Raw genomic sequence first — 115,343 nt, 5'->3', positions numbered from 1 at the left:
GTCAGCCCTTGAAAATTGCTGCCGTAGCCTATGCTAGTAGGGACGGCAATCACTGGCACGCTAACTAGTCCGCCTAGCACGGACACCAGTGCGCCTTCCATGCCTGCAATCACAATAACCACCGAAGCCTGTTGAATCTCATCTAGGTGAGCGAACAAACGATGAATGCCAGAAACGCCTACATCATAGATACGTTTTATTTGATTCCCGAAAGTTTCTGCAGTGATTGCTGCTTCTTCAGCAACGGACATGTCTGACGTTCCAGCAGTAACTATCGCAATATAGTTTTTTGTTGTAGTCTCCATTTGGTTGATAACGAAACAACGTGCAAGTTCATAGTAGGTTCCATGAGGAAAGTTCGACTCTAAAGGTTGGGCTTTTTGTTGTGAAACGCGAGTAACTAGGATTGTATTGTTTTCTTTTCTTAAGCTATTGATAATTTTGATGAGTTGCTCAATTGTTTTTCCTTCCCCATAAACGACTTCTGGATACCCAGTTCTTTCTTTACGCTGCGTATCAATTTTTGCAAAGTCTAATTCGCAAAAGCCATTTAATTTGTTTGTTGCTTCTTCTAAAGATAATTTTCCCTCTTTAAAAGCTCCTAAAATTTCTTTCGGTTGCATAATACAACGCTCCTTATTCCTGATTTCTCAAGGATCATTATTCTACAATGACAGACAAGCCATCTCGAATCACAGTCACTTTTGCATTTAGACCTTCTCTTTCAAATGCTCGCTCTAATGCTTCATCAAACGTTTTTGCTATTTCCATATGCATCGAAGTGATAAGCTCAGGATCAACAAGATCTGAAACAAAAATTATATGATGATGAACTAAAATTCGCGCTAAAATTTGCGAAGTCCATTGATCTGGCACGGTTTCTAATCGTGGTGTATGGATGGCTGCTTCTAAAAATTCGTTTGGATTTTTAACATTGGCAATATTTTCATAAAAACCTTCACCACCGTGACCATCACGACACCCAGCGACCATAATAATGACACCGCCGTCTTTATTGGTTGCTTCTGCAGCGGTCATCCCTTTAACTGCTTGATAAATGTTTTGATCAAGTGGAAATCCGCCGTTCGTTGAAACCGCAATGTCGCAAGGTATTTTTTTGACACGGGCAATTTCTTTTACAAAGTTACAACCAACTTTATGCGCTTCAACCATATCGCCTGCAAAGGAACCAATAATTTTTTTGTCACCATCTAAAACGACATTAACAATAAAAGCTAGATTCGCTTTAGCGGCAGCGTAGACCATGTCATTATGAATCGGATTATCCGTTAGATTTCCTGTCCGTGAGTTGGAGGAATCAATAAATTCTCCAGAATGGTTAGCCATGATGGTTTTATAAGAAGCAATTCCAGGTAAAACAGATTTACGTCCACCAGAAAATCCTGCAAAAAAGTGTGATTCAATAAATCCTTCGGCCAGAAGTAAATCTGCTTCTGCTGCAATGCGATTAATGATACAATCGCCCCCTGAAGGTAGTTGACCGATTTTGACCATTGAGGAATCATCAGTAGAGATATGCATAACGATTTCTTCATTCTCTACGATCTCTTTACCATATTTACTAATCAGTTCTTCTCGTGTAGAGGGGCGATGAAAACCTGTAGCAACTAAAATCCGGATTCTAGCTGTTTTGTTCACTGAACGAATTCTACGCAAAATAATTGGGGTGATAATATGTGAAGGAACGGGACGTGTGTGATCGGAACTAATAAGGACAATGTCTTTTTTACCCTTAGCTAATTCTTCTAATGGAAGGCTTCCAATAGGATTGTCCAGCGATTTTTCGACTGTTTCTTTCTCGGTATATGGATTTGAAAAATGTTCAGCTTTTGATTCGAGAAGCCCAATAAAATTTTTATCGGGAATTCTTGCAGTAATCATTTTCTTGTCATAAGGTAGGTTAATTTCTACCATAGCAATCATCTCCTAAGTAATATTTTACGAGACTAAGTATAATGAAATTTAGAAATCACACAGTCTTTATTGTGGGTAACATTTGCTAACAAAAGGTTGGTGAGAGTGTTTATAATAGTTAACGAATCAAACAGAAACTTAGTCAAAGGAGTGACAATTATGGAGTCAGATTATCTTACAGCTTTCTTAGATAGAAAGAAGACGCCGATTATCAAAAAAAAACGCCATACTTATCTCGCTTATCATGGATTGGAGGAAGCGTACACCTATGTATTAAAGAAAGGGGTCGTTAAAACGAGTATTATTTTAAAGGATGGACGAGAATTTAATCTGTCATATATTGTGTCTCCTGACATTATTTCATTGTTACGTGATGAAGTATCAAATTATACATCTGCTCCTTTTAATATCCGCATTGAGTCGGAAGAGGCTAGCTTTTATCGGATACCAAGGACTGTATTTTGGGAATATGTTAGAGAAGATGCTGTTCTTCAAGATTATGTACGGGATTACTACCGAGCAAAATTATCGGAGAGTATTAGTTCCTTACAGAATATGACAATGAATGGTAAGAAAGGGGCTGTTTGTACTTTTATTTATCAATTAATTGATTTGTTTGGTGTACAGACAGAGGAAGGAATATTAATTGATTTTCAAGTAACTAATGAGGATATTGCGGGGTTTTGCGGGATTTCAACGAGAAATAGCGTAAACCGAATTATTCATGATTTAAAAGAGGAAAAAGTCATCGATATCAAAAAACAAAAAATTGTGATTTACGATCAAAGTTATTTAGCTGATTATATTGATCGATAAGATAGGAGTCTGACGAACATGCATATTCCAGAAAATTATTTAAGCCCACAAACTTGCGCAGTGATGGGCGCGATTATGGTACCTATCTGGTACCGCGCTGTAAAAAAAGTTGACGTTCAAATTAAATTAAAAAAAGATACAGGGACCATGTTAGGGATTTCCTCCTCCTTGTCATTTTTAATAATGATGTTTAATTTGCCAGTACCTGGTGGAACAACTGCGCACGCTGTTGGGGCTGTTCTCATCGCATTATTGATGGGACCTTGGGCCGCGACGCTGTCTGTTTCGGTGGCTTTACTATTACAGGCTTGTTTATTTGGTGATGGTGGTATATTGGCTTTTGGTGCAAACGCCTTTTCTATGGCGTTTGTGATGCCATTCGTGGGATATGGAGTTTATAAGCTAGTTACGCGTGTAAAAAAATTTGAAACAATGGGTCTTTTCTTAGCTGGGTATCTTGGTGTAAATGTTGCGGCACTTTCTACTTCTGTATTATTAGGTATCCAACCCTTACTATTCCATGAAGCGAATGGTACCCCACTTTATAACCCATATGGTCTTTCTATAACTATACCAGCAATGATGAGTGTCCATCTGTTAGTAATAGGAATTGTTGAAGGTCTCTTCACCGTGTGTGTCTATAATTTTGTAAAAAGTGTGTCAAAAGATGCAATTTTTATCGAAGAAAAGAAGAAAAGGACTCCGTTGTTGCGATTAAAGAGACTGTTATTGGTCATGGTAATTTTATGTCCATTAGGTTTGATTGATCATGCCACCGCTTGGGGTGAATGGGATTTATCTGAATTAGTCAAGAATTTAAAACAGAATCATTTGCCTGCGGTACAACCAAAAGGTATGGTGAATGGTTTTTCATTTCATGCACTTTTCAGTGATTACTTTATTCCAGGACTGCCATTAGCACTTGGGTATATTTTAAGTGGCGTAACAGCCATAATCGTTTTTTTACTCATTTTTCGTTTATTTAATGGAAGAAGGCAAAGTTGATGCCTGAATGGATGAAAGAATCTTCCACGTCCTTTGAACCTAATAAAAAAGAAACCTTTATGCTTAAAAATCGAAAAGGAATCCTTTTTTTATTAAATAAATTTCAGGTGAGTGGGAAACGCAATAAGACTATTCTCAGTGATATACACCCAGCAATTCAACTGATCAGTACTTTTTTACTAATTGTTTTAATCAGCACAGCACAAAAAGTTCTTGTTTTGTGGCTCTTAGGCATCTACCTAGGCATGTTACTTTTAGTTGAAAAACCAACTATTCTACGAAACATTGTCAAAAAAGCTAGTATCCTCATTTTGATGCCGCTGATTATCTATTTACCGATCTTTTTTTTAGGTCAATTTAGTTTATTATTTATTGTTCATTTGTTTTTTTTAGCCATAGCGATTAGTCAATATATGGAAACAACCAACATGAATCAATTTATAGCAGCATTAAAAATCTTTCATTTTCCGAATATAATACTTTTACAATTAGATATTACGATTAAATATATCTTTTTCTTTGGAAATCTCTTAATCCAACTGCTTGCCGCTGTAGAAGCTAGAGCAGTTGGTGGGAATATCCAGTTGAGTACGGGTAGTAATTTAATCAGTCTAATTTCTTTAAAATCTTTCACGTATGGGAAAAAGTTGGATATGGTGATGGAAGCAAGAGGATATACTGGTCAATATTATCGAGTAAAGCAACCATTAAAAACGAAAGATTTTTTGGTTAGTATTGCCTATCTTTTATTTTTCGGGGGGTTGCTTTATTTAGGGAGGAACTAATATGTATCAAGTAAATCATTTGGTTTATCGCTATCAAACGAAGCCTGTTTTTTCGCCTTGTAATTTGGAAATAGCCAGAGGAGAATATCTGGTTTTGATGGGAGATAACGGCAGTGGAAAATCCACTTTTTTAAATTTGCTCGCAGGTTTTTTAAAACCTTCCGAGGGAACGATTTATTTTATGGAACAATCATTAACGGCCTGGGAAAAAGACCCTATTCATAAAAAGAAGTATTATGCTCATTTGGGTATATTATTTCAAGAGACGGACACACAATTATTTAATGCGACAGTTTATGACGAATTGGCATTTGGTCCTAGACAGCTCCAACTATCCGAGCATGAAACAGCAAAAAGAATTAATGATTGTTTGAATTTATTAAAAATTACCCATTTAAGCAATCAAGTGCCTTATCAATTATCGGGAGGAGAAAAGAAAAAAGTGGCTTTTGCTAGTCTGTTAGTAATGAATCCAGACGTGTATTTATTAGATGAGCCGTTTGCTGGGTTGACAAAAGAATCGGAAAAATTATTTAAAAAAATAATAAAAAATCTGCATCAACTTGGTAAAACAATTATCCTTTCCACCCATGACTATTTGAGTATTTGCGAGGAAGCTGATTCCATTTTATTGTTTGATTCGGCTGTGACAAGGTACTCAAAGGAAGAGATAGAAGCCAATGCTAACTTGTTACAACATTTAAAACGGTATTAAGTGTACAAATATTGACAATAATTGATACTATGAATCGTGATTTTTTCTAATGTGGAGATGTCTATAATTAATTATGTAAAAGAAAATCAATAGGAGATGGTTTAAATGTCTGTCATGAAAACGAAAGAACAAAATTTAGTTCGCGAATTACAAAAAATGAATAAGTTGGCTGTTGCATATTCAGGTAGAATTGATAGCTCTTACTTGCTAAAAAAAGCTTTGGACACTTTAGGTGCTGAAAATGTACTTGCGGTTGTTGTAAATTCAGAATTATTTTCTGATGATGAGTTTGATAAAGCAGTCGATTTAGCTAATGGGTTGGGAGCAAATGTGTTAGGCCTTGAAATGAGCGAATTAGCAGATGATAGAATTGTTGCAAATAACCCTAATAGCTGGTTCTACAGTAAAAAATTATTATATAAAACTATTCGTTCGGCTATTCAGAAAGAGGGATTTGATATTTTAGCCGATGGGATGATTATGGATGATAATACTGACTTTCGTCCTGGATTAAGGGCAAGAGATCAAGAAGGGGTCATCAGTCCGCTACAACAAGCTAAATTATATAAAATTGAAATACGTCAACTTGCTAAAGACGCAGGTATTTCCAATTGGAGTAAAGTTGCCTCATGTAGCATTGCTTCAAGAATTCCTTATGGCATTAAGTTAACACGCTCAGCTATTGATCAAGTATTTGCTAGTGAAAAATATTTACGGGAAATAGGTTTTCCAATTGTCCGTGTCAGAGCACATCATGATTTAGCACGGATTGAAATTCCAGAAGACAAACTTTCTCTGTTATTAGAAAACAGAGAAAAAATTGCAGATTATCTTAAAAAACAAGGATTTAATTATGTAACTTTTGACTTAGAAGGATTTAAATCTGGCCGAATGAATGATATCCTCACTGAAACTGAAAAAAAAGTTTTTTGTGAATGTTAGACAGATAAGTTTATAAAATTGAGTCGGTGTAACGGAGTCAGGACAGGGGTATTCCGTTACAAAAACCAAGTTTTCTGCTCGATTAGGTCGGTTGTTTTCATTGATTACTCTGCCAGTAGATTATCAACTTTTAAGCCTAGGAAAAATTCCCTTTGGATTTTTCCTAGGCTTTTTGTCTATTTAATCATTTGATATTTGCTAAAAAGAAATTAGCTGTAGAATTTTTTAAGATTACCAGTGATTGTTCAATTTGAGGAAAATAAATGGATTGTTTGGACTGGTTGATTAGTCGATTATTTTGGGGATTCGTGAGTGAACGTATTTGCTGTGAATAGTTAAGTAACTCAGTGTTTAGTGTGTCCGGCTTAACTGGTGCTAATTTTTTTAAGTAGTGTTGTGTTTTCATAAGTTCTAAAAGAAGCTCTTCCATAGCAGTTTGCATTTCCAACAGTTGATCATTTAGTTGTTTTTGTTGCATTAAGCTTTCAGCAGAGGCATCGTTACTATAAATAGGAGATTCAAGAACAATTTCTTGAATAGAATAGTTTACTCTACGTTGTACCCGATAAGCTAGTACCCAAGCATCACTAGGCAACGTGGTCTCTTCATTGATTAACGCTAGCAAAATAGAGCTGATCGTTTTTGACCAACTATTGATATTTTTACGTAATACTTGACTATGCCATGTTGGGAAAATAAAAAACATAACAAAAGCAATAAGCGCACCAATAATTACATCAAAAACTCTTGTATAGCCTGCAGAACTACCACCTAATGTGAAAGTTAACCAAGTGGTCACACTTAGCATTAGAAATGCTTGACTTAATTTACGTACGGTTTCATACAATATAACTAGCAAACAAGACAATAACATTGGCCATAAAGGATTTAGGTTTGTTAAGTTAGCAATTAATTGAGACAAAAAGATGCCTAAACAACCACCTAAAATAGAACCAATAGTTCTTGAAGTGATTTTGCCGAGTGTACCATGATACCCTGGCATAACCATCAAACAACCAGAAATAACTACCCAGAATTCGTGATTAGCTAAAGGCAAAGGGTACATGTAATTAAGAATAAGCGAACAAAAATGACAAACTAAACCTGTTAAAGCTAAACGAATTGCGAATCTAGCAGAGCTGCCTTTGTAAGAATGAAGGATCTCTTTGGCTTCTGCAAGTCCTTCTTTTGTGGGTAAGAAAGATTTAAATGAGATTTTTTTAAAGGATTGTTCGTTTTGTATCAGAAGGATTGCTGATTTTATTTCGGTGTTTGCTGAAGCAAATTCTTGAAGAGGCAGGGTTAATTGTTCTCCTTTTAAAAAGAGTAGAATTGCTTTTAAAGCAGGAAGATTTTCAGCTGCATTGGTTGAATCTAACGAGCCTGCAATTGCATCTGCTTGTGAAACCAAGGGATAAATCCATGGTGTTTTTTGATGATTGACCCATGGCATCGTTTCAACAGATTCGCGTACTTTTATTCTGAAATGGACATAGCGTGCGGGTTTTCCTTGTGCTAATAAATATAATTGTTCATATAAATCGGCTACTAATTTTCGTGCTTCATTATTTTGCGGCTTAGAATAAAGACAATAGATTAAACAAAGGATGGACATACCTAAAATTATTGCACCCAGACCTTCAAAAGATTGACCAATAGACAAATTGCCTTTTAATTGCGCACCAGCTAGTAAAGAAATGGTCCCAAAGAGACATCGAATATACAGACCAATACTAAAGTTTCTCACAATCCCTGAAAAATACAAACCAAGGACGAATAATAAAATAATGAATATACTTGACGACTGTAAAAGTATCCCCAGACTGGCACCAATAAAAATCATTAAAATACCATTTATGGCACTTCTTTGTGGAGAGCCATGTCGTGGTAAGACACAAATTACAGTGCCCAAAAAGCTACCAACATTTACTAAAACAAAAGCGAAAGGAAAGACTATTGTTAGAACAGCACCAACAGCATTTGCAATAATGATACTAAGAACAAGGGCAAACCAGTTCTGTCTTGTATCAAAAGTTAGTATAGGGCGACTATACGCCCAAGACGATTCTAAGAAGACCTCAAAAAATTTTTTGATAGATAATTTCACAAAACATTCCTTCTTTAAAAATTTATTAAAAGCTAAAAAATTATTCCTCTGCTAGTATACACCTCTAAATTTTTTTTTCAAATTTGCTCTTTTTAAGAAAACTCACAATTATAGGCCAACATTAAGTTTAGCCATATATTTTTGTTGAATAAATTCTGTAAGCTCATGCCAACTTTCTTCATTTTCAATGGAATCTAAGTAGAAAATATCTTGATTAGAAGTAGCTTTTTCGAAGGAATCTGTGATGATGATATCCGCATTTGTGAAGTCTTCGGTAATAGAGATTGCGTTTGTATTATATAAGGAGGATAACCGTGTTTTAATAAAATAATTTGCATAAAAATCTTTGATAATTTGTAAATAGATTCTCACTTGTACTTTTTTTTCGGACACAGACAATGTGTAAAGCAGTTGACTGAGTAACTCTAAATGCGTTTCTTGGTGAACTAATTTTGCCACCGTACCTTTTATTCGATTAAAGTATGCCACATCTGACGGAGTACAAATTTCTGGCTGCGGTAAATAAAGTGTTAAAAAAGTATAATAATTGCCCTCCGTTAAAAAGTACCAAGCATTAAAAATAGAAAGATAGTAAACATATTGATAATCATGCTGATTTGTCAGTAAGTAGGCTACTTGCTTAAATAATTTTTTTGATAAGACACAATAAGGATGGTTAGATTCTATAAATAATTTTTCTATTTGTTTCGTTTGCTTTTCCGAAAAGATATAAGGGATAAAAATGCGAGATAAAAAATTAAAGTATAAAATTTCAGTTTTTCTTGTTTCGCATTGAATGTCAGCGAAGGAGTGTTCAAGAAAAAATAAAGTCACATGACTGTATTGATTGATCAGAATAAAAAAAGAATGCAGGTTTTTAGAGTGCGGCATCTTTAAGAAGTTTTGTGCACTTGTTCTAGTTTTAAATATCGCATATAAAATATAAAACGCTCTTTTCTTCATTCGGACATTTTTATAGGATCGTTCAAGAAGTTCATCAGGTAGACTTTTTTTTATTTCTTCAAGACTTATTTTAGAAAAAGGCCAAGCCAATTCTTGAAAGGAATCTTGTAGGAAAATGAAAGAAAACACTCGAATCGATAATTCATTGCCAGTTAATTGATAAATACCCTTAATACTAACGATTACTATATCAAAAATTTTAAAAAAGTTATTCAGTTGTTTCGTGATTTTTACCAGATAATGTTCAGAAATATATAAAACTTTAATTAATTCGTTTTTATCAATGGAAGAATGTGTGACTAATTGTACGCAATAATTAAATTGTACATTGTTTTTTAAAAGATTGAGTTTTAACGTGTAGGCGTATTCGACCGCGCTTTTTCGGTACGCTGGATTTACACAAACAATGCCATTATTGTTAGAGACAATAAAATGTTGGATTTGATAAGTATCCTCGAATTCTTGATTTATTTTTATCAGATTTTCCTTGACCGTTCTTTTTGAAATTTTTAAATTGGAAGAAATTTCATTTAACGACGTATGAGCTCGCTTGACTATATAAAATAAAATTTCTAGCTCATTCGTTAGGTAGGATGGAAACATGTTATGGACCTCCAAAAGTAAAATTTAGGTTCATTGTAGTCTACTTTCTTTAAATTTTTGTATTGATATGTTAACACAAGCGCAATAAGAAGCGGCCATCACAATTAATGTACAGCCTTATACATTAATTGTGTGTAGCAAAGCAATTTTAATGTTGATAAGCTAGCAGTAGTTAGAATAATTATTATTTAGTTTCTAATTCCAAAAAAGGTCAAGGTGAGTAAGCAATGAAAAAAATCAACGAACAATTAAAAATTAAAATGCCAACCTACAAAAGAAAAAAAAGCATTGCTTATTTCTTTTACTCTTGTCTACTATTGGTATCGATTTCTTGTTTTTTGAGCTTGCACTTTCAAGAATGCGAGGCAGCTTCGCTCTATCAAGCGGGAGGGATAGCCATTGATTTGAGAACTGATTTACCTTATGGAATGGAGATAAGCCATGACGGGGGTGGTGGTCCTGATGGATCATTTGGAGGAAAATTACACGTAAAATTATACGGAACAGTGGACACTTCTCATACACAAAAAATTACTGCTCTTGCTTTCGATACCGATGGGATGCAATATGGTCTGATGTTTCATTTGCCAGAAAATATAAGTGCAGATAATTTTAAAGCGGCTTATGACAAGGCTTATACGGATAATCCAGAAAATTTTTATTCAATTAGTGGACAAAAAAATACACGAATATCAATCATCAACACAAAAGGAATGCGGACGTTTAACGGTTTTTCAGAAGATGGTTCACCAGGGTGGGGTGATCCTGAACAAGACTATAGTGAGATTGATACTGAGCATCAGGTGATGTTTTGTGAACGTGGAGATTCTATTGATTTGTCTCTTGGGAAAATTTATGACATTTGGAGTAATGAACCTGATAAAACTAAAATAACATTTGAGCTTCATTTTGATTTAGATGTAGCAACTTTGATGAAAGATGGCGATTCGAAGGATTATTCCCTCAATAAAAGTTTAACGAAACATCGCTTACCTGTATCAAATGTTTTGTCGGATGGTAATGAGAGTGATCAATTTTCGTTATCGGCAGATTTTTTTGGCCGGACGTATGAATTGGGTAGATTTTCAGATACAACGAATACAGTTAATCATAATATGGTAACGGCTAGTGCAGACATGTGGTTACGTGCGACAAGTTTAGCGGCAGCAGCAAATCATGATCCAAATAATTTGAATCATCAAATTATCACTGGAATCACCGGAAAAGTGGCTACTTGGTCTTCTTATATCTCGCCATGGGACAGCGGCGATAAAGACAACCCATTATCCAATTACAATACCCAAGATGCCTCTAAATATCCTGAAATACCTGAAAGCAAAACGATGTTACCAGGGGATTTTTTATCACCAAAGTTTACGATGAACCAAAGACAAGACAATCCGCTTAATTGGACAGATGGGTATGTTGCTCAACGGTTTGCGCGCGTAGTTAATTTTCATACTCACACAGTTGATCCTAAGGCCAATGTGAATGTCACTTCACAACAACAAAACGGGTTAACAACTTATTTGTTTAGTGGCAAAGATGGTTGTGGGCTGCCGTTAGTCAACCCGCCAGGAACGGATTCTTCAGAGCCCACAGATAAAACATATATGCGCGTCACAACAGATCCATACCAAGTGCCAAGTTTAGAAAAGGCAGCTTTTGTTAAAGGTCAAACAACATTTCACCCGCAACAAAAGATACCAGTAGAACTAACCGTTAAGGCTCCGACAACTAGAAAAGTTCAGATTGAAGAAAAAATTTCAGGTGCTGCTCAAACTGATTTTCATAAAATTGGGGAGCAGGATTTAAAAAATTTACCAGTCACAGATGATTGCGTTAGTTTTAACTGTTTAGCAGATGCTTTACCAACTTCAGGAGATTACACATTAACATTTAGAATTCTTGATGTTGATGATACATCTAAAAGCTACTCAAACGAGAAAAGTTTAGCTGTACACATTGATCAAGCGCAAATTAAAGTTAAATCTCAAGATACGGTTTATCAATATACTCAATGGCAACCAGAAAGTGAAGTGACTAGCCTACAAACACCAGACGGTAAAAAAGGTGATTTTCGAGACGTAAGTGTCACCATATATAAAATGGACGGAGAGCAAAAGGTTCCAGTAGATACGGTGGATACAAAAGTGGTTGGTAAATATGAAATTGATTATAAATACCTAGGATTAGAGGCGCAGACTACGCTAGAAGTCATTCCCTCTTCAGCTCATATTGGTGCACATAACGGCAGCTTTTCTGTGGGAACGCCCTTCGATCCAAAGCGTCTTTTTGATAGTGCAACAGATAATGATGGGCAGTCTATTCCTTATAACAAGATAACGATTCGCTATACGCCTGATCAGGTAAACGATGAAGTAGCGGGCGTCTATAGAATTACTTATGATATCTCTAAAATAGTAGGTTTTAGTAAAAGTATTACCGTTGATTGGACCTACTATTACTCTAATCGTCTAGACTTTTATCACTTATCTGAACAACTAATGCCTTTTGAGAACGTAAAATTTAATGGCCAAGATCAAACACAGACATTAAAAAGTTGTGAGATGAACATTGAAGATACGGGGGATCCTAATCGGACAACTGGCTGGCAGCTTGAAGTAGCCTATAATTTAAATGATCAGAAAACACAAGCGTGGAAAGACGCAGGGCTTGATCTCACGCTAAATCCAAAGTCAGTCGATTATGTAACAACTGAGCAAAATATCATGGTTAACGATGAGCAACAATTAGTAGCTGGCGTAAGTAACCAATCTATCAAAAATAAAAAAGTTTTGACGAAATTACAATTATTGCCCACATTAACTATTTCAAAAGTCACACCTGCTGATAAATATGAAGCTCAGTTAATTTGGAACTTAGAAGCAACACCGTAAGGGAAGAGGGAATAGCTGTGAAATGGTTTATCTATGATTTATTGTTTGTTGCCTTTATTCTCGGTTTGCCAATTCAAGCACAAGCTGAAGACAAGACAACTGACGCACAAGCTGGCACAAAAGTCATGGTAATAGTGAAAGAGAGTGAGGATATTGTTCCGCATCCCAATGAGCTTATACCGCAGACTAACGATATGCCAACTTCACGAGGACAACCTAATTTTTTACCAAAAACAAACGAGATTACGTCTCAAGAGACGCTTTTAGGAATCGTGGTACTCGGAAGTACATTAATCGTTGGACTTTATAAAGAAAAGAGGAAAAATAATGAATAAAAAAATAATTGGTTTAACTGTCACTTTAGGAACGGGGATCTTTTTAATTGGACAACAAACTGTGAATGCGGCTGATAATACCAATACCACAGCGAATGTGTCGGTTTTGGGTGGCGGATTAACCATTACACCATTAGCACAAATTAACTTTGGGACGGTGACAAAAGACGGCCAAGATCATACGCAACCAGATCAAAGCAAGTCGCAACTTATCATTAATGATAATCGTGGGACAACGAATACAGGTTGGTATCTGACAGCGAATTTAGAAGATAAAGGAAAAGGTGTCACTGGATTAGACGGAATGACACTTCATTTAGACACTAAAAAACCTGACGGATCTTCTGAAAAAGGTACCTTTACGGGCGTTGATTTAACCACAGATGCTTCAACCATTATTTCGCTAGATAAAAGTGATATCCGTTTATCAGACACTGTCACGACAGCCGATTTAAATGCAACGTTAAATATACCTAAAAGTATTGCTGCAAATACCTATTCTGGGACCATCGTCTGGAATGCCATCGATGGAGCACCCGCCTAAGAATTTAACATAAAACGATGTAAGAAAACGAGGCAGATAAATTGAAAAGAATTTTAAAGATACTTTTTATATTGACTATTCTCTGTTTAGGTGGAGCGATGCGTGCCTGGGCAGAGCCGTCTAATACCAATAGTTCAGCAACAATTGACAATGCGAATGCGTATACAGTCACACCCGTTTTCGGAGCAACTCAAAATAACAAAACCAGTAATTTTTTTGATATGACATTAACTCCGAAACAAAAAGATACATTCAAATTAACGATAACCAATACTACGCCGAACCCTCAAAAATTTAAAGTTCAGGTAAATACAGCAACAACAAATAGTAATGGGATAGTTGACTATACAAAAAGTAGCTTTGAAAAAGATCCATCGATGAGTTTGGTACTTAGTGATTTGATTAGTCCCAATAGGAAGGACATTAGTGTTCCTGGTAAACAATCACAAACGATTGATTTTCAAATAACGATGCCAGAAAAGTTATTCTCAGGAATTTTATTAGGTGGAGTGACGATTCGACCTGTAGAGATAGCTGGGGACCAAAGCAAGGGTGGAATTCAAAATGTTTATATGCATACGATTGCTATTCGGGTGAATGAAACAGCAGAGACCATACCTGCAAAATTGGAAAGTGGTTCTGTTAAAATTGGGCAAATTAACCGCCACAATACTGTTTCGATGGAAATTAAAAATCCACAGCGGAAGTTATTGTCAAAAGTCGAAGGAGATTTTTTTGTTAAAGAAAAAGGAACAAACAAAACGATCATTCACGAAAAGAAAAATAATCTGAGTTTTGCACCAAACACAAGGTTTGACCTGCCTATTTTACTGAAAGATTCGTTTAAACCTGGAGACTATACCTATACCATTAAGTTGAAAAATCATGAGGGGAACTGGACGTTCTCAAAAGATTTCACGATAAACAAGAAGCAAGCTGATCAGTATAATAAGCGTTCTGTTGATCATAAAGCCAAAAACCTTTACTGGCTTAAGTACCTCATGGCCTTTTTAATTCTAGTTATTTTAGGTACCGTCTGCTATATCTTGGGAAAAAAGAAGGGAAAAATGAGGTTGTAAAACCTGCCTTTAAAATAGTTGACAATTATGCAGAAAAAATCATGCTAGTATGAATTATCTATGATATAAGGGAAGAAGGGCTGTCTAGCAAGGATAAACTGTCAAATTAGCGTTAATTTACGCAAGTCATTGGTGTTCCTTATTTTGGAAAGTAGTATTATACTATTATTGTTCAATGATTCACAATGGAAACAAGGAGGAAAGAACCATGTATAAAGCAATTGTCGCAGCAAAAGGAAAAACAACAAAAATTGTTGAAAAAGAATCGCGTCCATTGAAAGATAATGAAGCGCGGTTGAAAATGGAAGTCTGTGGTGTCTGTCATACGGATTTACACGTTAAGAATGCAGATTTTGACGATGTTAGCGGTTGTACCTTAGGACATGAAGGAATTGGGATTGTGACGGAGGTTGGAAAAGACGTTACTAGTTTAAAAATTGGTGATCGTGCATCTGTTGCATGGTTTTATGAAGGCTGCGGGCATTGCGAATATTTTACTTCTGGTCGAGAAACGCTTTGTCGTTCAGTAAAAAATGCTGGATATACAGTTGATGGTGCCATGGCCGAAGAATGCATCGTCACAGACGGTTATGCAGTGAAAGTGCCAGAAAATTTAGCATCAGAGCCAGCTTCCTCTATTACTTGTGCAGGGGTAACAACTTACAAAGCGATAAAAGAATCTGGGATTCGTCCAGGTCAATGGCTAATGATTTCAGGATTAGGTGGGCTAGGTAATCTAGCTTTACAATATGCCAAGCATGTCTTTAATGCCAAAGTAGTAGCTGTTGATGTGAATGATGATCAGTTAGCTTTTGCGAAAGAAATGGGTGCTGATCTTTTAATTAATCCAGTTAAAGATCCTGATTTTGCTGCACAACTTCAAAAAGAAATTGGTGGTGTCCATGCAGCAGTAGTCACTGCGGTAGCTAAATCAGCATTTAATGGCGCAGTCGATGCAGTCCGTGCGGGAGGAACGGTTGTCGCCGTTGGATTGCCTGTTGAGACGATGGATTTATCTATTCCACGTCTTGTTCTTGATGGCATTCACGTAGTCGGATCGTTAGTTGGAACCCGTCAAGATTTAAGCGAAGCTTTCCAATTCGGTGCAGAAGGAAAAGTTGTTCCTGTTTGTCAAACACGCCAACCAGAAGAAATTAATGCTATTTTTGAAGAAATGGAACAAGGAAAAATTCGCGGGCGAATGGTCATTGATTTTCGCAGTTAATTTAGTTTTTTAGTGATTCATTGATTTAATCTGAAAACCATGAAAGGATGGATGGAATGTTTGCGAATCTTACTCTCCGTGAGAGACGACTGCTTAAGCAAGCACAAGTGGGAGCCACAATTAGCTTTATTCTTTTGTTTGTACCAATTCTGACAATCAGTCTTTTGCATACCAGTGATTTATTAGCAAAATGGCTAGGTATAGTTGGGGTAATTATGGTTTTACCATTGTTGTATTTTGCGTGGCAGATTTTAAAGATAGCCTATAAAGATCAAAAAGATAATCCAACGCCTCCTTTATGGGTTCCGAAAGTTTATGGAATTGGGCTTTCGATCACTCCCTATCACCGGTTTGGAAAGTTAATTTTTATATTGCTAGCGGTATTGATAGTTGGCATCACCATTAGTTTGCTTTTCACACCAGCAAGTCAAATCAATCACTAAAAAACGAGTAATCAACACCCTCTTGCTGAGCAGGAGGGTGTTTAATATTTTTAAATAGACTAAATTTGAGCAACAGGTATTAGATTTTTGAAAAAAGTCTTTCTTTTTCTGATGTGGATATTTTCGCAATAAAATCATCATTATAAGTGAATTAACAGGTTTATCAAGGGTTAATACTTGTTAATGGTGGTTGCTATAATTAACCGTTGACAAACACAAAAAAACCATCATACGATAATTATGTTATTAAAAAAGTGAAAAATTGGTAGTCAATAAATGAAAACGCATTCATCAGGAAATTGTGATTCTGTACTAAAATTTTTATATAAGATGAAAATGGATTGTTTTCATTTAATATTTTATTGAAAGGATGTGTTTAGGAAGGGTTTACTGAAACTGACTTGCTAACAGTCTCAGTAAACTAAGAAAATCGTTATGACTTTTCATCTGGATAAAACTTTGTTGGGTTTTTGATTTTGTGAGTAATTGTGTCGGAACTATTCTATGGGGAGCAATTTTAAGGAGGAAAAAATGAACAAAGAGTATCAGGGTAAAAAAATTTACGGTAAAAAGCACTGGTTGACATTTTTATTAGTGAGTTCGTCTGTATTGGCGTTCCATTCGCTTGTTACGATGGATTCTCAAGTGGTTGATGCGCAAGAGCAAACAGCAAAAGAAGACGTAGCTGATTCAGCAACATCAGTCGGAGCAATTGTGTCGATTGAAAAAGCGGAGAAAAACTTTGTCATTACGTATGCTTCTGGAAAAAAAGCACAAATTAGTATTTTAAACGACCATCTTTTTCGCTATCATCTAGATCCAACTGGTAAATTTGAAGAATATCCAACGCCAAATGATCCAAAGCATGTTGCGAAAATTACGGCTAAAACAATGGCCGACTATGGTACACAAGCCTTTGAGCAAACGAACGTCACAGATTCAGGAAACCAATTTATTCTAGAAAATAATGGTTTAAAAATTATGTTCGAAAAAGAAAGCGCTTTAATGAAAGTTCTAGACAAGAAAAAGGATCAAGTCATTTTAGAAGAAACCGCTCCGCTATCCTTTAAAAATGATAAAGCTACACAAACGTTAAAACAAAGTAGTCAAGAAAATTATTTTGGCGGAGGAACTCAAAATGGTCGATTTACGCACAAAGGAACAGCTATCCAGATTGTCAATACGAACAATTGGGTAGATGGCGGAGTAGCATCGCCTAACCCATTTTATTGGTCAACTGCAGGGTATGGCGTTGTTCGAAATACATGGAAACCTGGCAACTATGATTTTGGAAGTCATGATCCACAAACAACCACAACAACGCACGAAGGAACAGATTTTGATGCCTTTTATTTCTTTAATGATTCCTCAGCAGGTATTTTAAAAGATTACTATGAATTAACCGGGAAACCAGCTTTGATGCCAGAATACGGGTTCTATGAAGCGCATTTAAACGCGTATAATCGGGACTATTGGGTGAAAGTAGCAGAAGGAACCGCGGGAGCAGTTAAGTTTGAAGATGGTAATTTTTACAAAGAATACCAACCAGGCGATCTAGGAAACTTAAATGGCACGCTAGAATCTTTAAATGGAGAAAAAGAGAATTATCAATTTTCTGCACGCGCAGTTATTGATCGATATAAGAAAAACGATATGCCGTTAGGGTGGTTCTTGCCAAATGACGGCTACGGTGCTGGCTATGGCCAAACAGATTCATTGGACGGCGATGTACAAAACTTAAAAGAATTTACAGAGTATGCTCAAGCCAATGGTGTTGAAGTGGGGCTGTGGACCCAATCTAATCTCCATCCAGCGGATCCTAAAAATCCTAAAAAAGGAGAACGGGATATTGCGAAAGAAGTTAGTGTCGCTGGTGTTAAAGCCCTCAAAACTGACGTGGCGTGGGTCGGGTATGGGTATTCCTTTGGCTTAAATGGTGTAGAAGATGCTGCAAATGTTTTTGTAAAAGAAACAGACGGCGCAGTTCGTCCGATGATTGTCTCATTAGATGGTTGGGCCGGAACCCAACGGCACGCTGGTATTTGGACAGGCGATCAAACGGGTGGTCAATGGGAATATATTCGCTTCCATATCCCAACATATATCGGGACTTCGTTGTCTGGCCAACCAAATGTTGGTTCAGATATGGATGGAATTTTTGGTGGAAAAAATAAAGAGGTCAACATACGTGATTTCCAATGGAAAACTTTTACACCAGTGCAGCTAAATATGGACGGCTGGGGCTCCAATCCGAAAACGCCATTTGCTTTTGATCAAGAAGCCACAGATTTGAACCGAGCGTATCTAAAATTAAAATCAATGATGATGCCTTATAACTACAGTATTGCCAAGGAATCAGTTGATGGACTACCAATGGTACGGGCCATGGCTTTAGAATTTCCTAATGAAGGAACAGCATATACAAAAGATTCTCAATACCAATATATGTGGGGACCCAATTTACTCGTTGCCCCAATTTATAATGGCAATCAAGATGAGGCAGGAAATTCAATCCGTGATGGAATCTATTTACCAGATGAAAAACAAGTCTGGGTTGACTTATTTACAGGCGAAAAATATCAAGGTGGCCGTGTCTTAAATGGAGTAAAAACACCGCTCTGGAAGGTGCCCGTTTTCGTCAAAGATGGCAGTATTATCCCAATGACGAATCCAAACAACAATCCAAAGGAAATCCAACGGGATCAACGATCTTTCTTGATTTATCCAAATGGCGCCACTTCTTTTAATATGTATGAAGATGACGGAATTTCAACTAGTTATGAAGCTGGGCAATCAGCTACGACTAAAATAAATAGTCAAGGCCCTAAATCAAACGAAAAAGGGGATCTGACCGTTACTATCGAACCGACAAAAGGAAGTTACAAAGGCTTTGTTGATGAACGAAGCACCACGCTTGATTTGCTAGCTTCAGAAGCACCCGAAAGCGTAACAGCAATGGTGGGGGGAACAGAAGTAACCTTGAAACAAGCAGCTAATAAAGAAGAATTTTTAGCTGGCACAAATCTATATTATTTTGATAAAGAATTCCAAGTGAATCAGTATCTTTCTGAAGCTTCAGGAGAAAAACTGAACCAATCAGCGTTATCAGTAAAACTAGCGAAACAATCTGTGACCGCCAAAGATGTTCAAATAACTGTCAAAGGTTTCATTAATAAAGGAACGGTTGACGGAGGAAATACAACGGTCGATGACCAGTTAACTATTCCGGCAAATGTCGCAATCAATGAAGAAAAAACAACGCCATCTTCTTTGACTCTTCAATGGGATCAAGTAACTGAGGCAACAAGTTATGAAGTAGAGCGTGACGGGACTGTTTTCGGAAATATTCAAACGAATACAGCAACATTTGATGGATTTTCCTTCCTAAGCGAACATACTTTTCGAGTTCGAGCTGTTGGAAAAAATGGGGTTTCTGAATGGAGTGAACCAATTAAAGGGAAAACACAAGATGATCCCTATAAAGAAACAATTAATCAAGTCAAAGCAACAAGTAATTTACCAGAACAACCAGGCGCAGAATTGAAGAAATTAACAGATAAAGATTTAAGTACAGGCTGGCATACGAACTGGTCAACCGGCATCGCTAATCCAAGTGATGGGAATTTCTTGACTTTAAAATTTGATCTTGGTGCGGAGTATCAAATGGATAAAATTGAATACTTGCCAAGAGACAATGCCGGCAACGGAAATATTTTGCAGCTCCAGTATCGGACGTCGAAAGATGGAGCTAATTGGACAGAGTTTTCAGAACCTATTAACTGGAAGCAAGATGCTTTGACAAAAACCATTGAAACGAAGGACCAAGCGTATCGATTTGTTGAAATGAAGGTATTAAAATCGGTGGGTAATTTTGGCTCTGGTCGTGAGATGCTCTTTTACAAACAACCAGGAACAGAAGGAATCTTACATGGAGACATTACTAACGATGGAACGATTGATGAAAATGATGCAATGAGTTATCGAAACTATACAGGCTTAGAATCTGTGGACAGTGACTTTAATGGCTATGTTGAAAAAGGCGATTTAAATAAAAATGGGGTAATTGATGCTTATGATATCAGTTATGTTTTACGACAATTAGATGGTGGGATTGAAATACCTGATGTCGAAGAAATTGCGGGCGGTTTATCCCTTGCTGTGGTTAATGAAAATGGCAAGGATACCTATCTTCCTGGCGATACATTAACCTTTACACTTAAAGGTCAAGACTTAAAAAACATTAATGCGTTAAGCACAAAAATGTCCTTTGATTCTAGCAAATTTGAACTTGTCGGTCAGCCTGCAACCACGAATAATACAAAACAAATGGAAAATTATTCTAAATATCGGAAACATTCAAATGATGTGGAGAATCTATATTTAGTTCTTAGTAATCAAGGAAATAAACAATTGTTAAATGGTTCAATGGACTTAGTTACCTTTAAAGTTAAAGTAAAAGAAACAACTCGCGTAAAACGTGCGACAACTGTTGAGCAGCCATTACAATTTGATATGAGTCAAGGCTTATTAGTAGGCCAAGGATTCCAACAAGCCACACTTTCAGATTTTTCTGTAACAGTGAATCCCACAGAGCTAGTAGATAAAGAGTTATTACAAGCGCTAATTACGCTAAATCAAGCACGTGTCGAAAAAGAATATACGCCTGAAACTTGGGCAATTTTTAAACCAGTCTTAGATGAGGCAGTAGTTGTTCTAGCCAATGAACAAGCCACACAGACAGACGTTTCTGCTGCTGTGGAAAATCTAGAAAAGGCTGTAGAACAGTTGGAAAAAATGCCTGATGTAGCGAATAAAGCTGATTTAGAAAAAGCAATTCAAGAGGGGCTGGCGAAAAAACCAAGTGATGGGCAAGAATTCACCGAAGAAACTAAAAAAGTTCTCGAAGAGTCATTAGCAGCAGCTCAAAAAGTATTTGCTCAAGAAAAAGTTACCCAAGAAGAAATAGACCAAGCGACTAAAACATTGCGTGAAGCAATTGCACAATTAAAAGAACAACCCGTCGCCGTTGATAAGGAAACCTTAAAAGAGAAAATCGCTCAAGCCCGAGGAAGAAAGCCGGAAGAAGGATACCAATTTACAAAAGAAACAGAAAAACAATTGCAAGAAGCAATTCAAGCGGCTGAAGCAATCGTAGCAAAAGAAACGGCGACAAAAGAAGAAGTCTCTGAGGCTCTAAACGCATTGGAAACTGCAATGGCTCAATTAAAAGAAGTACCACTTGTAAATAAAGACCAATTACAAGAAGTAGTCAAACGAGCGCAGCAAGTCACTCCAAGTGAAGGGCACCAATTTACTGCCTCCTCGTTACAAGATTTACAAAAAGCGCTTTTAGCAGCTAAAAACACATTGGAAAACCCAGCAGCTAATCAAAAAATGATTGATGAAGCGGTTGCTGAATTAACTAGCGCCATCGAAGGGTTACAAGAAGAAGCGTTAGTTACAGATAAAAAAGCCTTAGAGGCAATGATAGCCAAAGCAAAAGCAATCAAACCATCTGCTGGAAAAGAATTTACCAGCGAGTCTAAAGCGCGTTTAACTGAAGCAATTGACCAAGCGGAAGGGATTTTAGCTGATAAAAATGCTCGGCAAGACCAAATTGATATTGCTGAAAAAAATGTAAAAACTGCTTTGGATAGTTTAGAGGAACAAGTCCTTCAAACGGATAAAACAAAGTTGAAAGAACTGCTTCAAAAAGCAGAAACCTTAAAATCTAAAGCAGGAAAACAATTTACAAAAGCATCGCAAGAAGCTTTAGCTGAAGCAATTAAACAAGCAAAAGCACTTGTTGAGGACCCAAATGCGACGCAAGAATCTGTGGACAAATGTTTAAGTATTTTAGCACAAGCCATTGAAGCAATGGCAGAAGAGCCAATCAGTAGCAACTCTACAGGCAACAATAGAAATCATGGCACGGTTAGCGGGACTGGTAGCGTAACCACTCCAGGAAAGGGCACAGCAGCAGGTGGAACGACAACAAAAACCACCACTTCTGGTACTTTGCCAAAAGCAAATGAAGTTGTTTCGCCAATCTGGTCAATCAGTGGTTTTCTATTGATAGTAAGTATTGGTTTAGGAAAATTATTCTTCAAAAATAAAAAAGACCAAAATTAGCGTATTATTAACTTACAAGGCGCATTTGTACAAAAACAGTGTGCAAATGCGCAAGTAAGTAATAGGAGAGGATTTTTACGAATGAAAAGAAAGAAAATCAAGAATCAACTACTTGTTTTAACAAGTATTCTCGTTCTTCTGAGTTTGGAAGTCGCTCCAGTTGTTACGTTGGCTGCAGAATTACCAAGTAGCTCGCTACAAACAGCTCTGTCCTCAGCAACGACAATTACTTCGGAAGAAAAAGTAACTGAAACAACCGAAACAACCGAAACAACTGTTGCTACATCGACAACGTCCACTAGTAGTTCGTCATCTGAATCAAGTAGTTCTACCGATACGACTACCGAATCAACGAGTCATTCAACGACAGAAACGACAACCACAAATACTAGTTCTGAAACAAAAAAAGAACCTACAGAGCCGACGGTATCATCAGAAATCACTCAGCCTGTTGAACAATCACAACCACCACAAGTTCCTGTGACCAAGCAAGAACCTGAAGAACCTATTCAAGTTCCTGAAGCCACCAATAACGTTGTTGAAGAAAATCAGGCTGTATCGTTAAATCCGTCCCTCAAAGTAGATGAAATAGCTTCTTCAAATTTAAGAGGCTACGAACTTCCACTGTTGTCGTCTTTTGGCGAAAAGAAACGGGCAGTCGTGGTCGCTGAAGCATTAAGACACGTTGGGAAAACAAAAAAAGAATTTAATTTGACGGAGCAAGCATTGACCAGTAGTTTCCTTGCCCAAAAAATTTACCAACAATTATTTAAAATAGACATTGGCAGTACGCCGCAAGAACAAATGACATTTGGTAAAGTTCGTTCTATAGAGGAGGCAGAACCTGGTGATCTGATTTTTTGGCAAACAGCTGAAGGAAAAACGCTTCAAAATGGTGTTTATCTTGGCCAAGGAAAATATTTAATTGCCGCAGCGGAATCGGATTCTAAAGAGAAACCAGAAGTAATCGCTCAGTTAGAGAATATCTATACTGCCAAACAACAACCAGACTCAAAAGAGGAAAAACGCTTGGTAGTGACTAATCCTTTTAAGGAGTTCACATTAACGGAGTATGGCAAAGAAGTTTTAGCAACATATGGTGCGTCATTTGAAATGCAGAAGTCAGAACAAACCACAGCGTTTATTAAAAAAATTGGTGAGACAGCCAGAGAACTTGGCGAAAAATACGATGTTTTTGCATCAGTGATGATAGCTCAGGCTATTTTAGAAAGTGGCTCTGGCGAAAGTCAACTAGCCAAAGAACCTTATTATAATCTCTTTGGCGTGAAAGGTTCGTTCCAAGGAAATAGTGTCAGCTTTTCAACAAAAGAGGCTGATCAGAGGGGCCAACTTTATACAATTTCCGCTGGGTTTCGCGATTACGGTGGCTATAATGACTCACTGCAAGATTATGTTCAATTACTCCGACAAGGGATTGACGGAAATCAAGATTTTTATAAACCAGCGTGGCGTTCGGAAGCCAAAAACTACCTTCAAGCAACGCGCTTTTTAACAGGTAAATATGCAACAGACAAGCAATACGATAATAAATTAAATTCGTTAATTGCGGTTTATAACTTAACGCAATTTGATTTACCAAAAACAGTGGACGGTTTGATTATCCAATCTAAAAATGAGCTGTCGGAAGCGGAACAGCAACAAATGCATTTTCCAGTCTATGATGGGATCAATTATAATCGAAGTGGTAGCTATCCCGTGGGCCAGTGTACGTGGTATGTCTATAATCGTTTCAAACAGTTGGGCACTTCTGTGGATGAATTTATGGGAAATGGCAGTGACTGGGGAAGAAAAGGACGTGCATTAGGCTATCAAGTTAGTTCATTGCCTAAAGCTGGTCGTGCGATTAGTTTCCAACCAGGAGTTGCTGGCGCAGATAATCAATATGGACATGTTGCTTTTGTTGAAGCGGTCACTTCTGATGGAATCATTATTTCTGAAAGCAATGTCATCAATGATCAAACGATTTCGTATCGTGTCTTACCTAATGTAATTGCTTATAGTAGTGGCGTGATCTACATTGGCGCTTAATCGACTCATTCAACAGGAAGAACTGTGGATGTTTAAGTAAAAAGTTAGCACAATGATCCATGTGTGAACTAACAAATTAAAATAACCAGAATCGACCAATGAATTGATTTTGTCATGTATAAAATGACAAGAACAGTTTGGCGGTTGATTCTTTGTTTTTCATCAACGAAGAGACAATCGTCCTCATGATTCGTTAGCAAAAGATGAATAGTCCAAAGTACTCTTTCTTGATACTTTGTTATTTTATGTTTTTGTTTGCAGGAAACTACTGAAATCGCTATACTAAATTTATGTGAATATACTAACAGACAATCAATTTTTTATCTCTTTTATTGGTGTATAAATTGATTGAACATTATAATCATTTGTCTTTTGTTGTGTAATTTTATATCTTCTTGAGAAAGGGATGAGTGAACAAATGGCTATTTATATATTAGAAGACCAAATTATTCAAGCAAAAGCGTTAGAAGCATTGTTAACAAATATCCTACATTCAAGAAATATTTATAATGAAACAATCCATTTATTTTCACGTTCAGATGAATTATTACAAGTGGCATACCAGGACGCCCAACTAAATATCTTTTTCCTAGATATTCAAATGAACAATCATATCCAGGCAGGATTTGAGGTTGCTAAAGAAATCAGAAAAACAGACAGTGAAAGTCTGATTGTATTTATTTCTACTCACACAGAATTAGTTTTAACTTCCTACAAATATATGGTTTCAGCTCTTCAATTTATTCAAAAGAACGTGGATTTTCTAGATTTCCAAAAAGAGGTCGAAACATGTGTCGATGCATATATTCAACAAAAAGAAAATATAAAGACAAAAAGTGAATATATTATCATTAACTTAAAAGCGTCCTCTATAAAAATGGATATTAATGATATTTATTTCTTTCAAACGGAATACGATCATCGTGTATCAATGGTTGGTAAAAATTTTAAAAGAGAATTTTATGGAACGTTATCAAAAATTGAACAACTGCATCCAGATTTGATTAGAGTCCATCAATCAATCATCATCAATAAAAAATATGCGTCAAAATTAAATTATAAAACGCATCTTTTAACTATGAGAGACGGAACGGAAGTACCAGTCTCAAGAAGATATTATACTCAGGTCAAGGCACTATTTCTTACTTAGGGAGGGATAATGACTAATTAAGGAATTATCTATCTATTAGTCGCTATATTCGTTATAATTTAGTGCAATACTTGAAGAGGAGGGCGATATGCTAATCGATTGGATTCTAAAAAATATTATGGATATGGATCAGGAAGATCAATCAGGAAAAACACAATGGACAAAGTATTATCTAACCGTTTATTTTTCTGGCTTATTTAATTTTCTGATGATTCTGATTTTATCAGTTTTATTTGGGACGTTAAGCGAAACCTTTATTGTATACGTCGTACTGATTTTTTTACGGCCTGTCGCAGGTGGCTGGCATGCAAAAACTAAATGGCTCTGTCGTCTAGAAAGCATTGTTATCTATGTCGCCATACCATTTGTATTGAAAAATTCTTCTGTGAGCTTACCGTTTATTTATAAAATTCTATTGATGTGCCTCTTAGTCGTATTATTTTATTGGTATGCGCCACAAGGAACAGCGATTGAACCTGTTCAGCCATCTGATTTAAACGTGCTCAAAAAGCAAAGCCTTATAAGGGTGTGTTTACTTATTTTATGTAGTCTGTTTGTCAAAGAAAAGATTGCTTCAGTAATACTCTACGGTCTCGTCATCCAAGGTCTGATGATACTCCCTGTAACAAAAAATTTAATTGAAGGAAGTGTTTTTATGAAATTTGGTAAAAAAATAATTAAAAATGTTATTGAAAAAAGAGTTGCAAAAGTCAGTGATGGTGTGGGAACTAAGCCTAGATTAAATCAAAATTCGCCCAATATATTTGGACAATGGATGGGACAAACTGAAAAACCTAAAAAGAATATTGAAAAATGATTTTGTCGTTATTAGCTACTAACGTTTTGCTTGTATCTAGCTTTATCGTTTTTGTCTTTTTACGAGTAACATTGATCAAGATTGAATGTAAAATACCGTTACTTTCATTGCTTATTGTCATTAATCTTTGTTCGTTTGCGGCATTAATGTTGGGCTACTCTTGGTTGATTTATGCGCTGACAGTCGTTGTTTTTACAGGATTTTTACTCATTCACAAAAAGAGGTTCTCAATTTTTAAAGCGATATTTTTATCCGTTTTTACATTGCTTATGGTTTCGTTTATCAATTACACGGAGCAAACGATTTTAAGTGTTTTTTTTCAACAGATTTATCAAAATAAATTATTATGGATTGCCTCAAATGTTCTTCTGTTGCTTATAAATATCTGGATTGCTTTAAAAATTCCCAATAGTGTTTTTTTAAGATTAAATCGTGTGTTAGAAAATAGCCGAATTTTTTTTGGTTGTTTACTTTTATTGTTGATTCTGTTGTTACTTTTTGTGTTTTTGATTTCGCCAGAGATTTCACCTGACTTTATGCGAGGATTTGTCACGGTAAATAGTTCTAAATTGGAGTTATTAATAAGTGTAGGTTTATTTTTAATTCTGATTGGCTTAGTCATTGAAGCTTATTTGGAAGAACAACGTATCAACACTCAATTATTGAATAATTTAACGATTTATACTGAAAAAATAGAATCCATTAACGAAGAGCTAGCGATGTTTCGTCATGATTATAAAAATTTATTGTATAGTTTACAAATTGCTATTTCATACGAAGATATTCTGGAAATCAAAAGAATTTATGAAGAAACGATTGCACCAACCAAAAAAATTATTGATAATGAAGAATTTGAACTTATGAAGTTAAATCGTCTGAAAAATATGGAACTTAAGGCACTCATAAGTATGAAAATTAATACCGCAAAGCAAGCAAAACTAAAAGTGATTGTTGATGTGCCAGAAGTATTTATTCTTGATACATCAATCGACTTAGTGGTTGTGATTCGTTTGTTGGCTATTCTATTAGATAACGCGATTGAAAACAGTGCAAAATCAGAATTGAAAATGTTCGCTATCTCAATTTTCAATAAAAATGAAACACAAGAGTTTGTGATAACGAATAGTGTCCAAGCCGAATTTGATTTTAGGGTTATGAAGAAAACCAAATTTAGTTCTAAAAGTAACCCTGAAGAGCACGGTTGGGGATTGTTATACGTAAAAGAAATTGTTGATTTTTCAGATCAATTTGATTTGCAAACGTCCTTCAATGAAGGATCGGTTACTCAACATTTAATTATTGAAAAAAATCATAACAGTAAAAAAGTTGTTAACGAATGAATTTGTTAACAACTTTTTTGCTATGGTATTAAGTTATGAGGGGCAATACAGGGAAAAATGTCGGCTGATTAAGGAATTTAGATAGTGCCGGTTAGGTAGTTGTCTATAATGAAAATAGCAACAAATATTTACGCAGGGAAAGGAGCGGTCGTTTAACGGGAAAGATTAGGGAGGATAAAGCAATACTTTTGTTGGGAAAAGAAATAAAAGGAAACTGGGGAAGGAGTTAATCGTTTGATGAAGGGAAATAAAATTTTATACATTTTAGGTACAGGCATCTTTGTTGGAAGTTCATGTCTATTTTCTTCACTTTTTGTAGCAGCAGAAGAACAAGTTTATTCAGAAAGTGAAGTTTCAACAGTTTTATCGAAGTTGGAAAAGGAGGCAATTTCTGAGGCAGCTGCTGAACAATATACGGTTGTAGATCGAAAAGAAGATGCGTGGGGGATGAAGCATCTTAAGTTAGAAAAGCAAACGGAAGGCGTTACTGTTGATTCAGATAATGTGATTATTCATTTAGATAAAAACGGTGCAGTAACAAGTGTTACAGGAAATCCAGTTGATCAAGTAGTGAAAATTCAATCGGTTGATGCAATCGGTGAAGAAGGAGTTAAAAAAATTATTGCTTCTGATAATCCGGAAAATAAAGATCTTGTCTTTTTAGCTATTGACAAACGTGTAAATAATGAAGGGCAATTATTTTATAAAGTCAGAGTAACTTCTTCACCAACTGGTGACCCCGTATCATTGGTTTATAAAGTAAATGCTACAGATGGAACAATTATGGAAAAACAAGATTTAACGGAACATGTCGGTAGTGAAGTAACGTTAAAAAACTCTTTTCAAGTAACGTTTAATGTACCAGTTGAAAAAAGCAATACGGGAATTGCTTTACACGGAACGGATAACACAGGGGTTTACCATGCAGTAGTTGATGGTAAAAATAATTATTCTATTATTCAAGCACCATCACTAGCGACATTAAATCAGAATGCTGTTGACGCCTATACGCATGGAAAATTTGTGAAAACATATTATGAAGATCATTTCCAACGACACAGTATTGATGATCGAGGGATGCCCATCTTGTCAGTTGTTGATGAACAACATCCAGATGCTTATGACAATGCTTTTTGGGATGGAAAAGCAATGCGTTATGGTGAAACAAGTACACCAACAGGAAAAACGTATGCTTCCTCTTTAGATGTAGTTGGTCATGAAATGACACATGGTGTGACGGAACATACTGCCGGTTTAGAATATTTAGGACAATCAGGTGCGTTGAATGAATCTTATTCTGATTTGATGGGTTATATTATTTCGGGTGCATCTAATCCAGAAATTGGTGCGGATACTCAGAGTGTTGACCGAAAAACAGGTATTCGAAATTTACAAACGCCAAGTAAACACGGACAACCAGAAACCATGGCTCAATACGACGATCGAGCACGGTATAAAGGAACGCCTTATTATGATCAAGGCGGTGTTCATTATAATAGTGGAATTACTAATCGGATTGGTTACACCATTATCCAGAATTTAGGCATTGAAAAAGCACAGACTATTTTCTACAGCTCATTAGTAAATTACTTAACACCTAAAGCACAATTCAGTGATGCTCGTGATGCGATGCTTGCTGCTGCAAAAGTTCAATATGGCGATGAAGCAGCTTCAGTGGTGTCAGCAGCCTTTAACTCTGCTGGAATCGGAGCTAAAGAGGATATTCAAGTAAACCAACCAAGTGAATCTGTTCTGGTCAATGAATGAAAAAAATTCCCCAATTAAATAAAAATGGAAAAGGAGTGGCATAATCTTATGAAAAAGTTCTCCATACGAAAAATTAGTGCTGGTTTTTTGTTTCTGATTTTAGTAAGTTTGATAGCTGGTTTTAGCCTCTCTGCAAATGCAGAAGAGTATATCGTTCCTGCCGAAAGTCATTCACGACAAAAAAGATCGTTACTGGACCCTGAAGACAGAAGACAAGAAGTGGCAGATACAACCGAAGCGCCTTTTGCGTCAATCGGAAGAATCATTTCCCCTGCCAGTAAACCAGGCTATATTTCTTTAGGAACAGGCTTTGTTGTTGGAACTAATACAATTGTCACCAATAATCATGTGGCTGAAAGTTTTAAGAATGCCAAAGTATTAAATCCGAATGCCAAAGATGATGCTTGGTTTTATCCAGGTCGAGATGGCAGTGCGACACCATTTGGCAAATTCAAAGTGATTGATGTAGCTTTTTCCCCGAATGCGGATATTGCGGTCGTGACTGTCGGCAAACAAAACGATCGTCCAGATGGCCCAGAGTTGGGAGAAATTTTAACGCCATTTGTTTTGAAAAAGTTTGAATCTTCAGATACCCATGTCACAATATCAGGCTATCCAGGTGAGAAAAACCACACGCAATGGTCTCATGAAAATGATTTGTTTACATCTAACTTTACAGACTTAGAAAATCCATTACTATTTTATGATATCGATACAACAGGTGGTCAATCTGGTTCACCAATCTATAATGCTCAGTTTGAAGTAGTTGGTGTTCATTCCAATGGTGGCATTAAGCAAACAGGAAATCATGGTCAAAGACTAAATGAAGTGAATTATAACTTTATTGTCAATCGAGTGAATGAAGAAGAAAATAAACGTTTATCCGCTGTGCCAGCAGCGTAAAGAACCATAAAAATACTCGGAATTTCCAGAATCACGGGAAATCTCGAGTATTTTTGTTTTTTAAGATAGTGTAAGTTACGATAAAAGTACCTTGTAATTATCGGTTAAAAGCATATAATAGTGCTGAAAAGAAGGCAAATAATCCGATTAAGTTAGTATTTCTAAACCATCATAACTCGTAATGATTTCATGCTTTTGAGATAAAGCCGCCATCTCCGCATAAGACAAGCCGCCATTGTGAGAAAAATGGTTGGCAACGTAAATCGTTTTATCTGTGACGAGTTTTCTTTCTTTTAATTCTGCAATTAATTTTAAATTTTCTTCCCAATTCATATGACTATTGCCAGTTTCGTTTGTTTGACTAGTACAATCTAAAGAAACAATACTAAGAAGTAAGTGGCTCTTTTCAAGATATTCAAACATTTCTGACGTAAAGTAACCTGTATCATGGGTGGATAAAAAAGCATCTTTACCATCGTCTATAACGAAAATAAAACAATCTTCACTGAAATTTCCATGTTGTGCAGGAAGGGGATAAATCGTATAGTTCGCAATAGTAAAACACTTGTAGGGCTGAATAACCTGATAATGTAATCGGGTATTGTCTTGACGACCTTCTAAATCAAAGGCGCGCTGATAAAACGTCTTAACTGCTTCATTTCCGTAAACAGTTAAACGATTGGGAACATCTAATGCATAACCAGACATTCGATAAGCCAAATCCTCGCCGTAAAAATGATCGGAATGCCAATGAGAGATTAGTAAAGAGTTAAAGTCTGCAAAACACAAGTCATACTGCAACAAGTGTAAATAAGAATCCCCTGGAAAATCAATCAGCAGGACATCATCAATAATTAATTGCGTTTGTGTACGAATTTCTCGTCCTTTTTTCTCTCGAGCATACTTACATAATTTACAATTACAAAAAATTCCTGGAATCCGTTCTGCTGCACCCGTACCTAAATAGTTGATTTTCATTGGGAGTACCTAACCTTTCTTTGACATTCTTCATACTTAGTAGATAACGCTGAACCTTAAAGTAAATGGGCATGGAAACTGAAACATTTGTTGTGTCCATCTTACCTTTTTTAGAAAAGAATTGAAATGGAATTTCTTAAGTAAATTTGCGTAAAATAGAAAAAGCTAGACGCCTTTTTTGATAAGCTGAATTTGTTGCGAATGTTCATGCTATTTCCGAGAAAAAGTTTTACCAAAGGCACTTTCATATCCATCTGCTATTAGTTATAGAAAAATAACAAGATGGACATAGCTTATTAGAGCAAAAATAACTACGCTATTGATAAAGAGTGAGGCGTGTTTTGAACAGGTTACGTGGGCAAATGAATTTGAATAAAAGGGATGACAAAAGATGACTATTGAAAAATTAGAATATTTTTATACCATTGCAAAATATAATAGTATTTCCAAAGCAGCCTCTGAACTCCATGTTAGTAAATCAACCTTAAGTGCGTCATTAAAAGATTTGGAAAGTGAATTGGGCCATTTACTTTTTGACCGTAACGGGAATTCTTTGACGTTAAATTCCTATGGTGATAAAATCGTCCAATCTGTATATATCATTTTAAACGAGGCCAAGAAAATGAAACTTAATTTGCATGAAATGATTGAGAATCCAGTGATGCGTTTAGGTTTTGGAAATACGTCCTTGATGTATAAAGTGACAGAGAATGAGGATCAACTGAATCGTTTTTGGGAATGTTACCATGGTTCATCGTTTGAGTTATTGAATAAATTGGAGAATCATGAGTTGGATTTTGTGATTACTTCTGCAGATGTGAATAGTCCAGTTTTAAAGAAAGAACAATTAATTGAACTAGAAATGTATCTTTGTGTTTCAAGAGAAATTAAACAAGAAATTGAGGAAGAAGGCTTCACCTGTTTGACCAACTATCCATTTCTATTTTTGCCGCATCACTTAGATCATTTAGAAGCTACCAAGAGTGTGCTAGAAATGTTGCAATTAACAAGTCCGCTTGTTTGTTGCTACGATACGTTGATGCTTACTCGTCTCATTGAAAAAAGTAAAGGAGTTTATGCGGTGATCTCTCTTCGGAAAGAACAACTGCAGGAAATTGATTCTAAACTCTTCTTTTTACCGATTGAACGAAAACAAAAATTTTATTTATACCGAAATGTTTCCAGTTCGGTTTTTGTCCAACCTGGTCAAATCAAGGCAACTTTACAAAAGTTGCTAGAGACTTAGCCATTAAAATTACTTTGGAATAGTTACCAAAAATAGCTTTATTCGCTTAGATTTACTTCTGCTGCGGATAAGGCTATTTTTGTTGTTCATTGTTTAAAAGAGATGCTCAATTATGGGGCTGTTCGATATTTCTGAACAGAATGTTCAATTATTTAATAACTTAAGAATCGATAAATCGTATCTATTACGGTTCAATTTAAAAGGGTTCTGGTGTATAGTTTGGCTATCTAAAGATTTACTTTTTTAAGTATAAAATAACTAAATGGCAAGGAATATAAAGAACTGTTGATACGTGAGTACTTGCGATAACCGTGTCGTTAGAAGTTTAAGTGTCATTGTTGCTTTTCCTGTTTTATGTAGTTGCTAGAAAGGACTGTTTTTATGATCGATAGAAAAAAAGTTATTTTGTATACTTGTTGCATGAGTTTGTTTGTAGTGACCATGGATGTTACGGTTGTCAATGTGGCGTTACCATCCATTCAAAGTGATTTTCACACGAATCTGTCTACATTACAGTGGGTAACAGATGGCTACACTTTAATGGTAGCATCCTTATTATTGTTATCTGGGTCTACAGCAGATCGAATTGGCCGTAAACGAGTCCTTCAATTGGGCTTAGCCTGTTTTGGTTTAGCGTCTTTCCTATGTGGGATTTCGCAAACCCCAGGGCAATTGATCGCGTTTCGCATGTTGCAAGGGATTGGTGGTTCTATGTTAAATCCGGTAGCAATGTCTATTATTACACAGGTATTTACCGAAAAGTTAGAACGAGCGAAAGCAATTGGCTTGTGGGGCTCTGTTACAGGGATTTCCTTAGGCATGGGCCCAATTATTGGCGGACTGATTGTTTCTTATTTTAGCTGGCGGTATGTCTTTTTTGTCAATGTACCGATCATTGCAGCGGCAATCATCCTTACACAAAAGTTTGTACCTGAGTCAAAAGTAGAGAAGACGGCGAAAAATGATTTTGTTGGTCAAGCATTGATGATTCTTTTTCTATTTAGTTCTATCTATTCCATTATCGGACTACCTAGAAAAGGGCTTTTCGCGCCAGATATTTTAAGTACTGGGATAATCGGCTGCTTAGCCATTGTTATTTTCTTTATTTATGAATATAACATTGACAATCCGTTAATCAATCCGCGCTTCTTTTTATCTATTCCCTTTACATCGGCTTCTTTTTTAGCTATTTTTGGCTTTATCATATATAACGGTTATTTATTTTTAAACACGCTATATTTGCAAGAGATGAGAGGCTTCAGCCCGTTGGAAGCTGGCTTATCAACCATTCCTTTGGCTTTTGTTAGTTTTCTTGTTGCCCCGAGAGCCGGCGAAATGGTAGGGAGAATAGGGACGAAACGTCCTATTATGCTTTGTGGTATTTCAATGTTGGCTGTTAGCTTTTTACAATTATTTGTAACTAAAACAACGCCTATGATTATTTTATTTGTTATTTATATCTTTTTAGGCATTGGGTTTGGGATGTTAAATTCGCCGATTACCATTACAGCGATTGAAGGAATGCCACTTTCTCAGTCAGGAACGGCAGCAGCGATTGCGGTGACATGTAAGCAAATTGGTAATTCTTTAGGGGTGGCGCTACCAAGTCTTTTAATTACAAAGCCTATTACTAGTTCGCTTACTCGAACACCTTTTACAAACGTATGGCTTTTATTTGGATGTTGCGCCATTGCGATTATCTTTTTAAGTTATTTATCCAATTCTCCGCTAGCGAAAAAGTCATTGCGCAGAGTTAGGTTTTATTTTTAATAAATCAAGATTTTTTTGAAGGGAAAGGAAGACAAAGTTAGATGAAAAAAATAAATAACCGATTAGGACTCTTTTTATTTTTTGTTTTACTCTTTTGGGCAAAAACGATTCTGGCGTATTACCTAGATTTCTCATTGGGCGTTAAGGGCAGTCTCCAACGAGAAATTTTGTGGTTCAATCCAGTTGCTACTACGCTGTTATTATTTGGTTTTAGTTTGTATTTTAAAAAACATAAAACATTTATGCTTAGCTTAACTCTTTTAAATGTTTTAAATACATTAATTTTATATTTGAATATTATTTTTTATCGTGAATTCACTGACTTTATTACCATCCAATCTGTTTTTGGCTTTTCAAAAGTTTCAGAAGGGATTTCTGGTGATTTACTTGCTTTAATGAGAGTCCACGATGTCTTTTATTGGCTAGATACTTTAGTGCTGCTCGTTTTGGTATTTTACTCTTTTAAACAGCGACGGAATCATCAAGTCTTTGTGACCAAACCTATCAACAGAAGATTGGCGATCTCAATTAGTTGTTTAAGTGTCTTGCTCTTTTCGGTTAACTTATTTTTAAGCGAAACCGATCGTCCTCAATTGCTTCAAAGAATTTTTGACCGTAATTATATTGTAAAATATCTTGGCTTGGATGCATTCACAGCCATCGATGGTGTCAAAACAGCCATGTCAAATGAGGTAAGAGCAGAAGCTAGTTCAAACGAATTACCTGAAATCATGAAATTTACCAAGCAAAACAATTTACCGCTTAATCCACAGTATGCCGGAATTGCCAAAGGGAAAAATGTATTTGTGATTCATTTAGAAAGTTTTCAACAATTTTTGATTAATATGAAAGTCCAAGGCCAAGAGGTTACACCGTTTTTAAACCAGCTCTATCAAAACAAAGCGACAATCAGTTTTGATAATTTCTTTCATGAAGTAGGGCAAGGAAAAACGAGTGATGCGGAGAACATGTTAGAAACAGGAACATTCGGGCTCCCGCAAGGCTCTCTTTTTACACAATTAGGATCAGACAATACTTTCGAAGCGGCTCCCGCTGTTTTAGGACAAAAAGGCTATACAACCGCTGTTTTCCATGGAAATGTGGGGAGTTTTTGGAATCGGGACCATGTGTATAAAAACTTAGGATATCAATACTTTTTTGATCGGTCATATTTTTCAAAAGATGACAAAATGCTAGGTTACGGTATTTTAGATAAACAATTGTTGCGTGAATCAGCTAGTGAGCTTGAACATTTACAGCAGCCATTCTATGCGAAGTTTTTAACTGTGACCAATCATACCCCTTATTATACGGATGACCAAAACTTCCCGTTTCCTAAATTGAACACAGGCAATTCGATTGTGGATGATTATGTTCGAACAGCGCACTATTTGGATCAATCGCTAGAACAATTTTTCCATTACTTGCAAACAACAAGTTTATACAATCATTCTATTTTTGTTATTTATGGTGATCACTTCGGTATTTCAGATGCGAACAACAAGGACTTATGTAAAGCTTTCAACCGCGATCCAAAAACGTGGACAAACTATGATAATGCGCAATTGCAAAGAGTACCTTTGATGTTTTACATGCCAGGCTATACGCAAGGGAAAATCATGCACGAATATGGTGGGGAAATTGACGTTTTACCGACACTGTACCATCTTTTAGGTGTCGATGATAAAAATTATATCCATTTTGGCACGGACCTTTTATCTCCTCAATATAAACAAGTGGTTCCTTTTAGAAATGGCGATTTTGTAACGCCTCAATTTTCTTATCTAGGTGGGGAAATCTACAATAATCAAGGGAAAAAATTAGACCAAGTTCCAGCAGATTTAAAAGCAGAAGTCACGAAAGATAACGATTGGGTGAAAAAATCGTTAAGTTTATCTGATAAATTAAATCAGGAAAACCTTTTACGTTTTTATAAACCACAAGGATTCCAAGAAGTGCAACCAAAGGACTACAACTATGATGTGGCTTTTGAAAAAAACAAAGTCTTAGAAGTAGAAAAACAAAAAAATGCACAGTCAACTAGCTTGTTTAGTCAAAATGGCAATCAAACGACAGTCCAAAATTATCCGACTACGCCATAGATCATTTAAGAAGGATAACTTTTGTAAGGGAAAAAGGATATTGTATGTAGTGAAGGACAAAAATCATTTTAGATTTTTGTCCTTTATTTTTTTCTAAGAAAGAGAAAAAATATTAAATTGTATGATATTTTGACACAACTTTATAAGAAAGCGATTTCAAAATCAGGAAATGTTGTTTTGATTTAAGTATACTATGGATGTTCTGAATTGTAATAATTCTAAATTGATCAAAACTTCAGTTTGGGGGTGCTATTCGATTAATGGTAAGGGGGACAACAAATGAAAAAATTTAGTAGACAATTGCTTATAATGCTAATGATGATTGGATGTATTCAAATATCTACTAGTTTTGGACAGGATGCTTTTGCAATTAGCGAAAAAAGTAACGTTGGCATTACCTTTAAAAGCAATATGCCACAACAAAAAACGAATAATTCAGATGTACAAACACAAAACAGCAAAAAGTATCACGAAATGAAATCCCAGAAATTATTTCCAATGACTAATGAACTAAAAAATCATTTTTTTATGCTTAGTGGTTGGTTACTTATTGGCGGATTACTATTATGGATATTTTTCAAAAGAAGAAAGAAGGAAACAGAACAATGAAAAAGATGATTTTAATTACGGCATTATTTAGTTGTGCAACATTAGGTAGTACAGTCGTTCATGCTGAAGATAAAGATGCTACAAGTACAGCAAAAATCGGCATCTCACAAGCAGATCCAGATAATCCTGTTGGACCAATTGATCCTATTGATCCAGATGATAATCCTAATTCCAATGATCCAACAGGAAACACTGGGGTCTTGCGTATCGATTACATTTCTAATATTGATTTTGGTACGCAAACAATTTCTGGTTCTACAGAAACGTATGCCGCACAAAAACCTTCTTTACGTACAGAAGCTCAAGTATCCGATTTACGGGGAACTGGTGCAGGTTGGAATTTACAAGTCAATTATGATAGCGAAAGTGCTGGATTCAAAACACAAAGTGGGCAAGAATTGAAGGGGGCACAATTAACTTTACCTAACGGCACGCCTAAAACGGTGAATGATAATCAATCTGCAACGCCATCTACAGCAGTTGTAACAGTTAACACAGAAGCCCAAAATATCATGACCTCAGCAGTGAATACAGGGTTAGGAACATGGGCAGATCAAATGACTACAACAGATGTTTCTTTGAAAGTTCCTTCTGGAAATTTGGCTGGGGATTACACAGCGACTCTTGAATGGACGTTAACGGATGCACCCGCTTAAAAAAAGTTACAAACACATAAAGGAGAATGAATATGAAAAAAAGTATCTTATATTCTTTAGCAGCGACAACATTATTGTCTGCAACACTTTTGACTGGAATTTTAGCAAATGCAGCCGAGTCAGGTGATGCAACAACGACTACAGCAAAAGTTACTTTTACTGGAGGAAACGATGATCCAGTTAATCCGGTTGATCCAGACGATCCAGATAATCCTGTCAATCCGGTTGACCCAGATGATCCAGATAATCATGGAACAGATGATAATGGTCCTTTATCTATTGATTATGTCTCTAATATTAGTTTTGGGACCCAAGAAATCTCTAGTGATAGTCAAGTATATAGCGCTTTAAATGCTGAACCACATGTCCAAATTACTGATAAACGTGGTGTTGAAGGAGGGTGGACTTTAACCGCAAGTGCTTCTAAATTTAAAGCAGAGGATCAATCTGAATTAAAAGGGGCCGTCTTATCGTTTGAAAATGGAGTTGCTCGAAAAAAATCAGATAATACCAGTGCACAACCTACTGTAAACGAAGATGTAACTTTCAATAATACTGAAGCACAAAATGTCATGTCAGCAGCTAGTCTGGCAGGAGAAGGAACCTGGCTAGATGTGTTTCCTGGTGAAGAAGGACATAATACAGATGTTCAACTAGCCGTTCCCTCAGGAAGTGCTCAGGCAAAAGAATATACAGCGACGATTACTTGGACTTTAACTGCTGGTCCAATTGATGCGCATGAATAAGAGCAGACCTCGTTTCTCCCTCATTAAAAGTTGTTTGTTTATCGGAATAAGTTTTATTATTTTAGGAATGAACAATGTAAAAGTGTATGCTGATTCTTCAGAATCAGCATACAGTGTTAGCGCAAATCTTCCATCTTTTCAAAATAATAAAAAGCTTTCTTATTTTGACTTATTATTAAAACCGAGTCAAAAAGAACAAGTTTCTATTCATGTAAAGAATAATAGTCAAGAGAAGGCGACTTACCTTGTCGATGTTAATAATGCTGTAACGAATAGTAATGGTGTCATTGATTATGGACAAAAAAACGTAAAAAAAGATGTATCAGCTGATTATGTGTTAAATCAATTGGTTTCACCAGAGACACAAGAGGTGACATTACAACCTGGAGAAGCAAAAGATATTCCCTTTCAAATAAAGATGCCAAAACAAGCTTTTACAGGGATAATTCTTGGTGGCATTCATATCACTAAAAAAGATACGCTAAGTAAAAAGGTTAGTGGGACAGCAATAAGAAATAAATATGCCTATGTAATCGGAATGAAATTAGAAACGAATACAAATAAAGTGACGCCAGATTTAAAATTACTAGCTGCGCGGCCCGGTTTAGAAAATTCGTATACGACTATTTTTGCAAATGTCCAAAATCCAACACCAACAATTATCAGTAAAGTAAGTTTTGACGCAACAATTACAAAAAAAGGTTCTAAAAAGGTTCTTTATAAATCGAAAAAAGAAAATATGTCCATTGCGCCTAATACAAATTTTAACTTTCCAATTGGCTTAAATAAAGAAAAGATTACACCAGGTAACTATACCGTCACAATTGATGCTAAAGAAGGGACTACCCATAAAACTTGGCATTTGACGACTGATTTCGAAATACAAGCTAAAAAAGCAGAAAAAATAAATAAAAAAGCTGTTCTAGAAAACAAAGGAGTTCCGTATTTACCGATCATTATCGTGGTAGGTTTATTATTAATAGGGATTATTCTAGTTTTAAGTTATAAATTACTTAAACAAAAGAAGTAGGTGAGCATATCCAATGAACATAATTAATAAAAAATTCTTTGCCACCAATTGTTTAGTTCTAATGTGTGCCATTTTTATTTCTCTGATTTTTTTTTCAGGGAATGTTTTAGCCGCAGACTACCCAGATAATCAAGAAGCAACCATTTTGGGTGGTCATGTGAAAGCTACAATTGCTTATGAAAAAGACCATTCACCTTACTATACCGCTGTTGGGGACACGGTCACAGTCAATACAACTTTGGAAAAACTAGATGATGGTGTCTTACCTGAATCTTTTAATCAATCTTCCATGTTAGTTCTTTTTCCAGATGAAACACAAGGTTTGAAATTAGAAGGAGAACCAACGTTTATTTATAAAAGCGGAAGTTTATCTGATACTGGCTCATTCGTTAATACTTCTAAAGAACTTCATCGAGATATATTTTGGGCCTTTAATGCAGAAGCACAAGTGATGTATCATGATACTGTTTCCTATGATGGTCGGATGACAGAACTTCAAGTAACGAATCAATATGATGATGGTCCTTATGATGACACTTATCGAATTTCCAATTTGTTAATAAACAAAGGAGATAAAATTATTCTTTCGTATAAAGCCAAGGTTACAGAGGAAGCGTTAAAAAATAAAGAGTTTTCTCTTCATTCAGGTATTTATGACAGCTCTAAAGGTGATTTTGATTGGGAGGATTTTTTAACTACGAAAATGCCAGCTATTCAAAGTATCAATGTATCTTTTGATGATGGAAGTAAAAATAAAGTAGTCGACATCACTGATGCAAATTCCTACCATATAACTTTAACCGGTACATGGACTGGAAATATAGCGGATCTAAAACCCACGTTAACTGTTAATGGTCAAGCTGTTGCGATACCAACTGGGAGTTTTCAAAAAGAGGGAACATTTTCAATACCCGTTGATTTAACTAATATAGGAATGATTGGCCAAAATAAAACACAGATTGAAATAAAAGATAGTATGGGGCAAACCGCATCCGATAACGGGATACTAACGTTGGTACAAAAAAATACACCTCCTCAACTTCAGTTGGTGGACGCATTATCAAATAAAACTATTCCAATAACGCCGAATCTTTCATCCTTTAAAGTGGAAGGACAATGGAAAGACGCTGAGAGTCAAACGGGGACTCTTTATTACAAATTAAATGGGGTAGAACATCTACTAGAAAATTCTGTAGCGAATGCAAATAAAGGGACTTGGAATGTTTTTTCACAAGAAATATCATTAGCCGATTTAAAACTTGGAGCGAATGCTGTTGAAATTTATGTGGTAGATACAGAAGGACTCAAGTCAAATGTTGCAACTTTTACCTTACAATTAATGGAAGGCACTGTACATTTTAAATCTGTTGATTCAGTCCTATCTTTTCATGATGCTGTTATTAATGGACAAACAGTTCACTCTCTTCCTCAAAAACCAGTCGATATAAAAATTGAAGATACCACGCGTTCACCAGGAAACTGGCAATTAGTAGTCAGCCAAATAAGCACATTTAAAAATGCGCAAAGAGAACTTCCAGCTGTTCTCAGTTATCAAAATAATAGAGATAATTTAGTCATTACGAATAATCAACAAGTTACCTTACCTGTTGTCAAAGAAACTGACACGGAATATGGTCTGATACAAGATGGAAATCATCAATTTGATTTAGCGATTTCATCGAATGCATATATTGGCGATTATCAATCTGAGTTAGAATGGACAATTATTGAAGCGCCCTAGTTAAAAAGAAAGGAAAACATAGATTCTTTGTTTTTCTTTCTTTTTTGGTATGATAATATAGGTTAGCAAGTCAGGAGTGGAAGTAAAATAATGGAATTAATTGTATTTGTGGGTATGGTGTATGTAAATATTTTAATAGGCATCAATCTATTATTTCAGGAGCGAAGTACGTACTTTTTTACTATCTTTTATTTATTATTGGCGGTTTGTAATTTACTTATGATAAAATATACATTCTTTTTTTTATTTCTGCTCTATTTTTCTCAATGTTACTATATCTATATTAAAGTAGAGAACATTTATCTTTCTATCTTACTAAATAATTTTTTAATGAGTTGTGGGGGATTAATTATCTTCTTGTGTATTGATCTTCCACGATATCTAGGATTCAATCATTTATATATTACTGTTTTTCTAGAAATCGCTATGACAGTATTTTTATGTCTGTACTTGAAGCATCTTGATAAAAAATATCATATTTTTGACTATTTTACAGATTATACGAAAAAAATGAAAAGCATTACCTTATTGTCTACTTTAATGATGGCAGGACTTTATTTTCTACATGCACAAGTGAACCTATATTCACTAGATTACGTGTTAACTTCAATTATTATGTTAGGATTCAACCTTTTTAGTAGTGTAGCTTTTATAGTGTTCATTATTAACAGAAAACGTAAGGAATTTGTTACTTCTTACTTAAAAGATTTAAAAGAAACACAAGAATATTACAATAAATTAGATGAATTTCGTCATGATTATTTAAATTTTATTGCAGCCTTAGAATATGGAATTAGTCATCAGAAACCAGAAGAGGCGCGAGAACTGGTAACTCATTTTAAAGAGTATTCTTTAGAGAGGATAGAAGATGCTAGACATAATCCAATGAAAAAGATTACAGACCCAGTGATTAAAGGTTTACTTTATGATTTTATCGATAAAGCAGAAAAGAATAATAGATCATACTCTATTCAAGTTTTAAATGTGATTTCAACGGTTGCTGTGGACTATATCGACTTGATCCGTCTACTTTCTATTGCTTTAAATAATGCCATTGAGCATTATTCGGCAACAGATAATGCTCAACCGATTGTTATCTGTTTAAACGAGAAAGATCAGGCTTTTCATTTTTTAGTTAGAAATCCTGCGATAATTGACCATGGTGGCAATTTAACGGTACTTTTAAAACGTGGTCATTCCGAGAAAAAAGCAGGAGGACTAGGGCTTTATAATTTTTCAAGAATTGTTAACCTGTATAACAATATTAATTATGATTTGCGCTATGATAAACAAGAGAAACTGTTTGAATTATCTTTAACTATTTCTTTTAAGTAAACAAAAAGCAGGCATATTTTGCCTGCTTTTTGTTTATCCTAGAGCATCAATGTACGTAAGTAATTTCTTTATGCTGGTAGCACTCAATGCCAAACACTCTTCGTTTTTAAAAATAACTTCCAATGTATTTTTATTTATTTCTTTAATATTATACGGATTAATGGAAAAGCTTTTTAAATCGTTAAAGTAATGATAAGGAGCAAGTAATTGTTTTAAATTTTTCATTTTATCTTGAATGATAAAATTTTCTGTTGTACCGAAAAATTCTATAGACGAACGAAATCCTTTAATAGTGGAGAGGTAATTAATTTCATCTGGATGAATCAGATAGACTTTTGAAGAACCTTTAAGTTCAATAAGAGCAGTTGTGTTATTAACTTTTTTTAATCTAGATACCAAGATATTTTCCAAAGCTAAAAATACGTTGCTCATTTCATTTTTAGAGAGATATAAATCAGGTCGAATATGTTGATTGATAATTTCTAAACCTTTAGTTGTATCATTTGATAAAAAGATGATGTAGCAATCAGGATTAATTAGTCGAATCTTTTTTGCAAAATCAATACCAGAATGAAGGGATTGCAAATCAATATCAATTAAGAAGATATCGGAGACTGAAAAATCAAAAGTATCTAGTTTTTTATAAATACTTTCTAATTTATTATTGGGAAATATCTCTACAGGAACAGAACGTAAACTTTCATAGTTGTGGCGTTCTTTTTTAAATCGCTCTTGATGAAAAGGATTGTCTTCAATGTAATAAATTTTCATAAATTTACGCTCTCCTACCTACATATTTCTTACTTAAGTATAACAGAAATAAGTTAGGAAGAGAAAGTGCTACGTATACTTTCTTCCATAAGCTAACACTGTAAAAGTCACAAAAATGAACCTATTAATAGATAGTTTTAATATACTCAAAGTATTGCTGATATTTGCGAGAAAAATTATCCATCTCTAATAAATGAAAAATTTGAAAGGCCTCATTAACTTTTTTTGTACCCGCAAGTTGTGCTCCTTTGGCATAGCAAAGCAATCCTTCTAAGAATAAAGCCATTGTTTTTCCGTATAAATCTCGAATTTCTAACATTGCTCGAAACTGTTTCAAATAACTTAGCCCTTCGTTGAGATACTTGTTGTTTACACAGAGAAGGATAGTATTGATGAGTATTTTGCTATAAGGAGAATTGTAGCCGTCAGAAGCAGAATAAAGATTTCTTTTTTTGAGCAATCGATTGACAATAATTAACAAAGTTTCGATAGGAATTTCGTCCATAATCGTAATGAACATCGTGACTTCCCTACTTGTCCAGTTCTCTAAGTTCATCAAGTTTTGAACAATATTTGTTATATTTTCGGCAACGACATTGCCGCCCAAACGATAAATAAACAGATTAATTAATTGAATCGTAATTTCTTCTTCGTGTGGCAGTTTTCCAGTTAAAATCGCTGTTTTATAGTCCTCGAGACTTTTCATATTTCCTGCATGATAAAGTTCGGTAATCTCAAACCAAGTCTGATCTTTTAAAGCTTTCTGATAGCCATTGTGAATATACATAAATTCTTCTAATCGAACATTCAAATTTTTTATGATCTTCATAAATATATCGATGGTAGGGCTACTAATGTTTCGTTCAATTCGGCTGTAATAGCTCAGTGTCACAACTCCTTGGCAAACATCTTTTTGAGTTAACCCTTTGTCTTTTCGAATTTTTCTGATTGTTTGACCATACACGCCAGTTTTCCTCCTTGGTCTCTGAAAGTTTCTTACTGTTTCCCTATTATACCATCATAGAAAGGTCTTTCTCTAATGAAAATGACTTATAGTACATCTTTTTTTAAAAGTAAAAACATCTTATGTTATGCTCCAATTCAGGCTAATTATCTTTTAGGTAGTTAAGGTCATTTTTTGAAAATTTTAAAAAGGATGGGATAGGATGAAAAAAAGTATTTTATCAACAATAGCAGTACTGGGAGTGACTTTGGGAGGTGGCGCAATCAATTCGTATGCCGCTGAAGCGAACCCAACAGCTGAATTGACAAGTGAAGCATCTTTGACAATTCAACCAGGAATCTTAAATTTAGATGCAGTTTCTAACTTTAATTTTGGAGAGCTAACGATTCAAGATGTTGCGGAATCTGATCAAACATTGACTGGAACACCAGAGATAACGAAAGTATCTGATTATCGAGGGCCAAACGAATCCGGCTGGATGTTGTCGTTAAAACTATCAGATATTAAAAATGAAAATAACGTAAAATTACAATCTGCGAAATTGAATTTAGCAACCACACGGGCAAAAGGTGATGCGACAGTTACTGCTACGACAACAATTGACGCTGGCACGACTGACCCGACACTTGTCGCTAGTGCAAACGGAACAACTGGATTGGCAGCGAATGAATTTGATTTATCAAACACGACGTTAACTTTTCCAAAACAAAATATTAATAGTGGTCGCTACAGTGGAACGGTTACTTGGGTGTTAACAAACGCTTATACTCCTGAATGAAGCAACCTAGACAAAAAAATTAATAATTTGTCTGTAAGTTAAATGGCTCAACAATAGAGTTGAAATTTTGGCTGTTAGGAGGAGAGAGCATGACGGTTAAAAGTAACACTACTTTTTTGTTATTTTTTTTCACATTATGTAGCATATTTTTTAGCATAAATAGTAAAGTAATGTTTGTAGAGGCGGAAACGACCGCTTTTACTGTGACACCCGAGTATCCTGAAAATCAAGTATCAGAAGCTACATATTTTGATTTATATCTTCAGGAAAATAAACAAACGTTGACTCTTCTAGTTACAAATACATCTGAACAAACATTGCAAGTAAAAGCGAGTGCTTTAAACAGTTATACAACATCTACGGGTATAATTGCTTATCAAAGCCGTGAAACTGCAGAAATGTATCAGGGGCAGTCATTTACTCAATTTGTTGAACCAAAACAACAAATAATAAGTCTGAAGCCTTCTGAAAGTAAAAAAGTTTCGTTTCAGTTAGACAGTCAACGACAAAAAATTACTGGTGAAGTGCTAGGTGCTTTTGCTTTTGAAACAATTACTTCCCCAAACCAAGAAAAAGCAATGCATTCAATGATTCAGGCAAAATATCTAACCCAAATCGGTGTCAGGTTACGCACCGATTTGGGTTCACTGCCTGAGCCTAATTTACTTTTTGACAAAACTGAGCCAGTCATAAAAAATGATACTGTAGTTATCAAAAGTACCTTGATAAACAACCAGCCTACCGCATTTGGTAAGGTAAACGTTGAGACAACTGTCTATGATAAAACAAATAAAAAAATAATTGGTGCGAAAAAAGCAGACAACTATCAAATTGCTCCTAACTCCTTGATTCCAATTTTAACAGAGTTAAAGGAAGAAACTTTAAAATCTGGAACATATAATGTTCATATCGCAATTCATTCCTCAAAAGGCAACTGGGTGTTCGATGACTCGTTTACTGTTTCTGCTGCTCAAGCGAAAGCAATTAATCAAAAAACAGTCTTTTTCACCAAACAGAAAGATGAATCTATTATATTTTCAATTTTAGTTGGAATGCTGATTGTGTTTTTACTAGCAATTCTGGGCTTACTTTGGAAATATTACCAATTAAAAAATAAAAAGAGGGTGAATCAAGAATGAAGCCCAGCAAATTAGGCGGCTTGTTTTTTTTACTTTCCTGTTTATTACTTTTCTTTGGTGGTCTATTTTTCTTTCCCAGTGAAGGGTTAGCAGAGATCATTGAACCAGCGTTTGAGACATTGCCAATTGATCAAACGATGATTTCCACGGTAGGAAAAGCGGGAAGTCCAAGTGGATCTGAAAATCACCGCTATGTTCAGATTAATGATACAACACCGAGTTCTAGTGGGGCAGTTTGGTTTAATAACCCAGTGAGTTTTACAAATGATTTTAAAATTGAGATGGCTTTTTATATTGAAAATGTAACAAATGATAGTGATGGATTAACATTTGTTATGCAAAGTAATGGTCCGACAGCAATAGCCGAAGAAGCTGGTCCAACGATTGGAGTATGGGCAAACACAGGAGATTCTACACCACTAAGTAAGGGGGCAATTCCTAACAGTTTGGCGATTGAATTTGACACTTTCTATAACAATAATAGTAATCTTATTGCAAACGATGGCATGATGGATCGTGATACAAGTTCCAAAGGTCATCATATTGCCTGGGCTTATCCGGGGGCAGAAACTTCCTATACAAAAGATGGTATTTTTAAGATTGACAAAGTCCTTCATCACCGAAATGAAAAAGGAGTGACAGATTTATCTGATAGTAAGTGGCATAAATTTATCGTGGAATTTAAACGAGAAGCGGGAACATTTACCTATTCTGTTCCTGATTATGCCTTAAATATTACGATTCCTGTGGATACGGAGTTTAAAAATAACTTAGGCTTAAATGAAAATAAACGTGTTTATTTTGGGTTTACTGGAGCAAATGGGGGCTACGCACAAGCAAAAGCTATTTCATTTACAAATGTGGAAGGGCTGGTAGATTTGCAATTACGTACGGGTGTTGCACAATCAGCGGATAACCAATTGCTAGCAGACACTGGGATTCCTCAAAACGAAGTTCATTTTGTCGACAGAAGTCAAGAAATCACGTATATGACAGCGATTGATTATTTACAAACAAGTGATTTACTTCGTTTACAAGCCGGGACGAGGATCCAAATGATACTCCCTGATAACTTTGAAGTGCTAGAGAATAAGGTTTACTTCGGGAGTGCTCAAGAAATTGGGACAGGCGCTCAACCAACGGGAGGACAAGCACTTCCTTTTACAAGAGAAAAAGACAAAATAGTCATTACATTGCCGGCACTTGAAAGAGGTACGTTGTATGGTCTTTATTTCAAAGTGAAAAACAAGCTGGTTCAAATAAATAGCCTACTGGATTTAACTATTCCTGTTTCTAGTACTTTTTCCGGGAATGCTTTTTCCAAACCAGTGACTACCGGTGATCCCGCTGCCCATTATTACAAGCTAACAGGGAAATGGAGGCCGACAATTACAACTGGTCATTCTTCTGCAACGGAGGCAGCTCAGTCTCCTCAGATTGTAAGACAAAAACGTAAGGCCTACCTTCCTGTTCAAATTGAAGATGAAAATTCTACGTCCACTAAACTATTTATGAGTCCTATTGTTTCAGAAGAAGAATTAGCTACGACTACTTTTATTGAAAAAGCACATCTTTCGAGAGAAAATTTAACGGAGAATTTTGAAACAACTATTGAATACGAAACTTCACAGCTTCAACCTGAAAAAATGTATTACGTAGGTATGTATACAGTAGATGCTGAAGGAAATCAATCAGAAACCAAAATTCAAGCCATTGATTTCAAAGGAATTATAGAATTAACAACAGTTCCTACTGCTTTTGTTGGAAACACTTTGACAATCAACGAATTAGTTCAAACGAAGCGTGAAGATGGTTATTTCTATATGAAAATAGAAAATTTACCAGAGAATGATTCGTTGACAATTACAAATACAAGTAGTTACTCTTGGGAATTAAGCGGACAACTAGCAACTATCGTTGAACAACTAGAAAGCTGGGGACAAGAGGTCTCTCTTTGTTTTTTTGAAAAGAATACTCAAACATTACTTTTTCAATTAACCAAAGATGAACAGTTAATTCTAAAGCAAGAAGTAGAAGGTAAGGATGTAACTAAAAGTTTAAATGATTATGATCTCTATTTTCGTTTTAAAGCTGATCCTTTAAAGGTTGTACCAGGACGGTATTCAGGAAATGTTAGATGGCGGTTATCAGAAGTTAAGCCTTGAAAATGAGAATATTTTTAAAGATTATTAAACAAAAAACTGACTACTTAACTGAGTAGTCAGTTTTTTATTGGTAATATTTTTTTTAAATATTAAAACAAATAAGAAAATCTAGAAGCAATACTTTTATCCGAAGTAAAAAAATAGTAGTGGCAGTATTAAGTAGGTTTTGTTTTGCTTAATATATCCCTAAATTAGAGGTCTATTATTTATTTTTGTTCCCTCATAAATATTATTTTATAGCCATAAAATATATTTTTATTATAATTATATTATAAATTAATGAGCATATGATTTGCAGATAAGTTTTTCAGGGCCTATTCTAAATAGGAACTTAGCTATAAAAATAAAAGAGGAGAGTGGTTTTGATGAGAAAAACTCAGAAGATTGTGCCAATTGTGACAGCTTCAGACGAAAATTATGCTCCTTATTTGAATGTAATGATGACAACTGTTTTAGAAAATTGTCATGCGGAGAGACCTGTTCATTTTTATGTGATTGATGATGGGCTGTCGCTATCTAGCAAAAAAGCACTCCGAGAAACGGTTAGTAGTAACTCACAAAGTGCGACTGTTGAATTTCTAACAGCAGACAAAGAAGTTTATCAAAATTTTTTAGTGAGTGATCATATTACAACGACCGCTTACTTACGCATTTCTTTACCGTCACTTTTACAAAAATATAGCTATAAAAAGGTTCTTTATTTAGATGCAGATACGCTTGTTTTAGATGATATTGTCCAGTTGTATGATACGCCATTAGTGAACCAAACGATTGGCGCGGTTATTGATCCTGGTCAAGCATATGCCTTGAAACGTTTGGGCATCCATTCTTCCGATTATTATTTTAATTCAGGAGTCATGATTATTGATATTGACCGATGGAACGAGAAAGCAATCACTCAAAAAACAATTCAGTATCTAGAAGAAAATGGGGACCGCATAGTTTATCATGACCAAGATGCTTTAAACGCCGTTCTTTATGAAGATTGGCTAGCTTTAGAACCAAGATGGAATATGCAGACGTCTTTAGTTTTTAATCGTCATGAAGCGCCTAATGAGGCTTACCAAAAATTATATGCAGCGGGAAATCAAGAGCCAGCGATTATTCATTTTACTGGTCACGATAAACCCTGGAATACGTTAGAAAATCATCCTTATACAGCTCTTTATCTAAACAAGTTAAAGAAAGTAGGTGCAAGAAATGGAAAATAGAAAAGAATTAGCGATTGTCTCATGTTGCAATACCAACTTTGTACCGCATCTTGCTGCTATGTTTGTTTCAATTTTAGAAAATAGTCCTTCAGCGGCAGCTGTTCATTTTTATGTGATTGATGACAATATCAATTTTGAAAGCAAGCAACTACTGTATTTTACGATTAAACATACCCAAATCAATGCAGAGTTAACATTTTTAAAAATCAACCCCCATTTTTTCAAAAATGTTGTAACCAGTGAGCGAATCCCCAAAACAGCTTACTACAGGATTGCTATTCCAGAGTTGTTTAGAGGAAGCCAGATCGAACGGCTGTTGTATATGGATTGTGACATGATTGCCTTAGATGATGTCGCAAAATTATGGACAGTTGATTTAGGTGAAAATATCATCGCCGCTGTGGAAGATGCAGGGTTCCATCAACGTTTGGAAAAAATGGCGATTCCTGCAGAATCTATGTGTTATTTTAACTCAGGCTTGTTGCTAATCGATGTTAAAAAATGGTTGAATTTAGATGTAACCACTAAAGTCTTAAGATTTATTGAAGAAAATCCAGATAAATTACGTTTCCATGATCAAGATGCATTGAATGCGGTTTTACACGACCGTTGGACCCAGTTACATCCTAAGTGGAATGCCCAAGGTTATATTCTGTCAAAAGCGAAAAAACATCCGACTATTTATGGAGAAAGACAATATGAAGAAACGAGAAGAGCACCATCCATTATCCACTTTACTGGCCATGTCAAACCTTGGACGAAAGAATTTCAGTGGTATACCAAGCGTTATTATGATCAATATGCGAACAGGACTGCCTTTCGTTGTGCAAAAACATTTAGTAAATATCTTTCTTATGCCAAAAATAGTAAAGCTGTTGAACATGTTTGATAACCCTTGTTATTTAGAATAATAGAGGTACACCTCAATTAATTACTACAGAAAAGTGGAGACGTAAAGAAGACTAATTTGCGCTAGGCATTGTGCGTTTACTCGAAATATTTTTTAGAAGGAGAGATTTATAATGCCCAAGTACTACTTTATTGGTGGGGAACGAGTGAGGGAGACAGAAGAAAAAGATTTTAATTGGTTAGTGATTGACACTAGTGAAACTCAGGTAATTGAAAGAATAATTAAAGAGTATAATTTTCCTAAAGATATTTTTGTGGGTACGTCGTATCCAGAAGAAGTTTCTCGGTTTGAAACTCTTTTGGGAACGACGTTGAAACAACCGATTTCGCTAGTGCTTATGAACCTTTTGAAGGAGGGCGAGAACATTGAGGAACGTTTAGCACCTATTTCCTTTATTTCTTCAGAAAACCTTTTAATTACATGTACTAACGAAAACAATCATTTTTTTGATCGTTTATTAGAAAAATATGGTTGCAAAATAGATACGTTTGAAAAACTAATAACGTATGCGATTTTAGATATCTATTCACATTACGTAGAAGAGTTAAAGGAAAAAAAACAACGGATCGATCGTCTAGATAAAAAAGCACGTATGACTACAGAAAACAAGGAGTTGTACAAACAAGCTGATTTAGAAAGAGAAATCGTTTACATTGATCATACGTTAAAGGATCAAAAAAGCACATTAGAATTACTTTGGCAATCTTCCCAGTTTGTCCATCGATTATCAGATAAAAAACTACTTTATGACGTTCAACTGAGACAACGACAAACCGAAAAAATGATTTCGATTTATAGAGACCTTTTAGAAAGTATTGGCAATCTTTTTAGCGGCATGATGGATAACCAATTAAATCATTTAATGAAATATCTTGATTCAGCGGCCTTAATTATTTCAATTCCAGCGATGATTGCTGGTGTTTGGGGTATGAATACTGGCGGCCTACCAGGTAAAAGTTCTGGTTTCGGGTTTTTATTAGTCGTCCTAGGTGCGCTCATTATCTCAGTAGCCTTTGGTTATCATCTTTACAAAAAAGATTATTCAAAATAAACAAGCATTAAAAATTATTATATAGGAGGATGAATCATGTTTAGACACCAAAAAGAATTACAGTTTGAGGCGAAACCAGACAAACCAAATCCGTTAATTGCAAAGTATCTTCAAGAGTTAATTGGTGGACAATATGGTGAAATGAGTGTAGCAATGCAATATTTATTCCAAGGATGGAGCTGTCGTGGAGAAGAAAAGTATAAAGATATGTTAATGGATATCGCTACTGAAGAGTTGGGCCACGTTGAAATGCTTGCAACAATGGTCGCTCGTCTACTTGAAGGAGCACCAGTGGAAGATCAAGAAGAAGCAATGAAAAAAGATCCAACAATTGGGGCAATTATTTCTGGGATGAATCCCCAACATGCAATTGTCGCTGGTTTAGGGCCACGTCCCGCAGATAGTGTTGGAAATCCCTGGAGTGGTGGGTACATTATTGCTAGTGGAAATATGTTAGCTGATTTTCGTGCTAATTTAAATGCAGAATCACAAGGACGCTTACAAGTTGCTCGAATTTATGAAATGATTGATGACCGTGGAGTGAAAGATTTACTTTCTGTTCTTTTAGCTAGAGATAGCTATCATCAAAATTTATGGGCAAGCGCTGTGAAGGAACTGGAAACAAAAGAGGGCTCTATCTTAGTTCCAAGCACTTTTCCTAGAGAAGAAGAACGTTTGGATATTGCCTATGATTTCTATAACTTTTCTGAAGGAGATGCAAGCAGTCAAGGCTCATGGGCTAGTGGTAAAGCATTAGATGGAGAAGGAGAATATCAATGGTTAAAAGAACCAAAAATTGAAGGAAAAGCTCCTAACTTAAAGCCTGTTACACCTAAAATGTACGGCACACCGAAATTAAAAAAATAAAAGATATTTATCTGTATATGAAAAATGAGCAAAAAAAGATTCTCTTTTAGAGGATCTTTTTTTATTAACTGGTATCATATTTAAGGGTGGTTTTTTATAAAAAATGATTTCTTTAGGAAAAAAATATTACAATAAAGAAAAATAAAAAAATGTAAACGTTATCATTTCAAGGTTATAGCGGTATGAAGATATTTATTAATACTTTTTATTGACAAAATAAAAAAAACCACCGTACTATTGGTTTGTGGTTATAACCAGTTAGGGTAAAGGAGAAAGTTATGGAAAATGCCTTTAAAAACAAAGCTTTGTATCATCAACTTGTTGATTTGCTGCAGGAACGAATCGAAACATGCATGATTCCTCATGACAAGTTGCCCTCTGAACGTGAATTGACTGCACAATATGGAGTGAGTCGGACGACGGTCCGGTTAGCGCTACAAGAACTAGAAAATAGAGGTTCCATCTATCGTCGTCATGGCAAAGGAACATTTGTTTCAGATATAAAAAAAGAGGCTGCTGATTTAGCTGGCGCATATAGTTTTACAGAACAAATGAAAGGACTGGGTCGAAAACCACATACCCGTATATTATCCTTCGAAAAATTGGAAGCGGATAAATTTATTTGTCAGCATTTGAATCTGTCGTTAGGAGAGGCAGTTTTTAAATTAAGTCGGTTGCGGATTGCTGATAACGAGCCATTAATGGTTGAAGACACATACTTGCCTGTGAAATTTTTCTTATCACTTACGGATCAATTACTACGTAGCAAGCCATTATATGATCTATTTTCGGAAGATTTTAAGCAAACCGTTCGTTTAGCTGATGAAGAATTATACGCTAGCATTGCGTCAAAAGAAGATGCCAAATTATTGATGATTCCAGAAGGAGCACCAGTCCTTCATTTAGCACGCCAGACATATAACATGAAAAATGAAATTATTGAATTTACGTTGAGTGTGGCACGAGCAGACCAATTTCATTATCAGATACGCCATATTCGGAATAGTTAGGAGAGTTAAGTATGTTTACAGCAGAAAAAGAAGAACTAGAACAACTAGGAGCGGAAATCACGACACGTGAAATTCGTCAGCAACCTGAGCTTTGGCAAGAAACCGTGACACTTTATCATGAAAATCAAACAGCTTTGGAAAACTTTTTAAAAGAAGTCCAAGCCAAAGCGCAAGGAAAACGAACAAGAGTAATTTTTACAGGAGCAGGGACTTCGCAATATGTCGGTGATACGGTTGTACCTTATCTCCGAGCACACGGCGACACACAAGCCTTTTCATTCGAAAGTATTGGAACAACGGATATTGTGGCCAAACCAGAAGATTATCTGATTAAAGACGAACCAACACTGTTAGTTTCGTTTGCAAGAAGTGGAAATAGTCCTGAAAGTTTAGCGGCAGTTGAAGTAGCTAATCAAGTGGTTGAAACAATTCATCATTTAGCGATTACTTGTGCCGAAGAAGGACAACTGGCACAAATAAGCCAAAAAGAAGAAAACAGCTTTTTATTCTTAATGCCAACACGTTCCAATGATGGTGGTTTTGCGATGACTGGTAGCTTTTCTTGCATGACCTTGGGTACATTACTACTCTTTGATCAAACAGCCTTTGAGCAAAAACAAGATTATGTAACCGCTCTAATTAAATTAGGTGAAGAAGTGCTATCCCGTGAAGAAGAATTAAATGAAATTGTTAACCTTGATTTTGAACGAATTGTTTATGTTGGTTCTGGAAGTTTAGCTGGTTTGACAAGAGAAGCGCAATTAAAAATCTTAGAACTAACAGCCGGCAAAGTTGCCACAATTTTTGACTCTTCTATGGGCTTCCGTCATGGACCAAAATCATTTATTAATGAAAAAACAATAATGTTTGGTTTTGTTAATAATACACCATACACAAGAGATTATGACTTGGATATCTTAGAAGAAGTTCACGGTGACGAAATTGCGGCGGGTGTTTTTGCGATTGCTCAACCCGGCAAACGTAATTTCTCAGGTTCAACTATTGAATATTCCGCAGAAACTGCTCTATTACCTGATGGCTATTTAGCATTAGCAGATATTATGGTAGCCCAAACAGTCGCACTTTTAACATCTATTAAAGTTGGAAATAAACCGGATACCCCTTCACCGACAGGTACAGTGAATCGTGTGGTTAAAGGCGTAACGATTTATGACTATAAATAATACAACATTTGGAGGAGGAACTATGCTTACGTTAACAGCTGGAAAAAAAGCGGCAATGGATCGTTTGTCAACCCAAGAAGGAATCATTAGCGCATTAGCCATTGATCAACGAGGTGCCTTGAAAAAAATGATCAAAGCGCTAGATGTAGAGCCAACTGATGCACAAATTGAAACGTTTAAAGAATTAGTCTCGAAAGAATTGACACCTTATGCGTCCGCTATTTTATTGGATCCAGAATATGGATTGCCTGCTGCAAAAGCACGCGATACCGAGGCTGGATTGTTACTCGCTTATGAAAAAACGGGCTATGATGCAACAACTCCGGGACGATTGCCTGATTTACTAGCAGATTGGTCTGTTTTACGCTTGAAAGAAGAAGGCGCAGATGCGATTAAATTTTTACTCTACTATGATGTGGATGAGGATCCAGAAATCAATCATCAAAAACATGTATTTATTGAACGCTTAGGGAGTGAATGTGCAGAAGAAGACCTACCATTTTACTTAGAATTAGTTTCTTACGATGCACAAATAGCAGATGCAACTTCGTTAGAATATGCAAAAGTTAAACCGCATAAAGTGAATGAAATGATGAAAGAATTTTCTAAACCCCAATATAAAGTAGATGTATTGAAAGTGGAAGTTCCAGTTAATATGAATTTTGTAGAAGGTTTTGCGCCAGCTGAAACAGCGTATACAAAAGAGGAAGCGGCGAATTATTTCTTAGAACAAAGTCAAGCCACTGATTTACCATTTATCTTTTTAAGTGCCGGTGTCTCAACAGAACTATTCCAAGAAACACTACGTTTCGCTAAAGAAGCTGGTTCAACATTTAATGGTGTTTTATGTGGCCGTGCTACGTGGAAAAATGGCGTGAAACCTTTCGTTGAAGCAGGAGAAACTGCGGCTTGTGATTGGTTAAAAACAGAAGGCCGAGAAAACATTGAAAGTTTAAATGAAGTCATCGCGGCAACCGCCAGCTCTTGGCATGCAAAAGTTCAAGTAAACGAAGGGTAATTGGGAGGCATAGCTGTGATAGTAACAGTAACAATGAATCCGTCAATTGATATATCCTACCTATTAAATCATCTAAAGCTTGATACCGTTAATCGGACCAGTCAGGTGACCAAAACCCCTGGTGGCAAAGGACTAAATGTCACTCGCGTCATTCATGATTTAGGTGGAGATGTTATCGCTACCGGCGTTCTTGGTGGTTTTCATGGGGCGTTTATTGCAAACGAGTTAAAGAAAGCAAACATCCCCCAAGCATTTACATCAATCAAAGAAGAAACGCGTGATTCGATTGCGATTTTGCACGAGGGGAATCAAACTGAAATTTTAGAAGCTGGACCAACTGTTTCCCCAGAAGAAATCAGTAACTTCCTTGAAAATTTCGATCAATTAATTAAGCAAGCAGAAATTGTCACAATTTCTGGCAGTTTAGCGAAAGGATTACCATCAAATTTTTATCAAGAATTAGTTCAAAAAGCTCACGCACAAGAGGTTAAAGTGCTACTAGATACTTCTGGTGATAGTTTAAGGCAAGTTCTTCAAGGACCATGGAAACCGTATTTAATTAAACCTAATTTAGAGGAACTAGAAGGATTGCTAGAGCAAGATTTTTCAGAAAATCCATTAGCAGCTGTACAAACAGCTTTAACAAAACCAATGTTTGCTGGAATTGAATGGATTGTCGTATCTTTAGGAAAAGATGGTGCAATTGCCAAACATCACGATCAGTTCTATCGTGTAAAAATTCCAACGATTCAAGCTAAAAATCCTGTTGGTTCAGGAGATGCAACCATTGCTGGTCTTGCATATGGACTAGCCAAGGATGCCCCAGCTGCCGAACTGCTAAAATGGGGCATGGCGGCTGGAATGGCTAATGCCCAAGAAAGAATGACTGGGCATGTAGACGTAGAGAACGTGAACAAACATCTTATGAACATCCAAGTAGTCGAAATTGCTAAATAAAGAGCTTTCTTTATTTAGCAATTATCCAGGAATTGAAAGCGTTTACTAGAAAGGGTGGCAATGTGGACAGATTTGAAATTAAAGAGGAGTTTCTTTTAAATGATCAACCATTTAAAATTTTATCAGGCGCCATTCATTATTTTCGTGTAGATCCCTCAGATTGGCATCATTCACTTTATAACTTGAAAGCTTTAGGCTTCAATACAGTTGAGACATATGTGCCATGGAATTTACATGAACCGCAAAAAGGAACATTTCATTTTGAGGGAATATTAGATTTGGAGCGCTTTTTAAAATTAGCACAAGAACTTGGACTATATGCGATTGTGCGGCCGTCTCCTTATATTTGTGCAGAATGGGAGTTTGGCGGTTTTCCAGCCTGGCTATTAAATGAACCAGGACGAATGCGTTCGAATAATCCAACCTATCTGAAGCATGTCGCGGAATATTATGATGTTTTAATGGAAAAAATTGTTCCGCATCAACTTGCTAACGGTGGCAATATTTTAATGATTCAAATCGAAAACGAATATGGTTCATTTGGCGAAGAAAAAGCGTATTTACGGGCGATTCGCGATTTGATGATTGCACGTGGCGTGACAGCACCATTTTTTACTTCTGACGGGCCATGGCGCGCAACATTGCGGGCAGGTAGCATGATTGAAGATGATATTTTAGTAACCGGAAATTTTGGCTCAAAAGCCAAAGAAAATTTCGGTATGATGCAAGCCTTTTTTGAAGAACATGGTAAAAAATGGCCGCTAATGTGTATGGAATTTTGGGATGGCTGGTTTAACCGTTGGAAAGAGCCAATTATTAAACGAGATCCGCAAGAATTGGCTGAATCAGTTAGAGAAGCATTAGCATTAGGCAGTATCAACTTATATATGTTTCATGGCGGCACCAATTTTGGGTTTATGAATGGCTGCTCCGCACGAGGAACCATTGATTTACCACAAATCACTTCCTATGATTATGATGCGCCACTTGATGAACAAGGGAACCCAACCGAAAAGTATTTTGCGTTACAAAAAATGCTTCACGAAGAGTACCCTGCGTTACCACAAGCTGAACCATTAGTAAAAGATTCTTTTGCGCAAACAGCAATTCCTTTAACAAACAAAGTGAGTTTGTTTGCGACTTTAGAAACGATTAGTCAGCCAGTGGTCAGCGTTTATCCGCAAACCATGGAACAATTAGGACAAAATACAGGCTACCTTCTTTACCGAACAAGCATTGAAAAAGATGCTGCAGAAGAAAAGCTAAGAGTGATTGACGGTCGTGATCGTCTGCAATTATTTGTCAATCAGATACATCAAGCAACGCAATATCAAACGGAAATCGGCGAAGATATTTACGTTATACTGTCGCAAGAGAATAATCAAATCGATGTTTTAATGGAAAATATGGGTCGTGTCAATTACGGGCACAAATTATTTGCAGATACTCAGAAAAAAGGGATTCGAACGGGTGTCATGGCAGATTTACATTTTATGACGCAATGGCAACAATATTGTTTACCTATGACAAGCTGTGAACAGGTAGACTATTCAAGAGAATGGCAACCTGATCAACCAAGCTTTTACCAGTATCATCTGGAGTTAGCAGAAGTGAAAGATACATTTATTGATGTTTCTAAATTCGGCAAAGGAATTGTTTTTGTTAACCAAACCAATCTTGGTCGTTTCTGGAATGTTGGTCCGACGCTTTCCTTATATATTCCCAAAGGATTATTAAAAGAAGGGCAAAATGAGATCGTCATTTTTGAAACGGAAGGAACGTACCAACCAGAAATTCAGTTAGTAAAAGAACCACTATATAAAGAAATGAAAGAGGGATTACAATGAGTATTATTGGCGTAAGAATTGATGGACGTTTGATTCATGGACAAGTGGCAAATTTATGGGCGACAAAATTGAATATTTCCAGAATTATGGTCGTTGATGATGAGGTTGCAGGGAATGCCATTGAAAAAAGTGGTTTGAAATTAGCAACACCAGCTGGCGTGAAACTAAGCGTGTTACCAGTTGAAAAAGCTGCTCAAAATATTTTAGCAGGAAAATACGACTCACAACGTTTACTAATTGTGGTACGGAAACCAGATCGTTTATTAAAACTAGTAGAACTTGGGGTGCCGATTAAAGAAATCAATGTTGGGAACATGTCTCAAACAAACGAAACACGGTCGATTACTAAGTCAATCAATGTGGTCGATCAAGACATTGAGGTTTTTAAAGAGTTAAATGCTAAAGGTGTCCATCTGATTGCTCAAATGGTGCCAAGTGACAAAGCGGAAGACTTTATGAGTTTGATAACAAAATAGGAGGGAACAAAAAATGAATATCTTATGGTGGCAGATCTTATTATTAACATTATACGCAGGATACCAAATTTTAGATGAATTACAAATTTATTCTTCATTAAGTGCGCCAGTGTTTGCAGGTCTTTTTGCAGGATTAGTGATGGGGGATATTAAAGCAGGACTTATTATTGGTGGAAGTATGCAATTAACTGTATTAGGAGTTGGGACTTTCGGAGGTGCCTCCAAAATTGATGCTAACTCAGGCACGATTCTTGCCACAGCATTTTCTGTGTCTTTAGGAATGAACCCTGAACAAGCAATCGCTGCTATTGCAGTACCAGTTGCTAGTTTAATGATTCAATTAGACATTTTGGCTCGTTTTGCGAATACCTACTTTGCACATCGAATTGATAAAATGGTCGAAGATATGAACTACAAAGGAATTGAACGTAACTTCTTAATGGGTGCCTTACCTTGGTCTCTTTCTCGAATGATTCCAGTCTTCTTAGCACTTGCTTTTGGTGGTGGTTTAGTACAAAAAGTTGTATCTGTCCTAAATGGCGATTTGAAATGGTTAGGTGATGGCTTGTCTGTTGCTGGGGCGGTCTTACCAGCGGTCGGTTTTGCAATTTTACTACGTTACTTACCAGTGAAAAAACATTTCCCTTATTTAATTCTTGGTTTCACTGTAACTGCTTTACTAGGAACAATCTTTACAAACATGCAACTTTTAGGAACATCTGTTGCGAGCGTTGTGAAAGACTTCAGTGGTGTATTTAACGCACTACCAATGTTAGCAGTCGCTTTAATTGGTTTCGCTTTAGCCGCAATTAGCTACAAAAATGGTCAAATGATTCCGAGTGGGCCAGCAGCCAAAAAAGAACATGCAGCGAATGATTCAGACGAAGGAGAGATTGAAGATGACGAAATCTAATTATAAATTGACGAAAGAAGATTTTAAACAAATTAATCGCAGAAGCTTGTTTACTTTCCAATTAGGTTGGAACTACGAAAGAATGCAAGGATCAGGTTACTTGTATACGATTTTGCCACAATTGCGTAAAATTTATGGGGATGATACGCCTGAATTAAAAGAAGTGATGAAAACACACACGCAATTTTTCAATACTTCAAACTTCTTTAATACGATTATTACAGGGATCGATTTGGCCATTGAAGAAAAAGAAGGCATTGCTGGAAAACAAACAGTTTCAGGTTTGAAAACTGGTTTAATGGGACCGTTTGCAGCAATTGGGGATTCAATTTTCGCAGCCTTAATTCCAACTATTTTTGGGGCGCTAGCTGCTAACATGGCGATTAATGGTAACCCAACTGGTATCTTTATCTGGATTGTTGCTCAAATTGCCGTGATGGTCTTCCGTTGGAAACAATTGGAATTTGCGTATCGCGAAGGAATTTCTTTGGTAACAACTATGCAACACCGCTTAACTGCCTTAACAGATGCTGCAACTTTACTAGGGGTCTTCATGGTTGGCGCTTTAGTGGCAACGATGGTTAATGTCAAACTATCATGGGCACCAAGCATTGGGGATGTAACACTTAACATGCAAAATAACTTGGATATGATTTTACCACGTCTACTTCCTGCAGGAATTGTCGGTGGCGTTTATTGGATGCTAGGTAAAAAGAATATGACGTCTACTAAAGCCATTTTTATCGTATTAATTGTCTGTGTCGCATTGTCTGCGTTAGGTGTTATTTCAAAATAAGTAAGACAGGAGAAAATCGATGAGTGAACATTTAGTTTTAGTAAGTCATGGCCGTTTTTGCGAGGAATTGAAAAAAAGTGCGGAGATGATTATGGGACCGCAAGAAACAATTTCCACTGTTACTTTATTACCAGAAGAAGGTGAAGCTGACTTTTTAGAAAAATTTGAAGCGATTACGGAATCGCTAGAAGATTTTGTTGTCTTTGCTGATCTATTAGGGGGGACACCTTGTAATATTTTATCCAAAAAAATTATGCAAGGTGCTTCGTTTGACTTATATACTGGGATGAATTTACCGATGGTTATCAGCTATGTAAATGCAAATTTATTAGCGATTGAAGGTGACTATGTTAAGGAATCAGCAGAAAGTATTGTGAAAGTCAACGAATTGCTGCTAAATGTTGCAGTAGATGATGAGGATGAATAATTCTGACTTGTTGTCGTAAGTAATCAAAGTTTTTAAGAGAATGATTTAGAGATGGACGTTCCAAAAATAAAAGAATTTATTTTTGGAACGCCCCTTTAATTGTTAATGATGAAAGCGTGTTCAAAAATGTTAGGGGGCTGATTTATCAGATGAAACATGGAAAAATAAAACGATTTAGTACATTGACACTATTGGCAAGCGCAACGATTTTAGTACCATTAAGTACGTCTGCAGAAGAAACAACAAACAGCAGCACTGAAGCAAGCTCATCAATGGTGGAACCTACCGCAACAGAAGAAAAATTGTGGCAATCTGATTTTCCAGGAGGGAAAATTGGTGAGTGGCAAGATGTGATTGGTAAAACAAATCGAGAATTAGCAGGAGAGTCATTGGCGATTTCACGAGATGCAGCAGCAGGTAATAATGCCGTATCTTTAAATTTAGATTCCCCTAAATTAGCTGATGGTGAAGTAGAAACAAAGTTTAAATACACTGCTGGAAGCGGTCGAACGGGTGTGATTATTCGTGGTAATACCAAAGATAGCTGGGTTTTTGTAGGCTATAACGCGAATGGCAAATGGTTAGTTGAAAGCCCTAATTCGTGGAATGATTCAATTTCTGGGCCAACGTTAAATGAAGATACGAATTATTTGTTGAAAGTACGTTATGTTGGTGAAAAAATTACTATCTGGCTTAACACCACGTTGATTTACGAGGGAGAACCTGTTTTGGCCAACGGGGACAAAATTCCAACAGAAGCCGGACATGTGGGTGTCCGTTTGTGGTACGACAAAAAAATTGTCAATTATGACTATTTTAAAAATGGCCCCGTAGATAGCATTCCGGAAATTGTGCCAGAAGTGACACAAATTGCACCAGTCAAAGTTTTTACAAAAATTGGTGTCGCACCAAAATTACCGAAACAAGTAAAAGTGACCTATAATACTGGAAAAGAAGCCAATGAAGCAGTCCGTTGGGATGAAATCGATCCTGATGCATACAAAGAACCAGGAACTTTTGAAGTCGACGGTACTTTGGAAAATACAAATATCAAAGCAAAAGCCAGCGTTGTTGTTGCTAAAGACAATGAAGCTGAAAAAGGCGACAAAATCTCTTCCGCAGATTTAACAGCCGTGGTTGACCCACAATTTCCACGAATTATTCGCTACGAAGACCCTCAGAGTAATCAAGTGATTTTTAATGGCCAACACGAGAAAATTGACCAAGTAATGATTGATGGCAAAGCATATAAAGCAACTGCTGAAAAACAGAAGAGTGAAGCAAATCAAGCCGTTTATAACGTAGCTGTCCCAGAAATTGGTCTGCGTTTCACAACGACATTGACTGTTTCAGAAGGCCAAGAATTAGCTATGAAACTCTCAGATATTCGTGAAGAAGGAACCAAAATACACACAATTTCAATTCCAAATCAAGGCTTGATTTCTGTCAATAGTACAGATGAAGGGGCGACTTTTGCTGGCGTTGTGATGAATACTGGGACAAATGCAAATAACGGAAATAAAAATGGTGATACTATCCAAGATTTAACTACAACTAGTCAAGAAGAAACGAAAAAATATATGTACGGTTTCTTAAATACAGCAAATTATGCTGCAAGTTTTTGGACGAACGCCTATGGAGACGGCTCTGTCGATGGTAGTGACAACAATCGAATCCATAAACAAACAAAAGAAGCGGCGATTGGTTTTGTAACAACCTTGTCAAGTGGGGCATGGACCTATCGACCATTTGATGCACCGGAAGATTACACAACTGGAGAAACGCCAGAAGTGAAAGTTAAATTCTCAAAAGATAGCAACGACGACAAGCGGGTGGATTGGCAAGATGCGGCAATTGGGTTCCGTTCAATTATGAATAACCCAATAGGCGCGGAAAAAGTCCCTGAATTAGTCAACCAACGGATTCCTTTTAACTTTGCTAGTCAGGCGACCAACCCATTCTTAGTGACGTTAGACGAATCAAAACGCATTTACAATTTAACAGATGGATTAGGACAAATGAATTTACTAAAAGGGTATCAAAATGAAGGACATGATTCTGCGCATCCAGATTACGGTGCTATTGGTCAGCGACCTGGTGGGGAACAAGCGTTGAATCAATTAATTGATGAAGGCCATAAATTAAATGCCGTTTTCGGTGTGCATATTAATGACACCGAGTCTTACCCAGAAGCAAAAGGATTTAATGAGGAATTAGTTGATCCAACGAAGCGTGGCTGGGATTGGTTAGATCCGTCTTATTTTATTAAACAAAGACCCGATGCATTGAGTGGTCGTCGCTATGAGCGCTTTAAAGAATTAAAACAAAAAGCACCGAATCTAGATTATATTTATGTTGATGTTTGGGGCAACCAAGGCGAATCAGGTTGGGCAAGTCGTCAACTAAGTAAAGAAATTAATTCACTCGGTTGGTTTACAACCAATGAATTTCCGAATGCTTTAGAGTATGACTCGGTTTGGAACCATTGGTCTGCAGAAAAAGATTACGGCGGTACAACAACGAAAGGCTTTAACAGTACAATCGTTCGTTTTATTCGGAATCACCAAAAAGACACTTGGATTATTTCCGACAACCCTTTGTTAGGTGGAGCTGAATTTGAAGCCTATGAAGGTTGGGTGGGTAAAACCAATTTTAATACCTATCGCCAAAAAACTTTTGCCATTAATGTCCCAACTAAGTTCTTACAGCATTACCAAATTACAAACTGGGAAACTACAACAGCAGAAGATGGTCAAATCTATGGCACGATTAAATTAGCGAACGGTGCTGAAAAAGTGACCGTTACTCAAGCAGATGCTAATTCGCCAAGAAGCATTACGTTAAATGAGACAGAAGTTCTAAAAGGTGATGCGTATCTACTGCCTTGGAATGTCAATGGTCAAGACAAACTATATCACTGGAATCCAAAAGGCGGTAACAGCACTTGGTCATTGGATAAGAAAATGCAAGGAAAAACGAATTTACATTTATATGAATTAACAGATCAAGGGCGTATTGACAAAGGCGCAATTGCCACTACAAATAACCAAGTGACCATCCAAGCCGAGGCTAATACGCCGTATGTCATTGCTGAACCTGACAGTATTGAACCGATGACATTCGGAACAGGAACACCATTTAAAGATCCTGGATTTAATGAAGCCAATACCTTGAAAAATAACTGGAAAGTTTTCCGAGGTGATGGAGAGGTTAAAAAAGATGCCAACGGTGATTATGTCTTTAGTTCAGAAAAAGAAAGAACCGAAATCAAACAAGACATCAATCTTCCTAAACTAGGAAAATATAGTTTGTATCTAAACACAGAAACACATGATCGCAAAGCCACAGTAACTGTTAAAATTGGTGGTAAAAAATATACGCGGACAGTGAATAATTCGGTTGCCCAAAACTACATTCAGGCAGATATTAACCATACAAGCAGGAAAAATCCGCAGTATATGCAAAATATGCGAATTGATTTTGAAATCCCAGATAATGCCAAAAAAGGCTCGGTGACATTAGCGGTTGATAAAGGCAATTCCGTTACAAAATTTGATGATTTACGAATTGTTGAGCGTCAAACGGATATCATGAATCCAGACAAACAAACAGTTATTAAGCAAGATTTTGAAGACACACAAGCAGTTGGGTTATATCCGTTTGTTAAAGGCTCAGCTGGTGGTGTAGAAGATCCACGGATTCATTTATCAGAAAGAAATGAACCTTACACACAATATGGTTGGAATGGAAACCTTGTTTCAGATGTATTAGAAGGCAACTGGTCCTTGAAAGCCCATAAACAAGGAGCAGGATTGATGCTTCAAACAATTCCGCAAAATATTAAATTTGAACCGAACAAGAAATATACGGTCCAATTTGATTATCAAACTGATGGTGAAAATGTCTTTACTGCTGGGACCATTAATGGGGAGTTGAAAAATAACAATGACTTTAAGCCAGTCGGTGAGTTGACTTCGACAGCAGCAGATGGTCAAACCAAGCATTATGAAGCAGAAATAATTGGGGATGCTTCAGGAAACACCACGTTTGGTATTTTTACAACAGGTGCCGATAAAGATTTCATTATGGATAACTTTACGGTCACAGTGGAATCGAAAAAATAAATTTAGTCTATCTAAGCAACTTGGGCTACAAGTTAAACGTACTTGTAGCCCAAGTTGCTTCTTTTATGAAAAGAAGCAAGGTCTAGTGCCTCATTTTTATACTGCAGAATAAACAGACACATTTTTTAAAGTGTCAGGCTTCTTTGTGTATTTCATCAAGAACGAATGGACAAACTTGCCTTTTGCCACAAATCGTTTACAATTACAATGATAGGCATAATTTATTTAGAGGTGAAGTGATTGAAGAAATACAATGTTGATTGGAATTACTGGGTTGTCCGCTTTTTATTTGTAATGGCGCTGATTGTTGGCTATTTATTAATCACGAATTATCAGCACTTTGTCCATAGTGTTTCGGGTTTATTAGGCATCTTATCCCCATTCATTACTGGGTTTGTGATTGCTTATTTATTGAGTGGAAGTCAGAAAAAAATCGAGGGATTACTAGAAAGAGTTCCTTTACCAGTCGTTAAAAAAGCGAAACACGGCTTGAGCGTACTCCTTTTGTACCTGATTATTTTGTTTATTTTTGTCTTGACATTAAACTATATCGTTCCGCTACTCATTAGTAATTTAGTAGATTTAGCAAACTCTTTACCTACTTTTTATGATCACATGGTTCAGTTTGTGATGAGTTTAGAAGATAAAGGGATTTTAAAAACAGCCGCGATTGAAAAATATTTAAATAGTGTCCTTAAAGATTTGTCGCCGGAACGTTTTTTAAATCAATGGACACAAGCGTTATTTTCATTAGGAACGTTGACTAAAAATGTTTCCTCATTCTTTTTAAATGCATTTTTGACGTTGATTATCTCAATATATGCGCTGGTATTTAAGCAATCTATTTTGACATTTGTTGAAAAGGCCGCCCACAAATTGCTGTCTGAAAAAGTGTACAAGCAAACACAAACCTGGTTAAATACAACGAATAAAATTTTCTATAAATTTATCAGTTGCCAATTTCTTGATGCTTGTATTATTGGCGTTTCATCAACGATTTTGTTAAGTATTTTGAATGTGAAATTTGCTGTGACTTTGGGGATTTTATTAGGTATTTGTAATATGATTCCTTATTTTGGTTCGATTTTTGCGTCAATTGTTGCTGGTGTGATTACGCTTTTCACAGGTGGTGTTACTCAAGCCATTACAGTGTTACTAGTTTTATTAATTTTACAACAAATGGACGGCAATATTATTGGTCCTCGAATTATGGGAGATGCCCTAAATGTCAATCCGATTTTAATTATTGTTTCAATCACGATTGGGGGAGCGTACTTCGGCGTCTTAGGGATGTTTTTAGCAGTTCCTGTTGCTGCAATCATTAAAATTATTGTCTCGGAGTGGCTAAATGAATCAAAAGAAAATGATAAGATTGTAGATTCTATTGAATCCTAAAGTAAAACTTTTCGTCTCGCGTTGACGAAAAGTTTTTTAGTGAGAAAGAAAGTTTAATTATTCGGAATTTTTGATATGCTATACTTAAAGTAAATAGAAAATAAAAATTGAGGTGAATAGATGCAGTTTTTAAAAAAATATGGCGGCTATTTTTTAGTTTTAGGGGTCTTACTTGATTTTTTTACACCTTATTATGTCGGATTCAAAGATCAAGGTTACAATCAATTGACAGAAGTAATTAGCTTATTAGGTGATGTGAATAGTCCAGTTAGGGAAAACTTTAATCGGTTAACTATCATTGCGGGAATGTTGATGTTAGCAAGTTTACCTAGGATATATGCTATTTTTTCCAGAAAAACGAAAAAAGGTGCTTGGTTAGTAGTGGCAATGATTGGCGCTTATGGTTTATTTGACTGTATTTTCAGTGGGCTCTTCAGTGTAGACACTTCAACCGCTGGCACAGTTGCTGCCGCGCTTCATAACGGAGGATCAGCAGTCGGTTATACAGGCTTTTTGTTGTTATCAGGCGTCTTAACCATTATCTATAGTAAAGACGGTTCGCAAAAAAATAAAAACCTTTTTGGCTTTTTGTTTATTTTATGTATGCTTGCAGCCGGCTTATATGGCTTAGCAAGGATTCCACAGCTACAACAGGTAAAACCATTTAATTATTTAGGCTTATGGCAAAGAGTGAGTTCATTTTGTAATTATCTACCAATGCTGGCACTGTGTTTACAAACTAAAACCAATGACAAATTTGATTAAACATTTGTCATTGGTTTTTTACTAGTTAAAATTGTCTGGTAATAACTTAATTATTGGCTACGGTGACTTCACCAGTAACAGTGGCACCATCTTTTTCTAAGTCAGCAGAATCTTTGTATTCTTGTTTATCAAAAGTAATATTGCCATTAACTTTGGTACCATTTAAAGTAAAGCCATTTGCTTTCACCTCAATATCACCTTTGACAGTCCCGTGAACGATGTTGAAATTTTCAGAAGAAACGATTAGCTTAGGAACCGTGATTTCATATTCAGCAGTTACTTTTTTATTATCATCTTGAGAATAAAGCGCTAATTTACGATAGACATCGTTGGAATCTTTCCCCTTATCATGGAAAGTACCAGCAACTGTTACCTCGTTATCAAAAGTGACATTGTCAGTAGCTGCGACAATCCAATTTCCTTTATCACTTAACGCCATTTCGAGTTCTTCAGGCTTGGCACTAATTGAAGCACCAGAGACTACTTCTGTACTTGAATTAGCTGTTTCTTTGCTACTAGAACTACTATCTGTTTTTTTATCAGATGAACAAGCACTAAGCAGCACAAGAGCAGCAGTTGCCGTCAAAACAGTGGTGAGTACTTTAGACATTTTCATGAAAATCCCTCCAAAAAATTTATTTATTTCTTCCTTTATCATAACTGATTCAAAGGGAAATGAGTAATCATACACTCAAAGATTGAGAAGTTTGGCCAACGGGAAATTAGGCTTATTCTCTCAAGAAGGTTCAGGAAATATTCAAAGTAATCATTTCTTTTTCAAATGTTCCTTTTCTGTAGTAAGCTAGTAATAGACAGAATTTAAGGAGGAGATTTTGATGCCTTGGAATATGAATGATTATCCTACATCAATGAAAAATTTAGCACCTTTGATTCGGAAAAAAGCGATAGATATTGGCAATGCGTTGCTTGCGGATGGCTACCCTGATGATCGTGCCATTCCAATTGCGATTAGTCAAGCGGAGAAATGGTATCAAGAGGCAAGTGCAGCAGACAAAAAGGCCTTCGAACAAGAAGCAAATCCTACGAAACAAGATTCGCATAAACAGGATAAACATGCTGGAAAATTATTAACGGCGGCTGTCAACGTTAAATATAAAGACAACCAATGGTTGGTGATTTCAGACAGCGCTGAAAAAGCAAGTAATACATTTACCCACAAACAAGAGGCGGTTGAACGAGCTCAAGAAATTGCTCGGAATAAACAAACAAAGCTGAAAATCTATAAGCAAGATGGTACGTTACAAGAAACCAAAGAGTATACTGAATAATTTTTCGAAACCTTGATATTCCGTTGCAATTGAAGAAACGGTTATCAAGGTTTTTTTTGCGAGGGAAATATGGACAAGTAAAAAAATAACAAAAGTTAAGAATGAGAATAAGGCTTGCTTTTCTAGTTTTTGGTGGGTACAATTACACTAATTAAGATAAAAAATCAAAATAATTGAGGTGCTACGACAATGGAAAAAGCCAATCTTGATTGGAATAATTTAGGATTTTCTTACATTAAAACGCCCTTTCGTTATATTAGTTATTGGCGAGATGGCAAGTGGGAAGAAGGCACGCTAACAGATAACAATCAGTTAACGATTAGTGAAGGTTCGCCTGCTTTACATTATGGCCAACAATGTTTTGAAGGATTAAAAGCGTATCAATGTGCAGATGGTTCTGTCAATTTGTTTCGTCCAGATGAAAATGCCAAACGGCTACAAAAAAGTTGTGCGCGTCTACTGATGCCACAAGTACCAGTAGAAACCTTTGTTTCTGCATGCCAAGAAGTGGTGAAAGCCAACCTTGCTTATTTACCGCCATATGGAACGGGCGGTACGTTGTATCTTCGCCCTTATATGATTGGTGTCGGCGATAATATTGGCGTAGCACCTGCCAAAGAATACATTTTTTCTATTTTTTGCGTGCCGGTTGGTTCGTATTTTAAAAATGGTTTAGCACCAACCAACTTTATCGTTTCTGAATATGATCGAGCAGCGGGTCGAGGAACTGGGGCCGCTAAAGTGGGGGGCAATTATGCAGCTAGTCTTTTACCAGGTGCAGAAGCACATGAGAAAGAATTTAGTGATTGCATTTATTTAGATCCGTATACGCATACGAAAATTGAAGAAGTTGGTGCAGCCAATTTCTTTGGCATAACCAAAGATGGTACTTTTATTACGCCGAAATCAGCGTCTATTTTGCCAAGTATTACTAAATATTCATTATTGACGCTAGCAAAAGAACGTTTAGGGATGACGGCGCTTGAAGGAGACGTTTACATTGATCGATTAGCGGACTTCTCCGAAGCGGGTGCTTGTGGCACAGCGGCGATTATTTCTCCTATCGGTGGGATTCAAAATGGCACAGATTTCCATGTATTTTATAGTGAAACAGAAGTTGGACCAGTGACCAAACAACTATATGATGAATTGGTTGGCATACAGTTTGGTGACAAAGAAGCGCCAGAAGGCTGGATTGTAAAAGTTTAAAGAGACAAAAAAGAGAGAATTCATGCTCTCTTTTTTTGTGTAGAATATTCAGAATTTTCTATAAAAAGATTGACTTTGATACTATTTAAAGGAATAATGGAAGATACAAGATTTAAAAAAGGAGGGAAAGCTATTGCTTATTAAATCAGCAGAATCAGAAGAAATGACGATTTTTTTTGATAAAGAAAACCAACCAAATGCACAAGTTCAAATGGGCATTATTACATTACAGCCTGGTGAAAAACGGCCTTTAGCTGGATATGCTCGCCATGAACAGGATGAATATTCTTATGTGATTTCTGGCGAAGCACATACGATTTTAGAAGATGGTCAAGACTTAGTTGGAAGAGCTGGACAAGCCCAATTAATTGAAGCTGGTGAGGGGCACATTAATTATAATGATGGGTTGGAGCCAGCGGTCGTTGTCTGGATGCTTGTGGAAAGGACAGAATAAAAGGGGAGCTGTCTTCCTGTAAGTAAGAGTATAAAAAATGAAGAGTTATAGGAGAAAGAAGATGAAAAAGTATTTAAAAATCACAATGGTTTGTATTTTATTGGTAGGATTTTTAGCTGGGTGTACCAATAAAAATGAAAATAAAAAGAAACAGAAAAATACCAAAGAAGCCGTTCAACTGATGTCACCTTCAGAACTAACAACGCTCAACACCTCTGTATTATTGGATTTTCCAGATGCTATTGTCCAAACTGCAGCGTTTGAAGGGTTATATAGTTTAGATGAACAAGACCAATTGGTACCAGCTGTAGCAAAAGCATTGCCGACGATTTCAGAAGATGGAAAAACTTACACGATTTCTTTGAGAAAAGAAGCGGTTTGGAGTAACGATGATCCTGTCACAGCGCATGATTTTGAATATACTTGGAAAAAAATGATTGATCCTAAAAACGGCTTTGTTTATAGCTTCCTCATCGTTGAAACAATTCAAAATGGTGCAGAAATCTCAGCTGGGAAATTAGCACCCAATGAACTAGGTGTCACAGCTGTGGATGATTATACATTAAAGGTGACGCTCAAAGAGCCAAAACCGTACTTTACGTCCTTGTTAGCTTTTCCGACATTTTTCCCGCAAAATCAAAAAGTAGTCGAACAATTTGGTGCGGACTATGGAACTGCTAGTGATAAAGTCGTCTATAATGGTCCCTTCGTGGTGAAAGATTGGCAGCAAACAAAGATGGACTGGCAATTAGCAAAGAATAATCGCTATTGGGATCGCCAGAACGTGCGCTCAGACATTATCAATTATACGGTTATCAAAGAAACATCTACCGCATTGAATCTTTTTGAAGATGGACAATTAGATGTGGCTACACTAAGTGGTGAATTGGCGCAACAGAATAAAAATAATACGTTGTATCATTTGTACCCAACAGCAACAATGAACTATTTGCGCTTAAATCAAAAACGGAAAGGGCAAGCAACGCCGCTTGCAAACGAAAACTTGCGTAAAGCGTTGGCTTTAGGCATAGATAAAGAAAATCTAGTCAATAATATTATTGCAGATGGTTCTAAAGCTTTACATGGTGCGATTACGGAAGGCTTTGTGGCGAATCCCACAACGGGCCTCGATTTTCGTCAAGAAGCAGGTAATTTAATGGTTTATAACAAAGAAAAAGCGCAAAGCTATTGGAAAAAATCACAAGCAGAATTAGGAGAAAAGGTTAACGTTGAATTGATGGTAACAGATGATGGTTCTTACAAAAAAATTGGTGAAAGTTTGCAAGGCTCGCTACAAGAACTGTTTCCTGGTTTGACAATAGAGCTAACCGTATTGCCAACGGAAGCTGCATTGAACTTTGGGCGAGAAAGCGACTATGATTTATTCTTAATTTATTGGACACCAGACTATCAAGACCCTATTTCTACCCTGATGACTTTATACAAGGGTAATGATCGCAATTATCAGAACCCTGTCTATGACAAATTATTAGATGAAGCAGCCACAACGTATGCCTTAGAGCCAGAAAAAAGATGGGCGACACTGATTGCAGCTGAAAAAGAAGTGATTGAAACGACTGCTGGCATGATTCCACTTAGCCAAAATGAACAAACAGTCCTGCAAAATGATAAAGTCAAAGGCTTGAATTTTCATACCTTTGGCGCTCCATTAACGTTAAAAAATGTTTATAAGGAAAAATAAAAAGAGAGCCTGGGCTGAAAATCGCTTTTGATTTTCGGCCCAGGCTTAAATCCTACTTTTTAGCCCAAAATTTGTCACCATTTAGCCTTTTCGGGTTTTATCTCGAACGCTTCTGTTCCAATAGTTCAGAATCAGGTGCAGTGTGTGACTGTGCATATTTTTTCATATATGTCGGTAAGGCTTGACTAATCTTCGTTGGTAAAACAACATAGTCGGTTTTGGCCAAATCATCTCCAATGAGACTGTGTAAGTAAACGGCGCCAGCAATGGTTTCAATTGTCGGCTTAAACTGAGCCAAAAAACCAGCAATGATGCCAGCCAAGGTATCCCCAGTTCCGCCAGTAGCCATCCCAGGGTTGCCACCTGTATTTTGAAAAGGTTCTCCTGCGTGGAAAATTGTGGTGCGATGACTTTTTAAAACAATCGTACTGCCTAATTTTGCTTGTTGTCGCTGGTTATTTGCTAGTGTTTGTTGCTCAATAGGTAAGTGACTCATACGTTGCCATTCCATTTGGTGAGGTGTGAAAACAACTTTTTCAGGATAGGTAAGGGAAAAATTACCTTGGCTAAACAGGGTAATTGCTGAGCCATCGATAATTAACCATTGTTGTTTTTGATGTTGGGCAAGCACCCTCTTTAACATTTGTTGTGCAGTAGCATCTAAGCCTAAACCTGGACCAATTAAAATAACCTCCGCTTGCTCTACGACGTCCGTCAGAAGGACTGTTTCTTCAAAGCCCACGACCATGGCTTCTGGGTATCTTGCATGTAAAGGCCCGTGATTTTCGACATCAGTAATCACAGTGGTGAGACCAGCGCCACTATTGATACACGCTTCGGTACTCATGATGATGGCTCCGCCATATTGACGGTTTCCTCCGATTAATACGACACGCCCAAAATTGCTTTTATAAGAGTCGGAGGGGCGTTGAGTGATGACTTCCTCTAAAATGTCCTTGCTTAAATAGCGCATTCTATCACTCCTTTTCTTGGGATTTCTTTGTTCTCAGTATACTACAAGAGCACCGAAAAAATCAGTTTATTTAATGTTAAAAGTTACTCTATTGAAGGCAATGAGGTGTATAATAAGGACCAGATAAATGAGTTAGGAGAGTGAAACAGATGGAAGAGAAAAAAACATTTTATATGAGTGGCTACGTAGGAATTGCGAGCTTATTAGTTATTTTAATTGCGGGAATTGGTCTATTTATTTATGGAGCGAGTCATACCAACGGTGTTCTTGTTGTTTTAGGTATTATTTTGTTAATTGGCGCTATTTTATTTTTAAGTTCCTTAACCATTGTTAGTCCTAACCAGGCGAAAGCTATTTTATTTTTTGGTCGCTACTTAGGTACGATTAAAGAAAATGGGTTGTTTATTACCATTCCATTTACGCAAAAAATGAACATTTCTTTGAAAGTACGAAATTTCAATAGTTCTCTATTAAAAGTCAATGACTCTGACGGGAATCCAATCGAAATCTCTGCGGTCATCGTTTTTCGGGTAGTCGATACAGCTAAGGCGTTATTTAATGTCGATTATTATCAAGACTTTGTGGAAATTCAAAGCGAAACGGCAATCCGGCATGTAGCAACACAATATCCTTATGACACTTTTTCAGATAATGATGTAACTCTGCGAGGAAATACCGAACAAATTTCCGAGGAGTTAACCAAAGAATTGCAAGAACGCTTAGCAGTGGCTGGTGTAGAGGTTATCGAAACACGGTTGAATCATTTAGCTTATGCAACTGAAATTGCTAGCTCCATGTTGCAAAGACAGCAAGCAAAAGCAATCTTAGCGGCCCGACAAACAATTGTTGAAGGTGCGGTAAGCATGACACAAATGGCCTTAGAACAGATTGAAGAAGGGCAAGAAATTAATTTTACCGATGAACGAAAAGTACAACTTATTAATAATTTACTAGTCTCAATCATTACTGATAAAGGCACACAACCAGTTATTAATACAGGCGACGTTTCTTCTTAAAGGGGAATCAACGCTAAAAATAGCAAAAAAAAGTCATCTTTCTGATGGCTCTTTTTTTGGTAAACACGAACATTATATAATTTTAATTTATAATATTTCGGTTTTTCTTTGACATCTCTTTTTCTCATTGTTAGAATAACAGTGAAAAAAGTGGAAGGAGTTATTACATTCATGAAACCATTAGTCGCTGTGATTATGGGAAGTACCTCAGACTGGGCAACGATGAAAGCTGCTTGTTTTGTGTTGGAAGAGTTGAAAATTCCTTATGAAAAACGAGTGATATCAGCACATAGGACCCCTGATTTGATGTTTCGTTTTGCAGAGGAATCACGAACAAAAGGATTGAAGGTTATTATCGCTGGCGCTGGTGGAGCGGCCCATTTACCAGGGATGGTAGCTGCAAAGACAACCTTACCTGTCATTGGTGTTCCAGTTAAAACACGAACATTAAACGGTGTTGATTCACTGTTGTCTATTGTGCAGATGCCAGGTGGAGTTCCTGTAGCAACAACTGCGATTGGCTCAGCAGGTGCTACCAATGCTGGGTTATTAGCTGCAGAAATACTAAGTATTGATGATTTACAGTTAGCAGAAAGAATCCAAGCAAGACGACAATCATTGGAAAAAGCGGTTATGGAAAGTGGGGAACAACTTGAATAAACCTTTAAAAGTCGGAGCAACTATTGGCATTATAGGTGGGGGACAGTTAGGGCGAATGCTAGTCATGAGTGGTAAAAAAATGGGTTTCCAAATGATTGTGTTGGACCCAACGCTCAATAGTCCAGCTGGTCAAGTAGCTGACCGTCAAATTGTGGCAGCCTTTGATCAGACATCTGCTTTAACTGTACTAGCAGAGTTATGCGATGTGATCACCTATGAATTTGAAAATATTGAAGTGGCCTCCCTAGAAAAGGCCATTCCACTAGAAAAGTTGCCACAAGGAACAGAATTGTTAAAAATTACTCAAAATCGATTGCTTGAAAAAACGTTTCTTCAATCGATTGGCTGTAAGATTGCCCCTTTTACGGAAGTAAAAAGCCAGAAAGAGCTGCCACAAGCAATAGAAAAGATTGGTTTTCCATGTGTCTTAAAAACTATTCAAGGTGGATACGATGGAAAAGGACAAGTCGTCTTAAAATGCGAAGAGGATTTCTCCCAAGCGACTAAATTATTAGCTAACGCCACTTGTGAATTAGAAAAGTGGGTGCCTTTCACTAAAGAACTTTCAATCATCGTTGCAGGGAATAAGCATGGTTACCAAAGCTTTCCTGTATCTGAAAACATTCATCGAAAGAATATCTTGCATGAATCAATTGTGCCCGCTCGAATTTCTGAGAATGTGCAACAAAAAGCAGCGGAATTGGCGCAACACATTGCTGAGGAATTAAATCTATCTGGGGTTTTAGCTATCGAACTGTTTTTAACGGATTCAGAAGAGTTGTACGTCAATGAATTAGCGCCACGGCCTCATAACTCAGGTCATTACTCTATTGAAGCTTGCTCATTTAGTCAATTTGATGCGCATATTCGAGGGATTAGCAATTGGGGCATTGGGTTACCCCAATTACTTCAATCAGTGGTTATGGTGAATCTCTTAGGCGAACACTTAGAAAAAAGCTACCAGTTATGCACGTCAAAACCCACTTGGCAAGTCCATTACTATGGAAAATCCGAATCAAAAGTTGGCAGAAAAATGGGCCACGTCACCATTACAACACCTTGCTTATCAGAAACGTTAAAGGAAATTGAGACTGTTGGTATTTGGAACGTAACTTAATAAATGCTTGCTCCAAGCAAGTTTTTTATTTTTACATTCGACAAACACGAACGATTATTGTTTTTTTTGTAACTAACGTAAGTTTTTAACTGATGTAAATCAGCTGACTTAGAAAGAATAGGGTTCATGAAGCTAACGAGAAGAGGGAAAGAATGGAAAAGAAAGCACTTGTGTATACAGGAAAAGCGAAGAAGTTGTATCAAACAGAAAATGAAGCGGTTCTTTTTGTGGAATATCTTGATCAAGCAACAGCTTTAAACGGTCAAAAAAAAGACAAAGTTCTTGGAAAAGGCGCTTTAAATAATCAAATCACTAGTCTAATTTTTGAACATTTACAGCAACAGAAGATTCCCAATCATTTTATCAAAAAAGTATCTGAACACGAACAATTAATTCAGGCCGTAGAAATGATTCCTTTGGAAGTTGTCGTACGTAATTATGCGGCAGGAAGTTTTTCAAAGCGTTTAGCGATTGAAGAGGGCACTAAATTAGTGACGCCCATTATTGAATTTTATTACAAAGAAGATCGTCTGGATGATCCTTTTATTAACGAAGACCATATTCAATTTCTAAAAGTAGCCACTCCTGCTGAAATTGTGGAAATTAAAGCATTGGCTTTACAAATTAATCAGGCGCTCAGTCAACTCTTTCAACGCCTCAATATTTGTTTGATCGATTTTAAAATCGAGATTGGTCGGACGAAGGCCAATCAATTGTTACTGGCAGATGAAATTTCTCCAGACACCTGTCGTCTATGGGATTTAAACACAAACGAACATCTGGATAAAGATGTTTATCGCCGTGAATTAGGAGAAATAGTTCCTGTATATGAAGAAGTTTTACAACGTTTACTAACAGCTAATTGAGGAGGAAGCGCGTATGTATTTTGTCAAAGTCTATGTTACGTATAAAGAATCAATTTTGGATCCCCAAGGTGAAGCGGTTAAGGAAGCAGTCCATCGGCTTGGTTTTACAGAAGTAGCCGAAATCCGTGTCGGTAAGTATTTTGAAATGCACGTCCAGCAGACAGAAGCAATTGAAGAGAAAATTGAACAAATTTGTGATCAACTATTAGCCAATGTAAATATGGAATCCTATCGTTTGGAAATTTTATCTTTGGAGGAAATTTAAATGAAATTGGCAGTGATTGTTTTTCCAGGATCCAATTGTGATGCAGACTTATTGTGGGCTGTCAAAGAGGTGATGGGCGTCGATGCAGAATTTGTCCGACACGATGCCACTTCTTTAGCAAAATTTGATGGCGTGTTATTGCCTGGTGGTTTTTCTTATGGCGATTACTTGCGTTGTGGTGCAATTGCTCGGTTTTCGCCAATTATCAATGAGGTGATTCGCTTTGCTACAGAAGGCAAAATGGTTTTTGGTACTTGTAATGGCTTTCAAATTTTAACAGAAATTGGCTTGCTTCCTGGTACGTTGTTAAGAAATGATTCGCTTCGTTTTATTTGTAAAAGTGTCCCCTTGAAAGTGAATACACACACAAAGTTTACAAGCGAGTATCCTGAAAATGTTTCGATACATTTACCAGTAGCGCATGGCGAAGGGAATTACTATTGTGATGAAAAAACGTTGAAAGAGCTGAAAGAAAAGAACCAAATTGTTTTTACGTATCAAGAAAAGGTGAACGGTAGTCTTGCGAATATTGCTGGTATTTGTAATGAACAGGGCAATGTTCTAGGAATGATGCCTCATCCGGAACGAGCGATGGAAGAATTGTTAGGTTCAACAGATGGACGCAGCTTTTTTGCTTCAATCATTAAAAACTTTGGAAAGGAATTAAGCCAATGATGAATGAACCAACACCAAAAGAAATCAAGGAGACACGGTTGTATGCAGAATGGGGACTAACAGATGAAGAATATCATCAGATTGAGACCATTTTGCAAAGAGAACCTAATTATACAGAAACTGGCTTATTTTCCGTGATGTGGAGTGAACATTGCTCTTACAAAAATTCCAAGCCCGTTTTAAAAAAGTTTCCGACGGAAGGGCCACAAGTGCTTCAAGGTCCTGGTGAAGGAGCTGGGATTGTCGATATTGGTGACGGATTAGCTGTTGTTTTTAAAGCAGAGAGCCATAATCATCCTTCTGCAGTGGAACCTTACGAAGGAGCAGCTACAGGCGTTGGTGGAATTATTCGCGATATTTTCAGTATGGGGGCGCGGCCGATTGCTTTATTGGATTCGTTAAGATTTGGCGAACTGACGGATGCACGAACATGTTATTTGTTTCAAGAAGTTGTGGCGGGGATTAGCGGTTATGGAAATTGTATTGGTATTCCAACTGTTGGCGGCGAAATTGCTTTTGAGCCATGTTATCAAGGAAACCCACTTGTCAATGCTATGTGTGTGGGATTGATTCGTCATGATGAGATTCAAAAAGGCCAAGCAAAAGGCGTCGGAAATAGCATTCTTTACGTAGGTGCGAAAACAGGACGAGATGGAATTCATGGTGCGACCTTTGCTTCAGAAGAATTTAGTGAAGGTGAAGAACAGCAACGATCTGCGGTACAAGTAGGTGATCCGTTTATGGAAAAATTATTATTGGAAGCTTGTCTTGATTTAATCAAAAATCATCAAGATATTTTAATCGGCATCCAAGATATGGGGGCGGCTGGCTTGGTTTCTTCAAGTGCTGAAATGGCATCAAAAGCAGGTTCAGGCTTGATTCTAGAGCTGGATAAAGTTCCGCAGAGAGAGACGCAGATGAGCCCCTATGAAATGCTCTTGTCTGAGTCCCAAGAACGGATGTTAATCTGTGTGGAAAAAGGAGCAGAACAGCAAGTTTGTGAATTGTTTCAAACGTATGACTTAGAAGCGGTAGCGATTGGATCTGTAACAGATGATGGACAGTATCGTGTCTTTCACGGTGGCAGAATAGTCGCAGATGTACCAGTAGATGCTTTGGCAGAAGAAGCCCCTGTCTACCAGAAAGCCTATCAGGAACCAGAACGGATGCGTGCTTTTAAAAAATTAGCGCCCTTCATTCCAGAAATTACGAATGGTACGGAATTATTAAAACGCCTATTGCAACAGCCAACGATTGCATCGAAAAAATCAGTTTACGAAACCTATGATAGTCAAGTACAAACGAATACAGTGGTGCAACCAGGAAGTGATGCAGCTGTTTTAAGAGTGCGGGGCACCAATAAAGCCTTAGCGATGACAACAGATTGTAATAGCCGTTATTTGTATTTAAATCCTGAAATTGGTGGGCAAATTGCGGTTGCAGAAGCAGCCCGTAATATTGTAGCAAGTGGAGCACAACCTTTGGCTATCACTGATTGTTTGAATTATGGTTCCCCTGATAAACCAGAAAGTTTTTGGGAATTATGGACGTCGGCGGATGGAATCGCCGCAGCCTGCCGTCAGCTAGGAACACCCGTGATTTCAGGGAACGTCTCTCTTTACAATGAAACAGATGGTCAAGCCATTTACCCTACGCCGATGATTGGCATGGTGGGCGTGATTGAAGATGTTTCGCAAATTACCACACAAGCGTTTAAACAAGTTGATGACTTAATTTATCTCATCGGTGAAACCCACGCAGATTTTAACGGCTCGGAAATTCAAAAAATGCAACTGGGTCGAATTGAAGGGCAATTACGCTCATTTGATTTAAAAGAGGAAAAAGCAAACCAAGAATTAGTTTTAAAAGCAATTCAAGCAGGCCTAGTTGCTAGCGCGCATGATTGCGCTGAAGGCGGCGTTGCCGTTGCTTTAGCCGAGTCGGCTTTTGCCAACGAACTGGGGTTACAGGTGACACTGCCATTAAAAAAAGAATATTTATTTGCGGAGACGCAATCCCGTTTTATTCTTTCAGTTAGTCCCCAGCATCAAGAAGCATTTGAAACACTAATTGGAAAAAAAGCCCAACACATTGGGAAAGTGACTGAAACTGGTTTGGTCATCCATGCGTTAGATGATGTGATCAATTGTTCAACAAAAGAAGCCAAGGCCTTATGGGAGGATGCGATTCCATGTCTTATGAAGCAAAAAGCTTAAATGAAGAGTGTGGTATTTTTGGTATTTGGGGTCATCCTGATGCGGCACAAGTGACCTATTTTGGCTTACACAGCTTGCAGCATCGAGGCCAAGAAGGCGCGGGAATTGTGGCGAACAATTCTGGGAAATTAGATGGCCACCGTGATTTAGGTTTATTAGCAGAAGTATTCCAAAAGCAAGAACAACTGAATGCGTTAGAAGGAACGGCGGCTATTGGTCATGTACGCTATGCAACCGCTGGTACGGGTAGCGTGGATAATATTCAGCCATTTTTATTTAAATTTTATGATAGTCAAATTGGGTTAGCGCACAATGGCAATTTGACAAATGCCAAACGTTTACGAAAACAACTAGAAAGAGAAGGCGCTATTTTTCATTCCAATTCAGACACTGAAATTTTAATGCACTTGATTCGAAAAAGCACTGCTGCCTCGTTTCTCGATAAACTAAAAGAGAGCTTGAATTTGGTTAAGGGTGGCTTTGCTTATCTTTTATTAACAGAAACGATGATGATTGCTGCACTGGATCCCAACGGCTTTCGCCCTCTCTCCATCGGACAAATGAACAATGGGGGGTACGTTGTGGCATCCGAAACGTGTGCATTAGAAACAGTTGGGGCTCGCTTTATTCAAGATGTGGCGCCTGGTGAAGTAGTCATCATTTCTGATGAAGGCTTGAAAATAGAGGTTTTCACTACGGAAGTCCAACCAGCGATTTGCGCAATGGAATATATTTATTTTGCACGACCAGATTCAACTATTGCTGGAGTTAATGTGCATACAGCTCGTAAAAGAATGGGGAAGAACTTGGCAATCGAAAGTCCAGTCGCAGCTGATATGGTAATTGGGGTACCGAACTCGTCATTGTCTGCAGCTAGCGGCTATGCAGAAGAAGCACAGATACCTTACGAACTAGGTTTAGTAAAAAATCAATATGTCGCTCGAACGTTCATCCAGCCGACACAAGAATTAAGAGAACAAGGTGTCCGTATGAAACTATCGGCAGTTCGTGGCGTGGTCAAAGGAAAAAAAGTCGTTTTAGTAGATGATTCGATTGTTCGCGGAACCACTATTCGGCGCATTATCCATTTATTAAAAGAAGCAGAAGCGCAAGAAGTTCATGTCAGAATTGCTTCACCGCCATTAAAATATCCGTGTTTTTATGGCATTGATATACAGACAAGGGACGAACTAATTGCGGCAAACTATTCAATTGAAGAGATCAAAGAGCAGATTGGCGCAGATTCGCTGGCTTTTTTGAGTGAAGCAGGGCTGATTGATGGGATTCAATTAAATTATGATGCTCCTTATTCTGGGCTGTGTATGGCTTACTTTAATGGAGACTATCCAACGCCTTTGTATGATTATGAAGAACAATATCAAGCATCCTTGAAAAAAGAAACTAGGAGGAATTGACATGGAAAATGCCTATTCAAAAGCTGGCGTAAATGTTGAGGCAGGATACGAAGTAGTGGAACGAATTCAAAAGCATAGCCAAAAGACACAACGGATGGGAACGTTGGGCATGCTTGGTGGTTTTGGTGGTTGTTTTGATTTAAGTAGTTACAAGCTTAAAGAACCAGTTTTGGTATCAGGAACGGATGGCGTAGGCACAAAGTTACTCTTGGCAATTGAAGAACAGAAACACGAGACAATCGGAATTGATTGTGTAGCAATGTGTGTAAATGATGTCGTCGCACAAGGCGCCGAACCGTTATATTTTTTAGATTATTTAGCGTTAGGGACCGTTAATCCAGCTAAAGTTGAAGCAATTGTTGCGGGTGTTGCGGCTGGCTGTTGTGAGGCGAATGCAGCCTTAATTGGGGGCGAAACAGCTGAAATGCCTGATATGTATGAAGCAGATGCTTATGACGTGGCTGGTTTTGCCGTGGGTATTGCTGAGAAAAGTCAACTCTTGACTCCAAGTAACGTAAAAGAAGGCGATTTCTTGATTGGTCTTCCTTCAAGTGGTCTTCATTCTAATGGTTACTCTTTAGTAAGAAATGTTTTTTTTAAGAAACATTCGTTTAAAACAACGGACAAGCTTCCAGAATTGGCACCCAAAACGTTAGGGGAAGAATTATTAACACCAACAAAAATTTACGTGAAGGAATTATTGCCATTGTTAAAAGCAGGACTCGTGCATGGTGCTGCGCATATTACTGGCGGCGGGTTTTTAGAAAATCTACCAAGAATGTTTTCTTCTTCATTAGCTGCAGAGATTCAATTAAATAGTTGGCCAGTGCTACCAATTTTTAAATTGATTCAAAAATACGGTGAAATTCCATCTGAAGAAATGTATGAAATTTTCAATATGGGCTTAGGGATGATTTTAGCGGTGAGTCCAGAGCATGTTGAAAAAGTTCAGGAGCTTTTGCCAGAAGCTTTTGAAATTGGTCGTTTGGTACCTAGGAAAACGAAAGCCGTTATTTTTAAGGAAGCCTTATGAAGATAGCTGTTTTTGCATCTGGCAATGGTAGCAATTTTGAGGCGATTGCTGCAGCTTTTTCCCAAAAAAAAATCGCAGGGCAGTTGAGCTTAGTCTTTTGTGACCAGCCTGAAGCCTATGTATTGACCCGTGCCCAAAAACGCAAGATTCCCGTTGTTTGCTTTTCGCCATCTGATTTTCCATCTCGTGGGCAGTATGAAGAACAAGTATTGAAACATTTAAAAGAGCATCGGATCGATTTAATCGTGTTAGCTGGTTATTTGAGAATTATCGGCAAGACTTTACTGGAGGCTTATCCAAAGAGAATCGTCAATATTCATCCTTCGCTGTTACCTAGTTTTCCAGGTCTTCACGGAATTGAAGAGGCATTTCATTATGGAGTGAAAATAACAGGAATCACTATCCATTATGTTGACTCTGGGGTTGATACAGGACCGATTATTTTCCAAACAACCACCAAGATTGATACTGAAGATACATTGGACACATTAACAGAGAAAATTCATGCTCTTGAGCACGAATGGTACCCAAAAATAATTTCACAAATTGTAAAGGAGACAATGAAATGACCAAAAGAGCATTGATTAGCGTTTCAGACAAAACAGGAGTGACAACATTTGCAGCAGGCTTAGTTGCAAATGGCTTTGAAATTATCTCTACTGGGGGAACAAGGACTGTCTTAGAAGAAGCGGGGGTACCGACACTTGCTATTGACGACATCACTGGGTTTCCAGAAATGTTAGATGGCCGTGTCAAAACGTTACATCCGAATATCCATGGCGGACTTTTGGCAAAAAGGAGAAACCAAGCGCATCAAAAAGCACTGACTGAACAAGGCATTCACTTTATTGACCTTGTAGTAGTGAATCTTTATCCATTTAAAGAAACAATTTTAAAACCAGCGATTTCTGAAGCAGAAGCGATTGAAATGATTGATATTGGCGGTCCTAGCATGTTACGTTCAGCGGCAAAAAATTATCAAGACGTAACAGCAGTGGTTGATCCTAGTGATTATGAACAGGTATTAAGTGAAATTAGCAGCACTGGAACTAGCCAGTTAACCACTAGAAAAAGATTGGCAGCAAAAGTCTTTCGTCATACCGCTGCTTATGACGCGCTTATCGCTGACTATTTAACGACGCAAGTGGGTGAAACTGAACCAGAGAAACAGACGCTTACTTATGAACGTAAGCAAACATTGCGTTATGGCGAAAATAGCCATCAACAAGCCACCTTTTATCAATCCGTTGTACCTGTATCATTATCCATTGCTTCCGCTCGACAACTTCATGGCAAAGAACTGTCATATAACAATATTCGAGATGCTGATGCAGCGCTCCGGATTGCTAGCGAGTTTACAGAACCTACGGTCGTCGCTGTCAAACATATGAACCCATGTGGAATTGGAACAGGAAAAACGATTTTGGCAGCCTATCGTCAGGCATTTGAAGCAGATCCAGTTTCAATTTTTGGTGGCATTGTTGTTTTGAATCGTCCAGTGGATCAAGCGACTGCGGCTGAAATGCATCAAATCTTTTTAGAGATAATTATTGCGCCTAGTTTTGAGGAAGAAGCTCTGGCACTGTTATCTCAGAAAAAGAATCTTCGTTTGTTAACGTTAGATTTTCATGCTCAAGAAAAAAAAGCGGCGGAATTAGTTTCTGTTATGGGCGGGTTATTAATTCAAGAACAAGATACAGTTGTTGAAAATGAACAAGCATGGCAAGTAGTTACAGAGCGCCAACCCACACCAGCTGAAAGAGACGCATTGAACTTTGCTTGGAAAGCAGTCAAGCATGTAAAATCAAATGCTATTGTTTTAGCCAATGAAAGTCAAACAGTGGGAATTGGCGCTGGTCAAATGAATCGAATTGGGTCAGTAAAAATTGCAGTTGATCAAGCCCAAGCAGCTGGAAAATTACAAGGGGCCGTCTTAGCAAGTGATGCCTTTTTCCCCATGGCAGATAGCGTGGAATATGCTGCACAACATGGCATTCAAGCAATTATTCAGCCAGGTGGGAGCATTAAAGACCAAGCATCAATCGATCTAGCGAATCATTATGGCATTGCGATGATTTTTACTGGGACTCGTCATTTCAAACATTAATTTTTAAAGGAGAAACCGATGAATATATTAGTGATTGGGCATGGTGGTCGTGAACATGCAATCGCCAAAAAATTACAACAAGAAGACAAAGTCAAGACTGTTTATTGTGCACCAGGTAACCCTGGTATGAGTGGTGATAATATTCGGACTGTACCTATCAGTGAAGAGCAGCAAACGGAACTAATTCAATTTGCGAAGGATAATCAGATTGATTGGACATTCGTCGGACCGGAAACGCCATTAATTGAAGGGATTGTAGATGCCTTTCAAGCAGCGGGATTACTGATTTTTGGCCCGACAAAAGCAGCTGCAATAATTGAAGGTTCAAAAAGTTTTGCGAAAGATTTTATGCAAAAATACCAGATTCCAACGGCGGAATATCGGGTCTTTCGACGTTTGGCACCTGCCTTAGAATATATTGAACAGCAAGGAGTACCAATTGTTATTAAGGCGGATGGTTTGGCAGCTGGAAAAGGAGTAGTAGTTGCCGAAACAAAAGCAGACGCAAAACGGGCGCTAGTTGCGATGATGGAGGACCAACAATTTGGAGCAAGCGGTCAAACGGTCGTAATCGAAGAATTTTTGCAAGGAAAAGAATTTTCCTTAATGGCCTTTGTTTCTAATGAGAAGGTATATCCGATGGTGATTGCTCAAGATCATAAGCGGATTTTCGATGGGGATGCTGGGCCGAATACAGGGGGGATGGGTGCTTACACACCAGTGCCTCAGATCCCAGAAGAAGCGGTTCAGCAAGCCATTAGCCAAGTCCTGAAACCGACTGCTAAAGGAATGGTGGCTGAAAAACGTCCGTTTCAAGGGATTTTATATGCTGGTTTAATCCAAACAGCAACTGGCCCCAAGGTTATTGAATTTAATGCTCGATTTGGGGATCCAGAAACACAAGTTGTGTTGGCACGTTTAGAGAGTCCCCTTTCAGAAATAATTTCTTCATTGCTGGCGAAAGAGCAACCAACGATTGTATGGAATGAGTTAGCGAGTGTTGGTGTTGTTGTAGCAGCAGAAGGCTATCCTAATCAATACAAGACAAATCTACCATTGCCCGAAATGTCTGGTGAAACCATCTATTATGCAGGGGTAACTCGTTCAGAACAGGCTCTGGTTTCGGCTGGCGGACGAATCTTTTTAGCAGAAGCAACTGCTTCGACTCTTGAAGAAGCCCACAAAAAAGTTTATCAAACATTGGATAATTACTCATTTCCTGGAATGTACTATCGAAAAGATATAGGCGTGAAAGGCTTGATTTAGGATTTTTAAAACAGAGGCAAGGACATTTAATTGGATGTTTCCTTGTCTTTTTTTTATTGCAAATTCAGATAGGGAGGCATAAACTGATAGTATATCCATCATTAAACTAGAGGAGAAAGCTAAGATAATGAGAGAGAAGCAGATTGAAAAAGTTAGTCAGGGGTTATTTATTGTTACAAGTGTCTTGGCAGTCAGTTTACTGTTATTAAGTGCGGTGGTCTATCCTGATTTACCAGCTCATGTGCCCATTCATGTGAATTTTTGGGGCGAGGGTAATTCGTTTGGCCCAAGATCTAGTATATTTATGTGGCCAGCGGTCCTGTTTGGCTTGAGTATTTATCAACGAAGTTATCAATCAGTACAACCATATGGCAGATGGCTGAAGGTATTATTAATCATTGTTAATCTTGGCGCTTTGTTTAGTATTCTGCGTCTATTTATTCATTTGTTGGTTTGAAGGGGTCGAAAGGTGAGAAAATGAGAAAGTTAATTTTAGTTTTTGTGGGTTGTGCCATGGCCTTTTGTTTATGGCCTAATCAAGCGGTGGCTGTAGCTGGTGGCTATGGCGGTGGACGTGTAGAAAGTCCTAGCGGGGGTAATCCCTCGAATGGTTTTTCGCCAAGCGGTGATGGATCAAGAAGTTATGTTCATCATAACGAGACTGGGACCAGCAACACAACGCCACTGGAAGGCTTAATTTCAACAGTGTTTTTTGTTCTTTTTGGGGGCGCGATGATTTGGCAAAGACGCCGTAGAAATCAACCAGTCGATGAAGGCGCTTTTCAAGAAATGTGGGCAGCATTACTTGGAACATCAAAAGAAAAAAAGGCACTCTTAAAAGAAATACAACAAACGTTTTTAGAAATACAACAAGCGTGGGATCAAGAAAATTTGTCTGTAGTCAAAGATAACTATACAGAAAAACTTTATCAAAAACATCTTGCAGTATTACAAGAAAATCAACAAGCGGGCATCAGAAATCATGTAAAAAAAGTGAAAGTAGCGCCAGCTTCGAATTATCATCATATTAGTGAAACCAGTTTTTCACTGATGCTTCATTTTTCTTGTATTGACTACGAGGAAGATACTCAAAGCGGTCGTGTTTTATCGGGATACAAGCATCAAAAACAATATTTTTCACAACTTTGGTATTTTGATTACAATCCATCTCTTGGAAAATGGCAAGCAGACTTCATTCAACCTAAAGGATAGTGCTAAAAAGCGCTTGGGGTTTAAATCCCAAGCGCTTTTTTATTCTTCGATGCGTTTTACAAGCTGTATTTTTTTATTTAATACGTAAATCAGGATACCGCCGACGGTCATTGAAAGAAGTTCACCAAGTCCAACGGTCAACCATGTGTACCAAAAAGGTAACTGATAAAAGAACGTTAAAGGTCCAGCGACAGTGAACATGGACAAAGCAAAAATAATGGCCGTTAGCATTAGTTTAATCAATAAATTTTGCTGATTTTTTGTCGCCAAATAGGCAATCCATAAGACTGCGCACGTGCCAGCGCTACCGATAACTATATCGATGATACCAAGAGGTGAAGCGGTGTTGGCAATCGCAACCCCTAACGTAATGGACCAGATATATCGCTTGTTAAAAACGCCTAAATAATTAAATAATTCGGCAAGACGAAGCTGTATCGGACCAAAACTAAGCGGAGCGAGAAGTACAGTGACAACGACATACAAAGCGGTAACCAGCGCCATTTTAGCCAAAGCCGTAGCTGACCACGTACTGGTTTGTGGGTTTGATGAATGATTCATTTAAGATTCTCCTTTATAAAACAACGACGTGTTTTAGTGATAACCATAACCAAAGGAAGGGCAGTAAAGCCAACTGAAGTGCTATGGTGTGAGTTGCCTCACTGTGTTACATGTTACTGAAGAACAGACACTCTGTAAAGTCTTTTTATTTCATAGTCCAACCACCATCAATGGTCATGACTGTGCCATGGATATAATCAGCGTCATCACTAGCTAGAAATAATGAAAGTTTTGCTACTTCTTGTGGCTGCGCCCAACGGCCCGCGGGTGTTTCACGTGCTACCCAAGTAGCCATTTCGCCTTCTCCTGCAAAATCAGCTGCGTTCATGGGTGTTTGGATGGCACCTGGCGCGATCGCATTTGCTCGAATGCCTAATTTGGCATAATCGTAGGAAAGTTGTTTTGTATACCCGATGATTGCGTGTTTGGAGGCAGTGTACGCTGCGCCGCCGCCCCCAGCTACTAAGCCAGCGATAGATGCCATATTAACGATTACTCCTTTTTTTTGTTGGAGGAAATAAGGTAATAGAGCATTGGTCACTAAAAAGACACTTTTTAAATTGGTTGCTAAAATTTGATCCCATAAAGCTTCCGAAGTTTCTAGAGAAGGGCGATAATCATCTAAAATACCTGCCGTATTTAATAAAATATCAATTTGGCCGTTGTCTTTCACAATTTGATTCATCGTGGCTTGCACAAATGCGGGAGAAGACACATCACCGACAAAATAAGTAAACGACTTAGCAGAATCTGGGTTAACCAGTGCGGCTGTCTGCTTTAACCCGGTTTCGTCTAGGTCGATGCCAATAACCTCAGCACCTTGCTCAGCAAAGGCAATTGCTTGTGCTTGGCCAATCCCTGAAGCTGCACCGGTTACAAGCACCCGTTTTGTTTCAAATTCTTTTGGCATAAGAAAAACTCCTTTAAACATTTATAAAATTAAGGTCTGGAAGAACGAGCAATCGCCGTAATCTGCCAGACCTTATGTGTGTAGTTATGCTTCAACAATCACCCAATCTTCTGCTAAGACATCACAAGGTGTTGGTGAAAACATGCTGTAGCCTTCATCAGAAGTTTTGATTAAAAAATACGGGGTAACTTGTAAAAATTCACCTTCGGAGGTGCCAATTTCATCACGTAATTCAATAAAAAGTTCAAAACCGCTCCAGCCTTTACGTACGGCTTTTTTTCCTGCTTTAATCTGTGGCAATACTTCTTCAAATGTCATTTGATTGTGCTCCTTTTTCGTTAAATGGTAGTTCGTGATAGCTCGTTGCGCCTTTTTCAATTGTCAACTGACCGTTAAGTAGATCCGTCATTTCAGCTATAAATGTTTCTGTTGCTTGTTCATCTACTAAACAAATTAACTGAATAGACTCTGTGTAAATAGTTTCTTTAAGCGTGTAGGGACTATGTTCCAAAAAGGCTTGGGTTTTTCCTAATAAAGGATAGGCGATCGTAATCAATAGTTCTTGTTGCAATTTGCCAATGACTAAACCAATTTCATCTAAAGTGTGGGAAAGAGCATGACTATATGCTCGGATTAAACCACCAGTGCCTAATTTTATTCCGCCAAAATAACGAGTGACAACAGCCACTACGTTGATTAACTCTTTTTTCTTTAAGACTTCCAGCATTGGAACACCAGCAGTGCCACTAGGTTCTCCGTCATCGCTGCTCCGCTGAATGTCATTTTTTTCGCCGATCACAAAAGCACTACAATTATGATTGGCTTTCCAATGTTCTTTTTTTATTGCGGCGATAAAGGCTTTTGCTTCTTCTTCTGATGTTACGCGCTTTACAGAACAGATAAACCGCGATTTCTTGATTTCAATCTCGCTGAAACCATCTTGTTTGACTGTAATATAGCTTTCTAACATATGGGCATCCTTTTCTCTCGTAATAAAGTCAGTATAAAAAAGAATCAACTGAATAGCAACTTTTTCTCTCATCTTTTTTGTGAGATTTTTGGAAAAAAACGTTATAATAAGGTATGATAGAGAAAAGGGAGGCGCTGGAAAATGGTACATACACGACAGAAAAAATATGATACAATTACTCATTATTTGAAAACGAATGGCGGTTCCCAAGTTACCTTGACCTTTACCCAGTTTGATGAATTGTTATTCCCTCATTCTGGTTTACCAAAAACTGCTAAGACAGATGTCGATTGGTGGGCGAACGATTATAAGCATCCAGAAAAAGGCGCTTATGGTTGGTTGAATGCGAGTTATCAAGTAGTTCAAGTGAATTTGGAAAAAGAATATGTGGTATTTAATAAATTGCTGAAGTCAGCATGGTACGTTTAAACCAGGATTGTATCCGCTTTAAAAAACAAGAATTATTGACAAAAATTAACTTTACACTATAATATTTTTAATAGATAATGTTGAAAATTGAAAAGGCAATGGTAAAAGGGGCTGTTAAAATGTCAAAAAAAACAATTATGTTAGTTTGCTCCGCAGGAATGAGTACTAGTTTACTTGTTACAAAAATGCAAAAAGCAGCATTTAATCAAGGCTTAGATGCCCATATATTTGCGGCTTCTGCATCGGAAGCAGAAACGAATTTAGAAAATAATCCAGTCGATGTGTTATTGTTAGGTCCACAAGTTCGTTATATGAAGAGTGATTTTGAAAAGCGTCTATCACCAAAAGGTATCCCAACAGATGTCATTAGCATGTCTGATTACGGCTTAATGAACGGCGAAAAAGTCTTGGAACAAGCCTTGGGTTTGTTAGCACAAGCAGATAAAAAAGAGTAAAAACAAGTTGTTTTTTCGAGAATCTTCGAAAAAGCAACTTGTCTTTTTTTTCGCAAAAAAGCTAGAGAAATGCGTATTTTATAATTGAGGTGGTTAACATGGAAGACTTGCATGGACGTAAAATAATTCTTGAAGAAACAGAACGTTCAATACAGACAAAACTGGTTTATTTATCAACAATGTTAGAGCGTTCACCCCTAACAATTCAATGTCAGCGGTGCGGGGAAGTCGTATCCAAAAAAGAAAACAGACTGGCGACAAATGTATACTACTGTCATGCGTGCATTCAATTAGGCCGTGTGACTTCTTGTCAAAAATTTTGTCATTTACCAGAAAGGCCCAATAGCCCAAGAACTGTCTTTTTTGAGTGGTCTGGACAATTAACAAAGGGACAGCAAGCGATCTCGGTTGAACTTTGTGAGACAGCAAAAGCAAGAGAGAATCGCTTAGTGTGGGCAGTTACAGGTGCAGGCAAAACAGAAATGTTATTTGCTGTTTTGCACCAAACCTTACAAGAAGGGGGGCGGATTGCGCTGGCTTCGCCGCGTGTCGATGTTTGCTTAGAACTGTTTCCCAGAATCCAAGCGGTTTTTCCTCACGAAGCAATTGCTTTACTTCATGGAAACAGTCAAGAGCCGTATCGTTATACGAAACTAGTGATTTGCACCACGCATCAATTATTGAAATTCCATCAAGCATTTGATTTACTTATCGTTGATGAAGTCGACTCTTTTCCTTTTGTTAATAACGAGCATCTTTATTATGGAGTGCGTAACGCACGAAAAAAAAGAAGTAGTTTGGTGTACTTAACAGCAACGCCTACGAAAGAATTGCGGAAGCTTTTACAGCAAAAGAAATTAGCGGCCAGTATTTTGCCAGCAAGATATCATCGTAGGCCATTACCTGTGCCACGCCGATTTTGGGTTCAGTCGTGGCAACGTATTTCTAGCAAAAATATTAAAATCATTGCACATCATTTGAAACGTTTATTGGTGAGTAATTCAGTTTTACTATTTTGCCCAAGCATTTCATTAATTCACCAATTGCATGTGTTAATAGCTGAGCGATTTTCCGACAAAGAAGTTGTCGCCGTTTATGGTAGTGATGAGCTTCGCCTGGAAAAAGTTCAAGCAATGCGTCAGCAGAAAACGGATATTTTGATTACTACAACCATTTTAGAACGTGGTGTGACTTTTGATGCAGTCTCAGTTATTGTTTATGGTGCCAATCATCGAGTCTTCACTTCTTCAACACTTGTCCAAATTGCGGGTCGAGTCGATCGAAGACAAGAATTCAATTACGGCGAAGTTTTATTTTTACATGATGGGGAAACAAGAGACATGAAAGAGGCAATTCGGCAAATAAAGCAAATGAATCGCTTGGCTAGCAAACGAGGGATGTTAGATGGATTGTAAAAATTGCGCAAGCCCCATTCGTTTGGAGATAACATTAAAAATGCTCTTACGTTTTAAAAAATGGGCGAGGCCTTCACTTTGCCAGCACTGCCAAGCAAAGTTCCAGAAACTGCCAATGACAGGCACTTGTTTTGGCTGTAATCGCGTCAGCCAAGAGCGCTATTGTTTTGATTGTCAAAGGTGGCAGCTGCTTTATCCAGAGTATTCTTTTCATAATGCAGCGTTGTTTCATTATGATGAAGGAATGCAAGAGTGGATGGAACGCTATAAATTTCAAGGAGACTATCGCTTAAGAATGTGTTTTAACGAGGAAATCAACTTTTACTTTCAGCAACAATCTGCGGACTATATTATTCCGGTGCCCTTATCCGAAAAGCGAATGCAAGAACGAGGCTTCAACCAAGTAATTGGCTTACTAGAAGCGGCTGATGTTCCGTACAGCCCTTTTTTAATTAGAAAAGAGGAGAATGTTCCGCAATCTAAGAAAACTAGAAAGGAAAGGATGCAGTTGCAACAACCATTTGCCATCCAAAAAGAAAATCAAGAAAAATTAAAAAATTGTTCTATTATTTTGGTGGATGACATCTATACCACTGGACGAACTCTTTTTCACGCAGCTGCTGTTATCAATGACTGTTATCCTAAAAGTTTGAATACGTTTACTCTCGCGCGGTAAAAAGAAAAGAATTCATAAATTTGATGACTATTTTGTTGGCAAAACCCAGATTATTCGATATAATGAAATTAAGAAGAAGGGAATTAAAGAGTGGTCCTTTAATCTTTTCTTTACTGGTAGATGAAAGGGGTAATTGTTATGTTTAGATATAATGTACGTGGAGAAAATATCGAGGTAACCGAAGCGATTCGAGACTATGTTGAGAAAAAAGTCGGTAAATTAGAAAGATATTTCAGCGATTCACCTGAAGCAACGGTTCACGTGAATTTGAAAGTGTACACTGAAAAAACAGCCAAAGTCGAGGTTACTATTCCTCTTCCTTATCTAGTTTTACGAGCTGAAGAAACGTCACCTGATTTATACGCAAGTATTGATTTGGTTGTCGATAAATTAGAACGACAAATTCGTAAATTTAAAACAAAAATCAACAGAAAATCTCGTGAAACAGGACGTAACAATACAAAAGCCGCTGTCTTCTTAGTTGGTGAAGAAACAGAAGAAACACCTTCAGAATTAGACATCGTTCGTACAAAACGTCTATCATTAAAACCGATGGACAGTGAAGAAGCTGTCTTACAAATGAACATGTTAGGACACAACTTCTTTATTTTTGAAGATGCTGAAACAAATGGAACAAGCATTGTTTACCGTCGTAAAGATGGCAAATATGGCTTGATTGAAACAGACTAAAGCTTAAAATAAGAGCTGAAATGCCTTCGTGCATTTCAGCTCTTTAAACATCTTTAAAGCACGGAGTAAAGAAAAAATAAAGAAATACATAAAATAACTTTAAAAGTTTCTCTTTTAAAGGAAAATGTCTGTAAAATAGAGAGAAATGGTTTTCTTTCTCGTCAAGTAATGATAAAATAAAACGGATAGATTGTGCTTCTTGTACAAAAAGGATACAAAAATAAAAAGAGGTAATTGAAAGGAACACAGATACCAATGGCAAATTTTTTGAAAAAAATGATTGAAAACGATAAAAAAGAATTAAGACGATTAGAAAAAATCGCCGATAAAATTGATGCACATGCAAGTGCAATGGAACAACTAAGCGATGAACAATTACGTGAAAAAACAGATGAATTTAAAGCCCGTTATCAAAAAGGGGAAACCTTAGACGAACTATTACCAGAAGCGTTTGCGGTTGTCCGTGAAGCTGCTAAACGAGTACTAGGTTTATTCCCGTACCGTGTCCAATTAATGGGTGGGATTGTGCTTCATGACGGGAACATTCCTGAAATGAGAACAGGTGAAGGGAAAACCTTGACTGCCACAATGCCTGTATACTTGAATGCACTATCTGGCGAAGGAGTACACGTTGTTACAGTTAATGAATACTTAGCAACCCGTGACTCTAACGAAATGGGAGAATTATATAATTTCTTAGGCTTAAGCGTTGGCTTAAACATTAACTCTAAATCTTCTGATGAAAAACGTGAAGCGTATAACTGTGATATCACTTATAGTACAAATAACGAATTAGGATTTGACTATTTGCGTGATAACATGGTTGTTTATCGCAGCCAAATGGTTCAACGTCCATTAAACTATGCAATTGTCGATGAAGTGGATTCAATCTTAATTGATGAAGCAAGAACCCCATTAATTATTTCTGGACAAGCTGAAAAATCGACAGCACTCTATACGCGTGCCGATAATTTTGTCAAACGCTTAAAAGAAGATGAAGATTACAAAATTGATATTCAGTCTAAAACAATTGGTTTAACAGAAGCAGGGATTGAAAAAGCTGAAGAAACTTTCGGATTGGATAACCTTTACGATATTGAAAATACAGCATTAACGCACCATTTAGATCAAGCGTTACGGGCAAACTATATCATGTTATTAGACATTGATTACGTGGTGCAAGACAATAAAGTCTTAATTGTTGACCAATTTACTGGTCGTATCATGGATGGTCGTCGTTATTCTGATGGCTTGCATCAAGCGATCGAAGCAAAAGAAGGCGTCGAAATTGAAGATGAAACAAAAACAATGGCGACGATTACTTTCCAAAACTACTTCCGGATGTACAAAAAACTAGCCGGGATGACTGGTACTGCTAAAACAGAAGAAGAAGAATTCCGTGAAATTTACAATATTCAAGTCATTCAAATTCCAACCAATCGTCCGATTATCCGCGACGATCGTCCAGATTTACTTTATCCAACCTTGGAAAGTAAATTTAACGCAGTAGTGGAAGATATTAAAGAACGTTACCACAAAGGGCAACCAGTGTTGGTAGGGACTGTTGCGGTAGAAACATCAGAATTACTTTCTGATAAATTAAACGCAGCTAAAATTCCTCATGAAGTATTAAATGCGAAAAATCACTTTAAAGAAGCCGAAATCATTATGAATGCCGGTCAAAAAGGCGCAGTTACAATTGCAACAAATATGGCTGGTCGTGGAACGGATATTAAACTTGGTTTAGGTGTACTTGAACTAGGTGGTCTAGCAGTTATCGGGACAGAACGTCATGAGTCACGTCGTATTGATAATCAGTTGCGTGGACGTGCAGGACGCCAAGGGGATCCAGGGGTTTCACAATTTTATTTATCTTTAGAAGATGACTTAATGAAACGCTTTGGTTCAGAACGAATTAAAACATTCTTAGAACGAATGAATGTGCAAGAAGAAGATGCAGTTATTCAAAGTAAAATGTTTACTCGCCAAGTAGAATCTGCTCAAAAACGTGTGGAAGGAAATAACTATGACACACGTAAAAATGTCTTACAATACGATGACGTGATGCGCGAGCAACGTGAAGTTATTTATGCGCAACGACAAGAAGTAATTATGGAAGAAAATGACTTGTCTGATGTATTGATGGGCATGGTAAAACGGACGATTGGCCGAGTGGTGGATAGCCATACACAATTAGAAAAAGAAGAATGGAATTTAGATGGGATTGTCGATTTTGCAGCCTCAACGCTTGTCCATGAAGATACGATTTCTAAAAAAGACTTAGAAAATAAATCAGCTGAAGAAATCAAAGACTACTTAGTGGCACGTGCGCAAGAAGTATTTGAAGAAAAATCTCAACAATTGAATGGTCAAGAACAACTGCTAGAATTTGAAAAAGTTGTCATCTTGCGTGTCGTCGATACTAAATGGACAGATCACATTGATGCAATGGATCAATTACGCCAATCTGTCGGCTTACGTGCGTACGGTCAAAACAACCCATTAGTAGAATATCAAACAGAAGGTTATTCTATGTATAACAATATGGTGGGTTCAATCGAATATGAAGTAACACGTTTATTCATGAAATCGGAAATTCGCCAAAATGTCCAACGTGAGCAAGTAGCTCAAGGACAAGCGGAACATCCAGAAACAGAACAAGATGCAGCTGCACAAAGCAACACAAGTGCGAAGCGTCAACCTGTGCGTGTAGATAAAAAAGTGGGCCGTAATGATTTATGCCCATGCGGAAGTGGCAAAAAATTCAAAAATTGTCATGGAAGAAACGCTTAATTAAAGAAAAAACGCAGGGTGGGGCAATTTGTCCCGCCTTTGCTCTTTTTACAATAAAGAGAAAGAAGGAATCATTTTGGAAAACCCAGAAATTCGTACATTATTAGACGAAATGACACAAAAAATTACTAGCTTCAGGAGGTCTCTTTGACTTAGACCAGTTAGAAGAAGACATTGCCGAGGCGGAAAATCGGATGGGAGAACCTGGTTTTTGGGACAACACAGAAACGGCTCAAAAGCTAATTAACGAAACCAATAGTTTGAAAGAAAAATATCAACAATTTCATCAGCTCTCTGAGGAACTGGACGAATTAACGGTGATGTTTGAATTACAACAAGAAGAATATGATGCAGAGATTCAAGAAGAATTGGAAGAAAGAATTCATCTCTTGCAAGAACGTTTAACAACGTATGAGCTATCCTTACTACTAAATGAGCCATATGATCATAATAACGCCCTAATTGAATTACACCCTGGTGCCGGGGGTACTGAATCACAAGATTGGGGAAGTATGCTTTTACGAATGTATACACGTTGGGCAGAAAGTCACGGTTTCCAAGTTGAAACGTTGGATTACCAAGCTGGAGATGAAGCAGGGATTAAAAGTGTCACCTTATTAATCAAAGGTTACAATGCTTATGGCTACCTAAAATCTGAAAAAGGTGTCCATCGTCTTGTGCGGATTTCGCCCTTTGATTCCGCTAAACGCCGTCATACTTCGTTTTGTTCAGTTGATGTAATGCCTGAATTAGACGATACAATAGAAATTGCGATCAATCCAGATGACTTAAAAATTGATACCTATCGAGCAAGTGGTGCCGGTGGTCAGCATATTAATAAAACAGAATCGGCTGTTCGAATCACACATATTCCAACAGGTACCGTTGTCGCAAGCCAAGCACAACGTTCTCAATTAAAAAACCGTGAGCAAGCAATGAGTATGTTAAAAGCCAAATTATATCAATTGGAAATGGAAAAGAAAGCCCAAGAAGCAGCAAGTTTACGTGGTGAACAAATGGAAATTGGCTGGGGCTCACAAATCCGTTCTTACGTGTTCCATCCGTATTCAATGGTCAAAGACCATCGGACAAATTACGAAACTGGCAATGTGCAAGCTGTGATGGATGGAGACCTTGATGGTTTCATTGATGCCTACTTAAAACAGCGCTTAAGTTAAGCTCTTCATTAAATTGAAATAAAAATGTAACTTAATGCAAGAAGTTTGCAATATTGACATGTTATAATGAGTAGTATTGAAGAAAAAAGAGATGGAGAGAACGCCATGATTGAAATGAAAGATGTAATGAAGAAATATTCGAATGGTACAACAGCGATTCGAAATATTTCAGTAGAGATTGACCAAGGCGAGTTCGTCTATGTGGTTGGTCCCTCAGGTGCAGGGAAATCAACCTTTATTAGATTAATGTATCGTGAAGAAAAAGCAACAAAAGGTAATTTGACAGTTGCAGGTCATGATTTAATGAAAATAAAAAATAAAGAAGTTCCTTATTTACGTCGTGAAATCGGCATCGTTTTCCAAGACTATAAACTATTACCAAAGAAAACTGTGTATGAGAATGTGGCCTATGCGATGCAAGTTATCGGACGACGTCCTCGCGAAATCAAAAAACGCGTGATGGAAGTTTTAGATTTAGTCGGTCTAAAACATAAGGTACGTGTTTTTCCAAGCGAACTTTCTGGTGGGGAACAGCAACGGGTATCCATTGCACGAGCAATCGTAAATACACCGAAAGTTTTAATTGCCGATGAACCAACTGGAAACTTAGATCCAGAGAATTCATGGGAAATCATGAAATTGTTGGACCGGATTAACGCACAAGGAACAACAGTCGTGATGGCAACGCATAATAGTACAATTGTAAATACGATTCGTCACCGTGTTATTGCCATTGAAAATGGTCGCATTATCCGTGACCAAGTGGAAGGAGAATACGGCTACGATGATTAGAACATTCTTTTCTCATTTATTTGAAAGTATCAAAAGTTTAAAACGGAACGGTTGGATGACTGTTGCCTCAGCAAGTGCGGTTACAATTACATTAGTTTTAGTTGGTATTTTTATGGGCGTTATTTTTAATGCAACGAAACTTGCTGATGATATCGAAAAAAACGTGACAGTGTCTGTCTTTGTCGATATTGGTACAAAACAAAATGAAATGAAAACATTAGAAAAACAACTTAAAGGATTAGACAATGTTGAAGATATTTCTTATTCAAACAAAGATCAACAATTGAAAAAAATCCAAGAACAAATGGGGGATGCCTGGAATCTTTTCGAAGGCGACAGTAACCCATTATATGATGTGTATTATGTCCGTGCAAAAACACCAGAAGACACGAAAGATATTGCGAAACAAGCAGCTAAATTCCCAAGTGTTTTTAAAGCCGATTACGGTGGTGTAAACTCAGACAAAATCTTTAAAATCGCTCAAACCGTTCGAACTTGGGGCTTAGCAGCTGCTGCATTACTTTTATTTGTTGCAGTGTTCTTAATTTCCAACACCATTCGGATTACGATTTTATCTCGTCAAAAAGAAATCCAAATTATGCGTCTTGTAGGAGCGAAAAACAGTTTCATTCGTTGGCCGTTCTTCTTAGAAGGTGCTTGGATTGGGTTGATTGGCGCAATCGTGCCAGTCATTATTATGACGTTAGGCTACCATCAAGTTTATAACATGTTTAACCCGCAGTTATTGCGTTCGAATTATTCATTAATTCGTCCAGAAGATTTTATCTGGAAAGTTAATCTATTAATGATTGCAACAGGAATGATTATTGGATCACTAGGTTCAGTTATTTCAATGCGTCGTTTCTTGAAAATTTAAACGAAAAAAAGCTCTCCATTTTGGAGAGCTTTTTTTGTTTTAGTTTTAAAATACTTGTTATTTAATTTAAGAGTTTTCTCAGTTGTACCAACAAATTGATAACTTATAATTTTCAAGTCCTACATATAATGGTAAAATAGAATAGATTGAAATTAATTGGAGGAATAATGAATCGATGAAAAAAAGATTGCTATTATTTATTGGTTTGGCAAGTATACTTACTTTGACAGGATGTGCAAAATGGATTGATCGTGGTGAATCCATCACAGCGGTAGGCTCATCAGCTTTACAACCATTAGTAGAGACAGCGAGTGAGGAATATCAAAGCCAAAATCCGGGAAGATTTATTAATGTCCAAGGTGGCGGAAGCGGAACAGGTCTGAGTCAAGTCCAATCTGGTGCGGTAGACATTGGTAATTCTGATTTATTTGCAGAAGAGAAAAAGGGCATCAAAGCGGAAGACTTAATTGATCATAAAGTTGCTGTTGTTGGGATTACACCAATCGTTAACAAAAATGTCGGTGTCAAAGATATCTCAATGGAAAATTTAAAGAAAATCTTTTTAGGTGAAGTAACAAACTGGAAAGAACTTGGCGGAAAAGATCAAAAAATTGTTATTTTGAATAGAGCGGCCGGTAGTGGTACGCGTGCGACTTTTGAAAAGTGGGTCTTGGGAGATAAAACAGCCATTCGTGCGCAAGAACAAGATTCCAGCGGCATGGTTCGTTCCATTGTTTCTGATACACCAGGAGCGATTAGTTATACCGCATTTTCATATGTTACTGATGAAGTAGCTACGTTAAGTATTGATGGTGTTCAGCCAACAGATGAAAATGTAATGAACAATAAATGGATTATTTGGTCTTATGAACACATGTACACTCGTAAAAATCCAAGTGATTTAACCAAAGAGTTTTTAGATTTTATGTTGTCAGATGATATCCAAGAACGTGTGATTGGTCAATTAGGGTATATTCCTGTTTCGAAAATGGAAATTGAACGGGATTGGCAAGGAAATGTCATTAAATAATTCTCTTAACACAAAATTTACAAACTTAACATAAAATTTACATGTTATTAAAAACAAATTGATGTAAAAAAGGTACACTATTTTTATCTGTAAAAGTTGGATTGTTTGAGGAGGAAATATTCTTGGAAGATGTACAGAAAAAATTATTAACAAAATCGAAAAGAGCCAAGATGGAGCAACGAGGGAAATTTATTAGTTTCCTATGTATTGCCTTAATTGTAGCAGTGGTTGTTTCAATTTTCTATTTTGTTGCAAGTAAAGGACTTGCTACATTCTTTAAAGATAAGATTAACGTGTTTGATTTCTTATTTGGAACAAACTGGAACCCAAGTGATATCGGCGCAGACGGTAAACCCATGGTTGGGGCTTTACCAATGATTGCGGGTTCCTTTATTGTAACGTTTTTATCAGCGATTGTTGCGACACCATTTGCGATTGGAGCGGCTGTTTTTATGACAGAAATTTCACCTAAAAAAGGAGCGAAATTTTTACAACCAGTTATTGAATTACTTGTAGGGATTCCCTCTGTTGTTTATGGATTTATTGGTTTATCTGTCATTGTTCCTTTTGTCCGTTCAATCTTTGGCGGAACTGGCTTCGGTATTTTAGCTGGTACTTTTGTACTATTTGTTATGATTTTACCAACGGTCACTACAATGACCGTGGATGCGCTAAAAGCTGTGCCTCGACATTATCGTGAAGCGTCGTTGGCGCTTGGTGCTACGCGTTGGCAAACGATTTATAAAGTTGTCTTGCGGGCAGCTGTGCCTGGTATTTTAACTGCGGTTGTCTTTGGTATGGCTCGTGCGTTTGGTGAAGCCTTAGCAATCCAAATGGTAATCGGAAATGCAGCTGTGATGCCAACTAGTTTGACAACACCAGCTTCGACACTAACAAGTATTTTGACAATGGGGATTGGGAATACGATTATGGGAACAGTTGAAAACAACGTTCTTTGGTCTTTAGCTTTGATTCTATTGTTGATGTCTTTACTATTCAACATTGTTATCCGAATTATCGGTAAGAGAGGAGCCTTAAAATAATGAATGCAAAAAAAGCAGATAAAATCGCAACAGGTATCTTATATGCCGTATCTGGCGTCATTGTTTTAATTTTGGCGGCCTTACTGATTTACATTTTAGCTAGAGGAATTCCGCATATTTCGTGGGAATTTTTAACACAACCATCCAGAGCCTATCAAGTTGGTGGTGGGATTGGCATTCAGCTTTTCAACTCACTATATTTACTATTGATTACAATGATTATAAGTATTCCAATTTCATTAGGTGCTGGAATTTACTTATCGGAATATGCAAAAAAGAATTGGTTAACTGATTTAATTCGTACCTCGATTGAAATTTTAAGTTCATTGCCTTCCGTTGTTGTCGGGCTGTTCGGCTTCTTGATTTTCGTTGTACAAATCGGATATGGCTTTTCAATCTTATCAGGTGCGTTAGCATTAACATTTTTTAACTTACCATTATTGACTAGAAATGTTGAGGAATCTTTGAAAGCCATTCATTATACACAGCGTGAAGCGGGGTTAGCCTTAGGTCTTTCACGTTGGGAAACAGTTAAAAAAGTTATTTTGCCAGAAGCGTTACCAGGAATTTTGACAGGTGTTATTTTGAGTTCTGGTCGGATTTTCGGTGAAGCCGCTGCGCTAATTTATACAGCAGGACAAAGCGCACCTGCCTTAGATTTCAGTAATTGGAATCCATTGAGCGTTTCAAGTCCAATTAGTATTTTCCGTCAAGCGGAAACGTTGGCTGTGCATATTTGGAAAATTAATACTGAAGGTACGATGCCAGATGGCGCTGCGGTCTCAGCAGGTGCCTCCGCTGTGTTAATTTTAGTAGTTTTACTTTTCAATTTCGGCGCTCGTTTTATCGGCAACCGTCTTTATAAGAGAATGACATCAGCTTAATGTTAGGGGAATTAGCATGAAAGAATACAATTTAAATGATACCCATTTACTTCAACTAGATAGCCAAAAAGACCCGATTGCGTTACACACGGAAGACTTACATGTCTTTTACGGGGACAATGAGGCTATCAAAGGTGTTGATTTACAATTTGAAAAGAACAAAATAACCGCCTTAATTGGACCTTCTGGTTGCGGTAAATCCACGTATTTACGTTCGCTAAATCGTATGAACGATGGCATTGCCAATTCACGTGTTACTGGAAAAATCATGTATAAAGATGTCGATGTCAATACGAAAGAAGTTGACGTCTACGAAATGAGAAAACGCATTGGCATGGTTTTTCAGCGGCCCAATCCATTTAGTAAATCTATCTATGAAAATATCACATTCGCATTGAAACAGCATGGTGAAAAGGATAAGAAAAAATTAGATGAAATCGTTGAAACAAGTTTGAAGCAAGCCGCACTTTGGGATCAAGTGAAAGATAACTTAAACAAAAGCGCCTTAGCTCTGTCTGGTGGGCAACAACAACGTTTGTGTATCGCTCGGGCAATTGCGATGAAACCAGATATTTTATTGTTAGATGAACCGGCAAGCGCGTTAGATCCGATTTCAACAGGAACGGTTGAAGAAACGTTAGTGAATTTAAAAGATGATTACACGATCATCATTGTGACACATAACATGCAACAAGCGGCGCGGATTAGTGACTATACAGCTTTCTTCTATATGGGCAAAGTCATTGAATACGACCATACAAGAAAAATCTTTACACGACCAAAAATTCAAGCAACGGAAGACTACGTTTCAGGACATTTTGGTTAGGAGGAGCAAGATGGGCAAAGAAATTATTTCATCAAAAGATTTACATTTATATTACGGGAAAAAAGAAGCATTGAAAGGCATTGATTTAACTTTTAATCAAGGAGAATTAACTGCCATGATTGGTCCTTCTGGTTGCGGAAAATCAACGTATTTACGTTGCTTGAATCGTATGAATGATTTAATCCCAGACGTAACTATTACTGGAAGTGTCGTCTATAAAGGAAAAGATATTTATGGACCGAAAACAGATAACGTTGAATTGCGTAAAGAAATTGGGATGGTTTTCCAACAGCCTAATCCATTTCCATTTTCAGTTTATGAAAATGTGATTTATGGCTTGCGCCTAAAAGGAGTCAAAGACAAACAAGTCTTAGATGAAGCAGTTGAAACCAGTTTGAAAGCTGCTGCCGTTTGGGAGGATGTCAAAGATAAACTTCACAAAAGTGCACTTTCACTTTCTGGTGGACAACAACAGCGGGTTTGTATCGCTCGTGTTTTAGCTGTGGAACCAGATATTATTTTATTAGATGAACCAACTAGCGCCTTGGACCCAGTTTCTAGTGGTAAAATTGAAAACATGCTGTTAACATTAAAAGAGAAATATACCATGATTATGGTGACACATAATATGTCACAAGCATCACGGATTTCTGATAAAACGGCCTTCTTTTTACAAGGTGATTTAATTGAATTTAATGACACGAAAAAAGTATTTTTAAATCCAAAAGAAAAACAAACAGAAGATTACATTTCTGGTAAATTTGGTTAAAAGGGGGAAAAAGAATGTTACGGACACAATTTGAAGAAGAACTATTAAATCTGCACAATCAATTTTATGAAATGGGTATGATGGTTAGTAGTGCCGTCCATAAATCCGTGAAGGCATATATTAATCATGATAAAAAATTAGCTCAAGAAGTGATTGATCGCGATATTGAAATCAATGATATGGAAGTCAAACTTGAGAAAAAGAGTTTTGAAATGATTGCGTTACAACAACCAGTGACAACAGACTTACGTATGATTATCACTGTTATGAAAGCTAGTTCGGATTTAGAAAGAATGGCGGACCATGCCGTTTCAATTGCTAAATCAACGATTCGCTTAAAAGGAGAAACACGTATTCCTGAAATTGAAAAAGAAATTTCAGATATGTCTGATTATGTGAAAAAAATGGTGGATAATGTTTTAATCGCCTATGTTAAAACGGATCAAAAAGATGCACGAATGATTGCACAAATGGATGATCGTACTAATGAATATTTCGATAGTATTTACAAACATGCCGTAGAAGCAATGAAAGCTAATCCAGAAACGGTCATTAGCGGAACTGATTATCTACATGTGGCACAATACTTGGAAAGAATTGGCGACTATGTCACAAATATTTGTGAGTGGATTGTTTACTTGGCAACTGGTAAAATTACCGAATTGAATAGTAATCGTGACGAACAATTTTAAGATAAACAAATAAAAAAACTAGGAGACGGCCTTTTTTAGACCAATTCCTAGTTTTTTTAACGTAAAATGAACTGATTTCATAAAACTAGTCCTTACTAATGAGAAGAAATCGTTCTTAAGTCCTATGACAAATGATCAAAAACAAGGCATAATAATGCATGTAAGGAAAACACTATTGAGTGAAAAATTTGCTAAGGAGGCAATATCCATGAAAGAAAGAGAACGCGTATTAGAATTAGTGAAAAAAGGTATTCTAACGTCAGAAGAAGCGTTAATTTTATTAGAAAATATGGCAACTGAAAAAGATGAAAAACAAATCGAAAAAGCTGCTGAAAAAGTTGATACACAAAATATTGGAACAACAAATAAAGAAGATCAAGTCGCAGATTTAATGGATGCATTAGAAAAAGGCGAATCAGAAGGACCTACTGTTGATTCGTTTGAAGAAAATACACAGGACAGTGCAGAAAAAGATCGTGAAAACTTAGAAATAATTCTTGATGAGTTAGCAACAAAAGCCAATCGTGCTTCGGCTGAATTGGACGAAGTCAACGCAGAAATTGCCGGCATCAAAGAAGAAATTAAAGAAGTCGCAGAAGAAATTGGAACATTAGATACAAAAGAAGAATTAGATGCATTAACAGAAGATGAACAAGTTCAACGAAAAGACTTGCACGTTTTACTTGCACAATTAGAAGAAAAATTAGCGACTCAAAGTACTGAAAAAACAGCACTGGAAGAAGAACTAAAAAACATTCGCAAAGAACAATGGAAAGGTCAATGGAATGATACAAAAGAAAAAGTTTCTTCTCAATTCTCTGAAGAGTGGAAAGATCAAGCCACAGACACCTTTAACCAAGTCGGCGGCAAAGTTGCCGAAGTTGGTGGTCAAGTGGGAGAATTCTTGAAAAAAACATTTAATTCTTTCAGTGATACCATGAATGATAATGTGGAATGGAAAGACATTAAAATGAAAGTTCCTGGTGTGGCAACAACTAAGTTTGAACATGAGTTTAACTATCCAAATCCACAGGCAAGTTTAATTGATGTCAAGGTAGCAAATGGTACCGTGGTTTTCAAAACTTGGGATCAAGAAGATGTGAAAGTCGAAGCAAAAATCAAATTATATGGTAAAATGGCAGGAGATTCACCAATGGAAGCTTTCTTAGAACGAAGTGACATTGATGTGGATGATGAAACAATTTCTTTCCAAGTGCCAAACAAACGGGTGAAAGCAGATTTAACGTTCTATTTACCAAAACGCACTTATGATCATGTATCTGTTAAATTATTAAACGGAAATGTCTTAGTAGAAGAGTTAACAGCGAAAGATGTTTACACAAAATCAACGAATGGGACGATTACGTTTAAAAAAATTGATGCAACTATGTTAGAAATTGAAGGCGTGAATGGTGAAATTAAAGTCCTAGAAGGAACGATTTTAGATAACATTATTGAAACAGTCAATGGTGATGTGTCTATTTCCGCGGCACCAGAAAGTCTAAGTGTCTCTCTGATTAATGGAGATATCCGCATTACAGCTAAAGAAAAAACGCTTCGCCGTGTTGAAGCAAGCTCTGCAAATGGGAATATCAAGTTGGCCTTGCCAAATGACTTAGGCGTTGAAGGGCAAGTGAAAACGAATTTAGGTAGTATTAACAGCCGTTTAACAGATATTGAAGTTGTTCGTGAAAAGAAAGATCGCGGCAATCAACAATTACATTTTAGACGTGTACTGGAAGAATCAATGGCTCAAATTAATGCTTCTACAACAACGGGAAGTATTTTCCTAAAAGATACGGATAAATAATTAATAATTTTAAGCTAGATGGGCTGACGAATCAGCCTTTCTAGTGTAAAATTTAGTAGACGAGGTGAAAACATATGAAAAGAAAACTAACAAAATCTCCGAATAACGTGGTTTTAACAGGAAGCTTAGCTGGGATTGCTGATTGGCTAGGAATTGACCCAACAATTATTCGTGTTGTTTATGTCTTGCTCAGCTTTTTCTCAGCAGGATTTCCAGGCATTCTCTTATACATTGCCTTAGCAGTCTTGATCCCTTCTGGCAGAACAGGAAGCGATCGCGGCTACGGCCATCAAAATCCTTATAATAGAAATGTTCGCAATGAAAATCCTTATGCTGCCAATAAAAAGCAACGTAAAGAAGCGGAAAAAATTGATGATGACGAATGGAGTGACTTTTAATGACATATTTTCAGCGATTGGTTGTTAATACACTGACATTCATTTCTTTATCAGTTGTTTTTCCTGGCATGATTCATGTGAGAGGCATAATGCCTGCAATTATTGCCGCCTTTGTTCTCTCAATCCTAAATATGTTGGTGAAACCAGTCTTAACAATCTTGTCGCTCCCATTTACTTTATTAACGTTTGGTCTATTTAGCTTTGTTGTCAATGCAGCGATTTTACAAATGACCTCGTTTTTTGTGGGGGAAATGAACTTTGGCTTCTCAAGTTTTTGGGCAGCGGTGCTAATGGCTGTAATTATGTCAATTGTTAATACGATCGTTACGGATCACAATTTATCTAAATATGAATAAAAAAAGTCTGAAGAACGTAGCATAAAATGCGTTCTTCAGGCTTTTTCGATGGTTAAATTTTCTAGGTGACATTCTGGATGGCGGCTGATATAGCCATATAAAATGTTTAAAAAATCAACTTGTTGCTTCGAGTAATGCTCAATTGTTTTCGGTGGTTTTTTGGGCATGATTTTTTTTGCTAGTTCAAGCGGTGAATATTTTTGAAACGTTTGTTTAGTTACAACACGTGTTGCTACCACCAAGCCTTGGTAAATTAAATAGTATTTGATTTTTTTTTGACAAGGTAACCACATCAGTTGCCAATCTCGTTGGTTAGCTTGACTAATTCGTTGATTTTGGTTTGCAAAGCGCGTCAGAAAGAGCCAATCTTCTTTGAGTTTTGCCGCTTTTTCGAAGGCTTGTTTTTCAGCAGCTTCTTGCATTTGTTGAGCGATTCGTTTGATTGGTTCTCGTCCTTGATTATGGAAAAAGTCGAACAATTCTTGTTGAAATAGTTCGGTCGGAATGGCACTCTCTTTTTGAAAGGTTTGATGCCAATAGTTGGGTGGGACGAGATCGTAGATACTATCCAAAATTATTTTTAAACGGTTTAATTTTCGACGAATCGAATAAGGACCAAAACAGTTCTCTTTAGTGGGAATATTTAAGAGTTTAATCTCTAATTGCCGCTCATTAACGGCTACCGATATATAAGAATATTGTTCATAAGCATTCATTTGGCGATTGTAGCGCGGCCGATACTGTTGAATCAGTTGACATTCTAGAAGGAGCGCATCCAATTCTGTGTCAGTATGGAGAACATCGAAGTCTATAATTTGTTTGACTAAACGCATCGTCTTTCGAGAATGTTGATGACTATTAATAAAATAGCTCGACACGCGATTTTTCAATTTTTTGGCTTTGCCCACATAAATAATTGTGTCGGTTGCGTCTTTCATTAAATAAACACCCGGTGTTAACGGTAATTGATGGGCTTTTTCCTTTAAATATTCTTTCATAAGTTTCCTCTTTTCTTAAAAGGATCGGCTTCAAGTATACAAAGTTTTCTGAAATAGTCAAGTAACAGAAATAGCATAGATAATTTCACTGAAAAATAGTTTCATTTTTTTGAAATATGATAATTCTAGGAATTATCTAGTGAATAGCTAGAAACTTGTATTTTTAAATGATAAAATATAACAAGTAGCAGAAAGGACTGACATTCGATATGACAGAAGTGGTAAAGATTTATCAACTGGTAGAAAATCTTTCTTTAGAAGTAGTATACGGAGATGAAGAAAGCTTAAATAGAACAATTAAAACTGGTGAAATTTCCCGGCCAGGTTTAGAATTAACTGGGTATTTTAATTATTATTCCCATGACCGTTTACAATTATTTGGGAGCAAAGAAATTACCTTTGCGGAACGAATGATGCCTGAAGAGCGTTTATTAGTGATGCGCCGTTTATGTGCGAAAGATACTCCAGCCTTTATAGTATCCAGAGGACTAGAAATCCCCGAAGAATTAATCACAGCAGCAAAAGAAAATGGGGTTTCTGTATTACGTTCACCGATTTCAACTTCCCGTTTACTAGGGGAACTATCCAGTTATTTAGATGGCCGTTTAGCTGTTAGGACAAGTGTCCATGGGGTTTTAGTTGATGTTTATGGACTTGGTGTTTTGATTCAAGGGGATAGCGGTATTGGTAAAAGTGAAACAGCTTTAGAGCTTATTAAACGTGGCCATCGGCTAATCGCAGACGATCGCGTCGATGTTTATCAGCAAGATGAATTAACCGTGGTTGGAGAGCCACCAAAAATTTTGCAGCATTTAATTGAAATTCGTGGTATCGGAATTATTGACGTCATGAACCTGTTTGGAGCTAGTGCGGTCCGTGGCTTTATGCAAGTTCAATTGGTCGTTTATTTAGAGGCATGGGAAAAAGACAAGAAATATGATCGCCTCGGTAGTGATGATGCAATGGTTGAAATAGCTAACGTTGATGTCCCTCAGATTCGTATTCCTGTTAAGACCGGCCGAAATGTGGCCATTATCATTGAAGTGGCAGCAATGAACTTCCGCGCGAAAACAATGGGCTATGATGCAACAAAAACGTTTGAAGAGCGCTTAACCCGTTTAATTGAAGAAAATTCAGGAGAATAGAAGGAGAAGATGTGATGATGTTAGCTCAAGTGAATTCAATTGCATTTCGCCTTTTCGGTATTCCCGTCTATTGGTATGCAATTATTATTGTTTCAGGGATTGCTTTAGCTGTTTGGCTAAGTAGTCGTGAAGCTGTTCGTGTTGGTTTAAAAGAAGATGATGTCTTTGACTTTATGCTCTGGGGATTACCTGCAGCAATTGTTGGCGCGCGCTTGTATTACGTCGCTTTTCAATGGCAAGATTATGTAGACAATCCGATTGAAATTTTCTTTACTCGAAATGGTGGCTTAGCGATTTATGGTGGTCTTATTGGTGGGGGACTGGCGCTGTTTTTCTTTACGCGTCATCGTTTCATTTCTACATGGACTTTTTTAGATATTGCCGCACCAAGTGTGATTTTAGCGCAAGCAATTGGTCGCTGGGGCAACTTTATGAATCATGAAGCCTATGGGCCAGCGACCACCAGACAATTTTTAGAAAATCTCCATTTACCAACGTTTATCATTGATAACATGAATATCAACGGAACGTATCATCAGCCAACATTTTTATATGAATCTGTCTGGAATGTTTTAGGCTTTATCGTTTTATTGTTATTACGCAAAAAGCCACACTTTTTAAAAGAAGGCGAAGTCTTTTTAGGTTATATGATATGGTATTCTTTCGGCCGTTTCTTCATCGAAGGCTTACGGATGGACAGTTTGTATGCGTTTAGTAACATTCGTGTCTCACAATTGTTGTCTTTAGTGATGTTCGTGGCAGCAATTGTTATTGTGATTGTTCGTAGAAGGAATCCCAATTTGAAATTTTACAATCGGGAGAAACAAAAGAAAAAAATAACAACTTCTTAATCCAACTTGATCGAAGAATATGGTAAACTAGAGAAGTAACGTTGTTTAGCGAAAGGAGAGTTTCACCGATGAAACAAAAAGTCGCTGTTTTAGGTCCAGGCTCCTGGGGGACAGCTTTAGCTCAAGTATTAGCCGAAAATGGACACGAGGTCTGTATTTGGGGAAATAAACCAGAGCAAATCGATGAAATAAATACAAAACATACCAACAAACATTATTTACCAGAATTAATCTTACCTACTTCAATTCAGGCAACCACTGATTTAGCCACTGCTTTAGTAGATGTTGATGCGGTACTGTTTGTGGTACCAACTAAAGCCATTCGTTCAGTAGCACAAGAAGTGGCCCAACATTTAAAAACAAAACCAATTATTATTCATGCAAGTAAAGGGCTCGAACAAGGTACACATAAGCGGATTTCAGAAGTGATAGCAGAAGAGATTCCAGCAGAAAAACGGCAAGGAATTGTGGTTTTATCTGGTCCAAGCCATGCAGAAGAAGTCGCTGTTCATGACATTACAACCATTACAGCAGCAAGCGAAAATTTAGCAGACGCTGTGTATGTGCAAGAGTTGTTTATGAATGATTACTTTAGAATTTATACGAATGATGATGTGATTGGTGTAGAAACAGGGGCGGCCTTAAAAAATATTATTGCTTTGGGCGCCGGAGCGATTCATGGCTTAGGCTTTGGTGATAATGCCAAAGCGGCAATTATGACTCGTGGTTTAGCAGAAATTAGTCGTTTAGGGGTTGCGATGGGAGCAAACCCATTAACATTTATTGGTTTAAGTGGTGTTGGGGATTTAATTGTTACTTGTACAAGTGTCCATTCTCGAAATTGGCGTGCGGGTAATTTATTAGGAAAAGGCCATAAGTTAGATGAAGTCTTAGAAAACATGGGCATGATTGTGGAAGGTGTTTCAACAACTAAAGCAGCCTATGAATTGGCACAACAACTAGAAGTCGAAATGCCAATCACAGAAACAATCTACAATGTCTTGTACAATGACGAAGATGTACAACAAGCAGCAAAAGAAATCATGTTGCGCGATGGTAAAACCGAAAACGAATTTACACTTGATTTTTAGGAGGAAAAAAGATGAAAGTTAAAAAGGCAGTTATTCCAGCAGCTGGGTTAGGAACACGTTTCTTGCCGGCTACCAAAGCGATGGCAAAAGAAATGTTACCGATTGTTGATAAACCAACGATTCAATTTATTGTAGAAGAAGCACTAGCTTCAGGAATCGAAGATATTTTAATTGTGACAGGCAAAGCCAAACGTCCGATTGAAGATCATTTCGATTCAAATGTTGAATTAGAAAATAATTTAAAAGAAAAAAATAAAACCGATTTATTGAAATTAGTCGAAGAAACAACGGATGTTAATTTACATTTTATTCGTCAATCCCATCCGAAAGGCTTAGGACACGCTGTTTTACAAGCGAAAGCATTTGTTGGCAATGAACCTTTTGTCGTGATGTTAGGCGACGATTTAATGGAAGATAAAGTGCCATTAACGAAACAATTAATGGATGATTACGAACAAACACATGCTTCGACAATTGCGGTAATGAAAGTACCCCATGAAGATACTTCAAAATATGGTATTATCAATCCAGAAAAAGAAATCGAAAAAGGACTATACAATGTCGAGAATTTTGTTGAAAAACCAAAACCTGAGGAAGCACCAAGTGATTTAGCGATTATCGGCCGTTATTTATTAACCCCTGAAATTTTTGATGTACTTGAAAATCAAAAACCAGGCGCTGGTAACGAAATTCAGTTAACAGATGCGATTGACACTTTAAATAAAACACAACGCGTTTTTGCTCGTGAGTTTAAAGGAGAACGTTACGACGTTGGCGATAAATTTGGGTTTATGAAAACAAGCATTGAATATGGTTTGACTCATCCAGAAGTAAAAGATAATTTACGAGAATACATTATTAATTTAGGTGCTCAATTAGCGAAAAAAGAGCAACCAAAAGAAAAATAAATAAAAATAAGCGTAAAATTTCAATTCGTTAGAAGGAAATTTTACGCTTATTTTCTTAAAGAAAAGGGCATGAGAATTTTATAAAATAAATTGTCATTCTTAGCTTTATGAGTTGTGAAAAATATAAGTTGGTGTTATCCTAAGATTATAAATAAAATTTCAGAGGGGAGTAATGATATGTCAGGTGGGGAAATTGCTGCCTTAATTGCAGCGGTAGCATTTGTTGTTTTAGTCATCTTTTTAGTACTTGTGTTATATAAAGTTTCTCAAGTTGTTTCAAAAATTGAAGATACAATTGATGAAACAAATACAACAATCAAAGTCGTGACTAGCGATGTGAATGTATTGAGTCGCCAAGTGGAAGGCTTGCTTGTTAAAAGTAATGAACTATTGACAGATGTGAATCAAAAAGTGGCAACGATTGATCCGTTGTTTACGGCCGTTGCTGATTTAAGCGAAAGTGTCTCTGAATTGAACACCTCAAGTAAACATTTGATTACGAAGGTAGGAACCGTAGGGAAAGGCACAGCGAAAGCTGGTTTAGTGAGTAAAGTAGGCGGTTCTGCTTTTAGAGCAATGCGTTCAAAAAATAAAAAAACAAATAACTAATTGGAGGAGATTTTTATGGCTAAAAAAGGCGGATTTTTCTTAGGAGCAGTAATTGGTGGAACAGCAGCAGCCGTTGCCGCATTATTACTTGCACCAAAATCAGGTAAAGAATTACGTGATGATTTATCAAATCAAACAGATGATTTAAAAAACAAAGCGCAAGATTACACAGATTATGCTGTTCAAAAAGGAACAGAATTAACAGAAATCGCAAAACAAAAAGCCGGCGTTTTATCAGACCAAGCCTCTGATTTGGCAGGTTCTGTCAAAGAAAAAACAAAAGATTCATTGGATAAAGCACAAGGTGTTTCTGGCGACATGCTTGATAACTTTAAAAAACAAACAGGTGATTTATCTGATCAATTTAAAAAAGCAGCTGACGATGCTCAAGATCACGCAGAAGATTTAGGTGAAATTGCCGAAGATGCAGCAGAAGATATCTATATTGACGTTAAAGATTCTGCGGCAGCGGCCAAAGAAACTGTTTCTGCTGGTGTCGGTGAAGCAAAAGAAGCCACCAAAGATGTTCCTGAAAAAGCTGCAGAAGCAAAAGAAGATGTTAAAGATGCAGCGAAAGACGTAAAAAAAGAATTTAAAGGGTAATAAGCGTTTAGCTCATGAAAGTTAGCAACATATCGCGTTGCTTTTGTTCAGCGGCTTACCTTAAAATTTAGAAATGAGGCCATCAGTCCGGTTGACTGATGGCCTCATTTTATTTTTATGCTATTGGATAATTTGCAATTCTTTGGTTGTCTTAGTGAATGGTTCGGAGCCTGTTTTTGTTACGTGTAAACAATCTTCAATACGAACGCCTACTTTTCCAGGAATGTAAATACCGGGCTCAATAGAGAAACACATACCTTCTTCAATGACTAAATCATTGCCATGAACTAGCGATGGGTATTCATGGACAGTGGTTCCAATGCCATGGCCTAAGCGATGGTTAAAGTATTCACCATAACCAGCTTTTGTGATTACACCTCGAGCAATATCATCTAATTCGCCTGCTGTAACACCAGGTTTCACCGCTTCTGTTGCTGCTAATTGTGCTTCTAAAACAATTCCATAAATTTCTTTTTGGAAATCAGAAGGTTCCAAGTAGCTGACTGTTCGTGTGGCATCACTACAATAGCCATTATGAACGACACCTAAATCAAATAACACTAAGTCATGGGGCTCAATTTTTGTTTCGCCAGGTACCCCGTGAGGACTAGCTCCGTTTTTTCCTGTTAAGACTAACGTATCAAAACTCATTGAGCGAATACCTTGACGTTTTAATTGATACTCGATTTCTGCAACAATTTCTTGTTCCGCAACGCCTGCTTGAATTGCTTTGAAGCCAATCTCAAAAGCGACATCCGCCCAACTACCAGCTTCTAGTAAACGTTGAATTTCAGGTTCTGTTTTAATTAATTGAAGTTTTTCAATTAAAGGCGTAACATCATGTGAAAAATCGCTAGCTGGGAAATAGGTTTTCAATTGATCGAAACGAGCTAAAGAAAGAGCTTGTTTTTCTAAAGCAAAGCGTGGCGTGCCTTGTGTTCGTTTATTTAATAATGCCGCAATTTTTTCCCAAGGATTTTCGCTATCTAAATAACCATAAACGGGATAAGTCCAACTACTATTTTCGGCATCTTCGACTTCTAATGCAGGTGTAAATAAAAATGATTGGTCGTCCGCAGCGATAAACAAAGCTAATACGCGTTCATGAGGTTCGCTTTCGTAACCGGAAAAGTAAGCGATATGACCAGGATCACTAATATAAGTGAAGTCAATCTTTTCTTGGTGCATCCAATTTTTTAAATCGGCAATTTTTTCTTGATTCATAAAACATCCTTCTTTCTTTTATTCTGAAGTGAATCACAGTACTATCATAACATGAAATGACAAAAAGTTCCTTTTGAAATGGAAAGTAAATTTTCATGAAAAAACGATAAAACGGTTGCAAAAATAGAAGAATTTTGATATTCTAGGCTAGGAAAGAAATGTAAACAGTGTTTTCAGAAAATGAGAACAAATTCATATTTATAGGAGAAGAAACATGGAAAAACAAACAATTACAATTTATGATGTTGCTAGAGAGGCAAATGTATCTATGGCTACTGTTTCTCGTGTTGTCAATGGTAATCCCAATGTAAAACCAGCAACGCGTAAAAAAGTCTTAGAAGTGATTGATCGCTTAGATTACCGTCCTAACGCAGTCGCACGTGGTTTAGCAAGTAAAAAAACGACAACAGTGGGTGTCATTATTCCAGATGTTAGTAATGCATTTTTTGCTTCATTAGCTCGTGGCATTGACGACGTGGCTACAATGTATAAATATAATATCATTTTAGCTAATTCAGATGGAGACGATCAAAAAGAAGTTACTGTATTAAACAATTTACTTGCCAAGCAAGTAGATGGGATTATCTTTATGGGTCATCGCATTACAGATGATATTCGTGGTGAATTTTCACGTTCAAAAACACCTGTTGTCTTAGCAGGTTCAATTGATCCAGACGAACAAGTTGGTAGCGTTAATATTGATTACACAGAAGCAACCAAAGATGCAACAGCGACTTTAGCGAAAAATGGGAACAAAAAAATTGCTTTTGTTAGTGGTGCATTAATCGATCCAATTAATGGTCAAAACCGAATGAAAGGCTACAAAGAAGCTTTAGCGGAAAATGGCTTGTCTTATAATGAAGGCTTAGTTTTTGAATCTGAATATAAATTTAAAGCAGGCATTAATTTGGCTGAGCGTGTCCGTAATAGTGGGGCAACTGCTGCCTTTGTTACAGATGATGAGCTAGCGATTGGTTTATTAGATGGGATGCTAGATGCTGGTGTGAAAGTTCCAGAAGAATTTGAAATCATTACAAGCAATAACTCATTGCTTACAGAAGTCTCTCGTCCACGTCTATCAAGTATTACACAACCTTTATATGATATCGGTGCCGTGTCAATGCGTTTATTAACAAAACTAATGAACAAAGAAGAAATTGAAGAAAAAACAGTTGTTTTACCTTATGGAATTGATCAAAAAGGTTCAACAAAATAAGAGAAAATTCTATTAGAAATGCAAAAAAGCACAAGAAGAAATCATGAAAATGATTTCTTCTTGTGCTTTTTTTAATGAATTACTTCCTTGCATTCTGCTATTAATACACAGTAAGATCTAAAATTAAAATAAG

The 115,343-nt window shown here is 37.0% G+C and carries 104 protein-coding genes (1 of these 104 only partly in view); 89 read left to right on the top strand and 15 right to left on the bottom strand.

All coding sequences use genetic code 11. From position 1 onward, the window contains the following. Together larB and larA are read right to left on the bottom strand one after the other, a co-directional pair. Positions 1 to 623: the 5' portion of a nickel pincer cofactor biosynthesis protein LarB gene (gene larB / locus AB3I72_RS02435; protein WP_002379543.1), read on the bottom strand. Its footprint begins 121 nt before the window's first position; only the first 623 of its 744 coding nucleotides appear in the window; the start codon lies at positions 621 to 623; its stop codon lies off the left edge, out of view. A 37-nt stretch (positions 624 to 660) separates the two neighbouring features. Continuing rightward, positions 661 to 1,935, bottom strand: a complete 1,275-nt coding sequence (gene larA / locus AB3I72_RS02430) for a nickel-dependent lactate racemase (protein WP_002357200.1) — start codon at positions 1,933 to 1,935, stop codon at positions 661 to 663. 159 nt (positions 1,936 to 2,094) lie between these two features. Here larA and AB3I72_RS02425 point away from each other — a divergent pair, with 159 nt between their 5' ends. The 5 genes from AB3I72_RS02425 (at position 2,095) to larE (ending at position 6,198) form a co-directional block, all read left to right on the top strand. After that, positions 2,095 to 2,751, top strand: coding sequence for a Crp/Fnr family transcriptional regulator (locus AB3I72_RS02425; protein ID WP_002361998.1), 657 nt, complete (start codon positions 2,095 to 2,097; stop codon positions 2,749 to 2,751). 18 nt (positions 2,752 to 2,769) lie between these two features. Further along, positions 2,770 to 3,756, top strand: coding sequence for a cobalt transporter CbiM (cbiM, locus tag AB3I72_RS02420; protein ID WP_368023501.1), 987 nt, complete (start codon positions 2,770 to 2,772; stop codon positions 3,754 to 3,756). Continuing rightward, positions 3,756 to 4,541, top strand: a complete 786-nt coding sequence (locus AB3I72_RS02415; RefSeq protein WP_142956457.1) for an energy-coupling factor transporter transmembrane protein EcfT — start codon at positions 3,756 to 3,758, stop codon at positions 4,539 to 4,541. Before cbiM ends, AB3I72_RS02415 begins: the two co-directional genes overlap by 1 nt. A gap of 1 nt (position 4,542) precedes the next feature. After that, positions 4,543 to 5,256 (top strand): ABC transporter ATP-binding protein, encoded by a 714-nt coding sequence (locus AB3I72_RS02410; protein ID WP_368023499.1) that lies wholly within the window; start codon positions 4,543 to 4,545, stop codon positions 5,254 to 5,256. Between the two features lie 105 nt (positions 5,257 to 5,361). After that, positions 5,362 to 6,198, top strand: a complete 837-nt coding sequence (gene larE / locus AB3I72_RS02405) for an ATP-dependent sacrificial sulfur transferase LarE (RefSeq protein ID WP_368023497.1) — start codon at positions 5,362 to 5,364, stop codon at positions 6,196 to 6,198. A gap of 184 nt (positions 6,199 to 6,382) precedes the next feature. On the opposite strand, the gene AB3I72_RS02400 is transcribed toward larE, so the two are convergent. After that, entirely contained in the window at positions 6,383 to 8,305 is a 1,923-nt protein-coding gene (locus tag AB3I72_RS02400; protein WP_368023495.1) for an FUSC family protein, read from the bottom strand. Between the two features lie 108 nt (positions 8,306 to 8,413). Continuing rightward, complete coding sequence (locus tag AB3I72_RS02395) at positions 8,414 to 9,871, bottom strand: helix-turn-helix domain-containing protein (RefSeq protein ID WP_002397404.1); 1,458 nt, start codon at positions 9,869 to 9,871, stop codon at positions 8,414 to 8,416. Between the two features lie 227 nt (positions 9,872 to 10,098). Here AB3I72_RS02395 and AB3I72_RS02390 point away from each other — a divergent pair, with 227 nt between their 5' ends. From AB3I72_RS02390 to sprE, 13 genes are all read left to right on the top strand, one after another. Continuing rightward, positions 10,099 to 12,771: a bacterial Ig-like domain-containing protein gene (locus AB3I72_RS02390; RefSeq protein ID WP_368023494.1), complete on the top strand. Its 2,673-nt coding sequence runs from the start codon at positions 10,099 to 10,101 to the stop codon at positions 12,769 to 12,771. Then, a complete protein-coding gene (locus tag AB3I72_RS02385; RefSeq protein WP_002401395.1) occupies positions 12,747 to 13,106 on the top strand; it encodes a hypothetical protein in 360 nt (119 codons plus the stop codon). The genes AB3I72_RS02390 and AB3I72_RS02385 overlap by 25 nt, the downstream gene beginning before the upstream one ends. Next, the gene (locus AB3I72_RS02380; RefSeq protein ID WP_002357217.1) at positions 13,099 to 13,650 is read left to right on the top strand and encodes a hypothetical protein; all 552 of its coding nucleotides are present in this window, start codon (positions 13,099 to 13,101) and stop codon (positions 13,648 to 13,650) included. Before AB3I72_RS02385 ends, AB3I72_RS02380 begins: the two co-directional genes overlap by 8 nt. A gap of 98 nt (positions 13,651 to 13,748) precedes the next feature. Next, positions 13,749 to 14,729: a DUF916 and DUF3324 domain-containing protein gene (locus AB3I72_RS02375; protein WP_061101361.1), complete on the top strand. Its 981-nt coding sequence runs from the start codon at positions 13,749 to 13,751 to the stop codon at positions 14,727 to 14,729. 208 nt (positions 14,730 to 14,937) lie between these two features. Beyond that, a complete protein-coding gene (adhP, locus tag AB3I72_RS02370) occupies positions 14,938 to 15,954 on the top strand; it encodes an alcohol dehydrogenase AdhP (protein ID WP_368023493.1) in 1,017 nt (338 codons plus the stop codon). A gap of 47 nt (positions 15,955 to 16,001) precedes the next feature. Continuing rightward, positions 16,002 to 16,397 (top strand): hypothetical protein, encoded by a 396-nt coding sequence (locus AB3I72_RS02365; RefSeq protein WP_368023492.1) that lies wholly within the window; start codon positions 16,002 to 16,004, stop codon positions 16,395 to 16,397. 504 nt (positions 16,398 to 16,901) lie between these two features. Further along, complete coding sequence (locus tag AB3I72_RS02360; RefSeq protein WP_368023491.1) at positions 16,902 to 22,529, top strand: TIM-barrel domain-containing protein; 5,628 nt, start codon at positions 16,902 to 16,904, stop codon at positions 22,527 to 22,529. An 81-nt stretch (positions 22,530 to 22,610) separates the two neighbouring features. Beyond that, a complete protein-coding gene (locus AB3I72_RS02355) occupies positions 22,611 to 24,578 on the top strand; it encodes an amidase domain-containing protein (RefSeq protein ID WP_368023490.1) in 1,968 nt (655 codons plus the stop codon). A 418-nt stretch (positions 24,579 to 24,996) separates the two neighbouring features. Continuing rightward, complete coding sequence (fsrA, locus tag AB3I72_RS02350; RefSeq protein WP_080442520.1) at positions 24,997 to 25,728, top strand: response regulator FsrA; 732 nt, start codon at positions 24,997 to 24,999, stop codon at positions 25,726 to 25,728. 88 nt (positions 25,729 to 25,816) lie between these two features. After that, on the top strand, positions 25,817 to 26,545 hold the full coding sequence (locus tag AB3I72_RS02345) for an accessory gene regulator AgrB (RefSeq protein WP_016626960.1): 729 nt from the start codon (positions 25,817 to 25,819) through the stop codon (positions 26,543 to 26,545). Beyond that, positions 26,542 to 27,885: a sensor histidine kinase FsrC gene (fsrC, locus tag AB3I72_RS02340; protein WP_010715283.1), complete on the top strand. Its 1,344-nt coding sequence runs from the start codon at positions 26,542 to 26,544 to the stop codon at positions 27,883 to 27,885. The genes AB3I72_RS02345 and fsrC overlap by 4 nt, the downstream gene beginning before the upstream one ends. A gap of 234 nt (positions 27,886 to 28,119) precedes the next feature. Further along, complete coding sequence (gene gelE / locus AB3I72_RS02335) at positions 28,120 to 29,652, top strand: M4 family metallopeptidase coccolysin (protein ID WP_368023489.1); 1,533 nt, start codon at positions 28,120 to 28,122, stop codon at positions 29,650 to 29,652. A gap of 48 nt (positions 29,653 to 29,700) precedes the next feature. Next, positions 29,701 to 30,555, top strand: coding sequence for a serine proteinase SprE (sprE, locus tag AB3I72_RS02330; protein ID WP_080442518.1), 855 nt, complete (start codon positions 29,701 to 29,703; stop codon positions 30,553 to 30,555). A gap of 147 nt (positions 30,556 to 30,702) precedes the next feature. On the opposite strand, the gene AB3I72_RS02325 is transcribed toward sprE, so the two are convergent. Beyond that, entirely contained in the window at positions 30,703 to 31,533 is an 831-nt protein-coding gene (locus tag AB3I72_RS02325; RefSeq protein ID WP_061101353.1) for an MBL fold metallo-hydrolase, read from the bottom strand. Positions 31,534 to 31,924: 391 nt separating this feature from the next. Here AB3I72_RS02325 and AB3I72_RS02320 point away from each other — a divergent pair, with 391 nt between their 5' ends. The 9 genes from AB3I72_RS02320 to AB3I72_RS02280 all read left to right on the top strand — a co-directional run bounded on the left by AB3I72_RS02320 (position 31,925) and on the right by AB3I72_RS02280 (position 42,768). Further along, the gene (locus AB3I72_RS02320; RefSeq protein WP_002398379.1) at positions 31,925 to 32,779 is read left to right on the top strand and encodes a LysR family transcriptional regulator; all 855 of its coding nucleotides are present in this window, start codon (positions 31,925 to 31,927) and stop codon (positions 32,777 to 32,779) included. 381 nt (positions 32,780 to 33,160) lie between these two features. Beyond that, positions 33,161 to 34,549 (top strand): MFS transporter, encoded by a 1,389-nt coding sequence (locus AB3I72_RS02315; protein WP_010712556.1) that lies wholly within the window; start codon positions 33,161 to 33,163, stop codon positions 34,547 to 34,549. Between the two features lie 41 nt (positions 34,550 to 34,590). Then, complete coding sequence (locus AB3I72_RS02310) at positions 34,591 to 36,651, top strand: LTA synthase family protein (protein ID WP_002361977.1); 2,061 nt, start codon at positions 34,591 to 34,593, stop codon at positions 36,649 to 36,651. Positions 36,652 to 36,930: 279 nt separating this feature from the next. Continuing rightward, positions 36,931 to 37,260 (top strand): LPXTG cell wall anchor domain-containing protein, encoded by a 330-nt coding sequence (locus AB3I72_RS02305; protein WP_002398721.1) that lies wholly within the window; start codon positions 36,931 to 36,933, stop codon positions 37,258 to 37,260. Then, positions 37,257 to 37,916, top strand: a complete 660-nt coding sequence (locus tag AB3I72_RS02300) for a WxL domain-containing protein (protein WP_010777711.1) — start codon at positions 37,257 to 37,259, stop codon at positions 37,914 to 37,916. Before AB3I72_RS02305 ends, AB3I72_RS02300 begins: the two co-directional genes overlap by 4 nt. 32 nt (positions 37,917 to 37,948) lie before the next feature. Further along, a complete protein-coding gene (locus AB3I72_RS02295) occupies positions 37,949 to 38,662 on the top strand; it encodes a WxL domain-containing protein (protein WP_202452875.1) in 714 nt (237 codons plus the stop codon). Continuing rightward, positions 38,655 to 39,692: a DUF916 and DUF3324 domain-containing protein gene (locus tag AB3I72_RS02290; RefSeq protein ID WP_061101378.1), complete on the top strand. Its 1,038-nt coding sequence runs from the start codon at positions 38,655 to 38,657 to the stop codon at positions 39,690 to 39,692. Before AB3I72_RS02295 ends, AB3I72_RS02290 begins: the two co-directional genes overlap by 8 nt. 13 nt (positions 39,693 to 39,705) lie before the next feature. Further along, positions 39,706 to 41,433 (top strand): hypothetical protein, encoded by a 1,728-nt coding sequence (locus tag AB3I72_RS02285; protein ID WP_368023487.1) that lies wholly within the window; start codon positions 39,706 to 39,708, stop codon positions 41,431 to 41,433. A 90-nt stretch (positions 41,434 to 41,523) separates the two neighbouring features. After that, positions 41,524 to 42,768, top strand: coding sequence for a GHKL domain-containing protein (locus tag AB3I72_RS02280; protein WP_104844423.1), 1,245 nt, complete (start codon positions 41,524 to 41,526; stop codon positions 42,766 to 42,768). 33 nt (positions 42,769 to 42,801) lie between these two features. Here AB3I72_RS02280 and AB3I72_RS02275 read toward each other — a convergent pair whose 3' ends face one another. Both AB3I72_RS02275 and AB3I72_RS02270 read right to left on the bottom strand, forming a co-directional pair. Continuing rightward, complete coding sequence (locus AB3I72_RS02275) at positions 42,802 to 43,539, bottom strand: LytTR family transcriptional regulator DNA-binding domain-containing protein (RefSeq protein WP_002377201.1); 738 nt, start codon at positions 43,537 to 43,539, stop codon at positions 42,802 to 42,804. Between the two features lie 124 nt (positions 43,540 to 43,663). Next, the gene (locus AB3I72_RS02270) at positions 43,664 to 44,503 is read right to left on the bottom strand and encodes a helix-turn-helix domain-containing protein (protein WP_101008463.1); all 840 of its coding nucleotides are present in this window, start codon (positions 44,501 to 44,503) and stop codon (positions 43,664 to 43,666) included. Positions 44,504 to 44,705: 202 nt separating this feature from the next. On the opposite strand from AB3I72_RS02270, the gene AB3I72_RS02265 reads away from it, so the two are divergent. The 19 genes from AB3I72_RS02265 (at position 44,706) to AB3I72_RS02175 (ending at position 67,536) form a co-directional block, all read left to right on the top strand. Then, entirely contained in the window at positions 44,706 to 45,281 is a 576-nt protein-coding gene (locus tag AB3I72_RS02265; protein WP_368023486.1) for a WxL domain-containing protein, read from the top strand. An 89-nt stretch (positions 45,282 to 45,370) separates the two neighbouring features. After that, the gene (locus AB3I72_RS02260) at positions 45,371 to 46,420 is read left to right on the top strand and encodes a DUF916 and DUF3324 domain-containing protein (RefSeq protein WP_368023485.1); all 1,050 of its coding nucleotides are present in this window, start codon (positions 45,371 to 45,373) and stop codon (positions 46,418 to 46,420) included. After that, positions 46,417 to 48,585: an L-type lectin-domain containing protein gene (locus AB3I72_RS02255; RefSeq protein WP_368023484.1), complete on the top strand. Its 2,169-nt coding sequence runs from the start codon at positions 46,417 to 46,419 to the stop codon at positions 48,583 to 48,585. Before AB3I72_RS02260 ends, AB3I72_RS02255 begins: the two co-directional genes overlap by 4 nt. A 365-nt stretch (positions 48,586 to 48,950) precedes the next feature. Further along, the gene (locus tag AB3I72_RS02250; RefSeq protein WP_086280339.1) at positions 48,951 to 49,796 is read left to right on the top strand and encodes a glycosyltransferase family 8 protein; all 846 of its coding nucleotides are present in this window, start codon (positions 48,951 to 48,953) and stop codon (positions 49,794 to 49,796) included. Then, positions 49,786 to 50,685 (top strand): glycosyltransferase family 8 protein, encoded by a 900-nt coding sequence (locus tag AB3I72_RS02245; protein WP_002408861.1) that lies wholly within the window; start codon positions 49,786 to 49,788, stop codon positions 50,683 to 50,685. Before AB3I72_RS02250 ends, AB3I72_RS02245 begins: the two co-directional genes overlap by 11 nt. Before the next feature lie 133 nt (positions 50,686 to 50,818). Next, positions 50,819 to 51,757 carry a magnesium transporter CorA family protein gene (locus AB3I72_RS02240; protein WP_010715278.1) on the top strand — a complete coding sequence of 313 codons (939 nt, stop codon included), beginning with the start codon at positions 50,819 to 50,821 and terminating at the stop codon, positions 51,755 to 51,757. Between the two features lie 36 nt (positions 51,758 to 51,793). Beyond that, positions 51,794 to 52,624 carry a manganese catalase family protein gene (locus AB3I72_RS02235; protein WP_002419870.1) on the top strand — a complete coding sequence of 277 codons (831 nt, stop codon included), beginning with the start codon at positions 51,794 to 51,796 and terminating at the stop codon, positions 52,622 to 52,624. 278 nt (positions 52,625 to 52,902) lie between these two features. Next, complete coding sequence (locus AB3I72_RS02230) at positions 52,903 to 53,634, top strand: GntR family transcriptional regulator (RefSeq protein ID WP_002360115.1); 732 nt, start codon at positions 52,903 to 52,905, stop codon at positions 53,632 to 53,634. An 11-nt stretch (positions 53,635 to 53,645) separates the two neighbouring features. Next, entirely contained in the window at positions 53,646 to 54,818 is a 1,173-nt protein-coding gene (locus tag AB3I72_RS02225) for an SIS domain-containing protein (RefSeq protein WP_002357242.1), read from the top strand. A gap of 22 nt (positions 54,819 to 54,840) precedes the next feature. Beyond that, complete coding sequence (gene lacD, locus AB3I72_RS02220; RefSeq protein WP_002357245.1) at positions 54,841 to 55,836, top strand: tagatose-bisphosphate aldolase; 996 nt, start codon at positions 54,841 to 54,843, stop codon at positions 55,834 to 55,836. Between the two features lie 15 nt (positions 55,837 to 55,851). Continuing rightward, positions 55,852 to 56,793, top strand: coding sequence for a hexose kinase (locus AB3I72_RS02215; protein ID WP_368023483.1), 942 nt, complete (start codon positions 55,852 to 55,854; stop codon positions 56,791 to 56,793). Between the two features lie 32 nt (positions 56,794 to 56,825). After that, positions 56,826 to 58,640, top strand: coding sequence for a beta-galactosidase family protein (locus tag AB3I72_RS02210; protein WP_016614679.1), 1,815 nt, complete (start codon positions 56,826 to 56,828; stop codon positions 58,638 to 58,640). After that, on the top strand, positions 58,637 to 59,116 hold the full coding sequence (locus AB3I72_RS02205; protein WP_002361968.1) for a PTS sugar transporter subunit IIB: 480 nt from the start codon (positions 58,637 to 58,639) through the stop codon (positions 59,114 to 59,116). Before AB3I72_RS02210 ends, AB3I72_RS02205 begins: the two co-directional genes overlap by 4 nt. Positions 59,117 to 59,129: 13 nt before the next feature. After that, the gene (locus tag AB3I72_RS02200; RefSeq protein ID WP_002357253.1) at positions 59,130 to 60,029 is read left to right on the top strand and encodes a PTS sugar transporter subunit IIC; all 900 of its coding nucleotides are present in this window, start codon (positions 59,130 to 59,132) and stop codon (positions 60,027 to 60,029) included. Next, positions 60,016 to 60,825 (top strand): PTS system mannose/fructose/sorbose family transporter subunit IID, encoded by an 810-nt coding sequence (locus tag AB3I72_RS02195; RefSeq protein ID WP_002357254.1) that lies wholly within the window; start codon positions 60,016 to 60,018, stop codon positions 60,823 to 60,825. The genes AB3I72_RS02200 and AB3I72_RS02195 overlap by 14 nt, the downstream gene beginning before the upstream one ends. A 19-nt stretch (positions 60,826 to 60,844) precedes the next feature. Then, complete coding sequence (locus AB3I72_RS02190; RefSeq protein ID WP_086280350.1) at positions 60,845 to 61,252, top strand: PTS sugar transporter subunit IIA; 408 nt, start codon at positions 60,845 to 60,847, stop codon at positions 61,250 to 61,252. A 149-nt stretch (positions 61,253 to 61,401) separates the two neighbouring features. Then, the gene (locus tag AB3I72_RS02185) at positions 61,402 to 65,376 is read left to right on the top strand and encodes an endo-alpha-N-acetylgalactosaminidase family protein (protein ID WP_368023481.1); all 3,975 of its coding nucleotides are present in this window, start codon (positions 61,402 to 61,404) and stop codon (positions 65,374 to 65,376) included. Positions 65,377 to 65,616: 240 nt separating this feature from the next. Then, the gene (locus AB3I72_RS02180; RefSeq protein WP_368023480.1) at positions 65,617 to 66,771 is read left to right on the top strand and encodes an AI-2E family transporter; all 1,155 of its coding nucleotides are present in this window, start codon (positions 65,617 to 65,619) and stop codon (positions 66,769 to 66,771) included. Positions 66,772 to 66,891: 120 nt separating this feature from the next. After that, the gene (locus AB3I72_RS02175) at positions 66,892 to 67,536 is read left to right on the top strand and encodes a DUF998 domain-containing protein (protein ID WP_083578452.1); all 645 of its coding nucleotides are present in this window, start codon (positions 66,892 to 66,894) and stop codon (positions 67,534 to 67,536) included. A 46-nt stretch (positions 67,537 to 67,582) separates the two neighbouring features. Here the strand turns inward: AB3I72_RS02175 and AB3I72_RS02170 are convergent, their stop codons facing one another. Further along, complete coding sequence (locus AB3I72_RS02170) at positions 67,583 to 68,194, bottom strand: hypothetical protein (protein WP_002381806.1); 612 nt, start codon at positions 68,192 to 68,194, stop codon at positions 67,583 to 67,585. Positions 68,195 to 68,372: 178 nt separating this feature from the next. On the opposite strand from AB3I72_RS02170, the gene AB3I72_RS02165 reads away from it, so the two are divergent. The 4 genes from AB3I72_RS02165 (at position 68,373) to AB3I72_RS02150 (ending at position 72,190) form a co-directional block, all read left to right on the top strand. Further along, a complete protein-coding gene (locus AB3I72_RS02165) occupies positions 68,373 to 68,825 on the top strand; it encodes a DUF2188 domain-containing protein (RefSeq protein ID WP_002420103.1) in 453 nt (150 codons plus the stop codon). A gap of 189 nt (positions 68,826 to 69,014) precedes the next feature. Beyond that, the gene (locus tag AB3I72_RS02160; protein ID WP_002369265.1) at positions 69,015 to 70,034 is read left to right on the top strand and encodes a branched-chain amino acid aminotransferase; all 1,020 of its coding nucleotides are present in this window, start codon (positions 69,015 to 69,017) and stop codon (positions 70,032 to 70,034) included. A gap of 133 nt (positions 70,035 to 70,167) precedes the next feature. After that, on the top strand, positions 70,168 to 70,488 hold the full coding sequence (locus AB3I72_RS02155) for a cupin domain-containing protein (RefSeq protein ID WP_002420104.1): 321 nt from the start codon (positions 70,168 to 70,170) through the stop codon (positions 70,486 to 70,488). Between the two features lie 61 nt (positions 70,489 to 70,549). Beyond that, complete coding sequence (locus AB3I72_RS02150; protein WP_061101339.1) at positions 70,550 to 72,190, top strand: peptide ABC transporter substrate-binding protein; 1,641 nt, start codon at positions 70,550 to 70,552, stop codon at positions 72,188 to 72,190. 97 nt (positions 72,191 to 72,287) lie between these two features. Here AB3I72_RS02150 and AB3I72_RS02145 read toward each other — a convergent pair whose 3' ends face one another. Then, a complete protein-coding gene (locus tag AB3I72_RS02145) occupies positions 72,288 to 73,163 on the bottom strand; it encodes an NAD(P)H-hydrate dehydratase (protein WP_061101338.1) in 876 nt (291 codons plus the stop codon). Between the two features lie 149 nt (positions 73,164 to 73,312). Between AB3I72_RS02145 and AB3I72_RS02140 the strand changes: the two genes are divergently transcribed. The 14 genes from AB3I72_RS02140 (at position 73,313) to AB3I72_RS02075 (ending at position 87,011) form a co-directional block, all read left to right on the top strand. Beyond that, entirely contained in the window at positions 73,313 to 74,179 is an 867-nt protein-coding gene (locus tag AB3I72_RS02140; RefSeq protein WP_002366818.1) for an SPFH domain-containing protein, read from the top strand. Between the two features lie 171 nt (positions 74,180 to 74,350). Next, positions 74,351 to 74,839 carry a 5-(carboxyamino)imidazole ribonucleotide mutase gene (purE, locus tag AB3I72_RS02135; protein ID WP_061101337.1) on the top strand — a complete coding sequence of 163 codons (489 nt, stop codon included), beginning with the start codon at positions 74,351 to 74,353 and terminating at the stop codon, positions 74,837 to 74,839. Continuing rightward, positions 74,832 to 75,956, top strand: a complete 1,125-nt coding sequence (purK, locus tag AB3I72_RS02130) for a 5-(carboxyamino)imidazole ribonucleotide synthase (protein WP_061101336.1) — start codon at positions 74,832 to 74,834, stop codon at positions 75,954 to 75,956. The genes purE and purK overlap by 8 nt, the downstream gene beginning before the upstream one ends. Positions 75,957 to 76,108: 152 nt before the next feature. After that, positions 76,109 to 76,822: a phosphoribosylaminoimidazolesuccinocarboxamide synthase gene (gene purC / locus AB3I72_RS02125; RefSeq protein WP_061101335.1), complete on the top strand. Its 714-nt coding sequence runs from the start codon at positions 76,109 to 76,111 to the stop codon at positions 76,820 to 76,822. A gap of 13 nt (positions 76,823 to 76,835) precedes the next feature. Continuing rightward, positions 76,836 to 77,087 (top strand): phosphoribosylformylglycinamidine synthase subunit PurS, encoded by a 252-nt coding sequence (gene purS / locus AB3I72_RS02120; protein ID WP_368023479.1) that lies wholly within the window; start codon positions 76,836 to 76,838, stop codon positions 77,085 to 77,087. Further along, positions 77,088 to 77,762, top strand: coding sequence for a phosphoribosylformylglycinamidine synthase subunit PurQ (gene purQ / locus AB3I72_RS02115; RefSeq protein WP_002361952.1), 675 nt, complete (start codon positions 77,088 to 77,090; stop codon positions 77,760 to 77,762). Next, on the top strand, positions 77,759 to 79,978 hold the full coding sequence (gene purL, locus AB3I72_RS02110) for a phosphoribosylformylglycinamidine synthase subunit PurL (RefSeq protein WP_368023478.1): 2,220 nt from the start codon (positions 77,759 to 77,761) through the stop codon (positions 79,976 to 79,978). The genes purQ and purL overlap by 4 nt, the downstream gene beginning before the upstream one ends. Beyond that, on the top strand, positions 79,954 to 81,393 hold the full coding sequence (gene purF / locus AB3I72_RS02105) for an amidophosphoribosyltransferase (protein WP_368023477.1): 1,440 nt from the start codon (positions 79,954 to 79,956) through the stop codon (positions 81,391 to 81,393). Before purL ends, purF begins: the two co-directional genes overlap by 25 nt. Position 81,394: 1 nt before the next feature. Further along, positions 81,395 to 82,426 carry a phosphoribosylformylglycinamidine cyclo-ligase gene (gene purM, locus AB3I72_RS02100; RefSeq protein ID WP_061101332.1) on the top strand — a complete coding sequence of 344 codons (1,032 nt, stop codon included), beginning with the start codon at positions 81,395 to 81,397 and terminating at the stop codon, positions 82,424 to 82,426. Continuing rightward, complete coding sequence (gene purN, locus AB3I72_RS02095; RefSeq protein ID WP_002420113.1) at positions 82,423 to 82,995, top strand: phosphoribosylglycinamide formyltransferase; 573 nt, start codon at positions 82,423 to 82,425, stop codon at positions 82,993 to 82,995. The genes purM and purN overlap by 4 nt, the downstream gene beginning before the upstream one ends. Next, complete coding sequence (purH, locus tag AB3I72_RS02090; protein ID WP_271852095.1) at positions 82,992 to 84,533, top strand: bifunctional phosphoribosylaminoimidazolecarboxamide formyltransferase/IMP cyclohydrolase; 1,542 nt, start codon at positions 82,992 to 82,994, stop codon at positions 84,531 to 84,533. The genes purN and purH overlap by 4 nt, the downstream gene beginning before the upstream one ends. An 18-nt stretch (positions 84,534 to 84,551) precedes the next feature. Next, a complete protein-coding gene (gene purD / locus AB3I72_RS02085; RefSeq protein WP_368023476.1) occupies positions 84,552 to 85,799 on the top strand; it encodes a phosphoribosylamine--glycine ligase in 1,248 nt (415 codons plus the stop codon). Between the two features lie 127 nt (positions 85,800 to 85,926). Next, on the top strand, positions 85,927 to 86,256 hold the full coding sequence (locus AB3I72_RS02080) for a DUF1648 domain-containing protein (protein WP_010707503.1): 330 nt from the start codon (positions 85,927 to 85,929) through the stop codon (positions 86,254 to 86,256). A 20-nt stretch (positions 86,257 to 86,276) separates the two neighbouring features. Further along, positions 86,277 to 87,011, top strand: a complete 735-nt coding sequence (locus tag AB3I72_RS02075) for a TIM44-like domain-containing protein (protein ID WP_176944395.1) — start codon at positions 86,277 to 86,279, stop codon at positions 87,009 to 87,011. A gap of 39 nt (positions 87,012 to 87,050) precedes the next feature. Here the strand turns inward: AB3I72_RS02075 and AB3I72_RS02070 are convergent, their stop codons facing one another. From AB3I72_RS02070 to AB3I72_RS02055, 4 genes are all read right to left on the bottom strand, one after another. Further along, positions 87,051 to 87,572 (bottom strand): QueT transporter family protein, encoded by a 522-nt coding sequence (locus AB3I72_RS02070; protein ID WP_368023475.1) that lies wholly within the window; start codon positions 87,570 to 87,572, stop codon positions 87,051 to 87,053. Between the two features lie 145 nt (positions 87,573 to 87,717). Next, a complete protein-coding gene (locus tag AB3I72_RS02065; protein ID WP_368023474.1) occupies positions 87,718 to 88,503 on the bottom strand; it encodes a 3-oxoacyl-ACP reductase in 786 nt (261 codons plus the stop codon). A 63-nt stretch (positions 88,504 to 88,566) separates the two neighbouring features. Continuing rightward, positions 88,567 to 88,800, bottom strand: a complete 234-nt coding sequence (locus AB3I72_RS02060) for a DUF2829 domain-containing protein (RefSeq protein WP_002357284.1) — start codon at positions 88,798 to 88,800, stop codon at positions 88,567 to 88,569. After that, positions 88,790 to 89,452, bottom strand: a complete 663-nt coding sequence (locus AB3I72_RS02055; RefSeq protein WP_368023473.1) for a YigZ family protein — start codon at positions 89,450 to 89,452, stop codon at positions 88,790 to 88,792. The genes AB3I72_RS02060 and AB3I72_RS02055 overlap by 11 nt, the downstream gene beginning before the upstream one ends. Positions 89,453 to 89,593: 141 nt before the next feature. Here AB3I72_RS02055 and AB3I72_RS02050 point away from each other — a divergent pair, with 141 nt between their 5' ends. From AB3I72_RS02050 to AB3I72_RS01965, 18 genes are all read left to right on the top strand, one after another. Beyond that, complete coding sequence (locus tag AB3I72_RS02050) at positions 89,594 to 89,881, top strand: hypothetical protein (RefSeq protein ID WP_002357286.1); 288 nt, start codon at positions 89,594 to 89,596, stop codon at positions 89,879 to 89,881. A gap of 119 nt (positions 89,882 to 90,000) precedes the next feature. After that, entirely contained in the window at positions 90,001 to 90,336 is a 336-nt protein-coding gene (locus AB3I72_RS02045; RefSeq protein ID WP_002360150.1) for a PTS sugar transporter subunit IIB, read from the top strand. Between the two features lie 98 nt (positions 90,337 to 90,434). Further along, a complete protein-coding gene (locus tag AB3I72_RS02040; RefSeq protein ID WP_368023472.1) occupies positions 90,435 to 91,751 on the top strand; it encodes a DEAD/DEAH box helicase in 1,317 nt (438 codons plus the stop codon). Next, complete coding sequence (locus AB3I72_RS02035) at positions 91,741 to 92,427, top strand: ComF family protein (RefSeq protein ID WP_368023471.1); 687 nt, start codon at positions 91,741 to 91,743, stop codon at positions 92,425 to 92,427. Before AB3I72_RS02040 ends, AB3I72_RS02035 begins: the two co-directional genes overlap by 11 nt. A gap of 138 nt (positions 92,428 to 92,565) precedes the next feature. Continuing rightward, positions 92,566 to 93,117: a ribosome-associated translation inhibitor RaiA gene (gene raiA / locus AB3I72_RS02030; RefSeq protein WP_002357293.1), complete on the top strand. Its 552-nt coding sequence runs from the start codon at positions 92,566 to 92,568 to the stop codon at positions 93,115 to 93,117. Positions 93,118 to 93,372: 255 nt separating this feature from the next. Next, positions 93,373 to 95,910, top strand: a complete 2,538-nt coding sequence (secA, locus tag AB3I72_RS02025) for a preprotein translocase subunit SecA (protein WP_002420121.1) — start codon at positions 93,373 to 93,375, stop codon at positions 95,908 to 95,910. A 76-nt stretch (positions 95,911 to 95,986) separates the two neighbouring features. Beyond that, positions 95,987 to 97,088 (top strand): peptide chain release factor 2 gene (gene prfB / locus AB3I72_RS02020; protein ID WP_111997025.1). Its coding sequence is split into 2 segments (ribosomal slippage): positions 95,987 to 96,058 and positions 96,060 to 97,088, totalling 1,101 coding nucleotides; the frame shifts between segments, so codons are not numbered across the junction. Positions 97,089 to 97,193: 105 nt separating this feature from the next. Beyond that, positions 97,194 to 97,880 carry a cell division ATP-binding protein FtsE gene (gene ftsE, locus AB3I72_RS02015; RefSeq protein WP_002361935.1) on the top strand — a complete coding sequence of 229 codons (687 nt, stop codon included), beginning with the start codon at positions 97,194 to 97,196 and terminating at the stop codon, positions 97,878 to 97,880. Continuing rightward, the gene (gene ftsX / locus AB3I72_RS02010; RefSeq protein ID WP_002364071.1) at positions 97,873 to 98,757 is read left to right on the top strand and encodes a permease-like cell division protein FtsX; all 885 of its coding nucleotides are present in this window, start codon (positions 97,873 to 97,875) and stop codon (positions 98,755 to 98,757) included. The genes ftsE and ftsX overlap by 8 nt, the downstream gene beginning before the upstream one ends. A 175-nt stretch (positions 98,758 to 98,932) precedes the next feature. Next, the gene (locus tag AB3I72_RS02005) at positions 98,933 to 99,787 is read left to right on the top strand and encodes a phosphate ABC transporter substrate-binding protein PstS (RefSeq protein ID WP_002357298.1); all 855 of its coding nucleotides are present in this window, start codon (positions 98,933 to 98,935) and stop codon (positions 99,785 to 99,787) included. Positions 99,788 to 99,909: 122 nt separating this feature from the next. Then, complete coding sequence (pstC, locus tag AB3I72_RS02000; protein ID WP_002357299.1) at positions 99,910 to 100,830, top strand: phosphate ABC transporter permease subunit PstC; 921 nt, start codon at positions 99,910 to 99,912, stop codon at positions 100,828 to 100,830. Next, positions 100,830 to 101,714, top strand: a complete 885-nt coding sequence (gene pstA / locus AB3I72_RS01995; RefSeq protein WP_002357300.1) for a phosphate ABC transporter permease PstA — start codon at positions 100,830 to 100,832, stop codon at positions 101,712 to 101,714. Before pstC ends, pstA begins: the two co-directional genes overlap by 1 nt. A gap of 16 nt (positions 101,715 to 101,730) precedes the next feature. Continuing rightward, positions 101,731 to 102,540: a phosphate ABC transporter ATP-binding protein PstB gene (pstB, locus tag AB3I72_RS01990; protein ID WP_002357302.1), complete on the top strand. Its 810-nt coding sequence runs from the start codon at positions 101,731 to 101,733 to the stop codon at positions 102,538 to 102,540. A gap of 10 nt (positions 102,541 to 102,550) precedes the next feature. Continuing rightward, complete coding sequence (pstB, locus tag AB3I72_RS01985; RefSeq protein WP_002357303.1) at positions 102,551 to 103,309, top strand: phosphate ABC transporter ATP-binding protein PstB; 759 nt, start codon at positions 102,551 to 102,553, stop codon at positions 103,307 to 103,309. A gap of 14 nt (positions 103,310 to 103,323) precedes the next feature. Continuing rightward, complete coding sequence (phoU, locus tag AB3I72_RS01980; RefSeq protein ID WP_002357304.1) at positions 103,324 to 104,001, top strand: phosphate signaling complex protein PhoU; 678 nt, start codon at positions 103,324 to 103,326, stop codon at positions 103,999 to 104,001. Between the two features lie 208 nt (positions 104,002 to 104,209). After that, entirely contained in the window at positions 104,210 to 105,811 is a 1,602-nt protein-coding gene (gene liaX, locus AB3I72_RS01975) for a daptomycin-sensing surface protein LiaX (RefSeq protein ID WP_368023470.1), read from the top strand. Positions 105,812 to 105,885: 74 nt separating this feature from the next. Then, the gene (locus AB3I72_RS01970) at positions 105,886 to 106,209 is read left to right on the top strand and encodes a PspC domain-containing protein (RefSeq protein WP_002357306.1); all 324 of its coding nucleotides are present in this window, start codon (positions 105,886 to 105,888) and stop codon (positions 106,207 to 106,209) included. Beyond that, positions 106,209 to 106,565, top strand: coding sequence for a phage holin family protein (locus AB3I72_RS01965; protein ID WP_002357307.1), 357 nt, complete (start codon positions 106,209 to 106,211; stop codon positions 106,563 to 106,565). The genes AB3I72_RS01970 and AB3I72_RS01965 overlap by 1 nt, the downstream gene beginning before the upstream one ends. A 35-nt stretch (positions 106,566 to 106,600) precedes the next feature. Here the strand turns inward: AB3I72_RS01965 and AB3I72_RS01960 are convergent, their stop codons facing one another. Further along, complete coding sequence (locus AB3I72_RS01960; protein WP_368023469.1) at positions 106,601 to 107,563, bottom strand: GIY-YIG nuclease family protein; 963 nt, start codon at positions 107,561 to 107,563, stop codon at positions 106,601 to 106,603. Positions 107,564 to 107,772: 209 nt separating this feature from the next. Here AB3I72_RS01960 and hprK point away from each other — a divergent pair, with 209 nt between their 5' ends. From hprK to AB3I72_RS01930, 6 genes are all read left to right on the top strand, one after another. Then, a complete protein-coding gene (hprK, locus tag AB3I72_RS01955; RefSeq protein WP_002357309.1) occupies positions 107,773 to 108,708 on the top strand; it encodes an HPr(Ser) kinase/phosphatase in 936 nt (311 codons plus the stop codon). 17 nt (positions 108,709 to 108,725) lie between these two features. Beyond that, positions 108,726 to 109,559, top strand: coding sequence for a prolipoprotein diacylglyceryl transferase (gene lgt, locus AB3I72_RS01950; RefSeq protein WP_368023513.1), 834 nt, complete (start codon positions 108,726 to 108,728; stop codon positions 109,557 to 109,559). A 68-nt stretch (positions 109,560 to 109,627) separates the two neighbouring features. After that, complete coding sequence (locus AB3I72_RS01945; protein ID WP_002357312.1) at positions 109,628 to 110,650, top strand: NAD(P)H-dependent glycerol-3-phosphate dehydrogenase; 1,023 nt, start codon at positions 109,628 to 109,630, stop codon at positions 110,648 to 110,650. Positions 110,651 to 110,661: 11 nt separating this feature from the next. Then, positions 110,662 to 111,558 carry a UTP--glucose-1-phosphate uridylyltransferase GalU gene (gene galU, locus AB3I72_RS01940; protein WP_002357314.1) on the top strand — a complete coding sequence of 299 codons (897 nt, stop codon included), beginning with the start codon at positions 110,662 to 110,664 and terminating at the stop codon, positions 111,556 to 111,558. Positions 111,559 to 111,735: 177 nt separating this feature from the next. Beyond that, positions 111,736 to 112,167, top strand: coding sequence for a DUF948 domain-containing protein (locus tag AB3I72_RS01935; RefSeq protein WP_002357316.1), 432 nt, complete (start codon positions 111,736 to 111,738; stop codon positions 112,165 to 112,167). A 15-nt stretch (positions 112,168 to 112,182) separates the two neighbouring features. Then, positions 112,183 to 112,770 (top strand): YtxH domain-containing protein, encoded by a 588-nt coding sequence (locus AB3I72_RS01930; RefSeq protein ID WP_010715256.1) that lies wholly within the window; start codon positions 112,183 to 112,185, stop codon positions 112,768 to 112,770. Between the two features lie 120 nt (positions 112,771 to 112,890). On the opposite strand, the gene AB3I72_RS01925 is transcribed toward AB3I72_RS01930, so the two are convergent. Beyond that, positions 112,891 to 113,994, bottom strand: a complete 1,104-nt coding sequence (locus AB3I72_RS01925; RefSeq protein WP_002408910.1) for an aminopeptidase P family protein — start codon at positions 113,992 to 113,994, stop codon at positions 112,891 to 112,893. A gap of 214 nt (positions 113,995 to 114,208) precedes the next feature. Here AB3I72_RS01925 and ccpA point away from each other — a divergent pair, with 214 nt between their 5' ends. Further along, entirely contained in the window at positions 114,209 to 115,210 is a 1,002-nt protein-coding gene (gene ccpA, locus AB3I72_RS01920; protein WP_002357319.1) for a catabolite control protein A, read from the top strand. The last annotated feature ends 133 nt before the right edge of the window (positions 115,211 to 115,343 follow it).

This window comes from Enterococcus sp. GC34 (assembly GCF_040886645.1).
Taxonomy (GTDB): domain Bacteria; phylum Bacillota; class Bacilli; order Lactobacillales; family Enterococcaceae; genus Enterococcus; species Enterococcus faecalis.
Note: the sequence above shows the minus strand (reverse complement) of the source record. Positions and strands in the feature narration are given on the sequence as shown.

What these genes read in the sequence shown, in the direction of transcription:
- AB3I72_RS02375 (WP_061101361.1), top strand. Translation starts at nt 13,749, where the DNA reads ATGCGTGCCTGGGCAGAGCCGTCTAATACCAATAGTTCAGCAACAATT.
- AB3I72_RS02360 (WP_368023491.1), top strand. Translation starts at nt 16,902, where the DNA reads ATGGGGAGCAATTTTAAGGAGGAAAAAATGAACAAAGAGTATCAGGGT.
- AB3I72_RS02160 (WP_002369265.1), top strand. Translation starts at nt 69,015, where the DNA reads ATGGAAAAAGCCAATCTTGATTGGAATAATTTAGGATTTTCTTACATT.
- AB3I72_RS02035 (WP_368023471.1), top strand. Translation starts at nt 91,741, where the DNA reads ATGGATTGTAAAAATTGCGCAAGCCCCATTCGTTTGGAGATAACATTA.
- AB3I72_RS02060 (WP_002357284.1), bottom strand. Translation starts at nt 88,800, where the DNA reads ATGACATTTGAAGAAGTATTGCCACAGATTAAAGCAGGAAAAAAAGCC.
- purL (WP_368023478.1), top strand. Translation starts at nt 77,759, where the DNA reads ATGATGAATGAACCAACACCAAAAGAAATCAAGGAGACACGGTTGTAT.
- AB3I72_RS02195 (WP_002357254.1), top strand. Translation starts at nt 60,016, where the DNA reads ATGACGAAATCTAATTATAAATTGACGAAAGAAGATTTTAAACAAATT.
- AB3I72_RS02175 (WP_083578452.1), top strand. Translation starts at nt 66,892, where the DNA reads ATGCAGTTTTTAAAAAAATATGGCGGCTATTTTTTAGTTTTAGGGGTC.
- purM (WP_061101332.1), top strand. Translation starts at nt 81,395, where the DNA reads ATGGAAAATGCCTATTCAAAAGCTGGCGTAAATGTTGAGGCAGGATAC.
- AB3I72_RS02345 (WP_016626960.1), top strand. Translation starts at nt 25,817, where the DNA reads ATGCTAATCGATTGGATTCTAAAAAATATTATGGATATGGATCAGGAA.
- AB3I72_RS02055 (WP_368023473.1), bottom strand. Translation starts at nt 89,452, where the DNA reads ATGTTAGAAAGCTATATTACAGTCAAACAAGATGGTTTCAGCGAGATT.
- larA (WP_002357200.1), bottom strand. Translation starts at nt 1,935, where the DNA reads ATGGTAGAAATTAACCTACCTTATGACAAGAAAATGATTACTGCAAGA.
- ccpA (WP_002357319.1), top strand. Translation starts at nt 114,209, where the DNA reads ATGGAAAAACAAACAATTACAATTTATGATGTTGCTAGAGAGGCAAAT.
- AB3I72_RS02410 (WP_368023499.1), top strand. Translation starts at nt 4,543, where the DNA reads ATGTATCAAGTAAATCATTTGGTTTATCGCTATCAAACGAAGCCTGTT.
- phoU (WP_002357304.1), top strand. Translation starts at nt 103,324, where the DNA reads ATGTTACGGACACAATTTGAAGAAGAACTATTAAATCTGCACAATCAA.
- galU (WP_002357314.1), top strand. Translation starts at nt 110,662, where the DNA reads ATGAAAGTTAAAAAGGCAGTTATTCCAGCAGCTGGGTTAGGAACACGT.
- AB3I72_RS02295 (WP_202452875.1), top strand. Translation starts at nt 37,949, where the DNA reads ATGAAAAAAAGTATCTTATATTCTTTAGCAGCGACAACATTATTGTCT.
- liaX (WP_368023470.1), top strand. Translation starts at nt 104,210, where the DNA reads ATGAAAGAAAGAGAACGCGTATTAGAATTAGTGAAAAAAGGTATTCTA.
- AB3I72_RS02260 (WP_368023485.1), top strand. Translation starts at nt 45,371, where the DNA reads ATGACGGTTAAAAGTAACACTACTTTTTTGTTATTTTTTTTCACATTA.
- secA (WP_002420121.1), top strand. Translation starts at nt 93,373, where the DNA reads ATGGCAAATTTTTTGAAAAAAATGATTGAAAACGATAAAAAAGAATTA.
- ftsX (WP_002364071.1), top strand. Translation starts at nt 97,873, where the DNA reads ATGATTAGAACATTCTTTTCTCATTTATTTGAAAGTATCAAAAGTTTA.
- ftsE (WP_002361935.1), top strand. Translation starts at nt 97,194, where the DNA reads ATGATTGAAATGAAAGATGTAATGAAGAAATATTCGAATGGTACAACA.
- AB3I72_RS02320 (WP_002398379.1), top strand. Translation starts at nt 31,925, where the DNA reads ATGACTATTGAAAAATTAGAATATTTTTATACCATTGCAAAATATAAT.
- raiA (WP_002357293.1), top strand. Translation starts at nt 92,566, where the DNA reads ATGTTTAGATATAATGTACGTGGAGAAAATATCGAGGTAACCGAAGCG.
- AB3I72_RS01970 (WP_002357306.1), top strand. Translation starts at nt 105,886, where the DNA reads ATGAAAAGAAAACTAACAAAATCTCCGAATAACGTGGTTTTAACAGGA.
- purS (WP_368023479.1), top strand. Translation starts at nt 76,836, where the DNA reads ATGTATTTTGTCAAAGTCTATGTTACGTATAAAGAATCAATTTTGGAT.
- AB3I72_RS02140 (WP_002366818.1), top strand. Translation starts at nt 73,313, where the DNA reads ATGGAAGAGAAAAAAACATTTTATATGAGTGGCTACGTAGGAATTGCG.
- AB3I72_RS01930 (WP_010715256.1), top strand. Translation starts at nt 112,183, where the DNA reads ATGGCTAAAAAAGGCGGATTTTTCTTAGGAGCAGTAATTGGTGGAACA.
- pstA (WP_002357300.1), top strand. Translation starts at nt 100,830, where the DNA reads ATGAATGCAAAAAAAGCAGATAAAATCGCAACAGGTATCTTATATGCC.
- AB3I72_RS02080 (WP_010707503.1), top strand. Translation starts at nt 85,927, where the DNA reads ATGAGAGAGAAGCAGATTGAAAAAGTTAGTCAGGGGTTATTTATTGTT.
- AB3I72_RS02190 (WP_086280350.1), top strand. Translation starts at nt 60,845, where the DNA reads ATGAGTGAACATTTAGTTTTAGTAAGTCATGGCCGTTTTTGCGAGGAA.
- sprE (WP_080442518.1), top strand. Translation starts at nt 29,701, where the DNA reads ATGAAAAAGTTCTCCATACGAAAAATTAGTGCTGGTTTTTTGTTTCTG.
- purD (WP_368023476.1), top strand. Translation starts at nt 84,552, where the DNA reads ATGAATATATTAGTGATTGGGCATGGTGGTCGTGAACATGCAATCGCC.
- AB3I72_RS02425 (WP_002361998.1), top strand. Translation starts at nt 2,095, where the DNA reads ATGGAGTCAGATTATCTTACAGCTTTCTTAGATAGAAAGAAGACGCCG.
- AB3I72_RS02300 (WP_010777711.1), top strand. Translation starts at nt 37,257, where the DNA reads ATGAAAAAGATGATTTTAATTACGGCATTATTTAGTTGTGCAACATTA.
- AB3I72_RS02065 (WP_368023474.1), bottom strand. Translation starts at nt 88,503, where the DNA reads ATGTTTAAAGGAGTTTTTCTTATGCCAAAAGAATTTGAAACAAAACGG.
- pstB (WP_002357303.1), top strand. Translation starts at nt 102,551, where the DNA reads ATGGGCAAAGAAATTATTTCATCAAAAGATTTACATTTATATTACGGG.
- AB3I72_RS02305 (WP_002398721.1), top strand. Translation starts at nt 36,931, where the DNA reads ATGAAAAAATTTAGTAGACAATTGCTTATAATGCTAATGATGATTGGA.
- AB3I72_RS02040 (WP_368023472.1), top strand. Translation starts at nt 90,435, where the DNA reads ATGGAAGACTTGCATGGACGTAAAATAATTCTTGAAGAAACAGAACGT.
- AB3I72_RS02165 (WP_002420103.1), top strand. Translation starts at nt 68,373, where the DNA reads ATGCCTTGGAATATGAATGATTATCCTACATCAATGAAAAATTTAGCA.
- AB3I72_RS02170 (WP_002381806.1), bottom strand. Translation starts at nt 68,194, where the DNA reads ATGATAAAGGAAGAAATAAATAAATTTTTTGGAGGGATTTTCATGAAA.
- AB3I72_RS02280 (WP_104844423.1), top strand. Translation starts at nt 41,524, where the DNA reads ATGGAATTAATTGTATTTGTGGGTATGGTGTATGTAAATATTTTAATA.
- AB3I72_RS02045 (WP_002360150.1), top strand. Translation starts at nt 90,001, where the DNA reads ATGTCAAAAAAAACAATTATGTTAGTTTGCTCCGCAGGAATGAGTACT.
- AB3I72_RS02250 (WP_086280339.1), top strand. Translation starts at nt 48,951, where the DNA reads ATGAGAAAAACTCAGAAGATTGTGCCAATTGTGACAGCTTCAGACGAA.
- larE (WP_368023497.1), top strand. Translation starts at nt 5,362, where the DNA reads ATGTCTGTCATGAAAACGAAAGAACAAAATTTAGTTCGCGAATTACAA.
- AB3I72_RS02200 (WP_002357253.1), top strand. Translation starts at nt 59,130, where the DNA reads ATGAATATCTTATGGTGGCAGATCTTATTATTAACATTATACGCAGGA.
- AB3I72_RS02380 (WP_002357217.1), top strand. Translation starts at nt 13,099, where the DNA reads ATGAATAAAAAAATAATTGGTTTAACTGTCACTTTAGGAACGGGGATC.
- AB3I72_RS02365 (WP_368023492.1), top strand. Translation starts at nt 16,002, where the DNA reads ATGGATGGAATGTTTGCGAATCTTACTCTCCGTGAGAGACGACTGCTT.
- AB3I72_RS02070 (WP_368023475.1), bottom strand. Translation starts at nt 87,572, where the DNA reads ATGAATCATTCATCAAACCCACAAACCAGTACGTGGTCAGCTACGGCT.
- AB3I72_RS02185 (WP_368023481.1), top strand. Translation starts at nt 61,402, where the DNA reads ATGAAACATGGAAAAATAAAACGATTTAGTACATTGACACTATTGGCA.
- AB3I72_RS02255 (WP_368023484.1), top strand. Translation starts at nt 46,417, where the DNA reads ATGAAGCCCAGCAAATTAGGCGGCTTGTTTTTTTTACTTTCCTGTTTA.
- AB3I72_RS02235 (WP_002419870.1), top strand. Translation starts at nt 51,794, where the DNA reads ATGTTTAGACACCAAAAAGAATTACAGTTTGAGGCGAAACCAGACAAA.
- AB3I72_RS02245 (WP_002408861.1), top strand. Translation starts at nt 49,786, where the DNA reads ATGGAAAATAGAAAAGAATTAGCGATTGTCTCATGTTGCAATACCAAC.
- adhP (WP_368023493.1), top strand. Translation starts at nt 14,938, where the DNA reads ATGTATAAAGCAATTGTCGCAGCAAAAGGAAAAACAACAAAAATTGTT.
- fsrC (WP_010715283.1), top strand. Translation starts at nt 26,542, where the DNA reads ATGATTTTGTCGTTATTAGCTACTAACGTTTTGCTTGTATCTAGCTTT.
- purN (WP_002420113.1), top strand. Translation starts at nt 82,423, where the DNA reads ATGAAGATAGCTGTTTTTGCATCTGGCAATGGTAGCAATTTTGAGGCG.
- AB3I72_RS02275 (WP_002377201.1), bottom strand. Translation starts at nt 43,539, where the DNA reads ATGAAAATTTATTACATTGAAGACAATCCTTTTCATCAAGAGCGATTT.
- purF (WP_368023477.1), top strand. Translation starts at nt 79,954, where the DNA reads ATGTCTTATGAAGCAAAAAGCTTAAATGAAGAGTGTGGTATTTTTGGT.
- AB3I72_RS02230 (WP_002360115.1), top strand. Translation starts at nt 52,903, where the DNA reads ATGGAAAATGCCTTTAAAAACAAAGCTTTGTATCATCAACTTGTTGAT.
- cbiM (WP_368023501.1), top strand. Translation starts at nt 2,770, where the DNA reads ATGCATATTCCAGAAAATTATTTAAGCCCACAAACTTGCGCAGTGATG.
- AB3I72_RS02325 (WP_061101353.1), bottom strand. Translation starts at nt 31,533, where the DNA reads ATGAAAATCAACTATTTAGGTACGGGTGCAGCAGAACGGATTCCAGGA.
- AB3I72_RS02005 (WP_002357298.1), top strand. Translation starts at nt 98,933, where the DNA reads ATGAAAAAAAGATTGCTATTATTTATTGGTTTGGCAAGTATACTTACT.
- AB3I72_RS02150 (WP_061101339.1), top strand. Translation starts at nt 70,550, where the DNA reads ATGAAAAAGTATTTAAAAATCACAATGGTTTGTATTTTATTGGTAGGA.
- purE (WP_061101337.1), top strand. Translation starts at nt 74,351, where the DNA reads ATGAAACCATTAGTCGCTGTGATTATGGGAAGTACCTCAGACTGGGCA.
- lgt (WP_368023513.1), top strand. Translation starts at nt 108,726, where the DNA reads ATGTTAGCTCAAGTGAATTCAATTGCATTTCGCCTTTTCGGTATTCCC.
- fsrA (WP_080442520.1), top strand. Translation starts at nt 24,997, where the DNA reads ATGGCTATTTATATATTAGAAGACCAAATTATTCAAGCAAAAGCGTTA.
- AB3I72_RS01965 (WP_002357307.1), top strand. Translation starts at nt 106,209, where the DNA reads ATGACATATTTTCAGCGATTGGTTGTTAATACACTGACATTCATTTCT.
- AB3I72_RS02205 (WP_002361968.1), top strand. Translation starts at nt 58,637, where the DNA reads ATGAGTATTATTGGCGTAAGAATTGATGGACGTTTGATTCATGGACAA.
- AB3I72_RS02265 (WP_368023486.1), top strand. Translation starts at nt 44,706, where the DNA reads ATGAAAAAAAGTATTTTATCAACAATAGCAGTACTGGGAGTGACTTTG.
- hprK (WP_002357309.1), top strand. Translation starts at nt 107,773, where the DNA reads ATGACAGAAGTGGTAAAGATTTATCAACTGGTAGAAAATCTTTCTTTA.
- purC (WP_061101335.1), top strand. Translation starts at nt 76,109, where the DNA reads ATGGAAAAGAAAGCACTTGTGTATACAGGAAAAGCGAAGAAGTTGTAT.
- purH (WP_271852095.1), top strand. Translation starts at nt 82,992, where the DNA reads ATGACCAAAAGAGCATTGATTAGCGTTTCAGACAAAACAGGAGTGACA.
- AB3I72_RS02225 (WP_002357242.1), top strand. Translation starts at nt 53,646, where the DNA reads ATGTTTACAGCAGAAAAAGAAGAACTAGAACAACTAGGAGCGGAAATC.
- purQ (WP_002361952.1), top strand. Translation starts at nt 77,088, where the DNA reads ATGAAATTGGCAGTGATTGTTTTTCCAGGATCCAATTGTGATGCAGAC.
- pstB (WP_002357302.1), top strand. Translation starts at nt 101,731, where the DNA reads ATGAAAGAATACAATTTAAATGATACCCATTTACTTCAACTAGATAGC.
- AB3I72_RS02315 (WP_010712556.1), top strand. Translation starts at nt 33,161, where the DNA reads ATGATCGATAGAAAAAAAGTTATTTTGTATACTTGTTGCATGAGTTTG.
- AB3I72_RS02050 (WP_002357286.1), top strand. Translation starts at nt 89,594, where the DNA reads ATGGTACATACACGACAGAAAAAATATGATACAATTACTCATTATTTG.
- AB3I72_RS02290 (WP_061101378.1), top strand. Translation starts at nt 38,655, where the DNA reads ATGAATAAGAGCAGACCTCGTTTCTCCCTCATTAAAAGTTGTTTGTTT.
- AB3I72_RS02285 (WP_368023487.1), top strand. Translation starts at nt 39,706, where the DNA reads ATGAACATAATTAATAAAAAATTCTTTGCCACCAATTGTTTAGTTCTA.
- AB3I72_RS02145 (WP_061101338.1), bottom strand. Translation starts at nt 73,163, where the DNA reads ATGCGCTATTTAAGCAAGGACATTTTAGAGGAAGTCATCACTCAACGC.
- AB3I72_RS01945 (WP_002357312.1), top strand. Translation starts at nt 109,628, where the DNA reads ATGAAACAAAAAGTCGCTGTTTTAGGTCCAGGCTCCTGGGGGACAGCT.
- AB3I72_RS02395 (WP_002397404.1), bottom strand. Translation starts at nt 9,871, where the DNA reads ATGTTTCCATCCTACCTAACGAATGAGCTAGAAATTTTATTTTATATA.
- AB3I72_RS02415 (WP_142956457.1), top strand. Translation starts at nt 3,756, where the DNA reads ATGCCTGAATGGATGAAAGAATCTTCCACGTCCTTTGAACCTAATAAA.
- AB3I72_RS02355 (WP_368023490.1), top strand. Translation starts at nt 22,611, where the DNA reads ATGAAAAGAAAGAAAATCAAGAATCAACTACTTGTTTTAACAAGTATT.
- AB3I72_RS02240 (WP_010715278.1), top strand. Translation starts at nt 50,819, where the DNA reads ATGCCCAAGTACTACTTTATTGGTGGGGAACGAGTGAGGGAGACAGAA.
- AB3I72_RS01960 (WP_368023469.1), bottom strand. Translation starts at nt 107,563, where the DNA reads ATGAAAGAATATTTAAAGGAAAAAGCCCATCAATTACCGTTAACACCG.
- lacD (WP_002357245.1), top strand. Translation starts at nt 54,841, where the DNA reads ATGCTTACGTTAACAGCTGGAAAAAAAGCGGCAATGGATCGTTTGTCA.
- AB3I72_RS01935 (WP_002357316.1), top strand. Translation starts at nt 111,736, where the DNA reads ATGTCAGGTGGGGAAATTGCTGCCTTAATTGCAGCGGTAGCATTTGTT.
- AB3I72_RS02075 (WP_176944395.1), top strand. Translation starts at nt 86,277, where the DNA reads ATGAGAAAGTTAATTTTAGTTTTTGTGGGTTGTGCCATGGCCTTTTGT.
- AB3I72_RS02390 (WP_368023494.1), top strand. Translation starts at nt 10,099, where the DNA reads ATGAAAAAAATCAACGAACAATTAAAAATTAAAATGCCAACCTACAAA.
- AB3I72_RS01925 (WP_002408910.1), bottom strand. Translation starts at nt 113,994, where the DNA reads ATGAATCAAGAAAAAATTGCCGATTTAAAAAATTGGATGCACCAAGAA.
- AB3I72_RS02310 (WP_002361977.1), top strand. Translation starts at nt 34,591, where the DNA reads ATGAAAAAAATAAATAACCGATTAGGACTCTTTTTATTTTTTGTTTTA.